The 114,007-nt window shown below is 68.6% G+C and carries 110 protein-coding genes and 1 pseudogene (2 of these 111 only partly in view); 81 read left to right on the forward strand and 30 right to left on the reverse strand.

What is annotated here, in order from left to right:
• Positions 1-577 carry the 3' portion of a Gfo/Idh/MocA family protein gene (locus EV647_RS36090; protein ID WP_238177568.1) on the forward strand. It extends 512 nt beyond the left edge of the window, so 577 of the gene's 1,089 nt are visible here — the last part of the coding sequence; its start codon lies off the left edge, out of view; its stop codon occupies positions 575-577.
• 11 nt (positions 578-588) lie between these two features.
• Positions 589-1,596, forward strand: a complete 1,008-nt coding sequence (locus tag EV647_RS36095; RefSeq protein WP_134011136.1) for a sugar phosphate isomerase/epimerase — start codon at positions 589-591, stop codon at positions 1,594-1,596.
• Between the two features lie 55 nt (positions 1,597-1,651).
• Here EV647_RS36095 and EV647_RS36100 read toward each other — a convergent pair whose 3' ends face one another.
• Complete coding sequence (locus tag EV647_RS36100) at positions 1,652-2,818, reverse strand: MFS transporter (protein WP_202876433.1); 1,167 nt, start codon at positions 2,816-2,818, stop codon at positions 1,652-1,654.
• Positions 2,819-2,908: 90 nt separating this feature from the next.
• Here EV647_RS36100 and EV647_RS36105 point away from each other — a divergent pair, with 90 nt between their 5' ends.
• On the forward strand, positions 2,909-3,598 hold the full coding sequence (locus tag EV647_RS36105; protein ID WP_202876434.1) for a FadR/GntR family transcriptional regulator: 690 nt from the start codon (positions 2,909-2,911) through the stop codon (positions 3,596-3,598).
• Here EV647_RS36105 and EV647_RS36110 read toward each other — a convergent pair.
• Together EV647_RS36110 and EV647_RS36115 are read right to left on the reverse strand one after the other, a co-directional pair.
• Entirely contained in the window at positions 3,544-4,077 is a 534-nt protein-coding gene (locus tag EV647_RS36110; protein ID WP_238177569.1) for a GNAT family N-acetyltransferase, read from the reverse strand. The two genes, EV647_RS36105 and EV647_RS36110, sit on opposite strands and share 55 nt — an antisense overlap.
• 28 nt (positions 4,078-4,105) lie before the next feature.
• Positions 4,106-5,284, reverse strand: a complete 1,179-nt coding sequence (locus EV647_RS36115; RefSeq protein WP_134011142.1) for an MFS transporter — start codon at positions 5,282-5,284, stop codon at positions 4,106-4,108.
• A gap of 52 nt (positions 5,285-5,336) precedes the next feature.
• On the opposite strand from EV647_RS36115, the gene EV647_RS36120 reads away from it, so the two are divergent.
• Both EV647_RS36120 and EV647_RS36125 read left to right on the forward strand, forming a co-directional pair.
• The gene (locus EV647_RS36120; protein ID WP_134011144.1) at positions 5,337-6,098 is read left to right on the forward strand and encodes a DeoR/GlpR family DNA-binding transcription regulator; all 762 of its coding nucleotides are present in this window, start codon (positions 5,337-5,339) and stop codon (positions 6,096-6,098) included.
• Positions 6,095-7,261 carry an MFS transporter gene (locus EV647_RS36125; protein ID WP_134011146.1) on the forward strand — a complete coding sequence of 389 codons (1,167 nt, stop codon included), beginning with the start codon at positions 6,095-6,097 and terminating at the stop codon, positions 7,259-7,261. The genes EV647_RS36120 and EV647_RS36125 overlap by 4 nt, the downstream gene beginning before the upstream one ends.
• On the opposite strand, the gene EV647_RS36130 is transcribed toward EV647_RS36125, so the two are convergent.
• Together EV647_RS36130 and EV647_RS36135 are read right to left on the reverse strand one after the other, a co-directional pair.
• Positions 7,245-8,357 (reverse strand): PLP-dependent aspartate aminotransferase family protein, encoded by a 1,113-nt coding sequence (locus tag EV647_RS36130; protein WP_134011148.1) that lies wholly within the window; start codon positions 8,355-8,357, stop codon positions 7,245-7,247. The two genes, EV647_RS36125 and EV647_RS36130, sit on opposite strands and share 17 nt — an antisense overlap.
• Before the next feature lie 43 nt (positions 8,358-8,400).
• A complete protein-coding gene (locus EV647_RS36135) occupies positions 8,401-9,009 on the reverse strand; it encodes a TetR/AcrR family transcriptional regulator (protein WP_134011150.1) in 609 nt (202 codons plus the stop codon).
• 108 nt (positions 9,010-9,117) lie between these two features.
• Here EV647_RS36135 and EV647_RS36140 point away from each other — a divergent pair, with 108 nt between their 5' ends.
• Genes EV647_RS36140 through EV647_RS36150 form a run of 3 tightly spaced genes read left to right on the forward strand, consistent with a single transcriptional unit; the run spans position 9,118 to position 12,999 of the window.
• Positions 9,118-10,335, forward strand: coding sequence for a cytochrome P450 (locus EV647_RS36140; RefSeq protein WP_134011152.1), 1,218 nt, complete (start codon positions 9,118-9,120; stop codon positions 10,333-10,335).
• 58 nt (positions 10,336-10,393) lie between these two features.
• Positions 10,394-11,524, forward strand: coding sequence for a D-alanine--D-alanine ligase family protein (locus tag EV647_RS36145; RefSeq protein ID WP_134011154.1), 1,131 nt, complete (start codon positions 10,394-10,396; stop codon positions 11,522-11,524).
• 8 nt (positions 11,525-11,532) lie between these two features.
• The gene (locus tag EV647_RS36150) at positions 11,533-12,999 is read left to right on the forward strand and encodes a carboxylesterase/lipase family protein (RefSeq protein WP_134011156.1); all 1,467 of its coding nucleotides are present in this window, start codon (positions 11,533-11,535) and stop codon (positions 12,997-12,999) included.
• A 116-nt stretch (positions 13,000-13,115) separates the two neighbouring features.
• Here EV647_RS36150 and EV647_RS36155 read toward each other — a convergent pair.
• Positions 13,116-14,326 (reverse strand): annotated as a pseudogene (locus tag EV647_RS36155) (RNA polymerase sigma factor).
• Between the two features lie 6 nt (positions 14,327-14,332).
• Entirely contained in the window at positions 14,333-14,749 is a 417-nt protein-coding gene (locus EV647_RS36160; RefSeq protein WP_134011158.1) for a YciI family protein, read from the reverse strand.
• A gap of 513 nt (positions 14,750-15,262) precedes the next feature.
• Here EV647_RS36160 and EV647_RS36165 point away from each other — a divergent pair.
• Positions 15,263-16,486, forward strand: coding sequence for an ice-binding family protein (locus EV647_RS36165; protein ID WP_166680508.1), 1,224 nt, complete (start codon positions 15,263-15,265; stop codon positions 16,484-16,486).
• On the forward strand, positions 16,483-17,238 hold the full coding sequence (locus EV647_RS43240) for a class F sortase (RefSeq protein ID WP_134011163.1): 756 nt from the start codon (positions 16,483-16,485) through the stop codon (positions 17,236-17,238). Before EV647_RS36165 ends, EV647_RS43240 begins: the two co-directional genes overlap by 4 nt.
• 75 nt (positions 17,239-17,313) lie before the next feature.
• Here the strand turns inward: EV647_RS43240 and EV647_RS36175 are convergent, their stop codons facing one another.
• Together EV647_RS36175 and EV647_RS36180 are read right to left on the reverse strand one after the other, a co-directional pair.
• Positions 17,314-17,922: a DUF3515 domain-containing protein gene (locus EV647_RS36175; protein WP_134011165.1), complete on the reverse strand. Its 609-nt coding sequence runs from the start codon at positions 17,920-17,922 to the stop codon at positions 17,314-17,316.
• Positions 17,923-17,965: 43 nt separating this feature from the next.
• Positions 17,966-18,199, reverse strand: coding sequence for an Lrp/AsnC family transcriptional regulator (locus tag EV647_RS36180; protein ID WP_198682133.1), 234 nt, complete (start codon positions 18,197-18,199; stop codon positions 17,966-17,968).
• A gap of 127 nt (positions 18,200-18,326) precedes the next feature.
• Here EV647_RS36180 and EV647_RS36185 point away from each other — a divergent pair, with 127 nt between their 5' ends.
• The 3 genes from EV647_RS36185 to EV647_RS36195 all read left to right on the forward strand — a co-directional run bounded on the left by EV647_RS36185 (position 18,327) and on the right by EV647_RS36195 (position 20,877).
• Positions 18,327-19,289 carry a thiamine-phosphate kinase gene (locus EV647_RS36185; protein WP_134011167.1) on the forward strand — a complete coding sequence of 321 codons (963 nt, stop codon included), beginning with the start codon at positions 18,327-18,329 and terminating at the stop codon, positions 19,287-19,289.
• 1 nt (position 19,290) lies between these two features.
• Positions 19,291-20,097, forward strand: coding sequence for a bifunctional hydroxymethylpyrimidine kinase/phosphomethylpyrimidine kinase (gene thiD / locus EV647_RS36190; RefSeq protein WP_134011169.1), 807 nt, complete (start codon positions 19,291-19,293; stop codon positions 20,095-20,097).
• Between the two features lie 78 nt (positions 20,098-20,175).
• Positions 20,176-20,877 carry a DinB family protein gene (locus EV647_RS36195; RefSeq protein ID WP_238177570.1) on the forward strand — a complete coding sequence of 234 codons (702 nt, stop codon included), beginning with the start codon at positions 20,176-20,178 and terminating at the stop codon, positions 20,875-20,877.
• Here the strand turns inward: EV647_RS36195 and EV647_RS36200 are convergent.
• Positions 20,874-22,031, reverse strand: a complete 1,158-nt coding sequence (locus EV647_RS36200; RefSeq protein WP_134011171.1) for an ROK family transcriptional regulator — start codon at positions 22,029-22,031, stop codon at positions 20,874-20,876. The two genes, EV647_RS36195 and EV647_RS36200, sit on opposite strands and share 4 nt — an antisense overlap.
• Before the next feature lie 48 nt (positions 22,032-22,079).
• Here EV647_RS36200 and EV647_RS36205 point away from each other — a divergent pair, with 48 nt between their 5' ends.
• The 6 genes from EV647_RS36205 (at position 22,080) to EV647_RS36230 (ending at position 26,437) form a co-directional block, all read left to right on the forward strand.
• The gene (locus EV647_RS36205; protein WP_134011173.1) at positions 22,080-22,700 is read left to right on the forward strand and encodes an HAD-IA family hydrolase; all 621 of its coding nucleotides are present in this window, start codon (positions 22,080-22,082) and stop codon (positions 22,698-22,700) included.
• Positions 22,697-23,902: a sugar MFS transporter gene (locus EV647_RS36210; protein WP_134011175.1), complete on the forward strand. Its 1,206-nt coding sequence runs from the start codon at positions 22,697-22,699 to the stop codon at positions 23,900-23,902. The genes EV647_RS36205 and EV647_RS36210 overlap by 4 nt, the downstream gene beginning before the upstream one ends.
• A gap of 38 nt (positions 23,903-23,940) precedes the next feature.
• Positions 23,941-24,774 (forward strand): SMP-30/gluconolactonase/LRE family protein, encoded by an 834-nt coding sequence (locus tag EV647_RS36215; protein ID WP_134011177.1) that lies wholly within the window; start codon positions 23,941-23,943, stop codon positions 24,772-24,774.
• A 133-nt stretch (positions 24,775-24,907) separates the two neighbouring features.
• Positions 24,908-25,390, forward strand: coding sequence for a GNAT family N-acetyltransferase (locus EV647_RS36220; protein WP_134011179.1), 483 nt, complete (start codon positions 24,908-24,910; stop codon positions 25,388-25,390).
• Positions 25,391-25,466: 76 nt separating this feature from the next.
• The gene (locus tag EV647_RS36225; RefSeq protein WP_134011181.1) at positions 25,467-25,697 is read left to right on the forward strand and encodes a hypothetical protein; all 231 of its coding nucleotides are present in this window, start codon (positions 25,467-25,469) and stop codon (positions 25,695-25,697) included.
• Positions 25,694-26,437, forward strand: coding sequence for a peptidoglycan-binding protein (locus EV647_RS36230; RefSeq protein ID WP_202871325.1), 744 nt, complete (start codon positions 25,694-25,696; stop codon positions 26,435-26,437). The genes EV647_RS36225 and EV647_RS36230 overlap by 4 nt, the downstream gene beginning before the upstream one ends.
• A gap of 9 nt (positions 26,438-26,446) precedes the next feature.
• Here EV647_RS36230 and EV647_RS36235 read toward each other — a convergent pair whose 3' ends face one another.
• Complete coding sequence (locus EV647_RS36235) at positions 26,447-28,018, reverse strand: GxGYxYP domain-containing protein (RefSeq protein ID WP_134011183.1); 1,572 nt, start codon at positions 28,016-28,018, stop codon at positions 26,447-26,449.
• Positions 28,019-28,096: 78 nt separating this feature from the next.
• A complete protein-coding gene (locus EV647_RS36240; RefSeq protein ID WP_134011185.1) occupies positions 28,097-28,708 on the reverse strand; it encodes an HAD family hydrolase in 612 nt (203 codons plus the stop codon).
• A gap of 121 nt (positions 28,709-28,829) precedes the next feature.
• Between EV647_RS36240 and EV647_RS36245 the strand changes: the two genes are divergently transcribed.
• The 5 genes from EV647_RS36245 (at position 28,830) to rpmB (ending at position 34,282) form a co-directional block, all read left to right on the forward strand.
• On the forward strand, positions 28,830-30,104 hold the full coding sequence (locus EV647_RS36245; RefSeq protein ID WP_134011187.1) for an ABC transporter substrate-binding protein: 1,275 nt from the start codon (positions 28,830-28,832) through the stop codon (positions 30,102-30,104).
• 28 nt (positions 30,105-30,132) lie between these two features.
• Positions 30,133-31,137, forward strand: coding sequence for a carbohydrate ABC transporter permease (locus EV647_RS36250; RefSeq protein ID WP_238177571.1), 1,005 nt, complete (start codon positions 30,133-30,135; stop codon positions 31,135-31,137).
• The gene (locus EV647_RS36255; protein WP_131498669.1) at positions 31,127-31,954 is read left to right on the forward strand and encodes a carbohydrate ABC transporter permease; all 828 of its coding nucleotides are present in this window, start codon (positions 31,127-31,129) and stop codon (positions 31,952-31,954) included. The genes EV647_RS36250 and EV647_RS36255 overlap by 11 nt, the downstream gene beginning before the upstream one ends.
• A gap of 44 nt (positions 31,955-31,998) precedes the next feature.
• Entirely contained in the window at positions 31,999-33,987 is a 1,989-nt protein-coding gene (locus EV647_RS36260) for an aldo/keto reductase (protein WP_134011191.1), read from the forward strand.
• Positions 33,988-34,060: 73 nt separating this feature from the next.
• Complete coding sequence (rpmB, locus tag EV647_RS36265; RefSeq protein WP_130387610.1) at positions 34,061-34,282, forward strand: 50S ribosomal protein L28; 222 nt, start codon at positions 34,061-34,063, stop codon at positions 34,280-34,282.
• A gap of 216 nt (positions 34,283-34,498) precedes the next feature.
• Here rpmB and EV647_RS36270 read toward each other — a convergent pair whose 3' ends face one another.
• Positions 34,499-35,518 (reverse strand): SAM-dependent methyltransferase, encoded by a 1,020-nt coding sequence (locus EV647_RS36270; protein ID WP_238177572.1) that lies wholly within the window; start codon positions 35,516-35,518, stop codon positions 34,499-34,501.
• A gap of 128 nt (positions 35,519-35,646) precedes the next feature.
• On the opposite strand from EV647_RS36270, the gene EV647_RS36275 reads away from it, so the two are divergent.
• From EV647_RS36275 to smc, 10 genes are all read left to right on the forward strand, one after another.
• Entirely contained in the window at positions 35,647-37,260 is a 1,614-nt protein-coding gene (locus EV647_RS36275; protein ID WP_134011193.1) for a DAK2 domain-containing protein, read from the forward strand.
• Positions 37,261-37,283: 23 nt separating this feature from the next.
• On the forward strand, positions 37,284-39,509 hold the full coding sequence (gene recG, locus EV647_RS36280) for an ATP-dependent DNA helicase RecG (protein WP_134011520.1): 2,226 nt from the start codon (positions 37,284-37,286) through the stop codon (positions 39,507-39,509).
• 115 nt (positions 39,510-39,624) lie between these two features.
• Entirely contained in the window at positions 39,625-40,221 is a 597-nt protein-coding gene (gene rsmD, locus EV647_RS36285; RefSeq protein ID WP_134011195.1) for a 16S rRNA (guanine(966)-N(2))-methyltransferase RsmD, read from the forward strand.
• Positions 40,218-40,688, forward strand: a complete 471-nt coding sequence (gene coaD / locus EV647_RS36290) for a pantetheine-phosphate adenylyltransferase (RefSeq protein WP_134011197.1) — start codon at positions 40,218-40,220, stop codon at positions 40,686-40,688. Before rsmD ends, coaD begins: the two co-directional genes overlap by 4 nt.
• A gap of 128 nt (positions 40,689-40,816) precedes the next feature.
• Positions 40,817-41,332, forward strand: a complete 516-nt coding sequence (locus EV647_RS36295) for a DUF177 domain-containing protein (protein WP_238175824.1) — start codon at positions 40,817-40,819, stop codon at positions 41,330-41,332.
• A gap of 99 nt (positions 41,333-41,431) precedes the next feature.
• The gene (gene rpmF / locus EV647_RS36300; RefSeq protein WP_130387616.1) at positions 41,432-41,623 is read left to right on the forward strand and encodes a 50S ribosomal protein L32; all 192 of its coding nucleotides are present in this window, start codon (positions 41,432-41,434) and stop codon (positions 41,621-41,623) included.
• 15 nt (positions 41,624-41,638) lie between these two features.
• Entirely contained in the window at positions 41,639-42,367 is a 729-nt protein-coding gene (gene rnc, locus EV647_RS36305; protein ID WP_130387617.1) for a ribonuclease III, read from the forward strand.
• Between the two features lies 1 nt (position 42,368).
• Complete coding sequence (gene mutM, locus EV647_RS36310; protein WP_134011201.1) at positions 42,369-43,223, forward strand: bifunctional DNA-formamidopyrimidine glycosylase/DNA-(apurinic or apyrimidinic site) lyase; 855 nt, start codon at positions 42,369-42,371, stop codon at positions 43,221-43,223.
• A gap of 188 nt (positions 43,224-43,411) precedes the next feature.
• Entirely contained in the window at positions 43,412-43,567 is a 156-nt protein-coding gene (locus EV647_RS36315; protein WP_238151152.1) for a hypothetical protein, read from the forward strand.
• Positions 43,568-43,862: 295 nt separating this feature from the next.
• On the forward strand, positions 43,863-47,423 hold the full coding sequence (smc, locus tag EV647_RS36320; protein WP_166680516.1) for a chromosome segregation protein SMC: 3,561 nt from the start codon (positions 43,863-43,865) through the stop codon (positions 47,421-47,423).
• 4 nt (positions 47,424-47,427) lie between these two features.
• On the opposite strand, the gene EV647_RS36325 is transcribed toward smc, so the two are convergent.
• Entirely contained in the window at positions 47,428-47,751 is a 324-nt protein-coding gene (locus tag EV647_RS36325; protein WP_134011205.1) for a nuclear transport factor 2 family protein, read from the reverse strand.
• Between the two features lie 180 nt (positions 47,752-47,931).
• Here EV647_RS36325 and EV647_RS36330 point away from each other — a divergent pair, with 180 nt between their 5' ends.
• From EV647_RS36330 to EV647_RS36345, 4 genes are all read left to right on the forward strand, one after another.
• Positions 47,932-48,465, forward strand: a complete 534-nt coding sequence (locus EV647_RS36330) for a sigma-70 family RNA polymerase sigma factor (protein WP_134011207.1) — start codon at positions 47,932-47,934, stop codon at positions 48,463-48,465.
• The gene (locus EV647_RS36335; protein ID WP_134011209.1) at positions 48,458-49,159 is read left to right on the forward strand and encodes an anti-sigma factor; all 702 of its coding nucleotides are present in this window, start codon (positions 48,458-48,460) and stop codon (positions 49,157-49,159) included. Before EV647_RS36330 ends, EV647_RS36335 begins: the two co-directional genes overlap by 8 nt.
• A 30-nt stretch (positions 49,160-49,189) precedes the next feature.
• Positions 49,190-50,281, forward strand: a complete 1,092-nt coding sequence (locus EV647_RS36340; protein WP_134011211.1) for a low specificity L-threonine aldolase — start codon at positions 49,190-49,192, stop codon at positions 50,279-50,281.
• A gap of 148 nt (positions 50,282-50,429) precedes the next feature.
• Entirely contained in the window at positions 50,430-50,990 is a 561-nt protein-coding gene (locus tag EV647_RS36345) for a dihydrofolate reductase family protein (protein WP_134011213.1), read from the forward strand.
• On the opposite strand, the gene EV647_RS36350 is transcribed toward EV647_RS36345, so the two are convergent.
• On the reverse strand, positions 50,983-51,888 hold the full coding sequence (locus EV647_RS36350; RefSeq protein ID WP_134011215.1) for a M56 family metallopeptidase: 906 nt from the start codon (positions 51,886-51,888) through the stop codon (positions 50,983-50,985). The two genes, EV647_RS36345 and EV647_RS36350, sit on opposite strands and share 8 nt — an antisense overlap.
• Positions 51,885-52,277: a BlaI/MecI/CopY family transcriptional regulator gene (locus tag EV647_RS36355; RefSeq protein WP_134011217.1), complete on the reverse strand. Its 393-nt coding sequence runs from the start codon at positions 52,275-52,277 to the stop codon at positions 51,885-51,887. The genes EV647_RS36350 and EV647_RS36355 overlap by 4 nt, the downstream gene beginning before the upstream one ends.
• A gap of 82 nt (positions 52,278-52,359) precedes the next feature.
• On the opposite strand from EV647_RS36355, the gene EV647_RS36360 reads away from it, so the two are divergent.
• From EV647_RS36360 to EV647_RS36390, 7 genes are all read left to right on the forward strand, one after another.
• On the forward strand, positions 52,360-53,763 hold the full coding sequence (locus EV647_RS36360; protein ID WP_134011219.1) for a cytochrome ubiquinol oxidase subunit I: 1,404 nt from the start codon (positions 52,360-52,362) through the stop codon (positions 53,761-53,763).
• 10 nt (positions 53,764-53,773) lie between these two features.
• The gene (gene cydB / locus EV647_RS36365) at positions 53,774-54,757 is read left to right on the forward strand and encodes a cytochrome d ubiquinol oxidase subunit II (RefSeq protein ID WP_134011221.1); all 984 of its coding nucleotides are present in this window, start codon (positions 53,774-53,776) and stop codon (positions 54,755-54,757) included.
• Positions 54,754-56,379: a thiol reductant ABC exporter subunit CydD gene (cydD, locus tag EV647_RS36370; protein ID WP_134011223.1), complete on the forward strand. Its 1,626-nt coding sequence runs from the start codon at positions 54,754-54,756 to the stop codon at positions 56,377-56,379. Before cydB ends, cydD begins: the two co-directional genes overlap by 4 nt.
• A complete protein-coding gene (gene cydC, locus EV647_RS36375) occupies positions 56,376-57,989 on the forward strand; it encodes a thiol reductant ABC exporter subunit CydC (RefSeq protein ID WP_134011225.1) in 1,614 nt (537 codons plus the stop codon). Before cydD ends, cydC begins: the two co-directional genes overlap by 4 nt.
• A gap of 94 nt (positions 57,990-58,083) precedes the next feature.
• On the forward strand, positions 58,084-59,232 hold the full coding sequence (gene ftsY, locus EV647_RS36380; protein ID WP_134011522.1) for a signal recognition particle-docking protein FtsY: 1,149 nt from the start codon (positions 58,084-58,086) through the stop codon (positions 59,230-59,232).
• 60 nt (positions 59,233-59,292) lie between these two features.
• On the forward strand, positions 59,293-59,700 hold the full coding sequence (locus EV647_RS36385; RefSeq protein ID WP_133788729.1) for a YciI family protein: 408 nt from the start codon (positions 59,293-59,295) through the stop codon (positions 59,698-59,700).
• Positions 59,678-60,889 (forward strand): RNA polymerase sigma factor, encoded by a 1,212-nt coding sequence (locus tag EV647_RS36390; RefSeq protein WP_134011227.1) that lies wholly within the window; start codon positions 59,678-59,680, stop codon positions 60,887-60,889. Before EV647_RS36385 ends, EV647_RS36390 begins: the two co-directional genes overlap by 23 nt.
• On the opposite strand, the gene EV647_RS36395 is transcribed toward EV647_RS36390, so the two are convergent.
• Positions 60,886-61,845 carry an asparaginase gene (locus EV647_RS36395; protein ID WP_134011229.1) on the reverse strand — a complete coding sequence of 320 codons (960 nt, stop codon included), beginning with the start codon at positions 61,843-61,845 and terminating at the stop codon, positions 60,886-60,888. The genes EV647_RS36390 and EV647_RS36395 overlap by 4 nt on opposite strands.
• A gap of 11 nt (positions 61,846-61,856) precedes the next feature.
• Positions 61,857-62,432, reverse strand: a complete 576-nt coding sequence (locus EV647_RS36400; RefSeq protein ID WP_131463962.1) for a helix-turn-helix domain-containing protein — start codon at positions 62,430-62,432, stop codon at positions 61,857-61,859.
• Positions 62,433-62,510: 78 nt separating this feature from the next.
• Here EV647_RS36400 and EV647_RS36405 point away from each other — a divergent pair, with 78 nt between their 5' ends.
• Genes EV647_RS36405 through EV647_RS36415 form a run of 3 tightly spaced genes read left to right on the forward strand, consistent with a single transcriptional unit; the run spans position 62,511 to position 65,161 of the window.
• Entirely contained in the window at positions 62,511-63,458 is a 948-nt protein-coding gene (locus tag EV647_RS36405; RefSeq protein ID WP_134011231.1) for an NAD(P)/FAD-dependent oxidoreductase, read from the forward strand.
• 27 nt (positions 63,459-63,485) lie between these two features.
• Complete coding sequence (locus tag EV647_RS36410) at positions 63,486-63,929, forward strand: sigma factor-like helix-turn-helix DNA-binding protein (RefSeq protein ID WP_134011233.1); 444 nt, start codon at positions 63,486-63,488, stop codon at positions 63,927-63,929.
• Complete coding sequence (locus EV647_RS36415) at positions 63,926-65,161, forward strand: hypothetical protein (RefSeq protein ID WP_134011235.1); 1,236 nt, start codon at positions 63,926-63,928, stop codon at positions 65,159-65,161. The genes EV647_RS36410 and EV647_RS36415 overlap by 4 nt, the downstream gene beginning before the upstream one ends.
• Here the strand turns inward: EV647_RS36415 and EV647_RS36420 are convergent.
• Positions 65,150-65,764 carry a TetR/AcrR family transcriptional regulator gene (locus tag EV647_RS36420; RefSeq protein WP_134011237.1) on the reverse strand — a complete coding sequence of 205 codons (615 nt, stop codon included), beginning with the start codon at positions 65,762-65,764 and terminating at the stop codon, positions 65,150-65,152. The two genes, EV647_RS36415 and EV647_RS36420, sit on opposite strands and share 12 nt — an antisense overlap.
• Positions 65,765-66,028: 264 nt before the next feature.
• Between EV647_RS36420 and EV647_RS36425 the strand changes: the two genes are divergently transcribed.
• Genes EV647_RS36425 through EV647_RS36440 form a run of 4 tightly spaced genes read left to right on the forward strand, consistent with a single transcriptional unit; the run spans position 66,029 to position 71,046 of the window.
• Positions 66,029-67,384 (forward strand): ammonium transporter, encoded by a 1,356-nt coding sequence (locus EV647_RS36425; protein WP_238175823.1) that lies wholly within the window; start codon positions 66,029-66,031, stop codon positions 67,382-67,384.
• The gene (locus EV647_RS36430) at positions 67,381-67,719 is read left to right on the forward strand and encodes a P-II family nitrogen regulator (RefSeq protein ID WP_133788719.1); all 339 of its coding nucleotides are present in this window, start codon (positions 67,381-67,383) and stop codon (positions 67,717-67,719) included. The genes EV647_RS36425 and EV647_RS36430 overlap by 4 nt, the downstream gene beginning before the upstream one ends.
• A complete protein-coding gene (locus tag EV647_RS36435) occupies positions 67,720-69,978 on the forward strand; it encodes a [protein-PII] uridylyltransferase (RefSeq protein ID WP_134011239.1) in 2,259 nt (752 codons plus the stop codon).
• 9 nt (positions 69,979-69,987) lie between these two features.
• Positions 69,988-71,046, forward strand: a complete 1,059-nt coding sequence (locus EV647_RS36440) for a DUF2332 domain-containing protein (RefSeq protein ID WP_134011241.1) — start codon at positions 69,988-69,990, stop codon at positions 71,044-71,046.
• 30 nt (positions 71,047-71,076) lie between these two features.
• Here EV647_RS36440 and EV647_RS36445 read toward each other — a convergent pair whose 3' ends face one another.
• Positions 71,077-71,892 carry an arginase family protein gene (locus EV647_RS36445; protein WP_238177573.1) on the reverse strand — a complete coding sequence of 272 codons (816 nt, stop codon included), beginning with the start codon at positions 71,890-71,892 and terminating at the stop codon, positions 71,077-71,079.
• Between the two features lie 337 nt (positions 71,893-72,229).
• Between EV647_RS36445 and ffh the strand changes: the two genes are divergently transcribed.
• From ffh to EV647_RS36485, 8 genes are all read left to right on the forward strand, one after another.
• Complete coding sequence (ffh, locus tag EV647_RS36450; protein ID WP_134011243.1) at positions 72,230-73,786, forward strand: signal recognition particle protein; 1,557 nt, start codon at positions 72,230-72,232, stop codon at positions 73,784-73,786.
• A 260-nt stretch (positions 73,787-74,046) separates the two neighbouring features.
• The gene (locus tag EV647_RS36455) at positions 74,047-75,411 is read left to right on the forward strand and encodes a lytic transglycosylase domain-containing protein (RefSeq protein ID WP_134011245.1); all 1,365 of its coding nucleotides are present in this window, start codon (positions 74,047-74,049) and stop codon (positions 75,409-75,411) included.
• A gap of 276 nt (positions 75,412-75,687) precedes the next feature.
• Positions 75,688-76,872, forward strand: a complete 1,185-nt coding sequence (locus EV647_RS36460) for a lytic transglycosylase domain-containing protein (protein ID WP_238175820.1) — start codon at positions 75,688-75,690, stop codon at positions 76,870-76,872.
• Positions 76,873-76,896: 24 nt separating this feature from the next.
• Positions 76,897-77,994, forward strand: a complete 1,098-nt coding sequence (locus EV647_RS36465; protein ID WP_134011249.1) for an amidohydrolase family protein — start codon at positions 76,897-76,899, stop codon at positions 77,992-77,994.
• 108 nt (positions 77,995-78,102) lie between these two features.
• The gene (locus tag EV647_RS36470; RefSeq protein ID WP_134011251.1) at positions 78,103-79,422 is read left to right on the forward strand and encodes an N-acetylmuramoyl-L-alanine amidase; all 1,320 of its coding nucleotides are present in this window, start codon (positions 78,103-78,105) and stop codon (positions 79,420-79,422) included.
• Between the two features lie 60 nt (positions 79,423-79,482).
• Positions 79,483-80,715, forward strand: coding sequence for a histidine kinase (locus tag EV647_RS36475; protein WP_134011253.1), 1,233 nt, complete (start codon positions 79,483-79,485; stop codon positions 80,713-80,715).
• Positions 80,706-81,344, forward strand: coding sequence for a response regulator transcription factor (locus tag EV647_RS36480; protein WP_134011255.1), 639 nt, complete (start codon positions 80,706-80,708; stop codon positions 81,342-81,344). The genes EV647_RS36475 and EV647_RS36480 overlap by 10 nt, the downstream gene beginning before the upstream one ends.
• An 86-nt stretch (positions 81,345-81,430) precedes the next feature.
• Positions 81,431-82,549, forward strand: coding sequence for an alpha-lytic protease prodomain-containing protein (locus tag EV647_RS36485; protein ID WP_134011256.1), 1,119 nt, complete (start codon positions 81,431-81,433; stop codon positions 82,547-82,549).
• 42 nt (positions 82,550-82,591) lie between these two features.
• Here the strand turns inward: EV647_RS36485 and EV647_RS36490 are convergent, their stop codons facing one another.
• Genes EV647_RS36490 through EV647_RS36520 form a run of 7 tightly spaced genes read right to left on the reverse strand, consistent with a single transcriptional unit; the run spans position 82,592 to position 89,088 of the window.
• Positions 82,592-83,374 (reverse strand): M23 family metallopeptidase, encoded by a 783-nt coding sequence (locus EV647_RS36490; protein WP_134011257.1) that lies wholly within the window; start codon positions 83,372-83,374, stop codon positions 82,592-82,594.
• A 59-nt stretch (positions 83,375-83,433) separates the two neighbouring features.
• A complete protein-coding gene (locus EV647_RS36495) occupies positions 83,434-84,783 on the reverse strand; it encodes a flotillin family protein (protein WP_134011258.1) in 1,350 nt (449 codons plus the stop codon).
• Positions 84,784-84,804: 21 nt separating this feature from the next.
• Positions 84,805-84,999: a hypothetical protein gene (locus EV647_RS36500; protein ID WP_130387656.1), complete on the reverse strand. Its 195-nt coding sequence runs from the start codon at positions 84,997-84,999 to the stop codon at positions 84,805-84,807.
• A 55-nt stretch (positions 85,000-85,054) separates the two neighbouring features.
• Entirely contained in the window at positions 85,055-85,882 is an 828-nt protein-coding gene (locus EV647_RS36505) for a carbohydrate ABC transporter permease (protein WP_134011260.1), read from the reverse strand.
• Positions 85,879-86,796, reverse strand: coding sequence for a carbohydrate ABC transporter permease (locus EV647_RS36510; protein WP_134011528.1), 918 nt, complete (start codon positions 86,794-86,796; stop codon positions 85,879-85,881). Before EV647_RS36510 ends, EV647_RS36505 begins: the two co-directional genes overlap by 4 nt.
• An 11-nt stretch (positions 86,797-86,807) precedes the next feature.
• Positions 86,808-88,097, reverse strand: coding sequence for an ABC transporter substrate-binding protein (locus EV647_RS36515; RefSeq protein ID WP_134011262.1), 1,290 nt, complete (start codon positions 88,095-88,097; stop codon positions 86,808-86,810).
• A 4-nt stretch (positions 88,098-88,101) separates the two neighbouring features.
• Positions 88,102-89,088, reverse strand: a complete 987-nt coding sequence (locus EV647_RS36520) for a carbohydrate kinase family protein (RefSeq protein WP_134011264.1) — start codon at positions 89,086-89,088, stop codon at positions 88,102-88,104.
• 125 nt (positions 89,089-89,213) lie between these two features.
• Here EV647_RS36520 and EV647_RS36525 point away from each other — a divergent pair, with 125 nt between their 5' ends.
• From EV647_RS36525 to EV647_RS36600, 16 genes are all read left to right on the forward strand, one after another.
• Entirely contained in the window at positions 89,214-89,966 is a 753-nt protein-coding gene (locus tag EV647_RS36525; protein ID WP_134011266.1) for a DeoR/GlpR family DNA-binding transcription regulator, read from the forward strand.
• Complete coding sequence (locus EV647_RS36530) at positions 89,963-91,333, forward strand: 6-phospho-beta-glucosidase (protein WP_134011268.1); 1,371 nt, start codon at positions 89,963-89,965, stop codon at positions 91,331-91,333. The genes EV647_RS36525 and EV647_RS36530 overlap by 4 nt, the downstream gene beginning before the upstream one ends.
• Before the next feature lie 175 nt (positions 91,334-91,508).
• The gene (gene rpsP, locus EV647_RS36535) at positions 91,509-92,036 is read left to right on the forward strand and encodes a 30S ribosomal protein S16 (RefSeq protein ID WP_134011278.1); all 528 of its coding nucleotides are present in this window, start codon (positions 91,509-91,511) and stop codon (positions 92,034-92,036) included.
• 5 nt (positions 92,037-92,041) lie between these two features.
• On the forward strand, positions 92,042-92,293 hold the full coding sequence (locus tag EV647_RS36540) for an RNA-binding protein (protein WP_134011530.1): 252 nt from the start codon (positions 92,042-92,044) through the stop codon (positions 92,291-92,293).
• A 250-nt stretch (positions 92,294-92,543) separates the two neighbouring features.
• Positions 92,544-97,544: a PKD domain-containing protein gene (locus EV647_RS36545; RefSeq protein ID WP_166680510.1), complete on the forward strand. Its 5,001-nt coding sequence runs from the start codon at positions 92,544-92,546 to the stop codon at positions 97,542-97,544.
• Positions 97,545-97,847: 303 nt separating this feature from the next.
• Positions 97,848-98,393 carry a ribosome maturation factor RimM gene (gene rimM / locus EV647_RS36550; RefSeq protein WP_134011282.1) on the forward strand — a complete coding sequence of 182 codons (546 nt, stop codon included), beginning with the start codon at positions 97,848-97,850 and terminating at the stop codon, positions 98,391-98,393.
• A gap of 1 nt (position 98,394) precedes the next feature.
• The gene (gene trmD, locus EV647_RS36555) at positions 98,395-99,594 is read left to right on the forward strand and encodes a tRNA (guanosine(37)-N1)-methyltransferase TrmD (RefSeq protein WP_134011284.1); all 1,200 of its coding nucleotides are present in this window, start codon (positions 98,395-98,397) and stop codon (positions 99,592-99,594) included.
• Positions 99,595-99,775: 181 nt separating this feature from the next.
• Positions 99,776-100,135, forward strand: coding sequence for a 50S ribosomal protein L19 (rplS, locus tag EV647_RS36560; protein WP_131291903.1), 360 nt, complete (start codon positions 99,776-99,778; stop codon positions 100,133-100,135).
• Positions 100,136-100,279: 144 nt separating this feature from the next.
• Entirely contained in the window at positions 100,280-100,909 is a 630-nt protein-coding gene (gene lepB / locus EV647_RS36565) for a signal peptidase I (protein WP_238151156.1), read from the forward strand.
• Entirely contained in the window at positions 100,906-101,670 is a 765-nt protein-coding gene (gene lepB, locus EV647_RS36570) for a signal peptidase I (protein WP_134011286.1), read from the forward strand. The genes lepB (EV647_RS36565) and lepB (EV647_RS36570) overlap by 4 nt, the downstream gene beginning before the upstream one ends.
• A gap of 52 nt (positions 101,671-101,722) precedes the next feature.
• Positions 101,723-102,424: a ribonuclease HII gene (locus tag EV647_RS36575; RefSeq protein ID WP_134011288.1), complete on the forward strand. Its 702-nt coding sequence runs from the start codon at positions 101,723-101,725 to the stop codon at positions 102,422-102,424.
• Positions 102,421-102,744 carry a DUF2469 domain-containing protein gene (locus EV647_RS36580; RefSeq protein ID WP_012922325.1) on the forward strand — a complete coding sequence of 108 codons (324 nt, stop codon included), beginning with the start codon at positions 102,421-102,423 and terminating at the stop codon, positions 102,742-102,744. The genes EV647_RS36575 and EV647_RS36580 overlap by 4 nt, the downstream gene beginning before the upstream one ends.
• Before the next feature lie 94 nt (positions 102,745-102,838).
• Positions 102,839-103,195 (forward strand): YraN family protein, encoded by a 357-nt coding sequence (locus EV647_RS36585; RefSeq protein ID WP_134011292.1) that lies wholly within the window; start codon positions 102,839-102,841, stop codon positions 103,193-103,195.
• Positions 103,195-104,772, forward strand: coding sequence for a YifB family Mg chelatase-like AAA ATPase (locus tag EV647_RS36590; RefSeq protein WP_134011294.1), 1,578 nt, complete (start codon positions 103,195-103,197; stop codon positions 104,770-104,772). Before EV647_RS36585 ends, EV647_RS36590 begins: the two co-directional genes overlap by 1 nt.
• 299 nt (positions 104,773-105,071) lie before the next feature.
• Entirely contained in the window at positions 105,072-106,160 is a 1,089-nt protein-coding gene (gene dprA, locus EV647_RS36595) for a DNA-processing protein DprA (RefSeq protein ID WP_202876436.1), read from the forward strand.
• Positions 106,161-106,255: 95 nt separating this feature from the next.
• Positions 106,256-106,894: a glyoxalase gene (locus tag EV647_RS36600; RefSeq protein ID WP_134011299.1), complete on the forward strand. Its 639-nt coding sequence runs from the start codon at positions 106,256-106,258 to the stop codon at positions 106,892-106,894.
• A 22-nt stretch (positions 106,895-106,916) separates the two neighbouring features.
• Here EV647_RS36600 and EV647_RS36605 read toward each other — a convergent pair whose 3' ends face one another.
• Both EV647_RS36605 and EV647_RS36610 read right to left on the reverse strand, forming a co-directional pair.
• Positions 106,917-107,258, reverse strand: coding sequence for a DUF2200 domain-containing protein (locus tag EV647_RS36605; RefSeq protein WP_134011301.1), 342 nt, complete (start codon positions 107,256-107,258; stop codon positions 106,917-106,919).
• Between the two features lie 235 nt (positions 107,259-107,493).
• A complete protein-coding gene (locus EV647_RS36610) occupies positions 107,494-109,128 on the reverse strand; it encodes an APC family permease (RefSeq protein WP_134011302.1) in 1,635 nt (544 codons plus the stop codon).
• A gap of 136 nt (positions 109,129-109,264) precedes the next feature.
• Between EV647_RS36610 and EV647_RS36615 the strand changes: the two genes are divergently transcribed.
• The 3 genes from EV647_RS36615 to EV647_RS36625 all read left to right on the forward strand — a co-directional run bounded on the left by EV647_RS36615 (position 109,265) and on the right by EV647_RS36625 (position 111,199).
• A complete protein-coding gene (locus tag EV647_RS36615; protein ID WP_134011304.1) occupies positions 109,265-110,206 on the forward strand; it encodes a tyrosine recombinase XerC in 942 nt (313 codons plus the stop codon).
• A 63-nt stretch (positions 110,207-110,269) separates the two neighbouring features.
• Positions 110,270-110,749, forward strand: a complete 480-nt coding sequence (locus tag EV647_RS36620) for an Rrf2 family transcriptional regulator (RefSeq protein ID WP_130387678.1) — start codon at positions 110,270-110,272, stop codon at positions 110,747-110,749.
• Positions 110,750-110,800: 51 nt separating this feature from the next.
• Positions 110,801-111,199 (forward strand): VOC family protein, encoded by a 399-nt coding sequence (locus EV647_RS36625; RefSeq protein ID WP_134011306.1) that lies wholly within the window; start codon positions 110,801-110,803, stop codon positions 111,197-111,199.
• A 3-nt stretch (positions 111,200-111,202) separates the two neighbouring features.
• On the opposite strand, the gene EV647_RS36630 is transcribed toward EV647_RS36625, so the two are convergent.
• A complete protein-coding gene (locus EV647_RS36630; protein WP_134011308.1) occupies positions 111,203-111,826 on the reverse strand; it encodes a M23 family metallopeptidase in 624 nt (207 codons plus the stop codon).
• Between the two features lie 284 nt (positions 111,827-112,110).
• Here EV647_RS36630 and rpsB point away from each other — a divergent pair, with 284 nt between their 5' ends.
• Both rpsB and tsf read left to right on the forward strand, forming a co-directional pair.
• Positions 112,111-113,112, forward strand: coding sequence for a 30S ribosomal protein S2 (rpsB, locus tag EV647_RS36635; protein ID WP_134011310.1), 1,002 nt, complete (start codon positions 112,111-112,113; stop codon positions 113,110-113,112).
• A gap of 145 nt (positions 113,113-113,257) precedes the next feature.
• Positions 113,258-114,007, forward strand: the 5' portion of a protein-coding gene (gene tsf / locus EV647_RS36640; protein WP_134011312.1) for a translation elongation factor Ts. The gene runs 69 nt beyond the window's last position; 750 of the gene's 819 nt are visible here — the first part of the coding sequence; it begins with the start codon at positions 113,258-113,260; its stop codon lies off the right edge, out of view.

Genomic DNA, 114,007 nt, shown 5'->3' on the forward strand with positions numbered 1-114,007 from the left:
CACCGGTGGGCCGTCGCGCACGTTCGCCGACATCGGGTCGCACTGGTGCGACCTGACCGAGTTCGTCACCGGCGACCGGATCGCCGCGATCAGCGCCCAGTTGCGGACGGTACGAGCGCAGCGTGGCGGCGTCGACGTACGGACCGAGGACCTGGCCACGGCGCAGTTCCGGACCGAGGCCGGCGTGGTCGGGACGATCGTGGTCAGTCAGGTCGCGGCCGGCCGCAAGAACCGGCTGTACCTGGAGGTGTCGGGCACCGAGTCGAGCTTCGGCTTCGACCAGGAGGACCCGGATCGCCTCTGGGTCGGTCGCCGTACCGCTTCGCAACTGCTGACCCGCGACCCCGAGACCTTGAGCCCGCCCGCGGCCCGGGTGAACCGGCTTCCGGCCGGGCACGCGCAGGGGTACCAGGACGCGTTCGATTCGTTCGTCGCCGACAGCTATGCCGCCGTACTGGGTGACCGCCCGGACGGCCTGCCCGATTTCGCCGCCGGAGCGCGGTCCGCTCGCGTGGTCGACGCCGTACTGCGGTCTGCGGCGGACGACAGCGCCTGGATCCCAGTCGAGAACTCTTAGGAGCCTGTGAGATGCCACGCCCGATCACACTGTTCACCGGTCAGTGGGCCGACCTGCCGTTCGAGGAGGTCTGTCAGTTCGCGTCCGAGGCCGGGTACGACGGCGTCGAGATCGCCTGCTCAGGAGACCACTTCGACGTCCAGCAGGCCGTTGACGACGACTCGTACGTCCAGACCCGCAAGGACATCCTGGAGAAGTACAACCTGCAGGTCTTCGCGATCTCCAACCACCTGGTGGGGCAGGCGGTCTGCGACAACCCGATCGACTTCCGGCACCAGGCGATCGTGCCGTCCCGGATCTGGGGCGACGGCGACGCCGAAGGTGTCCGGCAGCGCGCCGCGGAGGACCTGAAGAACACCGCCCGCGCGGCCAAGAAGCTGGGCGTGAACACCGTCATCGGCTTCACCGGCTCCTCGATCTGGCAGTACGTCGCGATGTTCCCACCGGTGCCGGCGGAGCGCATCGAGGCCGGGTACAAGGACTTCGCCGACCGCTGGAACCCGATCCTCGACGTGTTCGACGAGGAGGGTGTGCGGTTCGCGCACGAGGTGCACCCGTCGGAGATCGCGTACGACTACTGGACCACCACGCTCACCCTCGAGGCGATCGGCCACCGCGAGGCGTTCGGCCTGAACTGGGACCCGTCGCACATGGTGTGGCAGGACATCGACCCGGTCGCGTTCCTTTGGGACTTCAAGGACCGGATCTACCACGTGGACTGCAAGGACACCCGGATGCGGGTCGGCGGCGGACGCAACGGCCGGCTCGGCTCGCACCTGCCGTGGGGCGACCCGCGCCGCGGCTGGGACTTCTACTCCACCGGCCACGGCGACGTGCAGTGGGAGGACTGCTTCCGGGTGCTGAACTCGATCGGCTACGACGGCCCGATCTCGGTCGAGTGGGAGGACGCCGGTATGGAGCGCAAGGTCGGCGCGGCGGAGGCGGTCAACGTCATCCGCGCACTCGCCTTCGACAAGCCCGAAGCCGCCTTCGACGCCGCCTTCGCCACCGACAAGTAGCCGAACTTGGGGAGGGTTTTCTACCCGAAACGGGCCAAAACCCTCCCCAAGTCGCTCAAACAGGGCGAGAGTCGCGGCCGACCGCGAAGCCGAGCGTGACTTGTACGGCGGCCAGGGTCGCGAACACGGTCAGCGTCGTGGTCCAGCCGCCGGTCACCTGGGTCAAGTAGCCCGCGACGACCGGACCGGCAGCGGCGAGCGTGTACCCGACTGCCTGCGCCATCCCGGACAGCTGTGTGGTCTCGTGGTGGCCGCGGCCGCGGAGGCTGATCAACGACAGCGCGGCGACCAGTCCGGCGCCCTGGCCCAGCCCACCGACGACCGCCCAGACGATCGCCAGGTGCGGCGCCAGCAGCAGACCTAGCAGTGCTAGCAGAATCGGCACGCTCGCGGTCATCAACCCGGCTCGCTGGTTGGTCGGGTGCTTCAGCAGCAACGGGATGCTCAGCCCGCCGATCAGGCCGAACACCTGGAAGACGAACAGATGCACCCCGGTGGACCGCTCCGAGACGCCGCCGGTCGCGATCTCGATGGTGGGCAGCCAGTTCACGAACAGGTAGAAACTCGTGGACTGCAGGCCCATGAACCCGGTCACCAGCCAGGCCACCGGCTGCCGCCAGACGCTCACCGGCGGAGCGCCGTCGTCCGTTGTTGCCGACGGCATCGGCTCCGGCGACAACGTCCGCGGCAACCAGATCACTGCGACCAGCACGGCGAGCCCACCCCAGACCGCGAGTGACAGCCGCCAGTCGACCGCGTCGGCGATCGGTACGGCGAGGATCGAGGCGATCGCGGCGCCGCCGGTGATGAACGCCGTGTAGATGCCGGTCGCACGGGAAACGTGCGCGGCGTAGTCGCGTTTGATGATGACCGGCACCAGCACGTTGCCGACCGCGATCGCGCCGCCGACCACCGCCGTACCGATCCACAGACCGGCCTGGCCCGTGTACGGGCGGAGCGCGCTGCTCGCCGCGAGCACCAGGAGTGAGACGAACACCGCCCGCTCCATCCCGAACCGCCGCGACGCGAGGTGGACCAGGGGAGAGGCGACCGCGAACGCGAGCAGCGGCAGCGTGCCCAGCAGACCCTGCGCGGCCTCACCGAGGTGCAGATCGAGCCCGATACGCGGCAGCACCGGACCGACCGCGGTCAGTGCCGGGCGCAGGCTCAGCGCGACCACGAAGGCGGTCGCGGTGATCAGCGCCGACCGCTCTCGAGCCATTGGTTCGGACACTACCGCCACAACACGCCTCTCTCCCTGTGCAGATGTCCTACATTTACACAGTACGCTACGCGTGAAGAGGTGATGTCGTTGAAGGGGTCACTCGAAGGGCCGGTGCGGCAGGTGCCGCTCGTGCTGCAGGTCTCGGAGCGGTTCCGGGCGCAGATCGAGTCCGGGGCGTGGCCGCGCGGGTCGCGGATCCCCGGGGAGAACCAGCTCGCAAGCGAGCTCGGGGTGAGTCGTGGCACGGTGCGGGAGGCGTTGCGTTCGCTGAGCCTGACCGGTCTGCTGGAGCCGCGCGTGGGCGACGGCACGTACGTGCGGGCGACCAACGAGATCAGCGGCGTACTGGCCCGGGACGAGCTCTCGGCGTCGCTCACGCATGTCCTCGACGCCCGCGCCGGCATCGAGGCGGCCGCGGCTCGGTTGGCCGCTCAGCACGCGGATCCGGCGAATCTGAGGCCGCTGTCCGATGCGCTGGAGGCTCGCGCCGCCGCCCTGGCGGCGGGGGACCTGGAGGCGTTCGTGGCGGTCGACGCGGACTTCCACCGCGGCGTCGTCGTCGCGAGCGGGAACCCGTTGTTGCTGCGGTTGTACGACGCCCTCGCCGAGGTCCTCGCCGAGTCGATCCGGGAAACCGCGACGATCCCCGAGGACCACCGGATCCTCGACGCGCACGTCGACGTACTGGAGGCGATCCGGGCCGGTGATTCCGAGGCGGCGAGTCAGGCGTCGTACGCGCTCATCGAGTCCGTCAAGGTGGCGGGATCCGGCCAGTAGTACCGGAAGCAGGCGGGCCGGCCGTTGAGGCGACGCGGCTCACCACCCGGCGGTGGGACGTCCTTGCGCTCGCCTCGGATACCACCGCGCGCTTCGTAGAAACCTTGTGCGGCGGTGTTCTGCTCGAGCACCCACAGATAGATCCCGGTGTCCCGTACCGTCTCGGCCGTAAGTGCGAGCAGCCGCGTGCCAATCCCTTGCCGCTTGCGCGGTGCCCGGACGTGCAGATTGTCGACGAGTGCGCCGAACTTCGGATCCGCGTCGTACACCACGTGCGCGAGCCCGATCAGTTGCCCGTCGTACTCCGCCACCGTCGTCCACGTACCGTCACGCGCCGCGAGCCGCTCGGCCCACATAGTTCCGAGATATTCGGGCGACTCGTCGTCGAGGAACTCATCCGCGTAAGCACCCCGGTAATGCCGCCGCCAACTGTCCCCGTGCAACTCCGCAACCGCCGCCGCGTCATTTGGTCCAGCCACTCGAAAAGTCGTCACCTGATGATTCGTATCACCGTGGGAGGACGTCGCCGGGTGCTGTCCGCTGGGTGGGTGCGAGGACCCGGGCGAAGACGGCCAGGCCGGCGGCGAGGGCGGTGACGACGATGAAGGACATGGTCAGGTTGCTGGCCTGGGCTATGCCGCCGATGATCGACGGCGCTACCAGGCCGGAGGAGTAGGTGATGGTGGCGACGCCGGCGATGGCCTGGCTCGGGTTGGGGCCGGTGCGGCCGGCGGCGGCGAAGGCGAGCGGTACCGCGACCGCGATGCCGATGCCGATCAGGCCGAAGCCGACCATCGCGAGGATCGCGTTCGGTGCGAGGACGACCAGCAGGCCACCGAGGGTCGCGATCACGCCGCTCCAGCGCACTGTGCGTACGGCGCCGAACCGGTCGACGACCGCATCGCCGGTGATCCGGGCGATCGCCATCGTCAACGCGAATCCGGTCGTCGCGCCGGCCGCGACGCCGGCCGAGCTGTCCAGGATGTCGCGCAGGTACACGGCCGACCAGTCCAGGCTCGCGCCCTCCGCGAACACCGCACAGAACCCGACCGCCCCGATCAGCAACGCCGACTTCGGCGGCAGCGCGAACCGTGCGGGAGGCTCCTCGTCGTCCTCGGGATGGATGTTCAGCACGAACTGACACACCACCGCCCCGACGACAGTCAGGACGACGGCAGCGATCGTGTGGTGGATCTGCGCACTGAGGTCCGCATGCGCCGCGACCGTCCCGACCGCGGATCCGAGCAGCGCGCCCACACTCCACAGGCCGTGCAACCCGGACATGATCGACTTCTTCAGCCGATGCTCGACCTCGACGCCGAGCGCGTTCATCGCGACGTCGGCCATCCCCGCCGTACCGCCGTAGATCAGCAGCGCGGCGCACAACGTCAGCAGGCCGGGAGCGAACGACGGCAGGATCAGGGAGAGCGTCCAGAGCGCGAGCAGCCCGCGCAGTGCGGTGCGGGTCCCGAACCGGTGACTGACCCGGGCGGCGAGCGGCATCATCAATGCCGCTCCGAGCGCCGGGAACGCGAGCGCCAGGCCGAGCTGGCCCGCGGACACCCCTGCATGGTCCTGGATCCAGGGCACCCGGGTCGCGAACGACCCGGTCACCGATCCGTGCACGCAGAAGACGGCGGCCACGGCGTACCGCGATCGCTTGACGAGCGTGGTGTCTTCAGTCACAAGCAAACACACTATCTGTTTGAACGATCAGGCGGATGGTAGTTTTTTGCGCATGAGAAGCGCGGAACGGCACCAAGTGATCGTAGAACGACTACGAGTCGTTGACCGAGTGTCGGTCCAGGAGCTGGTCGAGGCGACCGCGGCCTCGGACATGACGGTCCGCCGCGACCTCGACTTCCTGGCGGCGCAGGGCGTGCTGAAGCGCGTCCACGGCGGCGCGGTGTCTTCGATGCCGTCCGGCCTGGAGCCGCCGCACTCGTTGCGCGCCCAGGCCGCCGTCGCCGCCAAGCAGGCGATCGCCCGCGCTGCCGTCGAGCATCTTCGCGACGGTGAGACGATCGTGCTCGACAGCGGTACGACGGCGCTCGAGACCGCGAAGCTCCTGCGCGACCGCACGATGACGGTGATGCCGCTCTCGCTGCACGTCGCGCACGAACTCGCCGACGCGCCGCGGATCCGGCTGCTGATGCCGGGCGGCGAGGCGCGCAAGGGGGAGCTGTCGCTGGTCGGTCCGCTGACCGTTGCCTCGCTGCGTGCACTTCGCTTCGACGCCGCCGTACTGAGCCCCTGCGCGTTCAGTCTCGACGCGGGACTGACGGCCTTCGACCTGGGCGACGCGGAGGTCAAGCAGGAGGCGATGAACGTTGCCACCCGCACCATCGTGCTCGCCGACGGCGCCAAGTGGGACCGCGCCGCCCTCGCCTACGTCTGCCCGGCGGATCGCCCCGACCTGATCATCACCGACGACTCCGCACCCGAGGACCAACGAACCATGCTGACCCAACGCGGCGTACTGGTAGAGGTGGCAGGTTGAGCACCCTACAACTGCAGAGCGCGCCGCCCCGAGCCGCTCGGGTCGCGACCTGGTTGTACTTCGGTCTGAACGGGTTCGCGGTCGGGATGTGGGTCGTGCACATCCCGAGCATCGAGCAGAAGACCGGGATCACCCACAGCACCCTCGGACTGCTCCTGCTGGTCCTCGGCGGCGCCGCGTTCATCGGCATGCAGGTCGCCGGGCCGCTCGTCGACAGACTCGGCCAACGCCGGCTCGTCCCGGCGGCGGGCATCCTGCTCGGTATCGCGCTCGCCGGCCCCGGTCTGGCCACGAACTGGTGGACGCTGGGGCTCACGCTGATCCTCGTCGGCTTCGGCAACGGTTCGATCGACGTCGGGATGAACGCGCAGGCCGTCGTGGTCGAGCGCGGCTACCCGCGACCGATCATGGCCGCCTTCCACGCGATGTGGTCGATCGGCGGAGCGATCGCCGCCGTCATCGGCGCGGCCACCCTGAGGGCCGGCGTACCGACCGAGGTCACGCTTGGCCTGTCCGGCCTGGTCTGTATCGCGATCGCGGTGGCCGCCAGCCGGTTCTTGCTGGAGGCAACCATCGAGGAGGAGGACGCGGACGACGCGGCGCCGCGGGCGAAGCCGCCGGCCAAGCTGGTCTGGGCGCTCGGCGGGCTCGCGTTCGGCCTGATGCTGTCCGAGGGGGTTGCCAACGACTGGGCCGCGCTGCACTTCCGCGACATCCTCGGCACCTCGGTCAGTACGGCGGCCTTCGCGTACGGCGCGTTCGCGGTCGCGATGACCGTCGGCCGGTTCCTCACCGACCGGGTGGCGGCCGTCGTCGGTCCGGCGGCGATCGTGCGCTGGGGCGCCGCGATGGCCGCGGTCGGTCTGACGCTGGTGATCGTCGTACCGTGGGTGCCGGTCGCGCTCGTCGGCTGGGCGATCTTCGGCCTCGGCCTCGCGGGCGGCGTACCGCAACTGTTCACCGCCGCCGGCAACCTCGACCCGCGCTCGTCCGGCGCGCTGATGGCCCGTGTCGTCGGCCTCGGGTACGTCGGCCTGCTGGCGGGTCCCGCACTGATCGGCGGCCTCGCGCACTGGATGCCGCTGAACATCGCATTCATCCTGCCGGTCGTCCTGTGCATCCTGACGTTCTTCGGCGGACCGGTCCTCAAGTCACCGCGTTGAGCGCCTGCTCCAGGTCGGCCCAGAGGTCGTTGGGGTGTTCGATGCCGACGGACAGGCGGATCAGGTCCTCGGGGATCGTCGGGACCTCGATCGGCCAGCGGCGGCGGCGTTCCAGCATCGACTCGACGCCGCCGAGGCTGGTCGCGTGCACCCAGAGTTCGGTGCTCTCGCAGACCTTCTGGGCGCCGGCCGCGTCGCCGCCGAGCTCGAACGCGAAGATCGCGCCGAAGCCGGACATCTGCGCCGCGGCCCGGTCGTGTCCCGGATCGTCCGGTAGTCCGGGGTAGCGCACCCGGCTGACGCGTGGGTGCTCGCGCAGTCGCTCGGCGAGGAAGGCGGCGTTCGACTGTGCCCGCTCGAGGCGGAGTGCGAGCGTGCGCAGGCCGCGGAGCGCGAGCCAGGCCTCCATCGGGCCCGGGATCGCGCCGAGGCTGCGGCGACGCAGGTCGATGGCCGACCACAGGTCGTCGTCCGCGGTGACGATCGCGCCGAGAAGAACGTCCGAATGGCCGGCGATGAACTTGGTTGCCGAGTGCATCACGACGTCCGCGCCGAGCCGCAACGGCTGCTGGAGCAGGGGAGTGGCGAACGTGTTGTCGACGACGACGGTCGCACCGGCGGCACGCCCTGCCGCGGCGAGGGCCGGGATGTCGGCGACCTCCATCGCGGGATTCGTTGGCGACTCGATCCACAGCATGTCGGCGCCGTCGACCGCTTGGACAGCTGCGTCTGTGTCGGCGATGTCGACTCGGTCAACCTTCAGCCGGCCGGTCGCCGCCTGCTGATCGAGGAGCGCGAGTACGCCGGAGTACGCGTGCTGCGGTGCGACCACGCGGCCACCGACCGGGATCAGATCGATGAGGGCTGCTGCGGCCGCCATCCCGGAGGCGAACGTCAACGCGCGACCTCCCTCAAGCTCGCCGAGGGTCTCCTCGAGCGCGGTCCAGGCGTCGTTCCCGAACCGCCCGTAGCCACGATCGCCGCCGGCGACGTACGTCGAGCTGAAGACCGGGGACTCACCGACGGGCGCATTCGGCACCCGCTCCGGCCGGCCTGCGTGGACGACAACGGTGGACGGATCGAGGTCAGGACTCATACCCCGAATTGTCCCTGCCTACCGACCGTTCGCATCGGGCGGGTCAAGCGTCGGGCGCTCCGGGGAGTGGGACGCCGCCGGTGGACAGCAGTCGCATCGCGCGCCGGGCCAGCGCCTTCGCCTCGACAGTGTCCGGGGTGTCCACCCAGACGCGGACCACGGTCTCGATGATGTTCATCGCGATCCCCGCGGACAGGGCGGCGACGAACTCCGAGCGGCGCGGGTCGTCCGTGGGCAGCCGGCGTACCAGCTCGTCGGCGAGATCGGTGCGGAAGCGCCAGATCAGCTCGTTCAGGTGGGCGCTCACCGAACCGGTCTGCTCGGCCAGGTCGAACACCGCGCGGATCCGTTCCGGGTTCCTCTCGAGCTGTTCGAGGACCCGCTCGATCACCGCGCGCAGACCGTCCGGCAGGTCCATCGCGGGCTGCTGGTGGAACCAGTCGACCGCGTCGGCCAGGCAGTCGTCGACGAACTCGAGGACCAGGCCCTCCTTGGTCGGGAAGTACCGGTACAGCGTGCTCGGCCCGACCTCGGCCGCCGCCGCGATCTGCTCGACCGTCGTCCGGCCGAACCCGTTGTCGCTGAACAGCTCGAACGCCTTGTCCGCGATCAGCCGGCGGGTCCGCTCCCGCTTCACTTCGCGCAGTCCCATCAGCACCTCCGCGGGCAGGGTACCGCCTCCGACGCGCCGCAGCCTGTTCCTGATCGGAAGCGTCAGCCATATGGTAGTCACTACCAAATTCCCAGGAGAGGGCGCGCGATGACCGAGAGCTTCCCCGTCCGCAGGCCGTCCGGTTGCCCCTTCGATCCGGCGCCGGAGTACGCCGCGTTCCGCCGTACCGAGGCGCCCGCGAAGGTGTCGACGCCGGCCGGTGTCGACGCGTACGTGATCAGCCGGTACGACGACGTCCGCGCGCTGCTCCGGGACAGCCGGCTGAGTTCGCGGCTGGCGCCGTCCGATCACGTCGTACCGGATGCGGATCTGGACCGGGAGGTGGAGTCGGGGTCGATCCTGCAGGTGGACGGGGCGGCGCACAAACGCCTTCGCAGGATGCTGGCGACCGAGTTCGCGGCCAAGCGGATGGAGGCGATGCGGCCGCGGATCGCGTCGATGATCGAGGAACGGCTCGACGCGATGCTGGCTGGTGGTGGGCCGGTCGACCTGGTGCAGGAGTTCGCGTTGCCGATTCCGTCGCTGGTGATCTGCGAGCTGCTGGGCGTTCCGTACGCGGACCGCGACGAGTTCCAGGAGCGGAGCGCCCTGCTCGTCCGGGTCGACGGGTGGACCGAGGAGATCGGGCGGGCCAGCGACGAGCTGAACCAGTACATCGTCGGCCTGGTGCTCGCGAAACAGGCACATCGCGAGGACGACCTGCTGTCCCGGCTGATCACCCGCGGCGAGGAGCTCGGTACGCCGCTGAGCCTGGAGGAGCTGGTGACGGTCGGGGTCACGCTGCTGATCGCCGGCCACGAGACGACCGCGAACATGATCGCGCTCAGCACGCTGGCGCTGCTGGCGAATCCGGCGCAGCTCGATGCACTGCGGGCCGATCCATCGCTCGCACCGGCCGCGGTCGAAGAGCTGCTGCGGTACCTGTCCGTGGTGCACTTCGGACTGTTCCGCTACGTCACCGACGACCTGCCCGTCGGCCCGTTGACGATCGACGCCGGCGGTTACCTGATCGCGGCGCTGTCCTCGGCCAACCGCGACGAGAGCGTGTTCCCGGACCCGGACCGACTGGACCTGGAGCGGAACGCGGCGGCGCACGTGGCCTTCGGGTTCGGGCCGCACCAGTGCATCGGCCAGCAGCTCGCCCGGGTCGAACTGCAGGAGGTGTTCACGCGGCTGTTCGCCCGCATTCCGACGCTGCGACTCGCCGTACCGTTCGAGGAAATCGACTACCGAGACAACACGCTCGTGTACGGAGTGACAGCGTTGCCAGTCACCTGGGACCCGCCGCTACCTACTGCGATCTGAAGGGTTCTTAACCGAACCCCGGTCGGAACCTGATCTCCGGGCCGCTACAGTCGAGCCGGTGAGTGAGTACTCGGAAAGTCAGCGAAAGCCCCGTGTCGCCGTCGTGTTCGGCGGCCGGTCGAGCGAGCACGCCATCTCGTGCGTGACCGCCGCGAACGTCCTGCAGGTCATCGATCGGGACAAGTACGACGTGGTCCCGGTCGGCATCAGCACCAGCGGGCACTGGGTGCTCGAGAGCGGTGACCCCGAGCGGCTGTCGATCACCGACGGCAAGCTCCCGGAGGTCGACGTGACCGCGATGCCGGTGCTGTTCGGCGCGAACCGCGAGCTCGTGGTCAGCGAACCCGACCAGGTGCCGAGCACGCTCGGCGAGGTTGACGTGGTCTTCCCGCTGCTGCACGGTCCGTGGGGCGAGGACGGCACCATCCAGGGCCTGCTCGAGATGTCCGACATCCGGTACGTCGGTTCCGGCGTCCTCGCGAGCGCCGTCGGCATGGACAAGCACTACATGAAGGTCGTCTTCCAGGCCGCCGGACTCGAGGTCACGCCGTACGTCGTGATCCGCGACCGCGACTGGACCCGGGACCCGGCCGCCTGCCGGGAGGCTGTGGACGCGCTCGGCTACCCGGTGTTCGTGAAGCCGTGCCGGGGCGGGTCGAGTCTCGGGATCAGCAAGGTGAACAGCCTCGAAGAGCTCGACGAGGCCATCGTGGTGGCGCGGGCGCACGACCCGAAGGTGATCGTCGAGGCGTCGGCGGAGAGCCCGCGCGAGATCGAGGTCGGGGTCCTCGGCGGCCTGAACGGCGGCAACCCGGAGGTCAGCGTCTGCGGCGAGATCGCGATCTCGGGCGGCGGGCACGACTTCTACGACTTCGAGACCAAGTACTTGCCGGAGGGCGAGGAGTACACGGCGCTCTCGGTGCCGGCCGACCTGCCTTCGGAGATCGCCGACGAGGTCCGCGCGAAGGCGCTGATCGCCTTCGACGCGATCGAGGCCGAGGGGCTGGCACGCGTCGATTTCTTCCTGGACGCCGACAACCGCGTGGTCATCAACGAGATCAACACGATGCCCGGGTTCACGCCGACCAGCATGTTCCCGCGGCTGTGGGCCGCCTCCGGCAAGGACTACGCAGCCCTCGTCGAGCATCTCCTGCAACTGGCCATGACCCGCCCCACAGGCCTCCGCTGACCCACCGGATGCCGCTCGTCAGCACGCAGTACGGCCCCGTCCGGGGAACCGACGCCGGCGTGCTGTCCTTCAAGGGCATCCCGTACGCCGCGCCGCCCGTCGGCCCGAACCGCTTCCTGCCGCCGCGACCGCCGGAGCCGTGGACTTCGCCCCGTGACGCGCGTAGTTACGGGGCGACTGCGCCGCAGACCCGCACCGAGGGCATTATGGGTGAACTCATCCCGCGGACGATCATCCCGGGCGACGACTACCTGAACCTGAACGTCTGGACGCCGGGGTTGAGCGGGCGGGCGCCGGTGATGGTCTTCATCCACGGCGGCTCGTTCACGAGCGGCACCGGAGCCTTGTCCGTGTACGACGGCACGCGGTTCGCCCGCGACGGCGTCGTACTCGTGACGATCAACTACCGGCTCGGCGCCGACGGGTTCCTGTGGTTCGGTGACGGTACGCCGAACCTCGGGTTGCTCGACCAGATCGCGGCCCTGACCTGGGTCCGCGACAACATCGACGGGTTCGGCGGCGACCCGGGCAACGTGACGATCTTCGGCGAGTCGGCCGGTGCGATGAGCGTCTGCACGTTGCTCGCAATGCCCGCTGCCGAAGGCCTGTTCCACCGGGCGATCGCCGAGTCGGGCGCCGCTCACAACACGATCGGGCCGTCGTCCGCGCGCCAAGTCGGCGCTCGTTTGGCCGCGGCTCTCGGTACGGCGCCGACGCGTGAGGCAATCGCTCGGGTGCCTGTCGCGCAGTTGCTTGCCGCGCAGGACAGCCTCAGCCAGCAGGTGGCGGCGAAACCGCGCGCCAAACTGTGGGGTGACGTTGCCCGCACGCTGCTGCCGTTCAGTCCCGTGGTCGACGGCGACCTTCTGCCCGCTGCGCCGCTCGACCGTATCCGGGCCGGGGCCGGCGCTGACGTCGACCTCCTCATCGGCACGAACAGCGAGGAGGCGCGGCTCTTCCTCGTTCCGACCGGCGTCGGCGCCAGGATGAACACACCCTTCCTGTACACCGCGGCCGCGCTCCGCTTCGGGTTGCCTGTAGGCAGCGTACGTCGTTATCGCGCCGGCCTCCCCGGTGCCACGCCAGGTGATGTGCTGGCGGCGGTCATGACGGACTCGTACTACCGCATCCCCGCGATCCGGCTCGCCGAGGCCCACCAGGGCACGTACGTCTACGAGTTCGGCTGGCGATCGCCCGCCTGCGATGGTGCTCTCGGTGCCTGTCACGGCCTTGAGTTGGCGTTCGTCTTCGACAACCTGGACGACCCGTCGGCGGCACCGATGCTGGGTCCCGCGCCACCGCAGCACCTGGCGGATCTCGTCCACAAGTCCTGGGTGGACTTCGCGGTAACCGGCGACCCCGGCTGGCCGCCGTACACCCCCCAACAACGCATCAGCCGCCACTTCAACACCGCCTCCGGCACCACCACCGACGACCGCCCCACCGAACGCCACACCTGGCACAACCTCCGCTGACCCGCCGAGCCAGCTTGGCTGACCGCCGCTGCACAGGAACCGGCGCGACCTGCACGCGACGGGATAACCCATGTGGTGCGGGGAGCACGTGTGCGGGGCGGGGTGTGGTGCGGGGGTCAGGTGGTGGGGAGGGCGGCGGCTCGGGCGTGTAGGTAGCGTTGTTGGGGGAGGCTGGTTGTGCGGCTTGCTGCTTCCTCGTATGCCGCTCGCGCGCCCGACATGTCGCCCGACATCTCCAGCAGATGTGCCCGCACCGCTGACAGCCGGTGGTCCTTGGCGATCCGGTCGTCGTGCTCGATCGACCGCAGCAACACGAGTCCCTCGTCCGGACCGCGCGCCATCGCGACCGCAACTACGTGGTTGAGGGCAACCATCGGGTTGTCGGTGAGTTGCAGCAGCACCTCGTACAGCGCGACGATCTGCCGCCAGTCCGTCTCCTCGGCCGTCGGCGACTCGTCGTGCACCGCCGCGATTGCCGCCTGCAACTGGTACGGCCCGACCGGCCCACGCGGCAGCGTCTTCGTGATCAGCTCGACGCCCTCCCGGATCAGCTCCGGAATCCACAACGACCGATCCTGCTCCGCCATCGGCACCAGCTCACCGAGTGGCCCGGTCCGCGCCGGGCGCCGCGCATCCGTCAGCAACAGCAACGCCAGCAAGCCGGCGACCTCGGCATCATCCGGGAGGAGCCGGTGCAGCATCCGCGCCAACCGAATCCCTTCGGCCGCCAACTCGACCCGTTGAAGACTCGGCCCCGTCGTACTCGCGTAACCCTCGTTGAAGATCAGGTACACGACCTTCAGCACCGCGCCCAGCCGCTCCTCGCGATCGGCCGGCATCGTGAACCGCGCGCCGCTGTCCTGCACACTCGTCTTCGCCCGGGTGATCCGCCGCGTCATGGTTGCCTCCGGCACCAGGAACGCCCGCGCGATCTCCACCGTCGTCAGACCTCCGACCGCCCGCAACGTCAACGCGATCTGCGACGCCGGCGACAACGACGGATGGCAACACAGGAACAACAACACCAAGGTGTCATCCGCGTCCCCGACCGGGTCGCCCTGCAGCGCCCAGGACGCGACCCGGTCCTCCCGCCGCTGGCGGGCCTGCTCCCGCCGGAGCAGATCCGTCAGCCGACGAGAAGCGACCGTGATCAACCACGCGCGCGCGGACTGTCCGGCACACCGTCCACCGGCCACTGCTGCGCCGCCGCGAGCAGCGCCTCCTGCACCGCGTCCTCAGCCGTGTCGAAGTGCCCGTACCGCCGGACCAGCGCCCCGAGAACCTGCGGTGCCAGCTCCCGCATCAGCTCCTCGACAGCACCAGTCATGACACGTCACTCCACCAGGTCGTCGCGATCCTCGACAAGCGGCCGGATGTCCGCGTACGCCGTCGCGCGGACGAACTCCGGCGCTGGCGTGTCGGCGAGCCGCGACGCGATCTCTGTGGCCCGGTCGAACGACTCGCACTCGACGATCCAGTACCCCGCGAGCACCTCCTGTGTCTCGGCGTACGGCCCGTCGGTCACTACCGACTCCCCGTCCTTCGACCCCAGCCGCCGGGTCAGCACCGGCGCCGCCAGCGCGCGCGTCTCGACCAGCTCACCCGACTCGACCAGCTCGTTGTTGAACTTGTCCATGAACTGCGCCATCGCCGCGAAGTCCTCCGGCTTCCAGGCAGGCTTCCCCGTGTCCTTCCCCGCCATCCCGTCGTAGTCCTGCTGCGACGCGTACGTCAGGATCATGTACTTCATCGATCACTCCCGTCCTCCGGGCGCCCACTGCGGGCGCCTCCACCCGAGACGTCGCGCCCGACATCCCCAACCGGACACCACCAGCAGACGAATCCGGACCCCATCAGCGAGTATGCCGGTGTCCACCGTGGGACCGCGATCGCAGCAGCGGTGGATCGCGGCACGGTACTAGTTGAATGAAGCAACAACTAGGTTTGATTGCCGAGCGCCCGCATCAAACTGTTGACAGAAAGTCAGCATGGACCTAGCGTCTGCTATCAGTAACGAATTGTGATCGGCGTGAGACGGCCCGTGAGGCCGCCGCTGATCGAACGGGACGCCAGCACGATGGCGGGACAGCGATTCTGCTTCCCGTGGCGATCTCCCGATGTCCTGTTACCGGGCCTGGACCTGTCCCGGATCGCTCGATGTCATTTCTTGCGACCGCGCATCTCCAACGACGAACTGCCCGAACAACAAGTCGTCCTGTCACCGATCAGGCGGCTTATCGACGGACTGAGGGTGAAACCGATCATGAAGTTGCCCACCTATGCGCCCACACTCGGCCGGTTCCGGCTGAGCGTACTGGCGGTCGCCGCGGCGCTCGTCGTATCCGCGGGCGGTCTGCTCGTCACCGGAGGCAATGCGCAGGCCGCAGCCGTGGCGGTGCCACTCGGTACCGCCGAGAGTTTCGTGGTCCTGGCTGGAGCCGGAATCACCAACACCGGACCGACCGTGCTCACGGGGGACATCGGCAGCTTCCCGAACCCGGCGATCACCGGCACCGGAACGATGACGATCACCGGAACGAACCACGCCGGCGACAACGTGACCCAGGAGGCGAAGAAGGATCTGGTCACGGCCTACAACGTCGCCGCCGGGGAGTCGCCGCCGACGCCGGTGACGGACGACCTGGGCGGCAAGACGCTGACCCAGGGCGTCTACAACTCGGCCTCCTCGATGGGGCTGACCGGGGCATTGACTCTGAATGCCGAAGGCGACGCGGGGGCGGTGTTCGTGTTCCAGGCGGGCTCCACGCTCACCACCGCGTCCAGCAGCAGCGTGGTGCTGACCAACGGTGCTCAGGCGTGCAATGTGTTCTGGCAGGTGGGTAGCTCGGCGACGATCGGTACGGCGACCCAGTTCCGCGGGACCATCATGGCGCTGACATCGATCACGATGAACACCGGTGCCACCGCGGTCGGCCGGATGCTGGCTCGTAACGGCTCGGTGACCCTGGACACCAACACCCTCACCAAACCAACCTGCAGCACCACCCCGCCGACGACACCGCCGACCACGCCGCCGACCACGCCGCCGACGACACCGCCGACCACGCCGCCGACCACGCCGCCGACGACACCGCCGACCACGCCGCCGACGACACCGCCGACGACACCGCCGACGACACCGCCGACGACACCGCCGACCACGCCGCCGACGACACCGCCGACCACGCCGCCGACGACACCGCCGACCACACCGCCGACCACGCCGCCGACGACACCGCCGACGACACCGCCGACCACGCCGCCGACGACACCGCCGACCACGCCGCCGACGACACCGCCGACGACACCGCCGACGACACCGCCGACCACGCCGCCGACCACGCCGCCGACCACGCCCAGGCCGCCGCAGGTCACCAGGACGCCGGGAGGTTCTGTCGGAACGGGTGACGCGTCCGGCCCGTCGATACTCCTCGTGGAGCCGCCGACCTTCCCCTGGTTCTGGTGGACACTGGCCGGCACCCCATGAGGACCGGCGCGGCGGTTCTGTTCCTCGCGACCACCCTCACTGTGGCCGGATGCACCACTGAGTCAGGCACGGGGCAGACTCAAGGCGCACCCTCGGCCGAGGTCCCGAGCGGAGCCGCCGCGCCAACCACCACCGTCATCACACCCACGCCCAGCATCCCCACCCCGAGCACACGGAACACGGGCGCACCGACCGGAAGACGCACCCTTGCGGTAGGCAAGAACACCCCAGCACCCCGCACGGAGCCATCCGCCGAACCGTCCCGACGACCACCCCACGGTCACGGGCGCGGAAAGCCGGCCTCGCTGCGGACGTCCACCCCGATCCGGGTGCGGATCCCCGCGATCGGGGTGGATTCACGTCTGATGCGTCTCGGCCTCACCCGCAGCGGCAGTTTGCAGGTGCCGCCGAACGGCTTCCCGGCCGGCTGGTTCACCGGTGCCCCCACACCCGGCGAGACAGGCCCAGCCGTTATCGCCGGCCACGTCCGCTGGTCCGGCCGGCCCGGTGTCTTCGCCAGGCTCGCCTCGCTGAAGCCCGGCGACAAGATCATGGTGGCCCGGCAGGACCGCTCAACCGCCACGTTCCGGGTGAGCCGGGTCCAGGAGTACCCGAAGGCCACCTTCCCGAGCGCCGCGGTCTACGGCGATATCGACCACGCCGGACTGCGACTGATCACGTGCGGTGGGCTCGATGCCGTGAAGAAGAAGTACGAGGCCAATCTGGTGGTCTTCGCCGATCTGATCGGCTGAAGGGCAGCTCTGCACGGCCGCGCCCAGTGCGCCGACGCGAGAGACGTCTCGAGCTCGTCATCGACTATGCAGTCGTCAGGTGCAGGGGGTGACGAGCTTGTTGTGCTTCTGGACAGCGTCGGAGACGTCGGTGAGGGCGTTGGCTTCGGGAGTGTACTTGGCGGGGACGGCGACCTCGAAGTAGAGGCTGCGGCCGATGGTGGTGAAGATGAAGCCGTTCTCGACCTGTTTGGCGAACCAGCCGACGCCGTTCACCTCGAAGCACTGGGACTGGGCCTCGGCCATGCCGGCCGGGGGCGTGACGCCGCAGGTCATCTCGATCGGCGGGTCGCCGTACGCCGCGGTCAGCGGGCTCTTCGGGGAGGCCTCGCGGCGTTCGGCGTCAAGGACCTTGGCGGGGAGCGCCTTGACGAGCTCGGCGCAGGCGGCGGCGACCTCGGGCGCGGGGGAGGGCACAGGCACCGGCGTCGGCCCGGGGCTGCAGCCGGCAATCAGCAACAGCCCAATCAGACCGACCAAGCTGCGCAGACCGAGCCGGCTGCGCAGAGCAAACCGGCCGCGCAGACCAACCAGGCTGCGCAGGCCGAGCCGGCCGCGCGGAGCGAGCTGGCCGCGGTGGGTCGGGGGCCGGTGCGTGGTCCGGGGGCGGGACCAGGGCGGTGCTGCGAGCAGGAGCTTGGGCATACCGAAGAAGTGGCGGGTCCCCGTGTCGACGATCAGGTCTGGTTCAGATGTGGACGACGGGGCAGGTCAGGGTGCGGGTGATGCCGGGAACGTTCTGGACCCGGGCAACCACCAGTTTGCCCAACTCGTCGACGTTGCGAGCTTCCGCGCGGACGATCACGTCGTACGGACCGGTGACGTCCTCGGCCAGGGTGACGCCCTGGACCTCGGCGATCTGCGCCGCGACGTCGGCAGCACGGCCGACCTCGGTCTGGATCAGGATGTAGGCCTGGACCACCACGTCGTTCTCCACTCAGTCGTCCTCAGCTGGCTCCAGCCACAGTACTGCCAGGTGGCCGGGCGTACTCGTTGCCCGGTCACGGTACCGCCTAGACTCCGGTCAGCGATATGGGAGGTCTGCTGACGTGACAGAGACGTTGGGGAGCACGGGTGAGTTCGGCCTGATCGCGGCCGTCACCAAGGGGCTGTCCACAGGTGAGGACGTCCTGGTCGGTCCCGGTGACGACGCGGCGGTGATGGCGGTGCCGGACGGCCGCATGGTGATCACGACGGACCTGCTGGTCGAGGGTCGGCACTTCCGCCAGGACTGGTCGTCGGCGTACGACGTGGGCCGCAAAGCCGCCGCACAGAATCTGGCCGACGTAGTGGCGATGGGTGCCCGCCCGACCGCGCTCGTGGTCGGTTTCGGCGGCCCTGCCGACCTGCCGACCGCGTGGGCGCTGGAGCTGAACCAAGGCCTCGTCGACGAATGCGAGCTGGTCGAGGCGAGCATCATCGGCGGCGACACGGTCCAGTCCGACAAGATCGTCGTCTCGGTGACCGCCTTCGGTTCGCTCGACGGCCGTCCGCCGGTGCTGCGCTCGGGCGCTCGCCCGGGGGACGAGGTCGCGTACATCGGCCGGCTCGGCTGGGCCGAGGCGGGCTGGGCGGTGCTCGCGCGCGGGTTCCGGTCGCCACGGGCCGTCGTCGAGGCGCACCGTCGCCCGCAACCGCCGTACGCCGAAGGTCCGCGGGCCGCGCTCGCCGGCGCCTCCTCGTTGTGTGACGTGAGCGACGGCCTGCTGTCCGATCTCGGCCACATCGCGGCGGCGAGCCAGGTGATCATCGACGTGCACACGAAGGCCCTGACCGTGCCGGAGCCGCTGCAGGCGGTGGCTGCGGCCACCGGTGTGGACGCGCTGAAGTTCGTCCTGACCGGCGGCGAGGACCACGCGCTGGTCGGCACCTTCGAGCCGGCCGACGTCCCCGAGGGCTGGACAGTGATCGGCTCGGTTGCTGAGGGCAACGAGGAACGACCGGCCGGGACGGTGACCGTCGACGGCGCGCCGTATGCTGCGGACACCGGACACGCCCATTTCAGGAGTTGAGATGCCTCCCCCCAGAGTGCTGACGATCGCCGGTTCCGACTCCGGCGGCGGGGCCGGGATCCAGGCGGACCTGAAGGCGATGCTCGCGAACGGCGTGCATGGTATGAGCGTCCTGACCGCGATCACCGCGCAGAACAGCGTCGGCGTCCAGGGCGCCTGGGAGCTGCCGGAGGAGCAGGTCCGCGCCCAGTTCCGCAGCGTGGTGGACGACATCGGGGTCGACGCGGTCAAGACGGGCATGCTGGCGTCCGAGTCGATGGTGCGCGTCGTCGCGTCCCTGCTGCGGACCCTGCCGCCGGACGTGCCGGTCGTGGTCGATCCGGTGTCGGTGTCCAAGCACGGCGACGCACTGCTCGCGGCCGACGCGATGGAGGCCGTGCGCTCGGAGATCGTCCCGCTGGCCACAGTCCTCACTCCGAACCTCACTGAGCTCGGACCGGTCTCGGGCATCGACCTGGAGACGGTGGAGGACCGGGAGCTCGCCGCGAAGGCTCTGCTCGAGGCGGGTGCGTCGTGGGTGCTGGTGAAGGGCGGCCACGACGTCGGTACGGCGTCGGTCGACGTACTGCACGGTCCTGGGGTACGGCGTTCTTACAGCGCGGTCCGGGCCGACAACAGGCACACGCACGGCACAGGATGCACGCTGGCCAGCACCATCGCGTCGTACCTTGCTCGTGGGTACGACGTACCAGGTGCTGTCGGTGCTGCGAAGGAGTATGTGACCGGGGCGATCGCGGCCGGGTTCGCGCTCGGCGACGGCATCGGTCCGGTCGATCATGCGTGGAGATTCAGAGGGAGTAGCAGTTGATAAAGAGGGCATCTGGGACCCCTGCGCCTACTGCGCGGCACTCGGCGGGCACCTCGCCGCGCTGGAGCGAAGGGCACGATGAAACCACATCGAACCCTCCGCTCCAGCCCGCCGAGGCACTCCGCCGAGCACCTGCTCGCGACGGCGCAGGGGTCCCAGATGCCCTCTAAGCAGCAGCCCCCGGTCGACGGGTACTGCGAGCAGTGCGGTTTCAACTACGACACCGGGACCTTGCAGGGCACGGTGACGCTGCTCGTCCGGCAGTCGGCGGACTGCAGCATGGCGCTGACGAAGGCCGCGGCCGGTCCGGACCCGAACGTGGTGCGCCTGCGACCGGAGCCGGACGTGTGGTCGGCGATCGAGTACGCGTGCCACGTGCGCGACGTACTGGAGGTGCAGCGGCACCGGATCGCGCAGTGCCTGGCCGAGGACCGGCCTGTGTACGCGCCGATGGACCGGACCGGGCGGGTGAAGCAGGAGAAGTACGAGAACCAGGACCCGATGGAGGTCGCGGCCGCGCTGGTGCGGTTCGCGCGTGAGTTCGGGGCGGCGGCGCGGGTGCTGCAGCCGCAGGAGCTGGGGAAGCTGGGGCTGTACAACTATCCGGTCCGGGCGCCGCGCACGCTGGGCTGGATCATCCGGCACACGGCCCACGAGATCCAGCACCACCGGCACGACATCCTCGAGATCCTGGCCAAGGTGGAACCCCCGATCGTCCCCAAGCCCCGCGTCGAAGAGACTGAGGAAGAGGCTGCAGAAGAAGTAGAGGTGACCGACTAGCGCTGGGCGACCCAGGCTGCGATGGCCTGCTCGCTGGTGAGCTGGTCGAGGGCCAGCGCGGCTGCGCCACGTAGCGGCCCGTCCAGCTGGTGCGTGGCCGGCAGCACCGGCGGGGGAGCACCGCGATGGGACGTCATCAGTCCGCTCTCGTACGCCTCAGCAAAGGTGTCCTCCGCCGCTGCTCGCAGGGGGATCGCCAAACCACCGATCGTCACCACATCCGGGTCATGCGCATTTACGAGACCTGCGATGCCGTAGCCCAGGGAAGCAACCACCCTGATCACCGCAGCGCGGGCAGCCCGGTCACTGCGCCGCAGTACCTTTTCTGTGTAGGCAACGGGATCGTCCGGCGTCGGCTGCTTCAGATAACGCGCCAGCGCCCGTCCGTCGATCTCCAGGTCCCAGCAGCCACGTGCACCACACGGACAGGCACGAGACCGGTCGCCAAAGGGCATGTGGCCGTACTCGCCACCTGCTCCCGACGCGCCCTGTACCGGCACCCCGTCGATCAGCAGCGTCCCGCCGATCCCCACCTCGATGATGAGGTGCACCGCCGTACCAGCTCCTGCAGCAGCGCCAGTACGCGCCTCTGCCACCCCACTCAGCGTCGCGTCGTTGCCGGCAAGCAGCGGTACGCCGGTGTCGCCAGTGACCTGTGCAAGATCCAGCTCGACCCACTCCAGCGTCGGTGCCTGCATCAGGTGGTTGTCACGAACAGTGCCCGGTACGGCGAGGCTCACCATCTGGAGCCGAGCGCCGTACCGCTGCTGCGCCTGCTCCACCTCACGCCGCAGGTTGTTCAGCACGACCTGTGCGCGCCGACTCCGGTGCCGCCTGTACTGCGGCTCCTGCAGCGCCCCGTCGAGCGCTACAACCGCGCTCCGCCAACTGCTCTGCCTCAGGTCGAGTACGAGCACCACAGGTCCCAGCGGATGCGGCTGCAGCACCGTGGTCGGCCGACCGCGGCCCTGACTGGGAGCAGGTACCTCGGTCAGCAGGTGTACGTCGCGTAGCCGAGCGGTCACCTCTGTCGCCGAACTCGTGCTCAATCGCAGCGCCCGTGCGACCGCCGCCCGCGTGATCCCGGGCTGCCGGGTGAGCTGGGTCAGTACGTCGGCAGCCGTCTGCCACTGTCCACGGCGTACTGGAGTCATCGCTGTCCTTCCCGTTATGCTCGGAGGACGAGTTTAATAGGAGGGCTCATGGAGATCCGGGACATCCGCGCGGTCCTGTTCGACATGGACGGCACTCTGGTCGATTCCGACGCGATCGTCGACCGGAGCTGGAGCCGCTGGGCGACGGAGTACGGCATCTCGCCGGCCGAGGTGCTCGCCGTCGCGCACGGGAACCCCGCGGTCGCGACTGTTGCGCAGATGCTGCCCGACGCGACGCCGGCCGAGCGTGCCGCGGCGGGGGCGCGGGTGCTCGATCTCGAGGTCAACGACGTCGACGGCGTGGTGGCGAAGCCGGGTGCGCTGGATCTGCTCGCCACGCTCGACCGGATCGGTGTGCCGTGGGCGGTCTACACCAGTGCGCCGGCCCAGCTCGCGAAGGTGCGACTCACCGCGGCCGGGATCGCGCCGTCGGTCCTCGTCACGGTCGACGACGTCAGCCGTGGCAAGCCGGACCCGGAGGGGTACCTCAGGGCGGCGGAGCTTCTCGGCGTACCCGCGACGCAGTGTCTGGTGGTCGAGGACACCGTGGTCGGATTGTCGGCCGGTCAGGCGTCTGGTGCGCTCACGGCCGGCCTGAAGGGCATTTCGGCGGACATCGAGCTGGCTGATCTGCACCAGCTCGACGCGCTGTTCAAAGGTCTGGAATGACCGCGGGCGCGCAGGCCCCGCCGCGGAGCGGTGCCCGCGGCGACGAGATACGCATCGGCATCGCGCTGTCCGCGATGGGGTTCGTGCTGGCCGGGCTCGGCGCGTGTGTGGCGATCCTCGCTCGGGACCTCGACGAGCCGATCGGCCGGCTGGCGCTGATGTCCTCGGGGTTCGCGGTCGGCTTGTTGCTGGTCGCGGTGATCGGTCCGCGGATGCTCAAGATCTGGCCGATGCCGACGGTGCTTGGACTCGGTTCCGTCGTCTGCGCGGTGGGCGCGGTGCTCATCGCGGTTGCCCCGGCGTACTCGGTGGCTATCGCCGGTGGGCTGCTGGTCGGCCTCGGCGGCGCGCTCCTTGTCCTGGTCGCCCCGCTGATGCTCAACGGTCCGACAGCCGCCGCCCGGCTGAGCCGGGTCAACGCGGTCGCCAGCGGAACCGGAATCCTGGCGCCGCTGGCAATCGGCACCCTGGACGGTCTGGGCCCCAGCGGCCGCTACGCCATGCTCGCCGCCGCGCCACCACTCCTCCTCCTGGCGGTGCTAACTCGGCGCACTCGACCACCCCAGACAACGGCGGCGCGCGGCGCGGGGGATGTGCCGGTGCTGATTGATTCGGCGCCGGCTGTCGGGCTCGGAGGGAAGTGGCGGCGAGTGGGGCGGCGGGTCGTCATGGACGTCGGCGCGGGTTGGCTCCGGGTCGTGCTCGCCGTGTCGGTCGAGTTCTGTTTCGTGGTGTGGGCCGTGGCACGGTTGGTGGCCAGCGGGTTGCCCACGGCAGCAGCCGCGCTGCTCGGCAGCGCGTTCCCGATCGGTATGGCGGTCGGCCGCGCGATCGGACCGATCCGGTACCGAGGCTGGTCGCCGGTCTTTCCGTCCGGCGCACTCGCCGCCTGCGGCACGTTGCTGGTGAGCCTGTTCGACGCGCCGGCCGTGGTCGCGCTCGGCCTGGTCGTGGCCGGTCTCGGAGTCGCCCCGCTGTACCCGGTGACGCTCGCAGCCCTCGTCGCGACCCCCGGCCTCAGCTCGGCCCGCCTCGCCGCGGTTGGTGCGATGGCCTCGGGTACGGCGATCCTCGTCGCGCCTGCGCTCCTCGCCGTACTCGCACGGGTCGTCGATCTGCGGACGGCGTACCTCGTGACCTTGCCGCTGATCGCCCTACTTCTTCTGCTGAGCCGTCGATCTGACCGGGCCGCGTTCGTGTAGGGGGTGAACGAGCCCGAAACGACGAACGAGGTGACGTGATGAAGCTTCTGCTGGATGGCCTGGCCTTTCCCGAAGGTGCGCGCCGGCACGACGGCCGGTTGTGGTTCTGCCACTGGATCGCGCAGCAGATCGTCGCTGTCGACGCCGACGGTACGACGGAGACCTTCGAGGCACCGGTCGAACGCCTGATGGGGTGGTCCGTCGACTGGTTGCCGGACGGCCGGATGCTGACCACCGGTGACAAGCTGCGCCGGTACGAGCCCGACGGCTCGATCACCGTGCTCGCCGAGCAGGCCGCGAACGAGATCGTGGTGGATGCCCAGGGCAACATCTATCTGGACGGCGCGGACTTCGACTTCTCCGGTGGCGAGGAGCCGGTACCCGGCTGGATCAAGCTCGTCACCCCCGACGGCCGGGTGCGGCAGGTCGCCGACGACATCCAGTTCCCGAACGGGATGGTGCTGACGCCGGACGGCCGGACGCTGGTGATCGCGGAGTCGTTCGCCGGGCGGCTGACCGCGTTCGACGTCGAGCCGGACGGCGGGTTGTCGAACCGTCGCGTGTACGCCGAGAACCTCGGCCCGGACGGTATCTGCCTCGACGCCGAGGGCGCGATCTGGTCCCAGACCTGGGGAGAAGGCGTGGTCCGCGTCGCGGCGGGCGGCGAGATCCTCGAGCGGATCGACGTACCCGAGAACCGGGCGCCGTTCGCACTCGGCCTGGTCGACTTCGACGGCCCGACGCTGTGCATCCTGACCGCGGAATGGCGGATGGCCGACAGCATCGCCGACAACCTCGGCCGCCTGACCAACGGCCCCCGAACCGGCCAGATCCACACCGTCCCGGTCGCCGTACCGCCGCCGGCTCGCTAGCATCGCGGACATGGAGTGCTTCGCCGCCGGGCGTACCCGGCGCTGATCCCGGCCCACCGCCGCCGCCTGCGCGCGTGCGGTGAGCCGGTCGCGCCTGCCCGGATTTCTCCTTCACTCGCGAGAGGCACGCTCCATGCACATCCGTTCGTACGTCGACGCTGACCTGGCCCGGCTCATCGACCTCACCATCGAGACCTTCGGGCCGTTCTACGAGGAATCGTTCCGGCCGCTGGTCGGCGACCTCATCTTCACCCGCCAGCACGGCGACTGGCGCGGCGACTATCGCCGGCAGATCGCCGGGCTGCACGATCCGGCCGCACACAAGTACGTCGCCGTTGCCGTCGCTGACGACGTACCTGCCGGGTACGTCGCCTGGCATCTCGACACCGCCCGCCATCGGGCCACTGTCGAACTCCTGGCGGTCGCGCGCGAGCACCGCCGCTCCAACATCGCCACCGCGCTCTGCGAGCACGCGTTCGCCGCGATGCGAGCCGAGGGCGCGGAGTACGTCGAGATCGGCACCGGAGGCGACGACTTCCATGCGCCGGCGCGTGCGTTCTACGAGTCGCTCGGATGTGTGCAGCTGCCGGTGGCCGTGTACTTCCGTGAGCTCTAGTCGAACCTCACGGGCCGGAGCATGATGAGTGGATCAGGGCTGGGGGCATTCATCGTGGTGAGGGGGAGGCATTGTCATGACCGACAACGCGCGGCCGTCGCTGGACGAGTTGGACCAGATGCCGGACGACATGTCGCAGGAAGAGCAGGCCGAGTTGCTCGTCGAACCGAGCTTCGACCATGACATCGAGAACGAGGCGGAGGAACTGGAGGCCGAGTTCGGGCCCGCCGAGGACGGTGAGTTCGGCCGCAAGCCGCCGGCTGATGACCAGGAACCGTCGTTGACCGGTGGCGGTGGTGAATCATGAGCGGCGTCGAGGACATGATCAGCATCGCCGAGGAGGACATCGGCCTCGGCGAGCCGAACCACATCCAGAAGTGGTACCGCGAGCGCAACGGCTCGGCGTTCAACGGCAACTTCGCCTGGTGCGACGCGTCCATCACCTTCTGGGCGTTCCACTCGGGCAACGAGAACGCGGTCACGTTCGGGAAGGACTTCGCGCTGACGACCGCGCACGCCCACGCGTTCAAGACGCACAACCAGTGGCACGTGGACGTCGCGGGGATCCAGCGTGGCGACATCGTCTTCTTCGACTGGGACGGCACCGATCTCAAGTCGAGGATCGATCACGTGGGCCTCGTCACCGGGGTCAGCGGCTCGAAGGTCTACACGATCGAGGGCAACTACAGCGACAAGTGCGGCCGGCACACGCGGATGTCCAGCACGATCGCCGGCTACGGGCGGCCGAAGTACGTGCACTCGGCCGGGGCGCGCACCGGGTTCGTCACGTTCCCGGGCAAGTCGTTCTTCGTGATGGGTCGCAAGAGCCCGATCGTCGCGGCGATGCACGCGCGGCTCGTGGCCGTCGGGTGCGACAGGTACGAGACCCAGACCAACAAGGACACCTGGGGCACCGGCGACCTCAAGTCCTACTCGGCCTGGCAGCAGAAGCTCGGCTTCCACGGCTCGGTCGCCCAGCCCGGCTCCGATGCCGACGGCATCCCCGGCAAGGAAACCTGGGACAAACTCAAGGTCCCCCGCACCTGACCCTGGGAACTACGGTTTGGCGTGCTTTGCGAGCATCCGGACCAGCGTGTCGGGTGGAATGACCTTGACGTGCGGGGCGAGGCCGTCGACGACGGTGAGGACGTCGTCGACGGACTTGCTCCACGCGTGCCAGACGACGATCGAGTAGCCGGCCGTGGAGAAGGGGTTGCGGGGCGCGGCGTTCAGTTCCGCGGTGACGGAGGCCTCGTCGGCGCCGTCGAGACCCTCCCAGAGCATGGTCCGGGCCGAGATCACCGGCTTCCCCTCGGACCAGACCACCTTGCCCTTGAGACCGTCGTACCTGGAGTACTCGAGGTAGATGAGGCCGTCGATCTCGGGGCGTTTGAGGTACGACGACCACAGCCGGGTGTTCTCGAACGCGTCGAAGTCGATGATCTGCGCGACCGAGAGATCGGCCCGCCCCATGGCCCGGGCGAGGGACGCGGTGTGCTTGTCCAGCGCAGCAGCGGGGTAGCGGCTCGGATACATGTACCCGCCGCCCGACGGGCCGACGACCCAGCGATCCTTCCGCGACTGGTCGTAGAACCAGCGCATCACCGACGGCGCGAGATCGATCAGCGACGGGGAGATGCCCCACCCGAGGTCGACCTCGCCGCGGCGCGGACTCCCGAACCACCGCGGATCGGTGGGAAAGTCGCCCAGAGCCCACTGAATGTTGTCGCCATCGGTGATCAGGAAGGTGACGTAATGCGCGCCGGGGTCCGGAGTCGGAGGTTGCGCCGGGACGTGCTGCGTCAGGCGGTCTTCGGAGATGCCTGACAGCACCGACAGGTTGCGGGCGTGGTCGGCGGGCAGTGCTTTGACACCGGTGGCCGAGTTCACGCCGATGAAGGCGTCCTCGCCAGCCGAGGCGTCACCCCAGCCGATCACCGTGCCGTCGTCGTCCAGCGCGTCGACGACGTCGGCGCGGAACTCCGAGTTCCCGTCGAAGAAGGCGAACGTCCCCGCCATCGTGACGTAGTCCCGGAGCCGCTCCGGGATGTCGGCGCGCTGCTCGACCACGACGTCGTGCCGCAGCCGGGGCCAGTACGTCTCGAACACCCAGCGGTCGTCCTTGTCCCGCACGTCCAGGACCTTGCGCAATCCGTTCCGGATCGCGAGTGCCTCCAAGCTCTCCTCAATTGCCACGGCACCCGTCACGCCGGCGAGCGTGGTCGCGACGTTGACCGACGGGGTGCCCGTACGAAAGAGAACGTATCCGCGGACGCCGGATCGCTTGACGGTTTTCCACAGGTCTCCGGGACGCGCCTGGACGCCGTACCGCGAAACCAGGTCGTCGAGCCAGTGCTGGTAGCCGAGCGTCGGCAGGTTCAGGTACAGCGACTCACCGCTGCGTCGGGCCATCAGGCCTTGCAGCGTGGTCGCCAGTGTCCGCTCGGGCAGGCTCAGCGCGTTCTCGTCGAATACGTTCAGCAGCCGCGGCCGCTGCCCTTTCGGGTACGCCGACGGAGCAGACGCAGCTGCCGAAGGCGACTGACGCGAGACGGTAGCGGCGAGGCCCAGGCCCGCGGTGAGACCCAGTGCACTGCGGCGGGAGAGCGTGCGGCGGCGATCGGACATGTGATGCCTCCAGGGAGCGGCTGGTCGACTGTCCTACGTTGTCATCTGCCCGGCGACGATGTCACAGCCCTCACGCCATCACAAGACCTCAGGCAGATTATGACGCCGAAGCAGCTCCACCAGGGCCGGTACGCCGGACGACAGGTCGTACACCTCCGCCCGCAGCCCGACGCTCGCAGCACCCGCCACGTTGTCCACGTTGTCGTCGATGAACAGCACCGACGAGGCGGGCAATCCGAGCGAGCCGAGGATCGCCCGGAAGTACGCCGGGTCCGGCTTGGCCAGCCCGACGTCGCACGAGTAGAACGTCTGGTCGAACCATTCGCCGTACCCGCGCTCGTCCTGCATGATCGCCCGCCGGTGCGCGTGCTGGTTGGTCGCCAGATGGCACCCGATGCCGGCCGATCGCAGCGACTGGATGAGCGCGATCACCTCGGGCTCCGCGACGAACCAGCTCCACGGCTCGAGCGCCTCGTCGACGGACGCCGGCGAGTTCCAGCGCCGCAGCACGTCGGCCAGCGCGTCCCGGAAATCGACTTTCCCGATCAGCGCCGGCTTCTCGGCCACCATCAGGTCCGCGACGAACGCCTCGCCGTCCGAGCCGACGAATGAGGTCAGCTGCGACCACCAGTCGCGGTCAGGACGCTGCACAACGCCATCGGCATCGAAGAGGACTGCGCTGGGACTCATGGAACCCAATCTTGTCATCCGAGGCTTGACCGGTTCAGTCGGTATGCGCTTACCTTGATGGCTACGTAAACATATGTGGACACCTTCCGGCGAAATCCAACAGAAAGCGCCAGGTGAGGCTATGACCCTGAGCAGAAGGCACTTCCTCGCGGCCGGCTCCGCCATAGCCGCCGCGGGGCTCACCGGCTGCGGTTCGCGCAGCTCGCTGGGCGGCTCGCACGAGCTCAGCATGTGGACCTGGGTCGGGTCCGTCAACGACGACCTGATCGGCCAGGCGGAAAAGGCGATTCCAGGGTACGACGACATGAAGCTGGCGATGACCCGGATCGGCTCCAACTACAAGACCAAGGTGCTGACCGCCCTGGCCGGCAAGTCGCTCGTCCCGGACATCGTCGCGATCAACGACGACGTCGCGACGTACTTCCCGAACGCCGACCAGTTCTACGACCTGAACGAGCTCGGCGCGAAGGACCTGGAGAAGGACTTCCTGCCCTGGAAGTGGAAGTGGGGCGTCACGCCGGAAGGCAAGATGATGGCCTACCCGATGGACACCGGGCCGACGGCGCTGTTCTACCGGACCGACATCTTCCAGAAGGCCGGCGTCGACATAGATCCGGCGGCGGTCGCGGGGGTGGCGCCGGACTGGGACGCCTACATCGCGCTCGGCAAGAAGCTCAAGCAGGCCGTGCCCGGCTCCGCGATCACCGACAACATCACCAGCATCTACGGGTACCGGATGGCGCAGCAGTCCAAGCGCTACATGACGCCCGACGGGCAGTACCTCGGCGATCAGAACCACGTCCGGCAGGCCTTCGACCTGGCTGTCCGCGTGGTGAAGGAGGGCCTGTCGGCCAACGCCCAGAACTCCAGCGACAAGAACGCGGTCGTGACCAACGGCAAGCTCGTCGCGTTCATGGGTGCCGTCTGGTGGGCGCAGCTCGGGCCGAAGAACGCGGCGCCGAAGACGAAGGGGCTCTGGCGGGTGACGGCGGCTCCTGGTGGCGCCGGCAACAAGGGTGGGTCCTTCCTGGCGATCACGAAGTACTGCAAGAACCCCAAGGCGGCGTTCGCGTTCATCAGCTGGCTGGAGTCGGCGAAGAACCAGGCGCAGGCGTTCCTCGACCCGGTGCTGTTCCCGTCGACGCCGGCCAGCTACACCGATCCGAAGCTGTCGGCGCCGGACCCGTTCTTCGGCGGCCAGAAGATCGTCGACGTGTTCGCGGAGTCCGCGAAGAAGTACCCGGGCGCCTACTTCTCGCCGTACGACACCATCATCGACACGCCGATCAGCGCCGAACTCGTGAACATCGAGGCGTCCGGCAAGGACCCGGATCAGGCTTGGGCCGACGCCCAGCGCCAGGTCGAGCGCGAACTCACCCGAGCGGGGGCGATCTGACATGGCTGTCACCAGCAAGACTGCCCCGGTGGTAACGACCACGACCGCGAGCACCGCGGAGAAGCCGCCGAACAAGTACAAGCAGGCGTTCCCGCAGTACGCCGCTGTCTCGCCCTTCTTCATCCTGTTCGCGATCTTCGGCGCGTTCCCGGTGCTGTTCTCGATCTGGATCTCGTTCCACTCCTGGGACGGCATCGGGCAGATGAAGTGGGTCGGCCTGGAGCAGTACAAGTATCTGCTCAGCGACGTCACGTTCTGGAAGACCATCGGCAACACGATGATCATCTGGGTGCTCTCGACGGTCCCGATGCTGCTGCTGGCGCTGGTGATCGCCAACGCCCTGCACAACGCGACCCGGCTGCGCACCTTCTACCGGATCGCGTACTTCATCCCGAACGTCACCTCGGTGGTCGCGATCACCCTGGTGTTCGGCTCGATCTTCAGCAACAACTTCGGCCTGCTGAACGCGTTCCTGCGCTCGATCGGCGTCGGCGAGGTCCAATGGCTGACCTCCCCGTGGGGCATCAAGATCGCGATCGCCACCATCGTCACCTGGCGCTGGGTCGGCTACAACGCGATCATCTACCTGGCCGGCCTGCAGGCGATCTCGGCCGACGTGTACGAGGCCGCCAAGGTCGACGGCGCGAGCCCGCGACAGACGTTCTGGCGGATCACCGTCCCGATGATGCGGCCGGTCATCCTGTTCACCGCGGTCACCTCGACGATCGGCGGACTGCAGATCTTCACCGAGTCCCGGGTGCTGTTCGGCGACACGAACAACATCGGCGGCCCCGGCGACGCCGGCCTGACCATCGTCTCGTACCTGTACCAGAGCGCGTTCATCAAGAACCAGTTCGGGTACGGCGCCGCGATCGGCTGGGCGCTGTTCATCCTGATCGTGCTGTTCAGCATCATCAACTGGCGGCTGATCGGCGGAAACGACGACGAACGGCTGACCCGACGCGCCGCACGACGGGTGGAACGCAGGATCGCAGCCCAGAATGCCAAGAGGGAGGCCGCAGATGTCCGTTGAGCGCATTCGCACCGCCGTCGGTCACATCGTGCTGATGTTCGGCGTGCTGGTCTCGCTGTTCCCGTTCTACTGGATGGTGGTGATGGCCTCCAACACCACCCCGGACATCTTCAGCTACCCGCCGAAGCTGCTGATCGGCTCGCACCTGTTCGAGAACATGGGCAAGGTGCTCGACAACATCGACTTCTTCGGCTCGATGCTGCTCACGCTGATCGCGTCCCTCGGCGTCACGGTCCTGGTGCTGTTCTTCGACTCGCTCGCCGCGTTCGCGTTCGCGAAGTACGAGTTCCCGGGCCGGAACCTGCTGTTCGGCCTGCTGCTGGCGACCTTCATGATCCCGGCCCAGCTGTCGCTGGTGCCGCAGTTCGTGACGCTGGCCGAGTTCGGCTGGATCGGGTCGCTGAAGGCCCTCATCATCCCGGGCGCGGCGAACGCGTTCGGGATCTTCTGGATGCGCCAGTACGCCAAGGGCGCCATCCCCGACGAACTCATCTCGGCCGCCAAGGTCGACGGCGCCGGATTCTTCCGGCAGTACCTCACCGTCGGCCTGCCGGTGCTCCGGCCCGGTCTGGCCTTCCTCGGCATCTTCACCTTCATCAACGTCTGGAACGACTACCTCTGGCCGTTGATCGTGATGACCGACCCGAACCGTCTCACCCTCCAGGTCGCTCTCGACCAGCTGAACGGCATCTACGGCACCGACTACTCGATGGTGATGGCCGGTGCGCTGATGAGCGTCATCCCGCTGATCGGCGTCTTCCTGATCGGCGCCCGCTCCTTCATCGCCGACCTGGCCGCGGGGGCGATGAAATTCTGACCCTGAAATTCTGACCTGCAACCACAATCACAACGGGATTTCTTTTGACTGACCACACGCTCCGCTGGGGCATCATCGGCACCGGCAATATCGCTTCCCGGTTCGCCAGTCAGGTGCCGACCTCGAAGACCAACGAGGTCGTCGCCGTCGGCAGCCGGTCCCTCGAGTCGGCGAACACCTTCGCCGACAAGTGGGACATCGCCAACCGGCACGGTTCGTACGACGACCTGCTCGCCGACGCAACCGTCGACGCCGTCTACATCGCCACGCCGCACCCGATGCACGTCGAGTGGGCGATCAAGGCGGCCGAGGCCGGCAAGCACGTGCTGTGCGAGAAGCCGCTCGCGATCAACCGCGCGTGGGCCGAGGCGATGATCGAGGCCGCCGTACGCAACGACGTCTTCCTGATGGAGGCGTACATGTACCGGTGCCTGCCGCAGACCAAGCTGATCGCCCAGCTGGTCCGCGACGGCGAGATCGGCACCGTCCACCAGATCCAGGCCACGTTCGCGTTCGCCGCCGGGTACCGGCCGGAGAGCCGGATCTTCGCCGACGACCTGGCCGGCGGCGGCATCCTCGACGTCGGTGGCTACCCGGTGTCGATGGCCCGCCTGATCGCGGGAGCGGCCACCGGGCAGCCGTACGCCGACCCGGCCGCCGTCAGCGCGGTCGGGCACGTCGGTGAGACCGGCGCCGACGAATGGACCGTGGCGACGCTGTTCTTCGACGGCGGCGTCACCGCCCAGGTGAGCACCGGCGTACGGCTCGCCGACCAGAACCAGGTCCGGATCTTCGGCAGCGAGGGATACCTGGTCGTCGAGGACCCGTGGTTCGGCGGCGACGGCAAGCCGACCCATGTCACCCTGCACCGGGTGGGGGAGGAGGCGCGGGACATCTCCGCGGAGCCGGCGCTGATCTACACGGCGGAGGCCGAGGCCGTGCAGGCCGCGATCCAGTCCGGGGCCAAGCAGGCGCCGGAGATGACCTGGGCCGACACCCTCGGGAACCTCACGGTCCAGGACCAGTGGCGGGCCGCGATCGGGCAGCAGTACGCGAGCGAGCGGGACGACGCGATCATCCCGACCGCGACCGGACGGCCGCTGACCCGGCGCGACGACGCCCCGATGACGTACGGCAAGGTGCCGGGCGTCGACAAGCAGGTCTCCCGGCTCGTCATGGGCGTCGACAACCAGCAGACGCTGCCGCACGCCGCGGTGATCTTCGACGACTTCGTCGAGCGTGGCGGTACGACGTTCGACACGGCGTACATCTACGGCGGCGGGCGCGGCGAGAAGCTGCTCGGGCAGTGGATGAAGTCGCGGGGCAACCGGGACGACCTGGTCGTGATCGGCAAGGGCGCGCACACGCCGTACTGCGACCCCGAGTCGATCACCCGGCAGCTGCACGAGAGCCTCGAACGGCTGCAGACCGACCACGTCGACCTGTACTTCATGCACCGCGACAACGAGGACATCCCGGTCTCGGAGTTCGTCGACGTCCTCGACGAGCACTTCAAGGCCGGCCGGATCAAGGCGTTCGGCGGCTCCAACTGGTCGACCGCGCGCTTCGACGAGGCCAACGCGTACGCCGAGGCGAACAGCAAGCAGCCGTTCACGCTGCTGAGCAACCACCTCAGCCTCGCGCGGGCCTACGACGTACCGTGGGCCGGCTGCCGGCACGTGGCCGACGACGAGTCGCAGAAATGGCTGCGCGAGCGGCAGGTCGCACTGTTCCCGTGGTCGAGCCAGGCGCGCGGGTTCTTCACCGGACGGGCCAAGCCGGAGGACACCTCGGACCAGGAGCTCGTGCGCTGTTTCTACTCCGACGAGAACTTCCGTAGGCTCGACCGGGCACGGGAGCTGGCGGCCGCCAAGGGAGTCGAGCCGACAGCGATCGCGCTGGCCTGGTTGCTGCACCAGCCGTACCCGGTGTTCCCGCTGATCGGGCCGCGGCACGTCAGCGAGACCAGGACCTCAACACCTGGTCTTTCGGTCACGTTGACGGACGACGAAGTGGCCTACCTCACTGCCTGACAGCCGAATTGGTGGGGCGCTGACACACATGTAACATGGTCTGTCGGTGTCACGACCCTGAACACGGAGAATCATGTCTAAGAAGTGCGATGTCTGCGGCAAGCAGCCGACGTTCGGCAACAGCGTTGCCCGTCTGGGTAAGGGCGCGATGATCCGGCGGGTCAAGGCTCGTACGCCCCGCCGGTTCAACCCCAACATCCAGCCGGTCCGCGCCATCATCAAGGGCACGCCCACCAAGATGAAGGTGTGCACCTCCTGCATCAAGGCCGGCAAGGTCCAGCGCGTCGTCGGCTGATCCCTCAGCTTTCACTCCGTGTAGGGCCTTCCGATAGGCGCCCGGGTCTCACCCCGGGCGCCTATTCGTGTTGAGAGGTCCCGCGAGTAGGTGGCGCCTGCTGCGCGCCGCCCCGCGGGCACTGGGCGGCGTTGTCGTCGGTCGACAGGACTCCGTCCTGCCTCCCTCCTCCGCCTTGCCCAGCACTCCGCGGGACGACGCTCGCGACGGCGCCACCTACTCGCGGGACCTCTGCCTCGCGACCACGGTTATCTCGTTGCGGTTGTGGTGGAGTTGCCGGGCGTGGAGTACGTCGTACTGCTCGCGGAGGATGTCGATGCCTCGGCGGGCGCCGTCCAGCGGGTTCTTGCCGCCGCCCTTCAGGGTCACGATCGCGAGACCGCCGCGCCGTAGGTGCGCCGCCGCGTCCAGCATCATCCGGGCGCTCGTCACCTGATCCATCCGCATGTCGTTCACGGCCACGTCGAAGCGGACCCGGTTCGCGGCGAAGAACCGGCCCGCCGTCGTGGGCTCGTGATGGATCCGGCGATCGCCGCGCAGCCGCGGATCCAGCGAACCGGGGTCGACCGACCACACCTCCTGCCCGTGCTGCCGCAGGATCCGCGTCCATCCGCCCGGTGAGGCGCCGAGGTCGACTGCTTTCCCGCCCCGCGGCAGCTCCAGCCCGAAGGTCGCGATCGCCTCTTCCAGCTTGAACTCCGACCGCGATACCCGCTCGTCACCACGAGCCAGCCGCATCCGCCCGCCGGGCCAGTCCGACAGGCTGTCCGCGAGCCGGTTCAGCCCCAGCAGCACCGCCTTCCGCCCCGCGAAGCACGAGACGACGTACTCCTGCCCGGAACGCGTGACGGCGACCCCGCGGCCGGTCAGGGCCTCCTCCAGGCGGTGGTAGTACGACCCGCCGGTGCCGGCCGCATCGGTCCAGGCCTGTACCGCGAGTGCCTTCGGGTACTCGGGCAGCTCGCCCAGCACCACCTCGGCCAGCTCGTACTCCGGCGGCAGCTCCTCGAAGCTGGCGATCTCCACCGTCAGGTGCCGGACGAACATGATCCGTCCCGCATCACACGCCGCCGCGAACGCCTCCACTGTGAGCCCTGGGGGCCCGTCGACCCGTCCCAGCTCCGCGCCGACCCGCTGGATCCGCACGTCCCGCCCGAACTCGCCCCGGATCTCCCGCACAGCCAACTCGTAACTGTCGGCCGCGGCCGAGAACAACACACTCCTGCCGCCGCTCACCCGGGAACCGTACCGAACGACAGGACGTAGTCGAGTACGTATAGGCCGGTCCACGCCTGGCGAACTGCGCAACACGAGCAGCGGAGGGGACCACCTCCTGTCCTTCGGTACGCGTTAGCCTTCCGGGCGTGGAGGAATTGACCGTTGACGTGCTGCGGGCCTGGGCCCGGACCGCACTGGCCGATCTGGCCCGCGCCCGGACCGAGATCGACGAGCTGAACGTGTACCCGGTGCCGGACGGCGACACCGGCACCAACCTCTACCTGACCTGGGAAGCCGCCTGCGAGGCGCTGCCCAAGGGCGAACTGACCTTCACCGAGGCGATCCAGGCCTTCGGCCGCGGTGCCCTGCTCGGCGCTCGCGGCAACTCCGGCGTGATCACCTCCCAGCTGATCCGTGCCTGCGGCCTCCGCCTCGACGAGAACCTCCCGCACCACCAGACGGACGGCGTCCTGGCCGATCCACAGATGAGCGAGGCCGCCGCCTTCGCCGACGCGCTCAAGTTCGCCGCCGACGCCGCGTACGGGGCCGTCGCACAGCCCGTCGAAGGCACGATGCTCACCGTCGCCCGCGCCGCCGCCACCGGTGCGATGACCGCCGCCAACGACGGCAAGACCCTCGCCGACGTCTGCCTCGCCGCGGTCGCCTCCGCGCGCCAGGCCCTCACCAAGACGACGGAACAGCTCGACGTACTGCGGCATGCGGGGGTCGTCGACGCCGGAGGAGCAGGCCTCGTCGTGATCCTGGGCGCGATGGAATCGGTACTCACCGGGCAGCACGTGCGCGTCGACGTACCGGCCAGGGTCGAACCGCAGGGCGAGAGCGCCGAGAGCCAGGACGGGCCCGAGTACGAGGTGATGTACCTGCTCGACGCGCTCGACGACAAGATCGGCGACTTCCGGCAGACCCTGGCCGCGCTCGGCGACTCCGTGGTCGTGGTCGGCGGCGACGGGCTCTGGAACGTCCACGTCCACACCGACGACGTCGGCGCCGCGATCGAGCAGGGCATCGACATCGGCCGCCCGCACCGGATCCGCGTCACCCACTTCGACGACCAGGCGCACCACCACGAGCCCGCTCCCGGCCGCGCGGTGATCGCGGTTGTCGCCGGCGAAGGCCTCGCCGGCCTGTTCGCCGAGGCGGGCGCCCGGATCATCCGCGGCGCTCCCGGCCGCCGCTGCTCCACCGGCGAGCTGCTCCAGGCGATCGAGCAGTCCCAGGCGCCGGAGATCGTGATCCTGCCCAACGACCAGGACTCGATCGCGGTCGCCGAGGCCGCCGCCACCGCCGCCCGCCAGGACGGGATCCGGGTCGCCGTGATCCCGACCCGCGCCCAGGTCCAGGGCCTCGCGGCGATCGCCGTCCACGACCCGGACCGCAGCTTCGACGACGACGTCGTACACCTCTCGGCGGCCGCCGGGCAGACCCGGCACGGCGCCGTCACGATCGCGGTCAAGGACGCCTGGACGATGGCCGGCCGGTGCCGGATCGGCGACGCGCTCGGCGTCGTCGACGGCGACTTCGCGCTGATCACCGCCGACCTGGAGGAGGCGGCGCTGGCGGTCGTCGACCGGTTGCTCGGCGGCGGTGGCGAGCTGCTCACGATCGTCACCGGCCGCGACGCCGACCCCGCCCTGGCCGAGGCTGTGGAGCGGCACGTACGTCGGCAACGCAAAGATGTCGATGTCGTGGTGTACGACGGAGGACAGGACAGGTACCCGTTGCTGATCGGGGTGGAATAGCGGTGTTGAACAGTACGGGCGACATGGACCGCAAGCTCCGGGACTTCCTCGGGGCGAAGACGGCCAAGACGTTTGCGGACGTGCTCGAGATCGAGACCGTCGGCGAGCTGCTGCGGCACTACCCGCGGCGGTACCTGAAGAAGGGCGAGCTGACCCCGTTCGACGAACTGGAGGTCGGCGACCAGGCGACTGTCAACGGCCGGGTCAAGAAGGTCACGGCTCGCGCGCTGGACAGCAAGATCGAGATCAAGCCCGACCAGGTCCAGAGGTTCCGCAAGCAGCGGACGATCACCAAGGTCGTGGTCACCGACGGCCGCAACGACATCGAGCTGGCGTTCTTCAACCAGCCCTGGCTGCTGACGAAGCTGACGCCCGGCACCGCTGCCCTGTTCTGGGGCGAGGTGACGATGTTCCGCACCACCATGCAGCTGAAGAATCCCGGCACCGAGGTGCTGGACGAGGAAGACCTCACCGAGGCCGAGATCGAACGCCGGGCCCGGCCGTTCCGCCCGATCTACCCGGCCACGTCGAAGTTGCCCACCGCAACGATCGAGCGGTCCGTCAAGATCGTCCTGGACAGCCTCGACGACCGCGTCGACGACCCGGTCCCGGACCTGGTCCTACGCAACGAGAAGCTGCTCGGCCTCCGGGAAGCCCTGCAGAAGGTGCATCTTCCGGACACCGAGAAGGACATCCACGACGCGCAGCAGCGGTTCCGGTTCGAGGAAGCGCTGGTGATGCAGACGATCCTCGCCCAGCGCCGCGCGGTGATGGACGCGCAGAGCGCCGTACCGCGGCCGCGGCAGGCCGGTGGGCTGCTCGACGACTTCGACCAGCGGCTGCCGTTCGAGCTGACCGAGGGCCAGGCCGAGGTGGGGGAGGAGATCTTCGCCGACCTCGCCCGGCCGCACCCGATGCACCGGCTGCTGCAAGGCGAGGTCGGCTCCGGCAAGACCGTGGTCGCGCTGCGGGCGATGTTGTCCGTGGTCGACAACGGCGGTCAGGCCGCGCTGCTCGCGCCGACCGAGGTGCTGGCCGTCCAGCACCACAAGACGCTCACCAAGATGCTCGGCGACCTGGCCGAGCAGGGCATGCTCGGCGGCGCGGAACATGCCACCAAGATCGGTCTGCTGACCGGTTCGCTGAACGCCGCATCCCGCCGTACGGCGATGCTCGACGCGGCCAGTGGTGCCGCCGGGATCGTCGTCGGAACGCATGCGCTGCTCGAGGACAAGGTCCAGTTCGCGGATCTCGGGCTCGTGGTGGTCGACGAGCAGCACCGGTTCGGGGTCGAGCAGCGGGCCGCGCTGAGCGCGAAGTCCGGCGAGAACACGCCGCACGTGCTGGTGATGACCGCGACACCGATCCCACGGACCGTGGCGATGACGGTGTTCGGCGACCTCGCGGTGTCGACGCTCACCCAGCTGCCGGCCGGGCGATCGCCGATCCAGTCGTCCGTGGTGCCCGCCAAGGAGCGGCCGGACTGGCTGCAGCGGGCCTGGGCGCGCGTCCGCGAGGAGGTCGGCAAGGGCCACCAGGCGTACGTCGTCTGCCCGCGGATCGGGGACGACGTCAAGAACGCGAAGGACGAGGAAGGCGAGCTCCTCGACACCGACGAAGGCGGCAAGAAGCAGGCCCGCCCGCCGATCTCGGTGATGCAGGTGTCCGAGGCGCTCGCGGAGATCCTGCACGACCTGCGCGTCGAGATCCTGCACGGGCGGCTGCCGGCCGAGGAGAAGGACGCGGTGATGTCCCGGTTCGCGGCCGGGGACATCGACGTACTGATCGCGACCACGGTCATCGAGGTCGGGGTCGACGTACCGAACGCCTCGACGATGGTGATCATGGACGCCGACCGGTTCGGCATCTCGCAGCTGCACCAGCTGCGCGGCCGGGTCGGGCGGGGCAAGGTCCCGGGGCTGTGCCTGCTGGTCACGGACCTGTGGGCGGGATCGAAGTCGTACGGGCGACTGGACGCGGTCGCGTCGACGACCGACGGGTTCGAGCTGTCGCGGATCGACCTGGAGACCCGCCGCGAGGGCGACGTGCTCGGTGTCGCGCAGTCCGGGCGGCGCAGCAGCCTCAAACTGCTCAGCGTGCTGCGGGACGAGGACATCATCCTCGCGGCCCGGCACGAGGCCACCAGGATCGTCGGCGTGGACCCCGCTCTGTCCGAGTTCCCGGAACTCCTCGCAATCGTCCGAAACGCCTTGCAGTCCGAGACCACCGAGTACCTGGAGAAAACGTGACTGTGTTGAATGCCGCGCCTCCGGCGCGGGGGTCACGGGCCTTCTCCTCCCGTTCTTCCCTCGTCGCTCCGGTCGCTTCGCTCCCTCCGCTCCTCAGTCCAGAACGGGAGGCCCCGTGACGCGCGTCATCGGGGGAGCGGCTGGGGGGCGGCGGATCGGGGTGCCGGCGGGGAGTGGGACGCGGCCGACGGCGGATCGGGTGCGCGAGGCGCTGTTCTCGTCGCTGGAGTCCGAGTTCGGGAGCTTCCACGGGCTCGCGGTCCTCGATCTGTACGCCGGATCCGGCGCGATCGGGCTGGAGGCGTTGTCCCGGGGTGCCGCGACGGTCGTGCTGGTCGAATCGGACCGGAAGGCGGCCGAGGTGATCGCGGCCAACATCAAGGTCGTGGGGCTGCCGGGTGCGACGCTGCTGACCCGGCCCGTGGAGAAGGTGACAGCCGGTGACCCTCCGCCTGGATTCGACTCGGTGTTCGACCTCGTTTTCGCGGACCCGCCGTACAAGCTGGAGACGGCCGAGCTGCAGGACGTGCTGACCGACCTGGTGACGCACGGCTGGCTCGCCGACGACGCGGTCGTGGTCGTCGAACGCGGGAAACGGGAGCCGTGGGACTGGCCCGAGGGGTTCGCCGCGCTGCGGGACCGCAAGTACGGTGAGGCACGCCTTTGGTACGGTCACCGCCATGGTCAAGGCGACGGCGAGGTCCCGGGATGAGTAGGGCCGTTTTCCCAGGGACCTTCGACCCGCCCACGGTCGGGCACCTCGACATCGTCACCCGGGCGGCGGCCGCCTTCGACGAGCTGATCGTCGCGACCGGGGTGAACCAGTCGAAGAACCGGCTGTTCGGCCCGCAGGAGCGGATCGAGATGCTCACCGAGCTGGTAGAGCCGTTCCCGAACGTCCGGATCGGCTCCTTCGAGGGACTACTGGTCGACTACTGCCGGGCCGAGGGCGCCGGCGTGATCGTGAAAGGCCTGCGCTCGGCGGCCGACTACGACTACGAGCTGCAGATGGCGCAGCTGAACCGGCGGATGACCGGCGTCGACACGGTCTTCCTGCCGACCGCGCCGGAACACGCCTTCATCTCGTCCAGCTGGGTCAAGGAGATCGCCCGGCTCGGCGGCGACGTCAGCACGTTCGTGACGCCGGCCGTTCACACACGGTTACTGAACACGCTGTGAGTGTCCCCGGATTGGGCGCAACGCCGGGGAGTTGGTAGTGTTGATCACCGGTCTCGACGAGACCGAGTTCTTGCCTGCCCACGCCTGAAAGGGATGTTCTGAGCGTCTTGGACCCGCGGTCCCCACTCGTGATCGACACGCACGAGCTGACCCGCCGCGCAGGGTCCCAACGCGAAGTCACCTTCACGGCGCCGGCGCCGGCGGATCTCGGAATCGACGTGATCGGCGTCCCCGAGGGCGATCCGATCCAGTTCGATCTACGGCTGGAATCGGTGGTCGAAGGGGTGCTCGTCACCGGAACGGCTCGCGGCCGTCTGGTCGGGGAGTGCGCGCGGTGCCTGGTCGACATCGAGGACGAGTTCCTCGCTGACATCCAGGAGCTGTACGTCTACCCGGAGAGCGAAGCCGAGCCGGACGAGGCCAGCCGGATGGAGGGCGATCTGATCGACCTCGAGCCGGTGCTGAGGGACCAGGTGGTGCTCGCACTGCCGTTCCAGCCGCTGTGTACGGACGACTGTCCGGGTCTGTGCCCCGACTGCGGGGTACGCCTGGCGGACGAGCCCGGCCACAAGCACGAGGACGGGACCGACCCGCGCTGGGCCGCCCTCGGCAACCTGCTCCAGCAGGACCAGCAGGACAACTGAAACAGCTCCATCGCAACACCGCAGTACCGCTCCACCCGAAAACGTCAGACTGAGCCGGCCGGGTCCACCAGCCCCCGGCCGAACCGAGGAGTCATAACCGTGGCCGTTCCGAAGCGGAAGATGTCGCGCAGCAACACCCGGAGCCGCCGGGCGCAGTGGAAGACGACTGCCCCGTCGCTGGTCACCTGCGTGAACCCCGCCTGCCGCGCGAAGCACCTGCAGCACACCGTCTGCCCGAACTGCGGCCAGTACGGCGCGAAGGGCGAGCGTCGCCAGGTCGTCGAGAGCTAAACGGCCACCTTCACAGTGAACTCTGCCAACGAAACGGGGCTCTACGCCGAGCTGAACCAGCGGCTCGGCGTATCGCTGGCTGACGAACTGCTGGAGCACGCCTTCACCCACCGCTCGTACGCGTACGAGAACGGCGGGCTGCCGACGAACGAGCGGCTGGAGTTCCTCGGGGACTCCGTGCTCGGCGTCATCGTCACGGAGTCGTTGTTCCGGAACCATCCCGACCTGTCCGAGGGCCGACTGGCCAAGCTACGGGCCGCGGTGGTCAACATGCGTGCGCTCGCGGGTGTCGCCCGCGAGCTCAAGCTGGGCAAGTACCTGCGGCTCGGCCGCGGCGAAGAAGCCACCGGCGGCCGGGACAAGTCGTCGATCCTTGCCGACTGCGTCGAGGCGCTGATCGGCGCCGTGTACCTGGACCGCGGCTTCGAGGTCGCGGGCGGGGTCGTGCACCGGCTGTTCGACGACCTGATGGAGTCGTCGGCCCGGCTCGGCGCCGGCCTGGACTGGAAGACGTCGCTGCAGGAGCTGGTCGCCCAGCTCGGCGTCGGCGTCCCCGAGTACGTGATCGCGGAGTCCGGACCGGACCACGCGAAGACGTTCGAGGCGCGGGTCCGGATCGGTTCCGACACCTACGGCCACGGCATCGGCCGGAGCAAGAAGGAAGCCGAGCAGCAGGCCGCCGAGACCGCCTGGAAGGCCCTGCGCGCCGCGCATCCCGACAGCGTGGACCCCTCGCAGTCCTGAAGTGCCGGAGCTTCCTGAGGTAGAAGTCGTACGGCGCGGTCTGGTGGAGTTTCTCGCCGGGCGGACCATCGAGACCGTCGAGGTGCTGCACCCCCGCCCGGTACGGCGTCATGCCGCCGGGCCGGAGGACTTCGTGTCGCGGCTCAAGGGGCAGGTTTTCGCCGAGCCGGCCCGGCGCGGCAAGTACCTGTGGCTGCCGTTGACGTCCGGTGACGCGGTATTGACCCACCTCGGAATGAGCGGTCAGTTCCGGGTCCAGCCGGTCGGCGCGCCCGACGAGCCGCATCTGCGGGTGCGGTTCCGGTTCGCCGACGGCGGCGGAGAGGTCCGTTTTGTGGACCAGCGGATGTTCGGTGGTCTGTCGTACTCCGAGGGCGGTGCCGAACTGCCCGCCGAGATCGCCCACATCGCCCGCGACCCGTTCGATCCTCTGTTCGATCCGGAGCTGGCGACCGCGAAGATCCGCCGCCGCCGGACCGGCCTCAAACGAGCACTGCTGGACCAGACCGCGATCAGCGGGATCGGCAACATCTACGCCGATGAGGCGTTGTGGCGGGCCAAGCTGCACTACGCCCGGGCGACAGAAACGCTGAAACCCTCACAAATAAAGGGCATTCTCGAGCAGGCGCACGCCGTGATGGCGGAGGCGCTGACCGTTGGTGGCACCAGCTTCGACGCCCTGTACGTCAACGTGAACGGGGAATCCGGGTACTTCGAGCGTGGCCTGAACGTCTACGGCCAGGAGGGATCGCCCTGCCCGCGGGACGGCCGGCCGATCCGTCGCGAGCCGTTCATGAACCGTTCGTCGTACCGCTGCCCGAAATGTCAACCGGTCCCGCGCCATGTCCGCTGGTGAACGAGGTATCGTTAATAAACGTGGTCCAGGTTGACCCGTCGCCCTCGCCGGTGTCACCCTGAAAGACGGCACACATTTTCGGCGCTCCTTCATGACCTCGACACGGAGCGCGACCGGCCAGAACCCTTCCGGAGGACAGCACAATGGCCAAGGCTCTTCTAGGGCATCTTGGAGGCACTGACCCGCGCATGCTCGAGCAGGTTCGTCTGCTCAACCGGCGCGTCGCAGATCTGGAGGCGCACGTGATGCGGCTCCAGGCAGAGAACGACCACCTGGTGGCACAGATCCACGAGGGTCGGCTGCTGACCGTCGACGAGGCCCTGCGTACTCCCGCTTCGGTCTGACGCAGGCAGAGATTCGATCTCGACCGTCCGCACTACGCTGCTACGTTCGCGGGACGGCGGTGGCCCCCGTCCGGGCCTCCGCCGCCGTGGTGTGTAACAGCGCCGTAGGTTCAACGATTGGTTGTGCACCCATCCTCGCCGGCCATCTCTCAACGGCCTGGCCTCCGCTGGATTCCGCGGATCTCTTTGTAGACTGCGAAGCGGAACACCTTCCCCCGGGTAGCGGCAGCGCGACGTACAGCTACGGCGGTTCCTCCGGTACCGTCTGTCCTTTCACGGGTTGGAGAGCTTCGCCTTGTACCTGAAGAGCATGACGCTCCGAGGCTTCAAGTCGTTCGCGTCCGCGACGACGATGAACTTCGAACCAGGCATCACCTGCATCGTCGGGCCGAACGGCTCCGGCAAGTCCAACGTCGTCGACGCGCTGGCCTGGGTGATGGGTGAGCAGGGCGCCAAGTCGCTGCGCGGCGGCAAGATGGAGGACGTCATCTTCGCCGGCACCTCCGGCCGCGCCCCGCTGGGCCGCGCCGAGGTGGTGCTCACCATCGACAACACCGACGGCGCCCTGCCGATCGAGTACGCCGAGGTGACGATCAGCCGGACGATGTTCCGCAACGGCGGGTCCGACTACCAGATCAACGGCCAGAACTGCCGCCTGCTCGACGTCCAGGAGCTGCTCAGCGACTCCGGGATCGGCCGCGAGATGCACGTCATCGTCGGTCAGGGCCAGCTGGACTCGATCCTGCGCGCCACGCCGGAAGGCCGCCGCGGATTCGTCGAGGAGGCCGCCGGTGTCCTGAAGCACCGCAAGCGCAAGGAGAAGGCGATCCGGAAGCTGGAGGCCACCGAGGGCAACCTGCACCGGCTCGGCGACCTGATCCAGGAGATCCGCCGCCAGTTGAAGCCGCTCGGGCGCCAGGCGGAGGTGGCGCGCCGGGCGGTGACCATCCAGGCGGAGGTCCGCGACGGCCGCGCCCGGCTGCTCGCCGACGACATCGTCCAGGCGCAGTCCGCGCTCGAGGCGGAGCTGCGGGACGAGGCCGCGCTCACGCAGCGGCGTACCGAGACCGAGGCGAAGCTGCGCGAGGCCCGCGAGCTCGAGGCGGAGCTGGAGGACGCGCTCCGCGAGGACGCGCCGGCCCTGCAGGCCGCCCAGGACACCTGGTACCAGCTGTCCGGCTTCGGCGAGAAGATCAAAGGTACGGCGCGGATCGCGGCGGATCGGATCCGGTCGCTGAACGACGAGGCCGAGGAGCCGCGGGCCGGCCGCGACCCCGAGGAACTCGAACTGGAAGCGGCCCGGGTCCGCGAGACCGAGGCGCAGATCGAGGCCGAGGTCGAGGCGCATTCGGAGCTGCTCGCCGAGTGCGTCGAGCGCCGCCAGCAGCTCGAGGCTCAGGAGGCCGAGGAGGAGCGCCGGATCTCGGCACTGATCCGGGCCGCGGCCGACCGCCGCGAAGGGCTGGCCCGGCTGACCGGCCAGGTGAACGCGCTGAAGAGCCGCGCGGCCGCCGCCGAGTCCGAGATCGGCCGGCTCGCCGCCAACCGGCGCGAGGCCGAGGAGCGCGCCGCGAAGGCCCAGCACGACTTCACCGCGCTGGAGACCCAGGTCGCCGGGCTGGATGCCGGGGAGAAGGGCCTCGACGACCAGTACGAGGCTGCCCAGGCCGTTCTCGACGAGCTGGACGAGCGGCTGGCGAAGCTGCGAGCCGAGGAGCGCGACGCCGAGCGCGAGCGCACCGGTCTGGCCGCCCGCAAGGAAGCGCTGGAGCTCGGTCTGAACCGCAAGGACGGGGCCGGCGCGCTGCTGGCCGCGTCGGAGCAGATCAACGGGCTGATGGGGTCGGTCGCCGCCCTGCTGAGCGTGCGGTCCGGGTACGAGACCGCGATCGCCGCGGCGCTCGGTGAGGCCGCGGACGCGGTCGCCGTCACCCACACCGACGCGGCGCTGCACGCCGTCGGTCACCTCAAGGAGCACGACCTCGGCCGCGCCGGGATGCTCCTGGGCGACGCCCCGGCCGACGACTACGCCACGTGGCCGGTGCTGCCGTACGGCGCGTCGTACGCCGTGGATGTCGTGGAATGCCCGGAGACCCTGCGGCCCGCCCTACGGCGGTTGCTGCGCAAGGTCGCGGTCGTCGACGACGTGGACGCGGCACGGTCCCTGCTGCGGAACCTGCCAGACGTCACGTGTACGACGCGTGTGGGCGACGTACTGGGCGCTCATTTCGCGTATGGCGGGTCGGACGCGGCACCCAGCCTCATCGAGGTGCAGTCCGCGGTCGACGAGGCGACGGAGAAGCTGACCGAGGCGACTGCCCGGAGCGAGCGGCTGCGGTTCGAGCTGCAGGCCCTCGAGGACGAGCGGAGTCGCCAGAAGGAGTCCGTCGAGATCACGCTGGCTCGGTTGCACGAGTCGGATGCGTCGATGGCGGCCGTGGCCGAGCAGCTCGGGCACTTCGGATCGCTGGCGAAGGCGTCCCGCGGCGAGGCGGCGCGGATGGCCGAGGCGATCGCGGCCGCCGAGGAGGAGCGCGACCGGAACCTGTCCGGTCTGGCCGAGCTCGAAGAGCGGTTGATGGACGCCGAGGCGTTCGACGAGGAGGGCGACGAGCCCGACACGTCGCAGCGCGACCGGCTGGCCGAGGAGGCCAAGGCGGGGCGTGCGGCCGAGATGGAGGCGCGGCTGGCGCTGCGGACCACCGAAGAGCGGGCCCGGGCGCTGTCCGGTCGCGCGGACTCGCTGGAGCGCGCGGCCCGGCAGGAGCGCGAGGCGCGGGCCAGGTCGATCGCGCGGGCGGCACGCCGTGCGCGGCAGGCCGAGGCGGCGAACGCCGTACACCTGGCTGCCGGTCACGTGCTGGCGCGGCTGGAGTCGTCGTTGCAGCTGGCCGCGGCCGAGCGGGCGGCGATCCAGGCGCAGCGGGCCGACCGGGAACAGGCGCTCGCACAGGCTCGGTCCGCGACGCGGAACCTCAGCTCCGAGCTGGAGCAGCTCACGAACACCGTGCACCGGGACGCACTGGCCCGGGCCGAGCAGAAGATGCGCCTGGAGCAGCTGTACGAGAAGGCGCTCGGCGAGCTCGGTATCGAGGTCGACGCTTTGGTCACCGAGTACGGACCGGACCAGCTGGTGCCGCCGCTGCCCAAGGCCGGTGACGACGACACGCTCGAGCTCGAGGCCGAGCCGTTCAACCGGACCAAGGTCGAGAAGCGGCTCAAGCAGGCCGAGCGTGCGCTCAACCAGCTCGGCAAGATCAACCCGCTCGCGCTCGAGGAGTTCGAGGCGATGGAGGAGCGGCACCGGTTCCTCTCCGAGCAGCTGGAGGACCTGAAGAAGTCGCGGCGCGACCTGATGGACATCGTCAAGGAGGTCGACGACAGGGTCGAGCAGGTCTTCACCGAGGCGTACCGGGACGTCGAGATCGCGTTCGAGCACGTCTTCAGCCGGCTGTTCCCCGGTGGTGAGGGCCGGCTCGTGCTGACCGATCCCGACGACATGCTCTCCACCGGTATCGACGTCGAGGCGCGCCCGCCGGGCAAGAAGGTCAAGCGGCTGTCGCTGCTGTCCGGCGGCGAGCGTTCGCTGGTCGCGGTCGCGTTCCTGGTCGCCCTGTTCAAGGCCCGCCCGTCGCCGTTCTACATCCTCGACGAGGTCGAGGCCGCCCTGGACGACACCAACCTCGGCCGCCTCCTGGAGATCTACGAGGAACTCCGGGAGAACAGCCAGCTCCTGGTCATCACCCACCAGAAACGCACCATGGAGGTCGCCGACGCCCTGTACGGCGTCACCATGCGCGGCGACGGCGTCTCCGCCGTCATCTCCCAACGGATCCGCGAACCCGAACCCGTCTAGGACCTCACGCGGTGATGGTCATGGAGGCCAGTTCGTCGCCTTGGGTTTCGAAGGTGAAGTGGGACGGGCCGTTGAAGCCGTCTCCGCCTACCTGGGTGAGGATCGTCAGGGGGTTGCCGGGGGTGGTGACCTGGGTGTCGGTGAAGGTGACGTTCTTGCCGATCAGTTCGTTGTCGCTCCAGGAGCGGATCCGGTCGTGGCCGCGGAACTCGCGGCCCCAGTCGTTCACGTAGCCGTCCGCGGCGAACGCCGCCACGAACGCGTCGTTGTCCAGGGCGTCGATCGCGTCGAGCGCGCGCTGAACCGCTGCGGGAATCTCTTGGCTCATGCCGACGACGATATCGCTCCAGCCTGAACCGATCGGCGGATCGGCACGTATGACAGGTGACGTTCGGACCCGATCGGGGGAGCCTGTGATGCAGCGTGTGATGAGTGGATAGGCCGTCGGTGGTGTCTGGCTGGTGCTGTCGTGGTGTGGGCGCCCGCTGATCCCGGTATCGTGCGGTCGGTGGCTGACAACCCAGGGCCGCACGACACCGAGATCCTGATCCGGGCGCTGTACGCCGAACACGGCCGCAGCTTGCTGGCGTACGCCACCCGCCTCACCGGAGATCGAGCCGCGGCCGAGGACGTCGTACAGGAGACGCTGCTGCGGGCCTGGAAGCACGCGGACGACCTGACCAGCGGCAGCGGGTCGGTGCGGGGCTGGCTGCTGACGGTGGCGCGCAATCTGGTCACTGACCGGGCACGCGCTCGGGCAGTGCGCCCGACCGAGGTGGCGGACGTGGTGGACACGCCGCCGGTCACAGGGGATCACTCCGAGTCCGTGGTGAACACCATGGTCGTGATGGACGCGCTGGACAAGGTGTCGCCCGAGCACCGCGAAGTACTCGTGCAGCTGTACTACCGCGGCCGGTCCGTCGCAGAGGCTGCCAAAGAGCTGGGTGTTCCGCCCGGTACCGTGAAATCGCGTTCGTACTACGCCCTCCGAGCTCTGCGCGCGGTGATGGCAGAGAAAGCAACGGAGGTGTCCCATGAGTGAGCATGACCGTACGCAACTGGGCGCCTACGCTCTCGGTGCACTGGAGCCGGCCGAGGTAGCGGCCGTCGACGAGCACCTGGCCAGCTGTGCTGAGTGCCGTGCGGAGCTGGCTGAGCTCACCGAGATGAAGGAATTCCTGGGAGAGGTACCACCGGAGGCGTTCCTGGAGGGACCACCTGAGGGTGGCGACCTGTTGCTGCAGCGCACGCTGCGCGAGGTCCGGGAGCCTCAGGCACTGGAGCCGCAGCTACTGGAGCCCCAGGCGAAGCCCAAGCGACGCTCGCGTTGGTTGCTGATCGCGGCCGCGGTGGTCGTGGTGGCTGGTGCGCTCGGCGGGGGAGTCGTACTCGGCCGGTCTACCGCACCGGACTCCAATGAGCCTGTCGCCGGCTCCAAACAGGTCACAACCTCCGACACGACGACCGGTGCCACCATGGCCGCCACAGTGGAACCGCGGGCGGGCTGGAGCTGGGTGAGGGTGCAGGTGAGCGGTCTGAAAGCCGGCGACCAGTGCGAGATGGTCGTCACCGACAAGTCAGGCAGGACCTGGGTAGCGGGCAGTTGGCTGGTGTCCGAGAAGGCTGCGAAGAACGGGAGCACGTTCGGGGGCGGTGTGCTGACTCCGATCGACCAGGTGCGTTCGGTGGAGATCAGGACCGTGCAGGGAAAGCACGTGGTGACGGCCACGATCTAACCCCGTTGCGGGACGCGAGAGGATGGAGCTGTGGCTACTACCTCCGAGGACCTGCGAGAGCGCCGGAAGAACGCGGCGGACAACTGTGAGCGTTGGCTTGGCCAGCGGCGGGTGCCCGTAGCGGACCGGCTGCGTCACCTTGCAGATGTCGCAACCGACGATCTGGTCGATGTCTACGGCAGCGGTGGTGAGGTAGCCGCGCTGGAGCAGGAGGTGGCCGAGCTGTTGGGCAAACCGGCCGCCGTGTTCCTTCCGACCGGCATCCTCGCTCAGCAGGGCGTACTGCGGGTGTACGCCGACCGCGCGGGCATCAGCCGAGTAGCGGTCCACGGGCTCGCCCACCTGCTGGTGCACGAACTCAACGCGCTGGAAGAGGTGCATCACCTGCGGATCGAGCGGCTGACGTCAGAACCGCGTCAGCCGCGACCAGACGAGTTGACCGCGATCCCGGGCAAGCTGGCCGCGGTGACGCTCGAGCTGCCGCTACGCGATGCAGGGTTCGTGCTGCCGAGCTGGGACGAGCTGGTCGTGTTCTCCGAGTCCTGTGCGGAGCGCGGCGTACCGCTCCACCTGGACGGCGCACGGCTGTGGGAGAGCACGCCGTACCTGGAGCACAGCCTGGCTGAGATCGCAGCGCTGGCGTCGACGGTGTACGTGTCGTTCTACAAGGTGCTGGGCGGCATCAGTGGTGCAGCGCTGGCCGGCCCCGAGGACGTGATCGCAGAGGTACGGCGGTGGCAGCGGCGCCTCGGCGGCAACCTGTACTCGCTCTTCCCGTACGCCGTGTCCGCGCGCAACGGACTTCGCACGGTGCTGCCGCTGATGAACGACCTGCACCAGCGGGCCGTCGAGGTCGCAATGGCCTTGCAGAGCGAAGGTTTCCGCGTCTTCCCGGAGCCGCCGCACACCAACTCGTTCCGGGTCTACGCGCCGCGTTCCGCGGAGTCGATCGAGCATGCTGCCGTCGAGCGGATGGAGCGGACACACGAGTCGCTGTGCGGGCCGTGGCAGCCTGCCGACGTACCAGGGTGGTCGTGGGTCGAGCTGGTGATGACGCCGGCGTCGCTGGAATGGCAGATCGACGAGATCGCCAAGGCGTTCGCGGAACTTCTGGCACGCTGAGAACGTCAAGCACTGTGTTGGTTGTGGGGATCTGGGGAGAGAAGTGCTGACATTCGTCGTCACGATGGTGGTTCTGCTGGTTCTGTCGGGGCTGGTGCTCCTGGCGGTAGCACGGGGTGAGGGAAAACATTTCGGGTAGCCTCGCTGGATGAGGCGGTTGATCTTCCAGGAATATGTGACGCTCGACGGGTACGCCGCGGGGCCGGACGGCGGACTGGAGTTCTTCGACGCGATCAGCTCGCAGCCGGACGACGACAACCTCGAGCTGCTCGAGAGTGTCGACACGATGCTGCTGGGCGCCGAGACGTACCGGTTGTTCGCAGGGTTCTGGCCGACCGAGGCGTCGGCCGGCGAGCCGATCGCCGAGAAGCTCAACGCGCTGCGACTGGTCGTCGTGTCGACGACGCTGCGCAGTGCGCCGTGGGGTCCGTACGAGCCTGGTCTGGTGGTCCGTGACCTGGACGCGGTGCGGGCGCTGAAGGCGGAGCAGACCGGCAAGGACATCATCCTGTGGGGCAGCATCACGCTGTTCCAGTCGTTGCTGCGGGCCAGGCTGGTCGACGAGGTGCAGCTGCGGATCTGCCCGGTGTTGCTGGGGGTAGGCAAGAGCGCCTTCCCTTCCGGTGGTTCGCCGGTGGGTCTGGAGCTGATCGAGGCGCGTCCCTGGGGTGCGGGCGGGGTACTGGTGCGGTACCGGCCGGCTAACTGAGCGCGTCGACCATCGCGCGCACGATCGGAGCGGCGATGGTGATCGTCGGCAGGATCAGGAGTGCGGCTGCTGCGGCGTACGTGACAGCGGAGAGCCTGGCCTCGTTGGGGGCCGGGCCGGCCAGGCGTTGAACCCTCAGGACTGTGGCGGACTTGGCTGCTGCCATTGCGGCCTCTGGTGCCGGTGAACCGGCGAGTGCGACCAGGGCGCGCGCCAGTGGGCGTGGACCGTTGCGGCGGCGAGCGTCGTCGTCTGCGAGCAGTTCGACCAGTGTGCGGGCCTGCTCCAGGGCGACATCGCTACGGACCCAGCGCGGGAAGGCATGGTGCAGCGCGGTGAACTCCTCCAGCACGAGGTCGTGCCGAGCCCGCAGGTGCGCCTGCTCGTGGGCGAGGACAGCCTTCAGCTCACTGTCGTCCAGCCGCTCCAACGCGCCAACGGAGACGACAACCCGCGCGCCACGCAGCGCCGGCAGGCAGTAGGCCAGCGGTGTCTCCTCGGCCAGCACCCGCAGCCCTGGGATCAGTCCGTCCGGTGTGGCCAGTACGTCGACGAGATCGCGGTGCCGCTTGCGCCGTGCCCGAGTCCCGACCGCTACCCGCCCGATCGCCCACAGCAGCCGCACTACGACCAGCGCGACCATGGCGAGGATCGCTGCGGCCACCAGATCCCGTGCCGACGACGGATCGAACCGTGGCTCGCCAGGGCGGCCGGCAATCGAGTAGGACAACGCGACACCAGCACCTAGGGCGGCCAGTACTGCGGCCAGTGCGATCGCCTGCCACAGGATGACGGCGGCTCGGGGGACCCGGTAGGGCCAGTCGGAACGAGCCAGCAGGGCCGGTGCCGGGCCGGTGAGGACCAGCGCCAGAATGGCCAGCAGGACCGGGGTGATCACCCCGTCGGCTCCTGTTCGTTCAACCTCGACAGGGCTTCGCGGAGCAGTGCCGCTTCCTCGTCGGACACCTGACCCACGAAACGGACCAGGGCCTCGCGCCGGTCGCCCGCACGGTCGAGTGCGTCCCGCATCAGGTCGGCGGCCAGCTCCTCGCGTGGTGCGGCGGCGCGGTAGCGCCAGGCCTTGCCGTCGCGCTCGCGTTCGGTCAGCTTCTTCTTCGCCAGCCGGTCCAGAACGGTCATCACGGTCGTGTAGGCGAGCTCACGGGTGCCTGCCAGCCGCTCGTGCACCTCACGCACGGTCAGCGCGGCAGGAGCCGCCCAGAGCTGCTCCATCACCAGGCGTTCCAGGTCGCCCAGGGGGCGTGGTCCTTTCTCCTCACTCGCCACGTGACCAGTATAACTACACGTCGTAGTAGATCCGCGCTAGCATCTACTACGACACGTCGTAGATGGCTGGGGAGGCCTTCCGATGGACACCCTGGATCTGGCGCGGTGGCAGTTCGCGATCACCACCGTGTACCACTTTTTCTTCGTGCCGGTGACGATCTCGCTGGTCGCGATCACCGCCGGCTTGCAGACCGCCTGGTACCGGACGGGGAAGGAGAAGTATCTGCGGTTGACGAAGTTCTACGGGAAGCTGTTCTTGATCAACATCGCGATGGGTGTGGTCACCGGCCTGGTGCAGGAGTTCCAGTTCGGGATGAACTGGAGTGACTATTCGCGGTTCGTCGGCGACGTGTTCGGGGCCCCGTTGGCGCTGGAGGGGCTGCTGGCGTTCTTCCTGGAGTCGACGTTCATCGGTTTGTGGATCTTCGGCTGGGACCGGCTCCCGAAGTTGGTGCATCTGGGGTGCATCTGGATGGTGGTGCTCGGCACGCAGTTGTCGGCGTACTTCATCCTTGCGGCCAATTCGTGGATGCAGAACCCGGTGGGTTTTCGTTACAACGCCGAGCGTGGTCGTGCGGAGTTGACGGATCTGTGGGCGGTGTTGACCAACAAGGTCGTGCTGGTGACGTTTCCGCACACGATCTTCGCGGCGTTCATGGTCGGTGGTGCGTTCGTGGCCGGTGTCGCGTTGTGGCATCTGGTACGGCGTCCCATGGTCGACGAGGACGTCTTCCGGTCGGCGCTGAAGATAGGCGCGTCGGTCGTGCTGGTGGCCAGTGTGGGTGTCGCGATCAGCGGTGATCTGCAGGGCAAGGTGATGACCGAGGTGCAGCCGATGAAGATGGCGGCGGCTGAGGCGTTGTACGAGACCGAGAAGCCGGCGTCGTTCTCGGTGTTCACGGTCGGCACGTTGGACGGTTCGAAGGAGATTTTCTCGATCAAGTTGCCGTACCTGCTGTCGTTCCTGGCGACCGGGCGTTTCGATGGTGAGGTGCAGGGGATCAATTCGCTGCAGGAGGCGTACGAGCAGTTGTACGGGCCGGGGTCGTACAAGCCGAACATCCCGCTGACGTATTGGACGTTCCGGTTGATGATCGGGGTCGGGATGGCGTCGGCGGCGGTCGCGCTGTGGTTGTTGTGGACCACGCGTCGCGGGCGGGCTCCTGCCCGCTGGCTGGTGTGGCTGGCGGCGCCGTTGCCGTTGCTGCCGCTGGTGGCGAACACGTTCGGCTGGATCTTCACCGAGACCGGTCGGCAGCCGTGGCTGGTGTTCGGTCTGTTGCCGACGGCGTCGGGTGTCTCACCCGGTACGACCAGCGGCGAGGTGATCACCTCGCTGGTCGGGTTCACCGCGCTGTACGGCGTACTCGCGGTGGTTGAGACCAAGCTGCTGCTGCGGACGATCCGGACCGGCCTGGCCGGGACGGATGCGCCACCGGACACGGCTCCGGATCAGCCCGACAAACCGCTCTCGTTCGCGTACTGAGGGGCCTGTGATGGAACTGACGACTGTATGGTTCGTCGCGATCGCGACGCTGTGGACCGGGTACTTCGTGCTCGAGGGCTTCGACTTCGGAGTCGGGATGCTGTACCGCGTGCTGGGCCGGAACGAGCCCGAACGGCGGGCCGCGATCAGCACGATCGGCCCGGTCTGGGACGGTAACGAGGTCTGGCTGATCATGGCCGGCGCGGCCACGTTCGCGGCGTTCCCGGAGTGGTACGCAACGCTGTTCAGCGGGTTCTACCTGCCGCTGTTCGCGATCCTGGTGGGACTGATCGTGCGCGGCGTCGCACTGGAGTACCGCGGCAAGCGGGACGAGCCGGAGTGGCGCGCGCGGATGGACGCGATGATCGTGGTCGGGTCGGTGCTGCCCGCGCTGCTCTGGGGCGTTGCCTTCGGCAACATCGTGCGCGGGGTGCCGCTGGACGCCGATCACGAGTACGTCGGCGGCTTCGGGACGCTGCTCAACCCGTTCGCGCTGCTCGGCGGCCTGACCTTCGTCGCGGTGTTCGTCACCCACGGCGCGATCTTCCTCGCCCTGCGCACCACCGACGACCTGCGCCGCCGCGCCAACCGACTGGCCACCCGCACCGGTGCCGTCGCCGCGGTGCTGACGATCGCCTTCCTCGCCTGGGCGCAGGCGTTGCGCGGCGACACCGGCTCCGTCCTCGTGACGATCGCGGCGATCGTTGCATTCGCGGGCGGTCTGGTCGCGAACCTCCTGCGCCGCGAGGGCTGGGCCTTCGTCGGTACGACGCTCGCGATCGGACTGGCCGTGGTGTCGCTGTTCGTCGCGCTGTTCCCCGACGTCATGCCGTCAACACTTGACCCCGGATCAACATTGACAATTGTTGATGCCGCGTCAACGCCGTACACGTTGAAGGCGATGACGATCATCACGGCGATCTTCATGCCGCTGGTGCTGCTCTATCAGGGGTGGACGTACTGGGTCTTCCGTAAGCGGGTCGTGGTCGCATGAAGCCGCTCGACCCGCGGTTGCTGAGGAGGGCCCGGGGCGCCCGTGTCTTCCTGGCCGCGTCAGTACTGATCGGCGTCGCCAGCGGGGCGCTGATCATCGTGCAGGCCGTGCTGCTCGCTCACGGCATTGCAGGCGTCGTACTGCGGGGCAGCGGGGTGACTGCTGTCGCCTGGGGTCTGGCTGCAGTCGTTGCAGGCCGCGCGTTGCTGGTGTGGGCGCAGGAGGTGGTCGCGCAACGCGCAGCCGCCGCGGTGAAGTCCACGCTGCGGCGGCAGGTGCTGGAGCACTCTCTGAAGCTCGGACCGGTCTGGCTGAGCGGTGAACGCAGCAGCGCGCTGACAACCCTGCTGACCAAGGGCCTGGACGATTTGGACCCGTACTTCGCCCGCTACCTGCCGCAGCTCGTTCTGGCTGCCACTGTGCCCGCAGGTGTGATCGGCTGGATGGCGACCGGTGACCTGATTGCTGCTGGGACAGTGCTGATCACGCTACCGCTGATCCCGATCTTCATGGCACTGATCGGCTGGGTGACACAGGCGCGCAGCCGGCAGCGTCAGCACGCGCTGGCCGTGCTGGCGCATCACTTCGCTGATGTGGTCGGCGGACTGACCACACTGAAGCTGTTCGGCCGCGCGAAATCGCAGGAGTCCGCGGTACGGCGGGTTACCGACCAGCACCGCGCTGCGTCGATGGGGAGCCTGCGGCTGGCGTTCCTCTCGTCGTTCGCGTTGGAGCTGTTGGCGAGTCTGTCGGTCGCACTGGTTGCTGTCGGCGTCGGTCTTCGGTTGGTTGACGGGAAACTCGGGCTCGAGACCGCGCTGATGGTGCTGATCCTGGCGCCGGAGGCGTACCTGCCGTTGCGACAGGTCGGCATGCAGTTCCACGCCAGCGCGGACGGGGTTGCGGCGAGCGAAGAGGTGTTCCGCGTGCTGGAGACGCCACTGCCCGCACGTGGCGAGCGCACCGACGTACCCGATCTTCGAGTGAGTCCGCTGTACCTGTACGACGTGACGGTGACTTACCCGGGGCGGGACGTGCCGGCATTGGAGGGGTTCGATCTGGAGTTGCGGCCGGGTGAGGTGGTGGCGCTCACCGGGCCGAGTGGTGCTGGGAAGTCGACCGCTCTGGCTGTACTGCTCGGGTTCGTGGCGCCGGAGCGTGGGATGGTCGTCGCTGCCGGCAGTGCAGCGGACGAGTTCGATCCGGTGGAGTGGCGGCGGCAGTTCGCGTGGGTGCCGCAGCGTCCCGGTCTGAGGCTGGGGACCGTGGCCGACAACGTGCGCCTGGGCCGGCCGGACGCGTCGGACGACGAGGTCCGCTTGGCGCTTCTGGCTGCTGGTGCTCCCGACCTGCTGTTGGACAAGCCTGTAGGGGAGCAGGGACAGCAGCTTTCAGGCGGTCAGCAACGCCGGGTAGCGCTCGCCCGCGCGCTCATCACCGACGCCCCGGTGCTGCTGCTCGACGAACCAACAGCCGGCCTCGACGCCGACACGGAGGCCGCCGTCATCACCGGTCTGCGCTCCAGCGGCCGCACAGTCCTCATGGTCGCCCACCGGCCCGCCCTGATCGCCGCCGCCGACCGCACAGTCACAGTCGGCGCCCGAGAGCTGGTGAACGCATGAAGAGCCTGCAGCTAGCTCGGCCGCAGCGCGGAGTGATGTGGCGGCTCTGGTTGGCGCTCCTGCTGGGCGTCGCCGCTGCCGGGTCGGCTGTCGCGTTGCTCGCCACGTCGGCCTGGCTGATCACAGCAGCCTCGGCACAACCACCGGTGCTGTTGCTGATGGTCCCGATCGTCGCAGTGCGCGCCTTCGGTGTCGGGCGTGGCGTCTTCCGGTACGTCGAGCGGCTCGTCGGACACGATGCGGCGTACCGGGTGCTGGGGGAGACCCGCGCTCGTATCACCGGGCGTCTGGAGAAGCTCGCACCACTCGGTTCGCAGCGGAAGGGCGATCTGCTCGCCCGACTGGTGCTGGACGTGGACGCGGTCCTCGACCTCTGGCTACGAGTCCTCCTGCCCGTTGCGGTCGCAACTGTCACAGCAGCCGCCACGGTGGGCCTCCTCGCGGTGCTGCTTCCCACAGCCGGCGCCGCCGTCGCGTTGGCGGTCCTGATCGCGTGCACCGTCGTACCGTGGCTGACTGCCCGGACTGCCGAGCGAGCCGAGCGCAACGTCGCTGGTGCCCGTGGGGACGTCGCAGCCACCACCACCGAGTCCCTGCTCACTGCAGCCGATGTGGTCGCCTACAACGCGATCGACTCGGTGCTGGACGACTTCAGCCGCCGCGATGCCCACCTGGCCGCCGCTGAACGCCGGTCCGCCTGGAGCGCAGGCCTCGGCAGTGCCCTGCTCGTCCTGTGCGTCGGCGGCGCCAGCGTGGCCGCCCTGGTCCTCGGCAGTACGGCGCACATCACTGGTGCTGTCTTCGCTGTACTTGTCCTCACCCCGCTCGCACTGGCCGACGTACTCGGCGGAGTTCCCGCAGCCGCCCAACTGGCCATCCGGGTACGGGCGTCCCTCGACAGAGTGCAGGAACTCGTAGACACCCCCGCGCCGGTCACCGAGCCGGCCAAGCCACTGCCCCTCCCAACGGGACGCGATCTGCAGGTGAACCTGCTGCGAGCCGGGTACGACGGCCCTGACGTACTGGATGGACTCAGCCTGGACATGCCGGCCGGGAGTCGTGTGGTGATCACCGGCCCGAGTGGCTCGGGCAAGAGCACGCTGGCCGCTGTACTGCTCCGGTTCCTCGAGCCACGTGGGGGAGAGGTGCTGCTGGACGGAGTGGACCTGGCCAGGCTCGAAGGCGACCAGGTGCGGTCTGTCGTCGGGCTGCTGACCCAGGAGAGCCACGTGTTCGACACGAGCGTCCGGGAGAACCTGCTGCTTGCGAAGCCTGGGGTCAGCGACTTGCAGGTGTGGAAGGCGCTCTACCGGGCGCGGCTCGGGATGCTCGTCGAGAAGCTGCCGCAGGGCCTCGACACCATGGTCGGGGAGCACGGTGCGCGGCTGTCGGGTGGTGAGCGCCAGCGGCTCGCCTTCGCGCGGCTGCTGCTGGCCGATCGCGACGTACTGGTGCTCGACGAGCCGACCGAGCACCTGGACGAGGAGACCGGACGGGCGCTGCTGGCCGACCTGTTCGCGGCGGCAGGCGACCGAACGGTGGTTCTGCTCACTCACCGCCCCGAGTTGGTGCCTCCTCACGTACCGCAACAATTCGTTTGCCTGACGTGACAAATGCCAGCGGCGGGCCGGGTGTCTGTCAAGATGGGGAACCGTGTTGACCCCACTGCTCGTTTCTCTGCTCACCGACCAGGCTCTCATCACGATGGTCGTGGTCATCGCGGTCGTTCTGGTCGTCGGAACCACCGGCCTGGTCGTCGCGCGGCGCCGCCGTGCCGAGCTGCCGCCGGCCGCTCAGAAGCCCGCCGTCGAGTCCGCGGAGGTCGCCGAGCCGAAGGTCGGTGACGACGCGGAGGAACCGCGGGACACCCCGACCCGCACGCTCGAGGACACCGAGCTGCCGGAGCCCGCGGCCACCGAGACGATCGAGAAGCCCGAGTCCGCGCAGGGCCGGCTGGTCCGGCTCCGGGCCCGCCTGGCGCGTTCGCAGGGCTCCCTCGGCAAGGGGCTGCTCGCGCTGCTCTCCCGCGACAAGCTCGACGAGGAGGCGTGGGAGGACATCGAGACCACGCTGATCACCGCCGATGTCGGTGTGGCGCCCACGCAGGAGCTGGTCGAGAAGCTGCGCACCCGCATGCGCGTCGAGGGCGTCGGCGCCGCACAGGCCCGGGAGATCCTCCGCGAGGAGCTGATCGACCTGGTCAACCCGTCCCTGGACCGGGCGCTGAACGTGAGCCGCAAGGAGACGAAGCCGGCGGTCGTACTCGTCGTCGGTGTGAACGGCACTGGCAAGACCACCACGGTCGGCAAGCTGGCCCGGGTGCTGGTTGCCGAGGACAAGCACGTCGTACTGGGGGCTGCGGACACGTTCCGCGCCGCCGCGGCCGACCAGCTGCAGACCTGGGGTGAGCGGGTCGGTGTCCGGACCGTGCGCGGTCCGGAAGGCGGCGACCCGGCCAGCATCGCGTTCGACTCGGTCAAGCAGGGCATCGAGGAGGAGGCCGACGTCGTCCTGGTCGACACCGCCGGCCGTCTGCACACCAAGACCGGCCTGATGGACGAGCTCGGCAAGGTGAAGCGGGTCATCGAGAAGTCCGCCGAGGTGGACGAGGTCCTGCTCGTCATCGACGCCACCACCGGCCAGAACGGCCTCACGCAGGCCCGGGTGTTCGCAGAGGTCATCAACGTCACCGGCCTGGTCCTGACCAAGCTGGACGGTACGGCGAAGGGCGGCATCGTGATCGCGGTACAGCGCGAACTCGGCGTACCGGTCAAGCTCGTCGGCCTCGGCGAGGGTCCGGACGACCTGGCGCCGTTCGACCCTGAAGAATTCGTCGACGCGCTGCTGGACTGATGTAGAGAACGCAGCCCCGGCTCCGTCTCCGGGTAAAGGCTCTACGAAGAGGAGAAGGACATGACCAAGTTCATGCTGCTGATGAACATGGACGGCGGCAACTGCGAGACCCCGATGCTGGAGTGGGACCAGGCCGACATGAAGGCCCACATGGACCACCTCGGCGAGGGCATCGAGCGACTGCGGAAGAGCGGCGAGCTGGTCGAGGTCCAGGGGCTGACCTGGCCGTCACATGCCAAGGTGGTGCGGGCGACGAGCGTGACCGCTCCGGTGCTGACCGACGGCCCGTACGCCGAGTCGAAGGAGGTCCTGGCCGGCTACACGATGATCGACGTGGAGTCGGAGGAGCGGGCCTACGAGATCGCGGCGTGGCAGTCCGCCGCACCCGGACCCGGCGGCGTACCGCTCGAGCAACCGATCGAGGTACGCCGCGTGATGGAGTCGGATGCCGATCTCCACGACTTCTGATCCGGACGGCGAGCTCGAGGACCTGCTGCGGGAGTTGACGCCGCGGGTCCTCGGCGCCGTCGTGCGCTGGTCCGGCGACTTCGCCGCGGCGGAGGACGCGGTCCAGGAGGCACTGCTCGCTGCAGCGACCACCTGGCCGCGGGACGGCCGGCCGGACAATCCGAAGAGCTGGCTGATCCAGACGGCCTCACGGCGGCTGATCGACGAGGTCCGCCAGCAACAGGCCCGGCGACGCCGCGAGGAGCGGGCGGCGCTACGGGAAGTACCGGCCGGTGAGGTCGAAGAGCACGACGACACGCTCCGGCTGCTGTTCCTGTGCTGCCACCCGACGCTCACACCGGCCTCGGCGATCGCACTGACCCTGCGGGCGGTCGGCGGGCTCACCACGGCCGAGATCGCCACGGCGTACCTGGTGCCTGAGGCGACGATGGCGCAGCGCATCAGCAGGGCGAAGTCGAAGCTCAAGGGCTCCAGCTTCGAGCTGGACGCCGACCCGGACCGGCTGCGCAACGTGCTCCACGTGCTGTACCTGATGTTCAACGAGGGCTACACGAGCACCAGTGGTCCGGAGCTGCACCGCAGCGACCTGTCCAGTGAGGCGATCCGCCTGACTCGCGCAGTACGGACTCAGTTGCCGGACGACGGACAGGTCACCGGACTGCTCGCTCTGATGCTGCTGACCGACGCACGTCGCGCAGCGCGGACCGGTAAGGGCGGGGAGATCATCCCGCTGGCTGAGCAGGACAGGTCCCTGTGGGACCACGAAGCCATCACAGAAGGCGTGGCACTCGCGGTCGAGGCGTTCAGCACGCCTCCCCTGGGTGAGTACCAGATCCAGGCGGCGATCGCCGCACTGCACGACGAGGTGGACCGCGCCGAGGACACCGACTGGCCGCAGATCCTAGGGCTGTACGGCCTCCTCGAAGACCTGTCCGGCAACCCGATGGTGAAGCTCAACCGGGCGATCGCCGCCGCCATGGTGGACGGACCGGACGCCGGCCTGAAGCTCCTCGCACCGTTGGACGACGAGCTGGCCGGCCACTACCGCCTCGACGCCACCCGCGGTCACCTCTACGAGATGCGCGGCGACCGCGAGACCGCCGCCGAGCACTTCCGGGCGGCGGCCCGCGGTACGACGAGCTTGCCGGAACGCGACTACCTGATGACGAAGGCCGCGTCGCTGAGTTAGCAGTACTGTGCGAAACCCGCGGCGAGGTCGTCGTCCGTTGCCAGGAGCAACCGGAGCAGGATGCGCGCCTTGTAGGGATCGAGGAACCCGCCGTCGATCAGACCGCGCTGCAACAGGTCGGTCTCCGAGCCGGGGGAGTGGTACGTGTTACGGACGATCGAGCCGGCGCCGGTCCGTGACGTGAGGACGACCGGCATCCGGGCCGCCAACTGGCCGAGAACCGGTGCGAGCGCGGCCGGCACGTGTCCGACGCCGTACCCGGCGACGACGAGCCCCTGGTGTGTCTCGGCCAGGCCCTGCAGCAGCAGGCCGTCGTCGTCCAGCGTGACGGTGTAGAGCGCGACGTGGATGTTGTCGAGCTCGGCCGGTTCAGGACTGCCCTGTACGCCGTCCAGCCGCAGCGGGCGCGTTAGTACGCGGACCTGGTCCTCGACGACGTGGCCGATCGGACCGGTGTTCGGTGACACGAACGTCGCCGTACTCGTGCTGTGCGTCTTGCGCACCCAGCGGGCCGCGTGGATCTCTTCCTTGAAGACGACCAGTGCACCCAGGTCACGTGCCGCGGGGGAGCAGGCGACCCGCAGCGCGGCCAGCAGGTTCGCAGGGCCGTCGGGACCGGCCAGCGTCGGATTGCGCATCGCCCCGGTGAACACAAGCGGCTGCGGATGCGGCCAGACCAGATCGGCGAGGAACGAGCTCTCTTCCAGCGTGTCCGTTCCCTGGGTGACGACGACTCCCGCGGCTCCGGCGGCGACGGCCTTGGAGGCGGCGTCGACGACCTCGAGCAGCTTGGCGGCTGTGAGGTTGGCGCTGGGAACCTTCTCGATGTCCTGGATCTCGACCGCATGGCCAAGCTCAGGGAGCCCGGGCATCGCGGCGGTGAGGTCGTCACCGGCAAGGCGATGGGTGCCGGCCATCGAGATGGTCCCGCCCAGCGTGAACAACGCGACGCTCACTTGGTCTCTCCTCAGGTAGTGCGAGCTCTGACGTGCATCCGCTCCCCTTGCGGGCCGTAAAGACATAGCACCTCGGTCGGTCCAGGTCCCGGATTGGAGAACCAGTGCGGCACCCGGCAGTCGAACTCGACCGCCTCACCCTCCTTGACGATGAAGTCCTGGTCGCCGAGCTTCAGCCGGATGCGGCCCGACAGCACGTAGAACCAGTCGTAGCCCTCGTGGGTCTTCTGCACCACGTCATTGCCCGGATAACCGGCCGGCAGGATCTGCTTGAACGCCTGCAGTCCGCCCGGCCGCCGGCTCAGCGGAACGTGAATGGTGCCGTGGCGCTTGATCGGCTTCTGGTAGATCCGCGGGTCTCCGGTTGGTGGTGCGTCCACCAGTTCGTCCAGCTGCACCTGGTGCGCGCGGGCCAACGGCAGCAGCAGTTCCAGCGTCGGGCGGCGCTGCCCGGACTCGAGCCGGGACAAGGTGCTGACCGAGATGCCGGTCGTCTCGGACAGCTGGGCCAGCGTCGTGCCACGCTCGGTCCGGAGCGCCCGCAGCCGCGGTCCGACCGACTCGAGTACGTCCTCGTCGTTTGCCATACCGGCAACAATACTTGTCGAAAATGAAAACCACGACGCATCCTCGGTTCAGACCTTGAACAACAGAGGAGTCCAGAGATGACGAAGTACGACGTGATCGTGATCGGCGGCGGCGCGGCCGGCCTGAGCGGAGCGCTGGCGCTGTCCCGGTTCCGCCGGGCGGTGCTGGTGATCGACGACGGTACGCCGCGCAACGCGCCCGCCGACGGTGTGCACAACTTCCTGACGCGTGACGGCGTACCGCCCCGGGAGATCTACGCGATCGGCCGCCAGGAGGTGCAGGGGTACGGCGGCGAGTTCGTCGACGGCACAGTGACGACGGCCCGGCGAGACGAGGACGGGTTCACGGTCGAGCTGGCCGACGGTACGACGTACCGGAGCAGGCGACTGCTGGTTACGACAGGGTTGACTGATGTGCTGCCCGACGTACCTGGGCTGGCGGAGCGGTGGGGGAAGGACGTGGTGCACTGCCCGTACTGCCACGGGTGGGAGGTGCGAGACCAGGCCATCGGAGTGCTGGCGACCAGCTCCATGGCAATGCACCAGGTGCAGCTGTTCCGGCAGCTGAGTGATGACGTGACCCTGTTCCTGCACACTGCGCCGGAGCCGACCGAGGAGCAGTGGGAGGAACTGGCTGCACGTGGAATCGCCGTAGTGCAGGGCAAGGTCGAGCAGGTCGAGATCACGGACGACCGGATCACCGGTGTGCGGCTGGAGGGTGGCAGGGTCGTTCCGCGGCAAGCACTGGCGATTCAGACGACCATGCGGGCACGCGCCGGCTTCCTGGCCGACCTGGGCCTGGAGACCACTCTGGTGGAGTCGAACGGGGTAGAGGTCGGTACTGCGGTCCAGGTCGACGGCATGGGTGCCACGCAGGTCCCTGGTGTCTTCGCGGCCGGCAACGTCAGCAACCCGATGGCGCAGGTCATGCCGTCCGCAGCAGCCGGGTTGGCAGCCGCAGGGGGTATCAACTTCGAGCTGATCACCGAAGAGACGCGTCTGGCTGTAGCAGCGCGCAGTAGTTGAGGAGTTGAATGGAGGCCGGGAGGGTGGATGCACGACACGGTCGACCCGGACTTCGCCTCGTTCGTCGATGCGCGGCAGGGCAGGTGGCTCCGTACGGCGTACCTCGTGTACGGCGACCTGCACCGAGCCGAGGAGCTACTGCTGCGCGCCTTCACGCAGCTGTCCGTGCGCTGGACCAGGGTGGACGACCCGGACGCCTTCGTCCAGCGCCAGCTCTACCAGCCGGCCCTGCGGCCGTGGAACCGGGCGAAACCGTTTCCGGACGAGGAAGACCCGGTGAAGCTGGCACTGGCCGAGCTGACGCCCGCACAACGCACGGTGTTCGTGCTGCTGCACCTGGAGGAGCTGACCGAGTTCGAGGTGTCCGAGCTGCTCGGTCTGTCGCACACCGCAGTACACGCCCATGGCCTGAGCGCGTTCGGCCGCTTCCGTACGGCGATGGGCGCGGGGGACTGGCGTGATGCCCGATGAGACGGGAGGACGTGCAGCCCCTGCTGCTGCAGGCGGCCGACCAGCTGCCGGAGCCTGAGCTGGCCGACGCGGCATGGACAGCCGGTGTGAGGGTCAGTCGCCGTCGGCGCCGTACCGTCGTGATCAGCGTGATCGCCTTCATCGCGCTGGCGATCCTCGCCTCGATCCTGATCGGGGTGGGTACGTCGGGCAACGCCGACATCACACCCCCGACGACGCCGCCCGGGTACATCGAAGCGTCCGGCAAGATCAGCGGGATCGACTACTGGGTCGCGCCGCCGCCCGGCAGCGAGCGCTTCCTCGACCGGCTCGAGACACCGCTCGGTGATCGGCTGGAGTTGCCGCACAAAGTCCGTCCGCTGGCGAAGCACACCCTGGACGACATTGCGGCGGTCGTCCTCGTGAAGCAGGACGACCGCTACCGGCCGCTGCTGCTCGGCGCGGACGGCTCCTGGGCCCAGGCGGACGTCAGCCTCGGCGCGGTCGGCGGCGAGGAACCGCTCAGCTCGGGAGCGATCTCTCCGGACGGCCGGGTGGCGGCCTTCCCACAGCCGGCCGAACTGGTCACGGTGAACGCATCGACCGCGGAGATCGCTCACTTCCCGCTGCCCGAAGGTGCGTTCCGCAGTGTGTCCTGGGTCGCCGATGGGCAGCGCGTCCTGATCAGCGGCCCCAGTTCGGCATATCAGGTGGTCGTCGGAGAAATCGCGAACGGAGAGCGGGCTGTGCTCCCGATCCCGGCGACGAAGGACCCGGACGAGGTCACCGCGCCGTACCGGATCCAGACCGGGGCGGTGCTGCGCTACGTGGTCGACGGCCAGTGGTCGGACGACAGTCCTCTCACCCTGCCTGTCCGGTCCTGGCAGGGGCAGACCATGTCGTCGAACTCAGCCGCAGCACGCGTCTTCATCGCGGAGGACCTCCCAGAGGTCCCGACGCGGGTGTCGCAGCCGCAGGTGGTGGCCGCGATCTCCACGCTGCGGACGCTGCCCAGCCGACTGCTGGTGCTCGGGGAACCACAGGACAGTCCCCCGACGTACGAGGGGGCGGGGGATCGTCCGTTCGTGCGGGAGGCAGGCTGCTGCGTCGTGCTCGGCTGGTACGACGACAACAACGTGCTGTTCCGGGTCCACGGCTGGGTCTTGGCCTGGAACCTCGACAGCGGACGGGTCCGACGCGTTACCGAAATGGGCGTGGACCAGGTGGCTCTGGGCCCCGGACTACGGCTCTGAGACAGGCAGGTCGAGTACTGCGCGCAGCGTGATGTCGGCCAGGCGATCGGCATCTTCGGGCGGCGGCATCGGCTGTCCGGTCAGGGCTCGGATCACGAACACCCCGGCCATCCACTCGACCATCAGCACCGGGTCCGCGGTGCTCTTGATCGGTTCGCCACGCGCCCGTGCGCGCTCGAGTGCTTGCCGGGTGAGTTCGATCCGGCGCTCCAGTACACCTCGGTAGATCGCGGCGGACCGCGCGTCGCGGTTCGCCTCCGAGACCGCCAGGCGAATCATCGCCCGGCCGTACTCGCTGTTCGCGAACGCCAGTGCGACGCGGTAGACCTGGCGCAGGTCACCCACGATCGAACCGGTGTCCGCGTCCGGGATCTCCAGGTCGAACAAATCGGCCATCGCATCATTGGCGAGCAGCTCCTTGCTGGCCCACCGCCGGTAGATCGTCGCCTTGCCCACCCCCGCGGCCTCGGCGACGTCGTCCACCGTCATTCCCTCGAATCCCCGCTCCAGCAGCAGCTGCACCGCGTACCTGCGGATCCTCGGCTCCGCGTCCGGGTCCCGTGGTCGGCCGCGGCGCGGCCTCACCCCGTGGTTCTGCTCCATTTCGTCGTTCCCCAGCTCGGACGGGTGCAGTGGCGCGGCTGCGGCCCGTGTGGTCCAGGCCAGAGTGCCACATGTCGGCCTTCGGTGAGCGATGTCACCTCGATGTCACCTGGGAGCCCGCTTTGTCACATGCCTGAAACAAATGGACCGATCGGCTGAAACGGCACGCCGACACCGTGTGCGTTGTGGCCGAGCGGCGGGCTCCCCGGCGTTGTGGAGACCTCCCGACTGAGGACGCCGGCCACCCCCAGTTCGATGGAAGGGATGACGTTGATGGAGATCAACGCCGGCGATACCGCCTGGGTCTTGGCAAGTGCCGCCCTGGTGATGCTGATGACCCCGGGCCTGGCTTTCTTCTACGGCGGCATGGTGCGCGTGAAGAGCGTGCTGAACATGATGATGATGAGTTTCGTCACCATCGCCGTCGTCACCATCCTCTGGGTGGTGGTCGGCTACTCGCTGACATTCGCCGGTGACACCGGGCACGTGATCGGAGACTTCTCCGAAGTCGGGCTGAAGGGCCTGCTCGCACCCGAGGCGGTGAGCGGGACGACGCCCACGCTCGCTTTCGTCGCCTTCCAGTTGATGTTCGCGATCATCACCCCCGCGCTGATCTCGGGCGCGATCGCCGACCGGGCCACGTTCCGCGGCTGGATCGCGTTCGTCGTCGGCTGGACGCTGCTCGTGTACTTCCCGGTCGCGCACTCGGTCTGGTTCCTCGACGACGGCAACGGCGGCTGGATCGGCGACAAGCTGAAGGCGGTCGACTTCGCCGGCGGTACGGCGGTGCACGTGAACGCCGGTGCTGCCGCGCTCGCGCTGGCGATCGTGCTCGGCAAGCGGATCGGCTGGAAGAAGGACCCGATGCGGCCGCACAGCCTGCCGCTCGTGCTGCTCGGCGCCGGCCTGCTGTGGTTCGGCTGGTTCGGGTTCAACGCCGGCTCCGCGCTGAGCGCCGGAACGACCGCGGCCGTCACCTTCGTGAACACCCAGGTCGCCACCGCTGCCGCGGTGATCGGCTGGCTGATCGTCGAGCGGCTGACGCACGGCAAGGCCACCACGCTGGGTCTGGCGTCCGGTGCGGTCGCCGGTCTGGTCGCGATCACCCCGTCCTGTGGGGCTGTCACCCCGGTCGGTGCGATCATCCTCGGCCTGTTCGCCGGTGCCATCTGCGCCTTCGCGGTGTCGCTGAAGTACAAGCTCGGCTTCGACGACTCGCTCGACGTGGTCGGCGTCCACCTGGTCGGCGGTCTGTTCGGCTCGCTGGCGATCGGTCTGCTCGGCTCGGCGGCGGCGCCGTCCGCGGTCGACGGCCTCTTCTACGGCGGTGGAGCGTCCCAGCTCGGTAAGCAGGCGGTGGCCAACCTGGCGGTCGGTGTCTACTCCTTCGCTGTCGCGTTCATCCTCGGCAAGGTGATCGACAAGACGATCGGCTTCCGGCTCAAGGAGGACGACGAGGTCACCGGTGTCGACCAGACCGAGCACGCGGAGACGGCGTACGACTACCTCAGCGCCGGTGGTCTGCGCGGCGCGCTGGGGACGGCCCGCCCGGCACCGGCCCCCGCCGAGACCGAGAATGGAACCACTGAGGCCTCGGAGAAGGAAGGTGTCAAGGCATGAAGCTGATCACCGCGGTGGTCAAGCCGCACAAGCTGGAAGACGTCCGGGCCGCGCTGGAGACGTTCGGCGTCACCGGCATGACGGTCACCGAGGCGAGCGGCTACGGCCGGCAGAAGGGCCACACCGAGGTCTATCGTGGCGCGGAGTACGAGGTGGACCTGGTGCCGAAGGTGCGGCTCGAGGTGGTCGTCGAGGACGGTGACAGCACCGACGTGGTCGATGTGATCGTGAAGGCCGCGCAGACCGGCAAGATCGGCGACGGCAAGGTCTGGGTCACCCCGGTGGAGTCGATCGTCCGGGTCCGCACCGGCGAACTGGACGGAGACGCACTCTAGATGACCGATCGAGCAGAGCAGCGGCGCGGGCGTGCCGAAGAGGCCGACGCGCTGCTGCAGCTGCTGCTCGCAAAGGCATGCGACGCCCTCGGTGTACCTACCGAGGGCGTCGCCCTGGTTGCGGTGGGCGGCTACGGGCGTGAGGAGCTGTCGCCGTACAGCGACCTCGACGTGATGCTCGTGCACGCCGAGGGGTACCCGCGGCTCGACGAGCTGGCCGCGCAGATCTGGTACCCGCTGTGGGACTCGAGGACCAAGCTGGACCACAGCGTCCGCACACTGGCCGAGGCACGGGAGGCCGCGGCGGCTGATGACCGCGTGGCCCTGGGACTGCTCGACGCACGACATGTCGCGGGGGACACGCACCTGACGCTCCAGCTGCGTTCGGTGCTGATGGCGGACTGGCGACGTACTGCGAAGTCCAGGCTGCCCGGGCTGGCTCAGGCGTGCCGTGACCGGGCGTCAACGGTCGGAGAGCTCGCACACCTCGCGGAGCCCGACCTGAAGGAGGCGTACGGCGGTCTGCGCGATGCCGTCGTACTGCGCGCGTTGGTGGCGTCGTGGTTGGTCGACGTACCGCATCCCGTGCTGGAGCGTGCGCGGCGCGACCTGCTCGAGGTCCGCGACGTACTGCACGAGGTCGCCGGTCGCGCGACGGACCGGCTTGTTGCCGACCTGGCCGGTGAAGTGGCGGCTGGGCTCGGGATGTCGGGGCGGGACGAGCTGCTGCGGCATGTGTACGCGACGGGCCGGACGCTGGCACACGTGTGTGACGTGTCCTGGCGGCGCGTCGAGAGCTTGATGACCAAGCCGCCGCGGTCCCGGCGTCGTCAGCGGAGCGGTGGGCCGTTGCTGCTCGCACTGGACGAGGGTGTGGCCCAGCACGAGGGCGAGGTCGTGTTGATGCCGGACGCGCGTCCGGAGCGGGACCCGGTGCTCGGACTGCGCGCTGCCGCAGTTGCTGCGGACCGCGAGCTCGTGTTGTCGCCTGCTGTCTGTGCGCGGCTGGCGGCGTCAGCTGCGGACCTGCCCGAGCCGTGGCCGGGGGAGGCGCGGCGGTTGCTGTGCGCCCTGCTCGGCGCGGGCAACGGGTTGCTTGAAGTGTGGGAGGCGTTGGATCAGGCCGGGTACATCTCCCGGATCCTGCCCGAGTGGGACGCCGTACGGTTCCGGCCGCCGCAGTCGGCGATCCACCGGTTCACCGTCGACCGGCACCTGCTGGAGACCTGTGTCGAGGCGTCGGCGATGGTGCGCGACGTACGGCGACCGGACTTGTTGCTGGTGGCTGCTCTGGTGCACGACCTGGGGAAGGCCCTCGACGGCGACCACAGCGTCACCGGTGCGGGCATCGCGGCTCGGGTGGCCCGTCGCATCGGCTTCAGCGAGGCCGACGCAGACACCATCACGCTGCTGGTTCGTCAGCACCTCATGCTCGCGCAGGTCGCCACCCGGCGGGACCTGGAGGACCCGATGACCGTGGACATGGTCGTCGGCATCGTGCGCAGCACCGAGACGCTGGACCTGCTGGAGGCCCTGACCTACGCCGACGCACGGGCAGCCGGTCCGGCCGCGTCGTCGCCCTGGCGGATGCGCCTGGTTGGTGAGCTCTGCCGGCGCGTGCGTGGTGAGCTGGCTGGTGGAGGCGAGGGGATGTGGACCGAGGCACCGCCCGTTGCGGTGCCCGTGCTGCACCAGGTGGTTGGTGTGGGGCGGCTCGGCGTCACGGTGTCCGACCATCACGGCGACCTGCGAGTGAACGTCGCCGTACCCGACCAAGTAGGCACGCTGTCGACCGTTGCCGCCGTACTCGCGGTGGAGCGGCTGGCGGTCCGGTCTGCGGTCATAACGTCCGTTGATGGGCTGGGCATCTCGCAGTGGACCGTCGCCGGATCACCTCCCGATCCGGTGCGTCTGAGGGACCGGCTGGCGGTGGCGCTGCGTGACTCGACCGACGTCGTACGGCGATTGGCCGCACGGGACTCGTCGCGCGCTCGTGTCGCGAGTCGCGTGGACCTGTTGCCGGAAGCGTCAGAGACAGCCACGGTGCTGCAGGTGCGCGCCCACGACCGTCCGGGCCTGCTGTACGACGTCACAGCGGCGATCGCCTCCACTGGTGCGGACATCCGCTCCGCACACGTCAGCACCCTCGGCGCGGAGTGTGTGGACGTCTTCTACCTCACCGACAGCCATGGCGCGCCACTCGAATCCGAGGACGCGCGGACGACCGCAAAGTCAGTTCTGGATCGACTGACCTTCTAGTCTCGGCACGTGGATCTTGTAGAGGCTCTCCAGCGACAAGCGACCGCCTGCGAGGACCTGGGGTCCCCGATGTACGCCGAGCTGCTCCGGCTGCTCGTGGACGACTACGAGGTCGGCGGGGTGTCGGTCGAAGTACTGGCCGGGTATGAGGGTCGTTCGTTCGGTGAGGCGATCGGTTTGCGCTTGCTGGCAGCTGTGCACGGCATGGTGCTGTCCGGTACGGCGCCTGAGCTGGCGGAGTTCTACCCGAGTGTCGGCGGGACGTGGGACCCAGTGCTCGGCTGGGAGGCGTTCGAGCAGGTACTGCAGTCGCGGATGGGAGAGGTGCGGTCGCTACTGGCACAGCCGCCGCAGACGAACGAGGTGGGACGGTCGGCCGCGCTGTACGGCGGCCTGTTGCAGCTGGTCGAGGCGGTTCCGCTGCCGGTGCGGCTGTTCGAGATCGGTGCGAGCGGCGGTCTGAACCTGCGGGCCGATCGGTACCGGTATGTGACGGACGAGGCGTCGTACGGGCCTGCTGACAGTCCGGTGGTGTTTGACTCGGCCTGGTCCGGACAGGTGCCGTCAGTGGACTTGCGGATCGCTGAGCGAGTGGGATGCGACATCGCCCCGGTGAACCCGCTGACGGCCGACGGTGCGCTCACACTCACGTCGTACGTGTGGCCGGACATGGCTGATCGCCTCGAGCGACTCCGTGGTGCCCTGAAGGTCGCGCGAGAGGTGCCGGCCGACGTACGACGGGAGGACGCGGTCTCGTTCCTGCGCGGGCTGGAGCTGTCGTCGGAGCACGTGACTGTCGTGTGGCACTCGATCATGTGGCAGTACCTGCGCCGCCCCGACCGAGCTGCGATCGAGGCGCGACTGGACGAGCTCGGCGCATCGGCCACCGCGTCGACGCCACTAGCCCATCTGCGGCTCGAGCCGCACCAGGTGATCGCCCATGGTCGCGGCGCGACCGGCTGGGAGTACCGCGTCGACCTGCAGACCTGGCCAGGCGGACAGCGCCGGGTCCTCGGCCGTGCCGAACCACACGGACAGGGCCTGGTGTGGGGATCGGGCGAGAAATGAGCTCGCCGAGGGCGACGTCTACATCCCCGTTCAGCTGAGGGCAGCGACGAGGGTGTCGGTGAGTTCGGTGGCGTACGTGCCGTCGGGGTCGAGGTCAGGGTCGAAGATGCCGATGTCGACCCCGACGCACTGCGGGGACGCGAGCAGTGGACGGAGGAGTGCCCGCAGTTGGCCGTGGTCGATGCCGCCCGGGTCCGGGCTGTCGACGGCCGGCATGATCGCCGCGTCGAGGATGTCCGCGTCCAGGTGCACCCAGAACCCGTCGAGGTCGGCCAGGTGCTTGAGCGTTCCTTGGGCGGCTGTGTCCGGGTCGTCCGCGATCTTCGACGCCGGCCAGACCGGGATCCCGGCCTTCTCGACATCGCCGACGTACTCGTCGTCCGCCCGGATCCCGAGCAGCACCGCATCGGTGTCCCGCGTGTACGGCCCCAGTCCTTCGAGATCCGTCAGGTCCGCCTGGCCCCGGCCGGTGATCAACGCCAGCGCCTCACCGCCCGCTGCTCCGACGTACGGAGAGTTGTCGACGGTCCGGAAGTCCGAGTGCCCGTCGAGGTACACCACGCCGTACCGCCCGAGCCGCTTCAACGCCAACGCCGGTCCGAGCAGGTTGCTGCACTCACCGCCCAGCAACACCACGAACTTCCCCTGCTCGACGAACCCGGCGACCCGATCCGCGAGCTGCACCGTGTACGACGCCATGCCTTCCGCGTTGAACACGCCGTCGCCGGGTTTCCAGTCGTGCATGTCGTACCGCGGCGGCGTCACACACCCGCCGTCCTCCGCCCCGATCCGCCCCAGGAAGCCCCGGTCCCGCACCGCCCCCGCCAACTTGTAACACCCCGGCACCACCCCCGCCTTCGGCGCACGCAAACCCAAGTTAGAAGGCCCGTCCACCACAACCCGCACCCGAGTCTCCTAACCTGTAAATGCCATTGAATTGGTTAGATCGTCGATCCTTGATCCCCACCTGTCAACCCGCCGCCATCCCCGCCTGCCTCCCGTCCCGTGCGGGCGTCACCTCCGACTGTTTGCTGCTTCGTACGGGCGTCTGCTCCGCAGCCCGCTGCCGTACGCCGTCAGCCGCGGAGGCCGAGAAAGAGGACTGTGCCGGTGGAGTTATCCACAGGTTGGGGGGCCGGTAGACTCGGGGAGTTCATCGCTTCGAGGAAACGGACTGTTTCTCGTGTTCGACACGCTTTCCGATCGGCTCTCCACCGCGTTCAAGAACCTGCGGGGCAAGGGCAAGCTGACCGACGCCGACATCGACGCGACCGCCCGGGAGATCCGGGTCGCGTTGCTGGAGGCCGATGTCGCGCTGCCCGTCGTGCGGGAGTTCATCGCGGCGGTGAAGGAACGCGCCTCCGGGGCAGAGGTCCGTGGCGGGCTGAACCCGGCGCAGCAGGTCATCAAGATCGTCAACGAGGAACTGGTCAACATCCTCGGCGGCGAGACCCGCGAGCTGCGGATGGCGAAGCGGCCGCCGACGGTGATCATGCTCGCCGGTCTGCAGGGTGCCGGTAAGACCACCCTGGCCGGAAAGCTCGCCAAGTGGCTGAAGGAGACCAAGCACCAGACCCCGATGCTGGTCGCCGCCGACCTCCAGCGGCCGAACGCGGTGACCCAGCTGCAGGTGGTCGGCGAGCGCGCCGGCGTACCGGTGTTCGCGCCCGAGCCCGGCAACGGCGTCGGCGACCCGGTCGAGGTGGCCCGCAAGGCGATGGACGAGGCGCGCTCCAAGCAGCACAGCGTGGTCATCGTCGACACCGCCGGCCGGTTGGGTGTCGACGAGGAGCTGATGAAGCAGGCCGCGGACATCCGCGACGCGGTCAGCCCGGACGAGATCCTGTTCGTCGTCGACGCGATGATCGGTCAGGACGCGGTCGTCACCGCGCAGGCCTTCCTGGACGGCGTCGGGTTCGACGGCGTCGTGCTGTCGAAGCTCGACGGTGACGCCCGGGGTGGTGCCGCGCTGTCGATCGCGCAGGTCACCGGCCGCCAGGTGATGTTCGCCAGCAACGGCGAGAAGCTCGAGGACTTCGACGTCTTCCACCCCGACCGGATGGCGTCGCGCATCCTCGGCATGGGCGACGTGCTGAGCCTGATCGAGCAGGCCGAGCGCTCCTTCGACGCGGAGGAGGCCGCCAAGACCGCGGCCAAGCTGCAGAAGAAGGGCGGCAAGGACTTCACGCTGGACGACTTCCTCGCCCAGATGCAGTCGGTCCGCAAGATGGGCCCGCTGACCAAGATCTTCGGCATGCTGCCGGGCGCGAACCAGTTCAAGGACCAGCTGGAGAACTTCGACGAGCGCGAGATCGACCGGATCGAGGCGGTCATCCACTCGATGACGCCGGCCGAGCGGAACGACCCGACCATCATCAACGGCTCCCGCCGGGCCCGGATCGCGAAGGGTTCCGGGACCGAGGTGGCGACCGTCAGCGGCCTGGTCGAGCGGTTCTTCGAGGCCCGGAAGATGATGTCCGCGATGGCCTCCGGCAAGGGGATGCCGGGAATGCCCGGGATGCCGGGCATGCCGGGGATGGGCTCCGGCGGCCGGAAGGCCAAGCAGCAGCAGAAGAAGGGCAAGAAGCGCGGCTCCGGCAACCCTGCCAAGCGGGCCAACCAGGGCAACCAGCAGCCGCAGGCTCCGCAGCCGGGTCAGCTGCCGGCCGCGTTCGGCGGGCAGGACGGCGGCGACTTCGAGCTGCCGGACGACCTGAAGAAGATGCTCGGCGGCAACTGAGCCCTTCCCGAAAGGGCAGACCCACGTCGGCCGAACGGATGGCGAACTTTGTCATCCGTTCACCCGGCGCGCCCGGTGCTGCCCGCGGTCTACTGTGGAGAGGCGTGGGGGAGTGAACGCCCGGGGACGAATACCTGAACTTGCCTGTTCGGTACTCGATCACGGCGCACCGGCTCCGGTTGTGGCCGACCTTCGGGCGGCTAAGATCATCCCTACGCCCGAGAGACACACCACTGCGGAACGCGTCGAGGACGGTTCGGATGAGGCAGCAGTTCAAGAACCTGGACACGTGGCGGGGAAAGCTGACCGCCACCTGGGTCTGCCTGGCTCCGCCCACCGCCATGATCGCCGTGTTCGTGGTCGGCGGAGTCACCTCGAACACGTTCGTCGTCGACGCGCACGCGTTGGCCGCCCCGCGGCAGGACGCGGTGTTCGACGAGCTGGCCCAGGACGTGCCGAACCAGCCGGGTGTCGACGGCAGTCTGCCGACCCAGGAGAAGTCCACGGTCCAGGTCCCGATCACGGGGACGACGGACGGCACCGGGAAGCCGATCCCCGGCGTGTTCGGGGACGCTTCGGGGATCCCGGGCACCGTGCTGGCGGCGTACCAGAAGGCGGCGCGCGACCTCGCGATGTCGATGCCGGGCTGTCACATCACGTGGCCGCTGCTGGCCGGGATCGGCAAGGTCGAGTCCGGGCACGCGAGCGGCGGCAAGGTGGACGCGAACGGCAACACCCGCGGCAAGATCCTCGGGCCGGTCCTCGACGGCGGCCCCGGGATGGCGGCGATCGCCGACACCGACCAGGGCGTGTACGACGGGAACCCGACGTGGGACCGTGCCGTCGGGCCGATGCAGTTCATCCCGGGGACCTGGAACGCGTTCGGTGCCGACGGCAACGGTGACGGCGTCAAGGACCCGCACAACGTGTTCGATGCGTCGCGGGCGGCGGGGGAGTATCTCTGCTCCGGCGGTGCGAACCTGTCCGACCCGCAGGGCCTGGTCCAGGCGGTGCTGCGTTACAACCACTCGATGGACTACGTGTCGACCGTCCTGCGGTGGATGCAGACCTACAGCAAGGACACCGTGACGATCCCGGACGAGCCGGGGACCATCGACACCCCGGACGACGACGGCAACAACGACGAGCGGGACTCGACCCGTACGACGACCTCGCCGTCGACCACTGCTCCGACGTCCGCGCCCACGACGGCCCCGACCACCGTGCCGACCACTGTGCCCACCACGGTGCCCACCAGCGTGCCGGCGACCACGCGGCCGACGACGCCTCGTCCGACCCCGAGCGTGACCACGTCGAAGCCCACCTCGTCGCCGACGTCGACCAGGACGCCGACCCCTACGCCGACCAAGACGCAGAACACCCCGACCACCACGCCGACGACGCCCACTACGACGCCGACGACGCCCACCACGACGCCGACGACGCCAACCCCGACTCCGAGCGACCCGACCTGCACCCCGACGTCGACTCCGACCGGGACGCCGACGACCACGCCGACGGTGACGCCCACGCCGACCCCGAGCCCGTGCAGCTCCACCGACCCGGAGTCGAACCCGAGCGAGCCGGCAGGTAGCCCGAGCGCCGCTCCGCAGACGACCAACTGAACCGCAAACGGTGGTCTGCCGCGCCTGCTCCGCCGGCTGAACCTCGGCCGGTTGGCTGTCGGCTGGCTACCGTGGGTAAGGTGACGTAGCGGCGGTCGTTACCTCGGTGCCGGTTTTCCGAGGGGATTCTGGACGGCGTAACTTTGCGTCGTCTTGATGTAACTTTCTGGCGCATGGTTCGTTGAAGGGGCTATGCGCCTAACCCGTAGTGGTAACCGTCGGGTCAAAATCATCATCGCTTCATTGTGTACGGCCCCGCTCCTGGTCGGGGCCATCGTGACCGTCGCCTCGGGCGGAGCCGGTGCCTCCGGACCGCTCACGGCAGGCAACCCGGTCGCCCCATCGCCTGGGGCCGGGCTGAACAGCGGTGAGTTCGACGAACTGACGATGATCGTGCCGCAACGTCCCGGAGTGGACGGCCGGCTCGGTTCGGACAAACCTGCTCGCGACGACGTCCCCGTGCAGGGGGCCACCGACGGCCGATCGGTCGTCCGTCCCGGGCGTCCGGGTGCCGTGAACGGCATCCCGCGCGGGGTCTTCCCCGCCTACCGCCGCGCCACCGCCAACCTCGCGGTCGTGCGGCCGAACTGTGGGCTGACCTGGCCGCTGCTGGCCGGTGTCGGCAAGGTCGAGTCCGACCACGCGAGCGGCGGCCGCGTCGACGTGGCCGGCACCACCCGCGGACGGATCCTCGGCCCGGTGCTGAACGGCCGGCACGGCAACGGCCGGATCACCGACTCCGACAAGGGCAAGTACGACGCGGATTCGACCTGGGACCGCGCGGTCGGCCCGATGCAGATCATCCCGCAGGTCTGGGACGAGTACGGGGCCGACGGCAACGGTGACGGCTACCGCAACCCGAACAACGTGTACGACGCGGTCACCACGGTCGCCGTGGTGCTGTGCGCCGAGGGCGACGACCTGCGCAGCCCGCGCGACCTGGTCGCCGCCCTGCTGCGCTACCAGCACTCCAAGGACTTCGTCGCGACCGTGCTGAAGTGGATGCGCGTCTACAGCAAGAACGCGGTCCTGGTGCCGAACGCGAAGGGCAACATCGCGAGCGCCAAGGCGAACGGCAACGCCGACCGCCGGGTCGACCCGCGGGACGTCCCGGACGTACCGGACGACACCAAGACGCCGACGCCGACCCCGACCGCGGACCCGACGACGCTGCCGACCGAGGTGCCGCCGTCCACGCCGTGGGCGACGCCGACGCTGCCGAAGCCGGTGGACACGCCGACCAGGATTCCTACCAGGACGCCGACGCCGACGAAGACCCCCACCAGGACGCCGACGAAGACGCCGACCAGGACGCCGACGCCGACCCCGACTCCGACGCCCACACCGACTCCGACCCCGACGCCCACACCGACCCCGACGGGCACCCCGTCCGGATCGCCGTGCGCCGGCAACGAGACCACCACCCCGACCTGCACCCCGGGCACTGGCTCGCACGGATAACACTTCGCCCGCTACGGTCGCTCCATGAGTGATTCCGGCGGCGTACTCAGGCTGGTCGGCACGGTTCTGCCGGCCGGTGAGCAGCAGGAGCTTCACCTCAGCGGTGGGCTGGTCGTCGACCGGCCCACCGCTGTTTCTGTGAGCACCGTGCACACCGGCGGCTGGATCGTGCCGGGCCTGGTCGACGCGCACTGCCACATCGGCCTCGACCAGCACGGCGGTGTCGACGAGGAGGTCCAGGAGCAGCAGGCGATCGCCGACCGCGAGGCCGGTGCGCTGCTCGTCCGCGACGCCGGTTCGCCGGTCGACACCCGCTGGATCGACGAGCGCGCGGACCTGCCGAAGATCATCCGCGCCGGCCGGCACATCGCCCGCTCGAAGCGGTACATCCGGAACTACGGGTGGGAGATCGAGCCCGACGAGCTGGTCGCGTACGTCGAGCAGGAGGCCCGCCGTGGTGACGGCTGGGTGAAGCTCGTCGGCGACTGGATCGACCGCGACGCCGGCGATCTGACCCCGTGCTGGCCGGCCGAGGCGCTGAACGCCGCGATCGCCCGCGCCCACGAGCTCGGCGCCCGCGTGACCGCGCACGTGTTCGGCGAGCACGCCCTCCCGGATCTGCTGGCCGCGGGCATCGACTGCCTCGAACACGGCACCGGCATCGAGCCCGGCCTGCTCAGCGAGATGGCCGAGCGTCAGGTGGCCGTCGTACCGACCATGATCCAGCTCGAGAACTTCCCGCAGTACGCCGATCAGGCCGCGGCCAAGTTCCCGGTCTACTCGGCCCACATGCGCGACCTGTACGAGCGCCGCCTGCACCGGCTGCGGGACGCGTTCGAGGCAGGCGTCCCCGTGTACGCCGGGACCGACGCGGGCGGTGTCCTCGGACACGGACTCGTCGCGCAGGAGGTCCAGGCGCTCACCGAGATCGGCATGTCGGGGGAGCAGGCCCTCGCCGCCGGGTCGTGGGCGGCCCGCGCCTGGCTCGGTGCGCCCAGCGAGCTGCGCCCCGGCGATCCGGCCGATCTGGTCGTCTACGACGAGGATCCGCGCGCGAATCCCGCCGTACTGACGCATCCGCGGCTGATCGCACTGCGTGGAAACGTGGTCTTCTCCCGGTGACGGGAAGAAATTCACTCAAACACTGGATTGCGGAAGATCTTCCCTTAGCGTGGCTCTCGGGACCGCCGACGCCCCTCGGCGGACCAGACACGGGAAGGAACCGCCCCAATGTCCCGAGTACCCAAACTGTCCGCACTCCTGGCCGTCGGCGCACTCGCGCTGACCGCCCTGCCCAGCAACGCGGCACCACCGCCCTCCGATTCCGCGCTCGCGGCCGCGTTCACGACGGCGTCCGCGAAGTACGACGTACCGCGGGAAGTCCTGGTCGGTGTCGGCTTCGCCGAGACGCATCTCGACGGCCACAACGGCACGCCGAGCCAGGCGAACGGCTACGGCGTGATGCACCTGGCCGGCAACAACGTGAACAAGACGATGTCCGAGGCAAGCAAACTGACCGGGATGCCGGTCGCCGAGCTGTCCAAGGACGACACGTCGAACATCCTCGGCGCCGCCGCCGTGCTCGACTCCTACGCCGACCAGGCCGGTCTGACGGATCGATCGGATGTCGGCAAGTGGTACGGCGTGATCGCGAAGTACTCGCACTCCGCCGACGCCCCGACCGCGCGGCTGTACACCGACGAGGTCTACCGCGTGATCGCCCGCGGCGTCCGCACGGCAGGCGTTTCGACGGACCCGAAGACGGTCACGCCGGACCGCGGCGCGTACGCGAAGGCCGCGCCGCTCGGGACTGCCGCGGTCGACTATCCGGGCGCGATCTGGAACCCGGCCAGCACCAGCAACTACCGCGTCGGCCGGACGGCGGCGATCACCACGATCGTGATCCACGTGACCCAGGGCTCGTACGCCGGCACCATCAGCTGGTTCAAGAACCCGTCCGCACAGGTCAGCGCGCACTACGTGGTCCGCTCCAGCGACGGTGAGGTGACCCAGATGGTGGCCGAGAAGGACACCGCCTGGCACGTCCGGACCGAGAACCCGTACACGATCGGCATCGAGCACGAAGGGTACGTCGACCAGCCGTCCTGGTTCACCGACGCCATGTACCGCTCGTCCGCGGCACTGACCCGCAACATCGCCGACCGGCGGGGCATCCCGAAGGACCGGGCCCACATCAAGGGCCACAGCGAGATGCCGAACAACGACCACACCGACCCGGGACCGAACTGGAACTGGGACTACTACATGCAGCTGGTGAACGGCGGCGACCCGAACCCGCCGGTGTACAACTTCACCACCTGGGGCAGCGGCGTGAACGTCCGCTCCGCGCCGAAGCTGTCCGCGTCGGTCGTGACCACGCTGCCCGGCCCGACCCGGGTGTTCGTCGAGTGCCAGGTCCAGGGCGACACGGTGACCGCCGGCGGCTACACCAACAACTGGTGGGCCAAGCTGCGCGACCAGAAGGGCTACATGACCAACATCTACATCGACGACCCCAACGCGAAGCTGCCCGGCGTACCTGACTGCTAGAAGACGAAAGGTAGAGCCTGCTGTACCGACTGCGGTGCCGGTGTACCGCAGGATGGGTCCATGCTCACGAAGATCGTGTCCCGGGGTGGTCCGGCCGCTGGTTACCTGGTCATCCGCTTCCTCAAGTCGGTCACATTGCTGGCCGCGCTTCCGGTCAGCCTGATCTGGGGCTGGCTCATCCCGGGCGCCACCGCAGGGCTGGTGCGGCTCGCCAACAGCGAGCGGTATCGCGCGGCGAAGTACCTCGGTCTCCCGCAGGCCGAGGAGCTGCCGCCCGCGCTGCCGCGCGGCCCGGGCGACGTGGTGACGCTGTTCCGGGACGCGTCGTTCAAGCGGAGTCTGCGCTGCCTGCTGATGCCGGTCGTGATGATCCCGGAGCTGTTCGTCGCGGTGGTCTCGGTGATCGGTGCGCCGGCTGGGGTCGCGGGCATGCTGCTGTGGAAGCTTGACCCGGGCAACTTCAGCTTGATGGGTGTAGGCGTCAGCAACTGGTTCGAGGCGCTCACCCTCGGCCCGCTGCAGATCGGCGCCAGTCTGTGGTTCCTGGGACGGGTTGCCCCTGCTCTGGCTCGGGGCCATGCCAGGACGGTGCTGACGGCGCTCGCCCCGACTCAGGAGCAGTTGGCGACAGCCAAACTCGAGCAACGCGTCGAAGAGCTCACCAAGAGCAGGGCAGGTGCTGTCGACTCACACGGCGCTGAACTGCGCCGTATCGAGCGAGACCTGCACGACGGTACCCAGGCGCAGCTGGTGTCGTTGGCGATGCGGATCGGCATCGCCAAGCAGACGATGGCTAACGACCCGGAGAAGGCCGCCAAACTGCTGGACGACGCGCGTGACGGCGCGGAGCAAGCCATGACCGAGCTACGCGGCGTACTGCGGACCATGTACCCACCGATCCTTGCGGATCGCGGTCTGGCCGGAGCGGTCTCCGCACTGGCAGCCCGATGCCCGCTACCCGTTGAGCTCCGCATCGGTGAGCTGGGCGAGGTCCCCGCGGCAGTAGAGGCCGCTGCGTACTTCGTAGTCGCAGAGTCCCTCACCAACATCACCAAACACAGTGCTGCGGGACATGTCGACATACAGCTCGAGCGACGCGGCCCTGAGCTCTACCTGGCGGTCACAGACGACGGGATCGGTGGAGCACGTGTCAGTGAGCAGTACGACCTACTGGGTCGGGGGAGCGGTCTGCATGGCATGCTCCATCGCGTGCAGGCGATCGACGGTCACCTGGAGCTGAACAGTCCGATCGGCGGGCCGACTACCGTCGAGGTGATCCTTCCGTGCAGGTGATCATCCTCGAGGACAACCCGATCCTCGCCGAGGGCCTGAGCCTGCTGCTCGACAACTCCGGCTTCCAGGTCGCCGCCGTAGCCACCGACGCGGAAGAGTTCGCCAAGGCGATCGACGAGCACCACGTGGATATCGCGATCGTCGACGTACGACTGCCACCGACCTTCACCGACGAGGGCCTGCGCGCCGCGATCGAGGCCCGCCGCGTCCGGCCGGGACTGCCGGTGCTGGTGTTCTCGCAGTACGTCGAGGAGGTGTACGCCGCCGAGTTACTGGCGGCCGGCAGCGAAGGAGTCGGCTACCTCCTGAAGGACCGGGTGTCCCGCGTCGACGAGTTCCTGGAAGCGGTACGCCGGGTTGCGGCCGGAGGGACTGTGCTGGATCCGGAGGTGGTCAGCCAGCTCATGGTGAAGCGGAGCAGCCCGCTGGACCGGCTCACGCCGCGTGAACGCGAAGTACTCGCACTGATGGCCGAAGGCCTCGGCAACACGGCGATCGGGGAGAAGCTGGTCATCTCTGACGGTGCGGTGCACAAGCATGTCGGCAACGTGTTCCTGAAGCTCGACCTGCCGCCGACCGACTCCGGCCACCGCCGGGTGCTGGCCGTTCTCGCCTACCTCGGACTCTGAGCCCTTGACGAGCCTGACAACGTAGGCCACTCTCGACCTGAGAGCGCTCTCATCCACCGAACCGCCCCTAGGTGAGGAGAGTTCCGATGAAGGTCCTACTGGCCGCCGTACTCACGGCGGCTGTCCTGACTGTGCCCGCGCAGGCGTTGGCAGCACCCGAGCCGCTGGCTGTGCCCGGCCAGTCTGCCGCCATGCAACGTGACTTCGGGCTGACCGAGCAGCAGATGCGGCAGCGCCTGGCAGCCGAGACCTCGGCGGCCAAGCTGTTGCCCGCGGCCCAGAAAGCCGCCGGCGTCGCGTTCGGCGGAGCCTGGTACGACCCGGCCACCCAGAAGCTCGTCGTCGGCGTAGTTGGCTCTGAGCGTGCAGCCGCTGTACGCGCCACGGGTGCGCAAGTGGCCGCCGTACCGGTGCCGGCAAAGGCGTTGGATCAGCAGAAGGCTGCAGTCGACAAGCTGGCCGGCAAAGCGGTGCCTGCTGCGGTCAGCGGCTGGTCTGCCGATCCGCGGAGCGGCAGCGTGGTGATCAACGTCCAAGCAGGCAAGCGTTCCCAGGCCGTCGACGCGTTCGTCGCCAAGGTCGCGAAGGCCGGAGCAGTTACGGTCAAGGAGGTCGCGGCGCAGGCGCCTCGCACCTTCGCGGCCGGCACCGTCGGCGGTGACCCGTACTACGTCAGCAACATCCGCTGCTCGATCGGCTTCTCGGTGTACGGCGGGTACGTGACCGCCGGCCACTGCGGCCGCAGCGGCATCGTGCGCGGCTGGGACGGTTCGAACCAGGGTGAGTTCCGTGGCTGGTCGTTCCCCGGCAACGACTACGCCTGGGTCGCCACGGGCTATGGCTGGTGGACCGTACCGGTCGTGCTCGGCTGGGGACAGGTGAGCGACCAGCTCGTCCGCGGGTCGTGGGAAGCGCCGATCGGCTCGTCGGTGTGCCGGAGCGGTTCGACGACGCACTGGCACTGCGGCTCGATCCTGGCCAAGAACGAGACCGTGAACTACGGCAACGGCCAGCTGTTCTACGGCGCGACCAAGACCAGCGTCTGCGCCGAGGGCGGGGACTCCGGGGGGTCGTTCATCACGGGTGACCAGGCGCAGGGCGTCACGTCCGGTGGCTGGGGCAACTGCAGCAGCGGCGGCGAGACGTGGTTCCAGCCGGTCAACGAGATCCTGCAGGCGTACGGCCTGACGTTGCACACGGCATAACGCGTGTGGGATCCCCTTGCGGTGCAAGGGGATCCCACGTGATCAGCAGAGTGGTACGCCGGGGAGCTGGGCGTTCGGATCGCTGATGTAGATGTTGCTGATGAAGCCGTTCTGGTCACGCAGCTTCGACCACCAGTTGTTCGTGTAGCCCTCGGCGTTCACGGTGTCGCCCTGCTTCTGGCAGAGCACCCACACCGAGGTCGGTCCGGCCAGCGTGGTCACGACCGGCGAGCTCAGATGCGCGTCGGAGCGGACGTTCACGCCGGAGCCCCAGGTCATGTAGTTCTTGCCCGGGCCGGAGCAGCCGTTGTCGCTGGTGAGGAAGTAGGAGCCGTACGAGCCCGGGTAGGCCAGTCCGGACCCGTTGATCACGATGTTCTGACCGACACCGTTGAGCAGTTGCTCGTAGTGGATGTGCGGACCGGTGGAGTTGCCGGTGCTGCCGGTGACACCGATCTGCTGGCCCTGCGAGACCTGCTGGCCGTTGGCGACGGAGTAGGCGGACAGGTGGAAGTAGTACGTCTTCCAGCCGCCGCCGTGCTCGATGGCGATGTAGTTTCCGGCGCCGCTCGGTTGCGAGAAGCGGTACGCCGTACCACCGGCGGACGCGAGTACCGGCGTGCCGTTCGTCGTCCCGCCGTCGACGCGGATGAAGTCGAGTGCGCGGCGGACCTCACCGGAGTGGTGACTGTAGGTCCAGCGTTGGCCACACGGGAACGGGGCCTTGAAGTTCGGCGCGGCCTGCGCCTGCGTCGGCACCGCCACCAGGGTGGCGGCGCCGAGCAGGAGCGCGGCGAGTGCTGCGAGAATCCTTCTGGGCGGCATGCTGCTCAGTGTCAGACGTCAAGCAGCAACCTTCAACGGTTTCCGCCTGTAGTTAATTGTCAGGCGGATTCGTCCGGAACCGGCTCCAGTTTCGGGGCCTCGTCCTTCTTGGTGGCCAGCGAGTCGATCAGCTGCTTGGCCAGCGCGAAGCCGGAGCCGCCCATCGTGATCGTCTTCACCAGGGTGTCCTCGATGCCCTGGGCACCGTTCAGCACGACCATGTTGCCGACCTTGTCGAACGAGCTCGCCGCGGCGGTCACGATCGCCGGGTAGGCCTCGGCCAGCTGCTGCGCGACGACCGCCTCGGTGTTGGTGGCCAGCGCCTCGGCGCGCGCCTTGATACCGGCCGCTTCCGCCATCGCCTTGGCCTGTACGGCGGACGCCTCGGCCTTACCGGTCAGCTCGGTGGCCTTCGCCTGCGCCTCACCGCGCAGCTGGACCTCCCGGGCGTTCGCCTCGGCGGCCGCGATCTGCGCGTCACGGGCGGCCTGCGCCAGCGTGCGCTGCCGGTACGCCTCGGCGTCGGCCGGCTTCAGCACCGTCGACTCCAGCTGCTTCTCGGCCAGCGACGCGTTCAGCTTGGCGGTCTCCGTCTCGGCGACGACGACCTCCTGGCGGGCCAGCGCCTCGGCCAGCGGACCGGACTGCGACGCCTTCGACTTCGCCTGGTCGACCTCGGCCTGGTAACCGGCCTGGGCGATCGAGCTCTCCCGGACGGCTGCGGCCTTCTGGGCGGCGGCGGCCTGCTCGCGCTCGGTCGCCTCCCGGTCCCGCTCGGCCTGCGCGATCCGGGCCGCGGCCTCGACCGCGGCGGCCTGCGGACGGCCGAGGTTCTTGATGTAGCCGGACTCGTCGTCGATCTCCTGGATCTGCAGCGAGTCCACGACCAGGCCGAGCTTCTCCATGTCCCCGGCCAGCGAGCCGCGGATGTTGGTGGTCAGCGTCTCCCGGTCGTGCAGCATCTCCTCGACCGTGGTGGAGCCGACGATCGCCCGCAGGTGACCCGCGAACAGCTCGTGGATGGTGCCCATCACCTGCTCGTCGCTCTGCTCCAGGAACCGCCGGGCCGCGTTCGCGATCGAGCCGTAGTCGTCACCGACCTTGTACGCCGTGACGCCCTTGATGTGCAGCGGGATGCCCTGGCTGGACACGCACGTCACGGTCAGCGGCGTCGCGCGGATGTCCAGCGGCAACCGCCGTACCGTCTGGAACCCCGGGAGCACAGCGGTGCCGCGGCCGACGACGATCTTGAAACCGAGGGTCTCGTTGACCTGGTCGGTGCTCGAGTGCGCGCCGAGGCCGGAGATGATCAGCGCCTCGTTCGGCTCCGCCACCCGCCAGACCATCCGGAACAGGATCAGAAGGACGACCACCGCGACCGCCGCGATGATCAGGTACGTCCAGAGCATTTCCCCTCCAAGGGAACGAAATTAGATGGCGCGAGCGACGTACACGGTGCGGGGTGGGTCGAAGTCGACGACGACAACCTGCGTCCCCACCTCGAGCACCTCGTCGGTCGCCGGGTAAGCGTAGAAGGCCTCGGTGGCACCCCGGACCGGCAGCATCACTTCGCCGACGATCCCGGGCGCGATCCGGCCGATCACCCGCCCCCGCTTGCCTACCATGTTGCCCCTCCGACGTACCGCTGCTGCTCTGGGTTCCGCAGCTTACATCGGAGGGTCAGCCGCGTACTGCGCCTTCCGTCGCGCCCTTGATGAACTGGCGGGCGAAGATCGCGAACACGATCACCAGCGGGATCATCGCCATCAGCGCTCCGGTCATCACCATGCTGTAGTCCACGCCGTGCGAGCGGTTCAGTGTCGACAGGGCGACCTGCAGTGTCACGTGGTCGGGGTTGGTCAGCACGATCAGCGGCCACATGTAGTCGTTCCAGGAACCGACGAACGTGAAGATGCCGAGGAACGCCAGTGCCGGCCGCGCCGACGGCAGCGCGACGTGCCAGTACGTTCCGAAGAAGCCGCAGCCGTCCAGCGTCGCGGCCTCGATCAGCTCGTCGTGGATCGAGTTCTGGAAGTACTGCCGCATCCAGAAGATGCCGAACGCGTTCGCAGCGCCGGGGATGATCAGCGCCTTCAGCGAGCCGACCCAGCCCAGGATCGCCATCGTCTGGAACTGCGGTACGGCGGCAAGTTGCGCCGGCAGCAGCATGGTCGCCAGCAGGATCACGAACAACGCGTTACGCCCCGGGAACCGGAACTTGGCGAATGTGAACGCCGCGAGCGAGTCGAAGAACAGCACCAGCAACGTGGTCGAGATCGCCACCGTCGCGGTGTTCGCCATCGACGGGAAGAACGCGACGTTCTCCAGCACGTGCCGGACGTTGTCGCCGAAGTGCCCGCCGAACGTGAACTTCGGCGGGAAACGATAGATGTCCGCGGTCGTGTTCGACGCCATGATGATCGTCCACACGAACGGGAACATGAACACCAGCAGGGCCAGCACGAGGGCGGCGTGCAGCGCGAGCCCGCGCAGCCGGTACCGCGTCATCGGTCCTCACTCCGTCCACGGAAGATCCGCCAGTTGATTGCCGTGAACAACAGCACGAGGGCGAAGATGCTCAGCGCGATCGCGGCGGCGTACCCGTAGTCGTTGTCCAGGAAGGCGGCCCGGTAGAAGAACAGCACCACGGTCATCCCGCTCTGCCCGGTGCCACCGCTGTTGCCGACCATCACCTGCGGCTCGGTGAACGTCTGCAGCCCGCCGATCGTCGACATGACGACGGTGAACAGTACGACGGGACGCAGCTGCGGCAGCGTGATCGAGAAGAACGTCCGGACCGCTCCCGCCCCGTCCACCTTGGCGGCCTCGTACTGGTCCTTCGGGATCGCCTGCAGACCGGCCAGGTAGATCAGCGTGTTGTACCCGACCCACTGCCACACGATCATCGTGGAGATCGCGATCTTGATCCCCCACGGCTGCCCGAGCCAGTCCTGCTGCGGGATGCCGAGGGAGCGCAGCGCGGCGTTCACCAGACCGAAGTTCGTGCTGAAGATCGAGCTGAAGAAGATCGCCATCGCGACCAGCGACGTGACGTTCGGGATGAAGTACGCGATCCGGTAGACGTTGGTGAACCGGACCGCGGACTGCAGCATCACCGCCAGCAACAGCGCCAGTACCAGCGTCGGCACCGTCGACATCAGGAACAGTACGACGGTGTTCTCCAGCGACTGCCAGAACGTCGGGTCCTTCACCAGGAACGCGAAGTTGTCCAGGCCGGTGAACCTGCGGGCGCTCAGGCCGTCCCAGCGCTGGAACGCCAGCACGATCGTGGACAGCATCGGGTACAGCCCGAACACCGCGAACAGAACGTAGAACGGTGACAGCGCCAGGTAGAACCGCCAGTACGACCAGATCCGGCGTCGCTGACCGGTCGATGATCTGGTCAGCGGCGCGGTCCGCATCGTTGTAGCCGTCACTGCACTCCCTGGCGTTTGGCGATCGCCTTCGCCTTCGAGACGGCGGCGGACCATGCCGCGTCCGAGGTCTTGGCGCCGGTCTGCACGGTCTTGAGCTCGTCGTGGAAGGGTGCCGCGACCGAGTCGTCGTACGGGCTCTGGTACGCGACCGGGATTGCCTTCGCGGCCGGGCCGAAGATGTCGATCGGGACCTGGCCGCCGAAGAACTTGTCGGCCGCCTTGAGCTGCGGCTTGTCGTACGCCGCCGGCGTCGACGGGAAGATCTGCGCGTCGGCGAACGCCTTGGCCTCGTTGTCGGCGCTGAGCATGTACTTGATCACGTCGAACGCCTTCTGCGGGTCGGCGGCGTTCTTGGTGATCGCGAGGAACGAGCCGCCGAAGTTCGCCGCGCCGCCCGGGGTCGGCGCGAGCCGCCACTTGCCCGCGGTCTTCTTCACCGCGGACTTGATGTCGAGCGCGACCCAGGCCGCCCCGATGTGCGCGGGCACCGTGCCCTGGTCGAGGCCGGCGTTCCAGTCCGGCGAACCGCTCGGCGTCTTGCCGTCGATCTTCATCGTCATCGCCTTGACCGAGGTGTCCCAGGCCTTGCGGATGTGGTCCTGGTCGCCGATGAACTTGTTGTCCTTGGAGATGTACCGCTCGGTGCCCTGGCCGACGACCATGTCGTAGAGGTCGGTGGCGTCCCAGACCAGCAGCGCCTTCGGGTTCTTCGCCTTCAACTGGACACCGGCGGCGAAGAAGTCGTCCCAGGTCTTCAGCTGCTCGGCCACCTGCGCGGGGTCGCTCGGCAGCCCGGCCGCGGCGAAGACGTCCTCGCGGTAGAACAGCGCGGTCGGGCCGACATCGATCGGCAGACCGATGACCTTGCCGTCCAGGGTGGTGGCCTGCTTGACCTTCCACTCCAGGTAGTCGCCGAGGATCGAGTCCGCGCCGACGGTCTTCAGGTCCACGAACCGCTCGGCCTGGGGCAGCAGCGACGCGATGTCCTCGCCCTTCAGACCGGTGATGTCCGGGATCGACGTACCGCCGTTGAAGGTGGTGATCAGCTTCTGCTTGAAGTCGCCGCCGATCTCGGAGTACTTGATCTTCGGGTCCGGGAAGTGCGCGATCGTGTCGTCCAGCACCGACTTGCCGAGACCGCCCGGCCAGCACCACATGGTCAGCGTGGTGGCGGTGTTCTTCTTGGCCGTCGTCCCGGTGTTGTTCATTCCTGACGAGCAGCCGACCAGCGACCCGCCCGCTACGGCTGCGAAGCCCCCGAGCAATGTCCGACGTGAGAGCTCCATGGTTCTACCTTCCTGAGTGTGCCCATGAGTGTGCGCTGATCAGCGCCTGGAGGTGGTGGTCTTCGGGATGCCCGGTATCGAGCAGGGCCTGCCAGGCCACCAGGTCGGCCCAGCGCGGTGCGGCGTCAGCACCGCCCAGCCGGGTGACGGAGAGCGCGGCGGTGAGTGCCGCGAACCGCACCCGCTGCGCCAGCGGCAGGTCCCAGAGCGTGGCGGCGATGAAGCCGGCGGCGAACACATCACCCGCCCCGGTGGTGTCCGCCGCCGGGACCGCATAGGCAGGTACGGCGACCTGCTCGCCAGTACTCGCGTCGAGTGCGGTGGCGCCCGCAGCGCCGTTGGACACGACCACCAGCGGCACCTGCTCCGCCAAGCGGCGCATGGCCTGCTCTGGTGAGTCCGTCCGCGTGTAGTGCATGGCCTCGTCGGCGTTCGGCAGGAACACGTCGCAGTGCTGGAGCTGGTCGAGCACTGCCGGGTCCCACTGCTCGGTCGGGTCCCAGCCCACGTCTGCGAACACCACGCTGCCGGCCGCCTTCGCCTTCGCCAGCCACTCGTTCGGCCAGGATCCGATGTGGGCGGCGACGGCTCGAGCAGCCGGCGGCGTGGTGATCAGCTCGTCGGCCGACAGCAGGGGAGGGGTACCCCGGGTGACCAGTGCCCTGTCGTTGTCGTAGGCAAGGGCCACGGTGAGGGGCGTCTGCCAGCCGGCGAGTTTTCGGGAGAGTGTCAGATCGATGCCCTCGGCGCTCAGGTACGTCCAGACGCGGTCACCGGCGGCGTCCGCCCCGAAGGCCGCGGCCATGCCGGTCCGCAGATCGAGCCGGGCGAGTGCGACCGCGAAGTTCGCGATACCGCCCGGGCTCTCGTGCGACTCGGTGGCCCAGACCTCGGTGCCCGGACGCGGCGCAGAGGGCAGGCCGAGCACCAGGTCCTCAAATACCAGACCGGACACGACGACATCTAGGACGGGAACGTCCAGCTCGTGCATGCTCAGCACACTCCTGCAGGGTCGATCAAACTCGTGCATGAATCTTGAAACTCTTGCTCAGGATCCGCAAGAGCTGATCACAAATTTGACTGATAATGACGGAGTTTGCGTGATACGGTCTCTCTGTGTTGCCGAAGCAGCGTCAGGATCAGATCGTCCGCGCGCTCCGGGCCGATGGGGCCGGGGGCGTCAAGGTGCTGGCCGGGAAGCTCGGCGTCAGCGAGGCCACCATCCGGCGCGACCTCGAGCAGCTGCACGCAGAGGGTCGTCTGACCCGCGTGTACGGCGGTGCGCTCGCGGTCGACGGCGGTGACGAGCCGTTCGCCGACGTCAACGCCGTCCATGCCGAGGAGAAGGACCGCATCGCGCGGCGTGCGGCCGAGCTGATCGCCGACGGCGAATCGGTGCTGCTCGACATCGGTACGACGGCACTCCGGGTCGCGCAGCACCTGCACGGCCGCTCGTTGACCGTGGTGACCAGCAACCTCGCCGTACTGGAGGAGTTGCAGAACGACGAGCAGATCGAGCTGATCGTGCTGGGCGGGTTCGTCCGGCGAAGCTACCGGTCGCTGGTCGGCTACCTGACCGAGGAAAGCCTGCGGCAGATCCACGTCGACTGGCTGTTCCTGGGGACCAGCGGGGTCCGGCCGGACGGCCGGGTCATGGACAGCACGATGATCGAGGTGCCGGTCAAGCGGGCGATGATCAACGCCGCCGACCGGGTGGTCCTGCTCGCCGATCGGACGAAGTTCCCGGGGCACGGCGTCGCCCGGGTGTGCGAGCCGGGAGAGCTCTCCATGGTCGTCACCGAACCCGACTCCGACGCGGCAACGCGTGCCCAACTGACCGAAGCAGGAGTAGAGGTGGTGCTGGCGTGAAGCTGACGATCCTGGGTGGGGGCGGCTTCCGGGTTCCGCTCGTGTACCACGCGTTGCTCGGCGATCGTGGAGCCGGACGGATCACGTCCGTCGTTCTCTATGACACCGATCCATCGCGCCTGTCCGCCATCGCCGCGGTGCTGCGTCAGCAGGCGGCAGGCCTCGGCCACTCCGATGTCGACGCGGCCCCGCTCGACCCGCCGGTCGTGACCGCGACCACGGACCTCGACGAGGCGTTGCGTGGTGCCGACTTCATCTTCTCCGCGATCCGCGTGGGCGGCCTCGAGGGACGGACCGTCGACGAACGGGTCGCCCTCGACCTCGGCGTACTGGGGCAGGAGACGGTTGGCGCCGGCGGGATCGCCTACGGGCTGCGGACACTCCCGGTCGCCGTACAGATCGCCCAGCGGATCGCGGCGGTCGCTCCGGAAGCGTGGACCATCAACTTCACCAACCCGGCCGGCATGGTGACGGAGGCGATGATTCCGTACCTGGGCGACCGGGTGATCGGCATCTGCGACTCCCCGTCCGGTCTGGGTCGCCGGGCGGCGCTGGCGCTCGGCGTCGACCCGTCTACTGCGTTCTACGACTACGCCGGTCTCAACCACCTCGGCTGGCTTCGGGGCCTGCGGTCCGGTGGAGCGGACCGCTTGCCGGAGCTGCTGCAGTCGACTGACGCGTTGGCCTCCTTCGAGGAGGGCCGGCTGTTCGGTGTGGACTGGCTGCGGTCGCTGGGGTCCATTCCGAACGAGTACCTGCACTACTACTACTTCGCCCGCGAGACGCTGGCCGCCGTACAGGGGGTGCGGCAGACGCGTGGCACGTTCCTCCTGGAGCAGCAGTCCGCGTTCTACGCCGAGACTGGGCAGCACCCCGAGCAGGCGTTCGAGCTCTGGCAGAAGACCCGGGCCGAGCGCGAGTCGACGTACATGGTGGAAAGCCGTGAGGTCGCCGACGCGGGGGAGCGGGACGAGCGCGACATGGCGGCCGGTGGGTACGAGCAGGTCGCGCTCTCGCTGATGCGGGCGATCGCACACAACGAGCGGGCCTCGCTGATCCTCAACGTCCGCAACCGCGGCGTACTACGCCACCTCGACGACGACGCCGTCGTGGAGATCCCCTGCACCGTGGACGCCAACGGGGCACTGCCGGTGACCGTGTCGCAACTGACCGACCACCAGGCCGGTCTGGTCAGTGCTGTGAAGGCCGTCGAGCGCGCGACGATCGAGGCCGCCACCACTGCCTCCCGGGCCACCGCCGTGAAGGCCTTCGCCTACCACCCGCTCGTAGACTCCGTGACGGTCGCCCGCAGCCTCCTGGACACGTACGTCGAGCAGCTCCCGAACTTGGCCTACCTGCGCCCCTGAGGCGAATTGGTTGGGCAGCGTGGTTTCTGGCACAATGGCCTGCTGAGTCCGTCCAGGTTTCGTGCAGCCCTCTAACTCCACTGCCCGGCCGGCCCATCGAGCTTGTCACTGCGTTGTCCCCACGACGCGTCGTGCAGTTCATCAAGACAGTAATTCCAAGGGAGACCCCACAAACGTGGCAGTCAAGATCCGTTTGAAGCGCATCGGCAAGAAGCGCACCCCGCACTACCGCATCGTCGTGATGGACGCCCGCGCCAAGCGGGACGGCCGCGCGATCGAGGAGATCGGGATCTACAACCCGAAGACCGAGCCCTCGTTCATCCGCGTCGAGTCGGAGCGGGCGCAGTACTGGCTGGGCGTCGGCGCGCAGCCGAGCGAGGCCGTCGAGGCGCTCTTCAAGGCCACCGGCGACTGGCAGAAGTTCAAGGGCCTGGACGCCCCGGCGCCGCTGCGGGTGGCCGAGCCGAAGCGGGACAAGCAGGAGATCTTCAACGAGGCGCTGGCCGAGGCCCACGGCTCGCTGAAGACCGAGGCGGTCACCGCCAAGAAGACCGCGAAGAAGGCTGAGAAGAAGGACGAGGCCGCCGAGGCGCCCAAGGCCGACGAGGCTCCGAAGGCTGACAAGGCGGAGGACGCGAAGGCTGAGGCCAAGGCCGACGAGCCGAAGGCCGACGAGGCTGCGGCCGAGACCACCGAGGCCTGACGATGATGGAGACCGAGGCGCTCGAGCACCTGGTCCGAGGCATCGTGGACAACCCCGACGACGTCAGCGTCCGGGCCCGGAACCTGCGGCGTGGCCGCACCCTCGAGGTGCACGTCCACCCCGACGACATCGGCAAGGTGATCGGCCGTAACGGCCGCACCGCCACCGCGATCCGCACCGTCGTCGGCGCCCTCAGCACCGAGTCCTCGCTACGCATCGACTTCGTCGACGAGTTCAACAAGCGCCCCCGGCGCTGACCTGACTCACGCAAAGGCCGCGTTCCCCTCGGGAACGCGGCCTTTGTGCTGACCGCACGCCTGGTTCCGAACTCGGAGACAGCGCTCCGGATCCGGCCACGCACTGTACGTGTGGGTGACGCGACGCTCAGCGCCCAGCCGGCGACCCACTGCGACTTCTCATCGATCCGGAGCGGTCCGACTACGTCGTCTGGGTGATTCGCCGAGTCTGATGCCCTCCTACGGTGAGTCCATCGTGAGGGGGCTCACCATGGCCGGACGCATGGAGCGGGGCCGGCGGCGCGTTGTGTTGCTGGTGATGGCCACGATGCTGGGGGCATCCGTGGTGTTCGGCGTGGCGGGGGTGAGTTTCGCCGCTCAGGCTGTCGACGAGGTGCACTACACGTTCACCTCGGGTACCTCGGTCGCGATCGACTGGCGTGGTGACGCCAACGACGTCCGGTGGGGGCCGACCTCCGCCTACGGCAACACCGCACAGGGGGTGGCGCCGGCGTGGACGCCGTGGTCGTCGGCCGGGCCGTTCTGGCAGCTCCAGCTGGACGGGCTCGCGCGAGGTGCGACGTACCACTACTCGATCGGGGGCGGCCCGGACAACACCTTCCACACGCCGCCGACCGGGAACTTCCGGTTCGACGCGATCGGTGACATCGGCGACACGGTGAGCTTCTCGAAACTGGGTGCGACGTTGTCGGCGATCGCCAACGACGAGCCCTCGTTCGTGCTGATGGTGGGCGACCTGACGTACGCGAACGCGCCCGGCGCAAGCATCAGCGTGATCGACCAGCACTTCAACGATGCGATGAATTCCTTCGCCACAGCGGCGGCATACATGCCGACCTGGGGCAACCACGAGTACGACGTCCCGGGATCCGACGATCTGCGCAACTACAAGGGCCGGCTGCTGATGCCGAACGCGCAGGCCTCGCCGGGCTCGCCCGCGATCTCCTGCTGCGGTAACGACTGGGGCTGGTTCGACGCAGGCCCGGTGCGGTTCATCACCTATCCGGAGCCGTGGACCGGCGCGTGGGCGGACTGGCAGACCAAGGCCAACGTGCTGATGAGCCAGGCGCAGAACGACCCGTCGATCAAGTACATCATCACCGACGGGCACCGGCCGGCGTACTCGACCGGCTACCACCCGGGCGAGGCCCAACTGGCGAGCATCCTCGACGGCTTCGGCAGCTCGTACAGCAAGTACGTACTGAACATCAATGGCCATTCCCACGACTACGAGCGCTTCCAGCCGATCCAGGGCGTCACCCACATCACCGTCGGTACGCCGAGCTCGGTGGAGCTGCCGTGGACGAGCACCGACCCGCGTACGGCCTTCCGCGCGATGCACCTGGCGCACCTGCGCGTCGACGTGTCGGACACCGGCCTGCGGATCCAGTCCGTGTGTGACCTGGCGACCAGCAAGGACGACACCACGTGTGCCCAGGGCAGCGTGCTCGACGAGTACACGATCGGTACGCCGCCGTCGACGCCACCGAAGACGCAGTACTACGTCGACAAGACGGTCCCGTGCTCGGACACCGGCCCTGGTACCGCGGATACGCCGTACTGCACGATCACCAAGGGCGTATCGCGGCTGCAGGCCGGCTACATCCTTTACATCGGCAACGGCACGTACGCCGAGAGCGTCAAGCCGTCGGTGTCCGGCACCGCCGCGGCGCCGATCACGATCACTGCCTGGCCGGGCCGAAGTCCGGTGGTCACCGGGGTCACGAACGGCGTGTACCTGTCGCAGAAGAGCTACCTCACGGTGTCCAACCTGACTGTCACCGGCACTGTTGCCGATGGCGTCTACGTCACGAAGGGCGACCATATTGTGGTCAGTGGCAACCATGTCTCGGGGTCCGGCCGCCCGCTCCAGGGCCAGACCGCGCCGGGAATCAGCATCCGGGCGACCAACTCGTCGCAGGTGCTGAGCAACACCACCGACCACAACAATGGCACCGGGATCTACATCACCAACACCAGCACAGACACCCTGGTGGCCGACAACGAGGCGAGCTTCAACGCCGAGGGCTGGCAGCGCAACGCCAACGGGATCAACGTCACCAGCGCCGGCAACACCGTGCTGCGCAACGTGACGCACGACAACGAGGACTCCGGAATCCAGTTCTTCACCGGCGGGAACAACGGCCTGGCGGCGCTGAACGTGACGTACAACAACGGCGACCACGGCATCGACGACCTGAACGTGACCGGCGGCCGGATCATCTCCAACACGGTCTACCGCAACTGCACGAGTGGCATCAACGTCGAGGGCACCTCCGGCAGCTACGTGGTCGAGAACAACGTTGCCGTCGACAACGCTGTCTACCCGGCGTACAACGGGATCGCCTGCGCCCGCAGGGCCGGGAACATCGGGGTCTGGGACTCCGCGCCGCCGACCACGACGGTCGACCACAACCTGGTGTGGCTGACGAAGTCCGGCACGCTGTACGTGTTCAAGTCGGCGTACACCTCGCTCGCCGCCATGCAGGCGGCCACCGGCCAGGAGGCCGCCGGCGTGCAGAGCGATCCGCTGTTCTTCGACGCGCCGACCTGGGACCTGCAACTCAAGGAAGGTTCCGCAGCGATCGACCGCGGTGACTCTGCCGTGTCCGGCGCGCAGCCGGCCGACATCCTCGGGAACGCCCGGGTCCGTGACCCGAACGTTGGCAACTCCATGGCCTCGGGCCCGCGCCTGTACGACGACCTCGGCGCCTACGAGTTCCAGCCTGACGTCGCACCGGCGCCGACACCTCCGACGGCTCGGCTCACCGTGTCGCCGGCGAGCGGTACGACGCCGATGGTCGTCACCGCGAACGCCGGTGCCTCGACCGATCCGCAGGGTCAGGCCCTCAGCTACAGCTTCGACTTCGGTGACGGTACCCACAGCGGCCAGCAGTCCACGAGCACCGCCACGCACACCTACACCACCGCCGGCAACTTCACCGTCTCGGTCACGGTGACGGACGCCAGTGGGCTGCATGACACGACCACACAGGCCGTCACGGCGTCCGCGCCCGCGCCGACCGCACCCACTGCACACCTCACAGTCAGCCCGGCAGCCGGGCTGACCCCGTTGCAGGTCACTGCCGATGCCGGTGCTTCGACCGACCCGCAGGGCCAGATCCTCAGCTACAGCTTCGATTTCGGTGACGGTACGGTTTCCGGTCCGCAGGCGTCGGCGTCCGCGACACACACCTACACCACCGCGGGCAGCTACACCGTGGCCGTGACAGTGACCGACACGAGCACCCTGTCCGACACCGCTTCAACCGGCGTCACTGCTACCGCGCCGGCGCCACCGTCCGCCGTACTTAATGTGACGCCCGCCACGGGGCTCCCGCCGATGCAGGTCACCGCGGACGCAAGCGCCTCGACCGACCCGCAGGGCCAGAGCCTGAGCTACACATTCGACTTCGGTGACGGCACGACCGTCGGCCCGCAGCCGGCCGCCTCGACCACCCACCTCTACACGAACTCCGGCAGCTACTCCGTCAAGGTCACTGTCACCGACGCCAGCGGCCTCAGCGACAGTACGACGCAACTCGTCACAGTCGCCGTGCCGGCGTCGCCACCGACCGCAGCCTTGACGGTATCGCCCGGAACTGGGCAGGCACCGCTACCGGTCACCGCGGACGCGAGTGGTTCGAGTGATCCGCAAAGCCAGGCGCTCAGCTACACGTTCGACTTCGGTGACGGGAGCCCGGCTGTCGGTCCGCAGAGCACTGACTCGGCAGCACATACCTACGCCGCCGGCGGCACGTACACCGTCCGCGTCACAGTCACGAACACCAGCGGACTCTCCGACACAACCACGGCAACCGTCAGCGCAGTAGTCCCACCGTCCGCCCAGCTCACGGTAACCCCGGCCACCGGCCTGATCCCGCTGCACGTCACCGCGAACGCCAGCGGTTCGACTGATCCGCAAGGACAGCCGCTCGCCTACAACTTTGACTTCGGCGACGGCACCACGACCGGGCCCCAGTCCGCAGCGACGGCTACCCACACCTACACGTCAGCCGGCACCTACACCGTGAAGGTCACCGTGACAGACAGCAGCGGGCTGTCTGACGCCGCGACTGCCACAGTCACGGCCACCCCGTTGGTAGCGCCAACGGCCGCGCTCAGCGTCACTCCCAGCTCCGGCCTAACCCCACTACAAGTCACCGCCGACGCCAGCGCTTCGACGGACCCGCAGAACCAGACCCTCACCTACGCGTTCGACTTTGGTGACGGAGCCACCACCGGCCCACAGGCCGCGTCGACGGCGACCCACACCTACACCACGGCTGGTACGTACACGGTGAAGGTCACCGTCACCGACACCAGCGGGCTGTCGGATACCAAGACCGTGACAGTGACCGCGACCCAAGCTGCGCCACCGGCCGCGGCGCTTACTGTCACACCTGCCTCGGGCCTGGCACCGCTGCAGATCACCGCGAACGCCGGCGGGTCGACCGATCCACAAGGACAGTCGCTCACCTACGCCTTCGACTTCGGTGACGGAGCCACCACCGGCCCACAGGCCGCGTCGACGGCGACCCACACCTACACCACGGCTGGTACGTACACGGTGAAGGTCACCGTCACCGACACCAGCGGGCTCTCGGCGACCAGTACGAAGGTGGTCACGGTCGCCGCGGCTCCGGCGTACGTCGGACAGGTCGGCACCGCCACCTCGAACAAGAACCAGACCTCCGCCACGATCACCACGTCACGTGCGGTCAAGGCCGGGGACCTCGTCGTACTGACCGTCCAGAGCACCATCGGAACGGCAGCCGTCACCGCAACCGACGACGCCGGTAACACCTACACGACCCTCACGACCAAGACCGACGCCTCCGGAACCCGGCAGACAGTTCTGTTCGCCACGGCCACTCGGAGCCTGGCGCTCGCGGCGCACCTCACGGTGACGTTCTCGACCGCGTCCGCGTCTCTGGTGGTTGCCGATGAGCTGACCGGCGTCACCGTCGCGGACCGGACTGTAACGGCGACGGGTACCGCAGCAACCTTCTCCTCCGGCCCGACCGGAACCCTGTCGGCTCCACACGAGCTCGCCATCAGCGTCGTCAGCCTCACCGGCGGCAAGAAGGCACCGACGTGGGCGGCCGGCTGGACGACAGCAGGAGCCATCAACACGGGCAGCAACTACCTGGCCCGTGCGTACCTCACCACCACAACCACCACCAGCCTCACCGCAACAGGCACCTCGACAGGCACCTGGACAGCAGCCACCACCACCTTCGGTCCATGAGCCGTCACGCGGTCTCGCGCACGGGCCTGGCTCGAACGATGGTCAGGTCCAGCGCCGGCGTGGCGTGAAGGGGCCGATTTGGGGTAGCGGTCGCGGGGTGAAGAGCGAACGAGATCGCGCAGAGGTGCTACCGGCGGCAAGCCTTCGTACCGCGGAGCGTCACCCTGCAAGCAGACCTCCAGGCGTGCGGGACCGAGGTCGATGCGGATCGTCTCGGCCGCGGGATGCTTACCCCTGCGCCGTGCAGCGGTGGCGCCTGAGAGACTGTGACGTTGTTGTCGGGGCTTTGGGAGAGGAACTGCGGTGTTGGTGACTGTCGGGCGGATCGGCCGGGCGCATGGGATCAAGGGCGAGGTCGGTATCGACGTGCGCACCGACGAGCCGGACCGCCGGTTCGCCGACGGAGCGACCGTCGTGACCGATGCCAAGGTGTCCCGGACCCTGACCATCGCTTCGAGCCGCTGGCACAGCGGGAAGCTGCTGGTGAAGTTCGCGGAGGTGCCTGACCGGACCGCGGCGGAGCAGCTGCGCAACCTGGTCATCCAGTCAGAGATCGACGAGGACGAGCGCCCAGAGGACCCCGAGGAGTACTACGACCGCGACCTGATCGGCCTCGCGGTCCGCACCACCGACGGTGCCGAGGTCGGCGAAGTGACCGACATCGTGCACCTGCCGGCGCAGGACCTCCTGGAGATCCGGCGTACCGCGGGGAACCTCGTGCTGGTCCCGATGGTCGAGGAACTCGTCCCGGAGATCGACATCGACAAGCGGTACGTCGTGGTGGCAGACCGCCCCGGCCTGCTCGACCCCGAGGGCGCAGAGGTGGTCCAGACCGAGCCGGGGGACTGACATGCGGCTGGACGTCGTCACGATCTTTCCGGAGTACCTGGCCGCCCTTGACGTCTCCCTGGTCGGGAAGGCGGCCAAGAGCGGTCTGCTGGACATCCACCTGCACGACCTGCGCGAGTGGACCCACGACCGCCACCGGACCGTCGACGACACCCCGTACGGCGGGGGAGCGGGCATGGTGATGAAGCCGGAGCCCTGGGGACAGGCGCTGGACGCGGTCGCCCCCGTCGACGGCCCCTCGCAGCCGCGGCTGATCGTGCCGACCCCGGCCGGGCGGCCCTTCACCCAGGAGTTCGCGTACGAGCTCGCTGCTGAGCCCTGGCTCGCGTTCGCGTGCGGCCGGTACGAGGGCATTGACGCGCGCGTGGCGTCGTACGCCGGCGAGCGGATGCGCGTCGACGAGCTGTCCATCGGCGACTACGTGCTGAACGGCGGTGAGGTTGCCGTACTCGTGATGGTCGAGGCAGTGGCGCGCCTGCTGCCCGGTGTGATCGGCAACCCGGAGTCGCTGGCGGAGGAGTCCCACTCGGGCGACGGCCTGCTCGAGTACCCGGTCTACACGAAACCGCCGAGCTGGCGCGGGTACGACGTACCTGAGGTGCTGCTGTCCGGGAACCACGCTCTGATCGCCGACTGGCGCCACGACGAGTCCGTACGGCGTACTGCGGAACGTCGGCCGGACCTCCTGGCAGCGTGGGGCGACGTGGTCGCTCAGAAGGAGAACGCCACCTCAGGGGTCCGCCTGCTGCCCGCCACGGCTGCTGACGCGGGTGAGATCCACGTACTGCAGCTGGCCGCCTTCCTGTCCGAGGCGCGGTTGTACGACGATTACACGATCCCGCCGCTGACAGACGACCCTGCCGCGACTGCCGCCCGCCTGGAGCGGGGGACCGTCCTGAAGGCTGTCGCCGGCACCCGCATCGTCGGATCGGTCCAGCTCCTGGTGGACGACACGGTCGGACAGATCGAACGCCTCATCGTTGCCCCCGACTGGCAGGGCCGGGGGCTCGGTACCCGCCTACTGCGTGCCGCCGAGCAGGTGGCGCCCGCCGAAGTCACGTCGTACACCCTGAACACGGGCGCGCAGAGTGACCGAAATCTCGCCCTGTACCGGAAAGCGGGCTACCGGGAGCTCAGCCGCGAGCCCCAGACGCCCAAGGTCGACCTGGTCCGGCTCGGCAAACGCCGCCGCCGTAAGTGATCACCCTGCGCGGTCGACGCACCGGATTTCGTCGCCGTGTGGGGCGTGTGGCAAGATTGTCTGTTGCTGCCCTTCGGTGCTCCTGCCACAGGGGGTGACCACCGACCGGCAGCCTTTTGATGACTTCATCACCACCGACATTCGTGGGTGACCTGTGGCACGCGCGAGGAAGAGACACCTGATGAGCAACGTCCTGAACGAGCTCGACAACGCGAGCAAGCGCGACGACATCCCCGCCTTCCGCCCCGGTGACACCGTCAAGGTGCACGTCAAGGTCGTCGAGGGCAACCGGTCCCGCGTCCAGGTCTTCCAGGGTGTCGTGATCCGTCGCCAGGGTGGCGGCCTGCAGGAGACCTTCACGGTCCGCAAGGTCAGCTTCGGCGTCGGTGTCGAGCGGACCTTCCCGCTGCACACCCCGATCGTCGAGAAGATCGAGGTCGTGACCCGTGGCGACGTCCGCCGCGCCAAGCTGTACTACCTGCGCGAGCTGCGCGGTAAGGCAGCGAAGATCAAGGAGAAGCGCGAAGTCCCGGCCTCCTGACGCCCGTAACGACGACGGTCACCTATGGCGCCGAGCACTGCGACTCGCGCTCGCCCTCGACCGGTATCCAAGAGGGCACGTCGCAGCAAGGGACGTCACCGCAGGCTGAAGCAGCGGAATCCGCTGCTCAGCCTGCTCGTCGAGATGAGCACCGTGACGGTGCTCGCCCTCGTCATCACGGTGGTCCTGCGGCTGTTCGTCGCGGAGGCGTTCTACGTCCCGTCGGAGTCGATGTACGACACGCTGACGAAGGACGACCGGATCCTCGCCGAGAAGATCAGCTACCTGCACCGCGACGTCGACCGCGGTGACATCATCGTCTTCAAGGACCCGGACAACTGGCTGAACGAGGAAGAGGTCAAGCCGGGCACGGTGCGCCGGATCGGTGAGTTCGTCGGCATCCTGCCGCGCAGCGGCGAGGGTCACCTGGTGAAGCGGGTGATCGGCATCGGCGGCGACCGGGTGGTCTGCTGCAACAAGCAGGGCCAGATCACCGTCAACGGCATCCCGCTGGACGAGCGGGAGTACCTCCTGAAGGACGCCAAGCCGTCCGAGCTGCCCTTCAACGTGCTGGTTCCGGCCGGTCACCTGTGGGTGATGGGCGACAACCGGGCCGAGTCCGCCGATTCCCGCGCCCACATGGGCGGCCCCGGCGGCGGATTCGTGCCGGTCGAGAACGTGGTTGGCCGGGCCTGTTGCGTAATCTGGCCGTCTGACCGGATGACGATGCTGCGTCCTCCGGAAACCTTCAAGAAGCCGGGGCTGAAGAAGTGACCGATACACCGACCAAGACGGACGCCAAACCTGCCCACCGCTCGGGCTTCGCGGCGGCCGCCCGCGAGTTCGTGCTGATCGTGGTCGGTGCCCTGATCGTCTCCTCGATCCTGCGGGCGTTCGTCGGGCAGATGTTCATCATCCCGAGCGAGTCGATGGAGAACACCCTGCTGGTCGGCGACCGGGTCGTGGTGGAGAAGCTCACCGACGTCAAGCGCGGCGACGTGGTCGTGTTCGAGGACCCGGGCGGCTGGCTCGGTGCCGAGGAGAGCGGCCAGAAGCGCGGCTCGATCGGCCGGTTCTTCGAGATCGTCGGTCTGCTCCCGGACTCCAGCCACGGTCACCTGATCAAGCGCCTGATCGGCATGCCCGGCGACAAGGTCGCGTGCTGCGACGCGAAGGGCCGGCTGCTCGTGAACGGCCAGCCGCTCGACGAGACCAGCTACCTGTATCCGGGCGACGCCCCGTCCCAGATGGACTTCCAGGTCACCGTCCCGGCCGGCCGGATCTTCGTGATGGGCGACCACCGCTCCGCCTCCGGGGACTCCCGCGTGCACCTGCAGGACCTCGACGCGAACGGCGGCAACCAGGGCGACGCGGCGTTCGTTCCGCTCAACAAGGTCACCGGGCGGGCGATCATGATCGTCTGGCCGGCGGGCCGCTGGGGCAAACTCGGCGTACCGGACACGTTCAAGGCCGTCCCGACGGCCGGTCCGGCGCCTGACAAACCCTCGATATCGCTGACGCCACCACCCAAGTAACCGTTCTGTCGCCTCGGACGCCTAGGGTGAGTTGTGTGATGCGGAGGGCTGGATGAGCGCGTTGCCGCGCGGGAGCACGGTACGGCGGGACGCCGGGCTGTACGGGTACGAGCGAGCCCTGCGGCGCGTCGGCCTGGATCCGATCGCCGGTGTCGACGAGGCCGGTCGTGGACCGTGTGCGGGCCCGCTGGTGGCTGCGGCGGTGATCCTGCCGGAGGGCAAGCGCGGTCAGATCCCGGGTCTGGCCGACTCGAAGCTGCTCACCGCGAAGGCGCGGGAGCGATGCTACGAAGAGGTCCGCAAGCGTGCCCTCGCCTGGTCGGTGGTGTCCATCGAGGCGGACGAGTGCGATCGGCTCGGTATGCACGTCGCGAACGTGCAGGCGCTCCGCCGGGCGTTGTTCCGGCTCGACGTGCGGCCGTCGTACGTGCTGACCGACGGCTTCGGTGTCGACGGTCTCGGCGTACCGGGCCTGGCGATGTGGAAGGGCGACCGGGTGGCCGCCTGCATCTCTGCCGCGTCAGTGATCGCCAAGGTGACGCGGGATCGCGTGATGGAGCACTGGGACAAGGTGTACCCGCAGTACGGGTTCGGGATCCACAAGGGGTACTGCACCCCTGAACACCAGGCGGCACTGGACGAATACGGCCCGTGCCCACAACATCGACGGCGGTTTGAGAATGTCCGCCGCAGTCTGCGGCCCGATATGGGACAGAATGTCACCAGTCCCACCGGAGTGGAGAGCCAGGCATGAGCGCTGACGACCTCGAGAAGTACGAGACCGATATGGAGCTTCAGCTCTATCGGGAGTACAAGGACGTCGTCGGGATCTTCAAGTACGTCGTGGAGACCGAACGGCGCTTCTACCTGTGCAACGCGGTCGACCTGAAGGTCCGCACCGAGGGCGGCGACGTGTACTTCGAGGTGACGATGGCCGACGCGTGGGTCTGGGACGTGTACCGTTCCGCCCGCTTCGTCAAGAACGCCAAGGTCGTCACCTTCCGCGACGTCAACATCGAAGAGCTCGCCAAGTCCGACCTGGAAGTCCCGAAGGACTCCGACTTCGGCCGCTGACCTCGTCCGCCGGCAGGCGGTTGTCCACAGTTCGAAGGTGAGGTCCGTTTCCGAGGCCTGATCCCGGCATCTTCTCTGCCGGAGGTGGTCATCGATGCGGACCAGGAACACCGTCGGACGGTACGGCGAGGATCTCGCCGCGAGGTATCTCAGCACCCATGGTTTCGCGGTGCTCGAGCGCAACTGGCGCTGCGAGTTCGGCGAGATCGACATCGTCGCGCGCGAAGGCGACACACTCGTCGTCTGTGAGGTGAAGACCCGGCGCGGGCTGAACTACGGCTCCCCGCTGGAGTCGATCACCTACCGGAAGCTGGCCACACTCCGGAGGCTGGCCGGCCGCTGGCTGCAGACCCATCAGCTCAGACCGGCCGAGATCAGGATCGACGTCATCTCGGTCCTGTTCGACCACAACACGCCACCGACCGTGGACCACGTGCGAGGTGCGATCTGATGGCCCTCGCACACACCTGGTCCGTCGCCCTGGTCGGTCTGGAGGGCCACCTGGTCGAGGTCGAGGCCGACATCGCCCAGGGCCTGCCGAAGACGACCTTGATCGGTCTTCCCGACACGTCGCTGTCCGAGGCCCGCGACCGCGTCCGCGCCGCCGTGGTGAACAGCGGGGAGCGGTTCCCCGACCGCAAGGTCACGATCGGCCTGTCACCCGCCACACTCCCCAAAACCGGCTCGCACTACGACGTCGCCATCGCTTTGTCGCTCCTCACGGCAGCCGGCGCAGTCGATCCCGGCGCGCTCCGCCGCACGGCGATCATCGGCGAACTGGGCCTCGACGGCCGCATCCGCGAGGTCCGCGGCGCGCTCGCGATGACCCTGGCCGCGTCCCGGGCCGGCTTCGACCGCATCGTCGTCCCCGACCTCAACGTCGGCGAGGCCCGCCTGGTCCCCGGCATCGAGGTGTACGGCGCTCGCTCGCTGCGCCAGGTCCTCGCCCTGCTCCGCGGCACCGAGATCCCCGACGAAGCACCACCCCGCGCCGAGCCACGCCTGGTGTCGGAGTCGCTGATCCGGCTGCCGGAGGTCGATCTCGAAGACATCATCGGCCAACGCGAGGGCCGGCGCGCCATCGAGGCCGCAGCCGCCGGCGGTCACCACCTGTTCCTGCACGGCCCACCGGGCTCAGGCAAAACCATGCTCGCCGAGCGCCTGGCCGGACTGATGCCTGACCTCAGCACGGACGACTCCCTCGAGGTCTCAGCCGTACACTCACTCGCCGGCCTGCTCACCAACGACGCCGAGCTGGTCCACCGGCCGCCGTTCATCGCGCCGCACCACACAGCGTCCCTGGCCAGCCTGGTCGGCGGCGGCACCGGCGTGCCGAGACCGGGCGCCATCAGCTGCGCGCACCGCGGCATCCTCTTCATCGACGAGGCGCCCGAAATGCATCCCCTGACCCTCGACACCCTTCGTCAGCCACTCGAGTCCGGTTTCGTCGAGGTCCACCGGGCCGCAGCCGTTGCGAAGTTCCCCGCCCGCTTCATGCTCGTCCTCGCCGCCAACCCTTGTCCCTGCGGCCTGTCCGGCACCAACCAAGGCATCTGCAGCTGCACACCACAGCATCTGGCGCGGTACCGCCAGCGGATCAGCGGCCCGATCAAGGACCGCCTCGACATCCAACGCCAGATCCTGCCGGCGGCCCGCACTGTCACCGACGGCGAACCCGTGGAGTCGACCGCCGTCGTCGCCGCCCGCGTCCAGGCCGCCCGCGATCGCCAGGCGCACCGCTACCGCGAGAGCGCCTGGACCCTCAACAGCGAGATCCCCGGCCCGGTCCTGCGTCGCGAGCACCCGCTGGACGACGCCAGCCAAAAACTCCTCGAAGAGCACTACTCCGCCGGCCGCCTTACTGCTCGAGGCTTCGACCGCGTGGTCCGCCTCGCCTGGACCTTGACCGACCTAGCCGGTGCCCCCATCCCCACCGTCGACCAAACCCACGAAGCCTTCCAACTCCGCTCAGGCGAGCCCTTGACCCAGCTAGCCGACCTCCGCCCCCTCAAAGGACACACCCAATGACCACCCACCACGCACTCCGACCCACGGTCCTCGCCTCCGCATCCCCCATCCCCGCAGCGCCCGTCCTCGCGCCAGCCGGTGTCGCACCAGCTGTCCCCACAGCAGCCGTCCGTGCAGCAACCGTTCGCGCCGCAGTTGGCCTCGGGGGAGGAGAGCCTGGGCGACCCGGGGCTGGGACTTCCGGAGCCGGGGGAGTCGGAGCCGAGGGTTCTGGCTCCGGGAGAGGAGCGGATGGCTTCGAGTCGGTTGCTGGTGGCAACGGAGATGAGGAGCGTCTGGCCCGCGCCGGTCTGTCCCGGGTGGTCGAGCCGGGCGATCTCGCCGCTCTCAAGGCATTCGAAGGCCTTCCACCGTTGGAGATCTGGGACCGCCTCCAGCACAACGCCTCCGGCTTGGAGCGCTGGTCCACGCGACTCGCCACAGCCGATCCACACCGAGATCTCGAGCGAGCCGCGGCCGCGGGTGCCCGGTTCGTGATCCCCGGCGACGACGAATGGCCGGCTGAGGTCGAAGTCCTCGACGAAGGAGGTCAGTTGACCCGCCGAGCAGGCGTACCGTTCGGTCTCTGGATCCGTGGCCGCGCGAACCTCCGCCACGCCCTCACCCGAGCCGTCGCCATCGTCGGCGCCCGCGCCTGCTCGTCGTACGGCGAACACGTATCCGCCGAACTGTCCTCCGGCCTCGCCGACAACGGCCTCACGGTCGTCTCCGGAGGCGCCTACGGCATCGACGCGGCCGCACACCGCGGAGCCCTCGCAGCGGCCGGCACGACAATCGCAGTCCTCGCCTGCGGCGTCGACGTCAGCTACCCGAAACGCAACTCCGCCCTGCTCAGCCGCATCGCCGAGGACGGCCTGGTCGTCACCGAACTCCCACCCGGCTGTGCCCCGACCAAGCTCCGCTTCCTCGCCCGCAACCGACTCATCGCCGCCATCACCCAAGGCACCGTCGTCATCGAAGCCGCAGTACGCAGCGGCGCCCTCAACACCGCCGGCTGGGCCGAGCAATGCGGCCGCCCCGTCCTGGCCGTCCCCGGCCCGATCACCTCGCGCATGTCCGCCGGCAGCCACCTACTCGTCCGCGAACGCAACGCCGTCCTGGCCACCAACGTCGCCGACATCATCGAGGCAATCTCCCCCTTCGGCACGAACCTAACCCAACCCCCGAGAGCCACCCCAACCCTCACCGACACCCTCGACCCCGACCTCCAACGAACCCTGGACGCCGTCCCAGTCCACAACCCCGCCCCCACCGACCGCATAGCCAGCACCGCAGGCCTCGACCTCCCCACCACCCAGCAATGCCTACAGACCCTCGCCGCCCTAACCCTCATAACCCAAACCCCCACCGGCTGGCGCCTACCCACCCCACCTCCGCCGTCCCCGTGACAACCACGGGCCCAACACAACGAACCACCTTCAGCCGTCCGGAGTTGGTCAGGAATCGAGAAGCAAGCCGCAGCCTGGCTACCTAGGTTGGAGACATGACAACTCTTCACAGTGTGGTTCTGGAAGTGGCTGACCGTTCGTCGGCAGAGCGGTTTCTCACGGATGCCTTCGGGCTGAGTGGGCAGGTACGGGTGCGTGAGTCGAGCGCGGAAACGACTGGTTTTCGTGACTTCACGTTGTCGTTGACGGTGGCCCAGCCGAGTACGGTGAGCAGCGTGTTCGAGACGGCGGTGGCTGCCGGTGCGACGGTGGTGAAGCCGGTGACCAAGTCGCTCTGGGGGTACGGCGGCGTCGTCCAGTCGCCCGACGGCACGATCTGGAAGGTGGCCACCTCGGCGAAGAAGGACACCGGTCCGGCGACACGAGCGATCGACTCCGTCGTATTGCTGCTCGGCTGCACTGATGTTGCCGTGAGCAAGAAATTCTACGTGGACCACGGATTGGCCGTGGCGAGGAGTTTCGGGCGCAAGTACGTCGAGTTCGCCACCACGGGGCCCATCAAGCTGGGACTGTACGGGCGGAGGGCCCTGGCGAAGGACGCCGGCGTACCGGTCGACGGCAGCGGGTCGCACCGGATCGCACTGAGCGGGGACGCGGGCAACTTCGTCGACCCGGACGGATTCGTCTGGGAGCCCATGCCGGCAACGGTCGATGGCGATCTGACGAGCCGATGAGGTGGCGGGGCCGGCGGTGCGGCTACGGGCGCAGGATTTTCTCCATTGGCTTGCCCTTGGCCAGTTCGTCGACCAGTTTGTCGAGATAGCGGATCTTCTGCATCAGGGGATCTTCGATGTGTTCGACGCGTACGCCGCAGATGACTCCGGTGATCGACGATGCGCGTGGATTGAGTTCTGCGTCGGCGAAGAAGTCCTCGAAGGTCGTGCCCGCCTCCAGGTGATCCTTCAACGCTGCCGGCCCGAAACCTGTCAGCCACTCGATGACCTGATCGAGTTCGGCCTTCGTGCGTCCCTTCTTTTCGACCTTGGCCACATATAGCGGATACACAGACGCGAAAGTGGCGATGAAGATTCGGCTCATCTGACAAACGTAAAAGGTCGGCGGCCGGCAGGGCCTGGTCGGCTCGCCGAACGACGGCCGTTCGGGGCCCGGCTGACTCCTACCAGTGGCCTTTCCTGGTCCAGGGCGCTATCCCCGCTCCAGGTGCAGACAGCCGCCGCGGGTGCGAGCAAACGCACCTAGCGCCGCCGCGAACGTGCCCGCGAGCGCAACCTTGCCGAGCCACGCGAGGCAGCCCAAGGACAACGAAGTCCTGCTAGCTGCGCATGTGTTTGCCGCGGGTGGGTTTTTGGGGTTGTTGTGGGGGTGGGGTGCGGATGGCGCGGAGTTCGGTGGGGCGGTCGTGGTCGGGGCGGATGGCCTGGAGGCCGCCGGTGCCCGGGTCGGTGTCGCCGAGGTCGAAGTCCCAGCTGTCCTCGTTGGCGAGGCGGCTGTGCCAGCGGCCGTAAAGCCCGTAGATCGCGATACCGATGACCATCCAGATGCCGAACTTGGTCCAGGTGCTCGTCTTCAGGTTGAGCATCAGCCAGACCGTGGCGGCCAGTGACAGCAGCGGGATCAGCGGGACCATCGGCACCCGGAAGCCGCGCTCCAGGTTAGGCTCGGAGCGGCGCAGGGTGAGGACGCCGATCGCGCAGAACGCGAAGCAGAACAGGGCTCCGATGACGAGCAGTTCCTCGAGCTCCAGGACCTTCGGGTAGAGCGTGAGGGCCAGGGCGGCGACGCCCGCGGCGGCTGCGGCGCGGGCGGGGGAGGAGTACACGCGGCTGACGCGGCCGAGGCTCTTCGGGAGCAGGCCGTCTCGGCCCATGTTGAACAGCACCCGGCTCTGCGCGATGAGGACCACCATGATGACCGTCATCAACGCGAGCAGAGCACCTAGGTTGACCACCTTCGCGGCCCACCCGACCCCGACCGCGGCCAGCGCTTCGGAGACCGGTGCCCCGCCGCCCAGTTGGCCGTACGGGCGCATGCCGACCAGCACGACTGCCATCGCGATGTAGAGAATCGTCACCGCGCCGACGCCGAGCAGCATGCCCTGCGGGACGGTCTTGCGCGGGCTGCGGGCGTCCTCGGACGCGGTCGCGATCAGGTCGAAGCCGATGTAGGCGAACACGATCGTGCTCGCGGCCGTGAAGATGCCCATCGTCCCGAACGAGCCGAACGACGAGTCCAGGATCCAGCCCAGCAAGGTCGGGCTCGCGGTCGCGGGCGCGGCCCGGGCCGGCGGGACGAACGGGTGGTAGTTGTCCATGTTGATGTGCGCGGCGCCGACGATCACCACCAGCAGGATCACCGCGACCTTCGCGATCACGACGACGGTCAGCACGCGGGAGGAGAGCTTGGTGCCGGTCACGATCAGCGCGGTCAGGATCAGCAGCAGCAGCGGGGCCACCAGGTTCAACTTGGCCTCGGGGCCGAAGAACTGGGCCACTCCGGCGGGCAGCGTCACTCCGAAGCCGTCCAGCGTGGCCAGGAAGTACGCCGACCAGACCCGGGCGACGATCGCCGCCGCGGTGACGAGTTCGAGCACGAGCGCCCAGCCGACCAGCCACGCCCACGCTTCGCCGAAGGTGACGTAACTGAACGTGTACGCGCTACCGGAAACCGGGATGGTGGACGACAGTTCGGCGTAACAGGCCGCGGCCAGCAGACAGACGATCGCGGCGATGACGAACGACAGGATCACTGCCGGTCCGGCGACATTTGCCGCCTGAACGCCGCTGATGCTGAAAATGCCGGAGCCGATCATCACGCCCAGGCCGAGTACAACCAGGTCGCGACGACCGAACAAACGCGGCAGACGGTGCCGCGCGTCCTCGACTCGAGTGAACGCCGACTCGACCGGCAGGCGCCGGCCTACGGTCTGTCCGTTCGCTGAGGGGGCCATGGTCAGGGGTGCCTCCGTTGCTACTAGGGCAATCGGGCCGAACAGTAGTCGACCGTCGGGATATCGACCAGCCCTCCTCTCGTCGGTCTCCGCGCGGTGGCTTGCGATGCCGGGCCACCTCACGCATCGTCGAGGTATGACGCCGGACGAAGTCACCGGAAACCGTTCCTGGCCGGAGGGTTTCGCTGTGTTACTGGCTGACTACGAAAGGCATCTGACGGCGGAAAGAGACCTCAGCACTCACTCGGTCAGAGCCTACATCGGAGATGTCGCGGATTTACTCGAACATTTGATTCGGCTTGGTCACGATGATCTCGGGCAGTTGGATATCCGGAGCCTGCGCTCGTGGTTGGCGAAACAGCAAAGTCTCGGGAAATCCCGCAGCACGATGGCTCGCCGGGCGACGGCCGCAAGGGTGTTCACGGCCTGGGCGCAGCGGACCGGGCGGATCGGTACCGATCCCGGAGCGTTGCTGGCCAGCCCCAAGGCGCACAAGACTCTTCCTGGGGTGCTCGGTCAGGCTGATACCCGCGCGGTGCTCGACGCTGCGGCGGTTGCCGCGGACGACGGCAGTCCGGTCGGGCTGCGCGATCTCGCGATCATGGAGTTGCTCTATGCAACGGGTATCCGCGTCGGCGAGCTGTGTGCCCTCGACGTAGACGACGTGGACGACTCGCGCCGCGTCGTGCGGGTCTTCGGCAAAGGGCGGAAGGAGCGGTCGGTCCCGTACGGCGTGCCGGCCGGGCAGGCGCTCGAACGGTGGCTGGTCGAGGCCCGGCCGAAGCTGGCGCGTGAGGGGAGCGGGCCGGCGGCCTTTCTCGGGGCGCGGGGCGGCCGGATCGATCAGCGGACGGTACGGCGGATGGTGCACGAGCGGATCGCGGTCGTCGACGCACCGGATCTCGCGCCACACGGTCTGCGCCACACGGCGGCCACGCATTTGCTGGAGGGCGGCGCGGACCTCCGCAGCGTGCAGGAACTCCTCGGGCACGCGTCGCTCGCGACCACCCAGATCTACACGCACGTCTCCACGGATCGTCTCCGCCAAGCCTATCAGCAGGCGCACCCCAGGGCGTGACCCAGGCATGACATGGCCCGGGGATGCGGCGCGTGGGCGCCGGGATGCGGCAGACTGCGGGACATGCGGGTTTCGGCGAAGTCTGACTATGCGTTGCGAGCTCTGATCGAGATCACCCAGCGGTGGGTGGCCGGCGATGCGGCGGTGGTGTCGGCCGAGGAGCTGAGTCGGGCGCAGGGCATCCCGCACGGGTTCTTGCAGGGCATCCTGGCCGATCTGCGGCGGGCCGGCGTCCTGTCCAGCCAGCGCGGGCAGTCGGGCGGCTGGCGGCTGGCCGTCGACCCCAACGAGATCTCCGTCGCCGACGTGATGCGCGCGGTCGACGGCCCGATCGTGAGCATCTCGGGCGTCCGGCCGGAGAGCGTCACGTACAACGAGCACGCGGTCGTCCTGCAGCGGGTCTGGATCGCCGCTCGGGCGAGCCTGCGGGACGTGCTCGAGAACACCACGCTGATCGATCTCGCCAAGAACAAGCTCCCGGCCGGCGTCGAGCGCCGCTCGAAGGACGAGGACGCCTGGCAGGCCCGGGTCCCCGGCAGCTGACCGCATGTTACAGTCGTGGCTTATATAAGCCGCGACTGTAGGAGATGGGCGATGCAGCAGATCAAGACGTTCCTCATGTTCGAGGGCGGCGCGGAGAAGGCGATGACCTTCTACCTGTCGCTGTTCGAGGACGCGGAGATCGTGTCGATGGTCAAGTACGGCGCCGGAGGGCCGGGGCCCGAAGGGTCTGTGATGGTGGCCGTCTTCCGGTTGGCCGGGCAGCAGTTCATGTGCAGCGACAGCTATCAGCATCATGGCTTCACCTTCACTCCTTCGATGTCGTTGTTCGTGGACTGTGCGGACGAGGCGGAATTGGACCGGCTGTACGGCGCGCTGGTCGAGGGCGGGGGAGCGCTGATGCCGCTGGGTGACTACGGGTTCAGCAAGAAGTTCGGGTGGGTCAACGACCGGTACGGGGTGTCCTGGCAGCTGAACCTGCCGCACGCGTGAGGTTCATTCGCGCCTGATCAGCACGCCGGCGGTGAGTGCCAGGGCGGCGGTGGCGGCGATGACGAGCTTGGCCGCGCGCTGGTTGTGGTTCGGTGGGCTTTCAGGTGCAGGCGAGACGGCGCGGGGCGCTGCCGCGGCCGGTTGGGCCGGTCTCTCGGCGAGTGGGAGTAGGCGGACGGGGCGGTTGGGGAGCAGGGTCAGGGGATTGACGTACTGCTTGCCCTGGAGCAGGCCCCAGTGCAGGCAGGATCTGGGCACGCAGTGCGAGCCCGCGGCGGACAGGCGGCCGATGACGGTGCCGGTCTTGACGGTGACTCCGACCGACACCGCGGGGACGACGGGTTCGTACGTCGTACGGCGAGGACCGATGGCGATCGTGACGACGCCGCGCCCGGCTAGTGCACCGGCGTACGTGATCGTGCCGGCGGTGGCTGCGAGGACGGGTTGGCCGGGGCGGCCGGCGAGGTCGACCCCGCGATGGCCGGGGAGCCAGGGTTTCGCGGGCAGCTCGAAGCCGCGCACGATCTCCGGGCGGGGTTGGAGCGGCCAGGCCGCGACGGCGTGCGGAGGTGGGCCGGGTGTGGGTGGCGGGGGCGGGGCGGCGAGGGGGAGCAGGGCGAGGTTCATGCCAGGGAAGATGCCGGTTTCGGGGTGGCTGGGGACCGGCGATCCGGGATTTGTGGACAACCTGACCCGGTTCGCGTTGGGCGTGGGTGGTCCCGTACACTTCCGGTGGCGCCACACCTAGGTGGGGCGACTACGCATGCCCGCACAAGAGCGTCGAATCCGACGGTCCCGGAGCGATCCGGGTGGATTCGCGCGACGGGCATCAGGAGCCACGGATCATCCGGTCAGTGGCGAGACAACCGAGTAGACCCGGAGCGCAATCCGGGTCGCAATAAGGAGACCTCATGGCCGTCGTGACCATGAAGCAGCTGCTCGAGAGCGGCGTGCACTTCGGGCACCAGACCCGGCGCTGGAACCCCAAGATGAAGCGCTACATCCTCACCGAGCGCAACGGCATCTACATCATCGACCTGCAGCAGTCGCTGTCCTACATCGACCGCGCGTACGAGTTCGTGCGCAGCACCGTGGCGTCGGGCGGGGCGATCCTGTTCGTCGGCACCAAGAAGCAGGCCCAGGAAGCGATCGCCGAGCAGGCGACCCGCGTCGGGATGCCGTACGTGAACCAGCGCTGGCTGGGCGGCATGCTGACCAACTTCCAGACGGTGAACAAGCGGCTGCAGCGGCTCAAGGAGCTCGAGCTCATCGACTTCGACGACGTCGCCGCCTCCGGTGTCACCAAGAAGGAGCTGCTGCAGAAGCGTCGCGAGCACGACAAGCTGCTCAAGACCCTCGGCGGTATCCGCGACATGGCCCGGGTTCCGGCCGCCGTGTGGATCGTGGACACCAAGAAGGAGCACCTCGCCGTCGACGAGGCGCGCAAGCTGAAGCTGCCGATCATCGGCATCCTGGACACCAACTGCGACCCGGACGAGGTCGACTACCCGATTCCGGGGAACGACGACGCGATCCGCTCGGTCGGCCTGCTCACGCGGGTCGTCGCCGACGCCGTCGCCGACGGCCTGATGGGCCGCTCCGGCCAGGGCTCCGCCGCCGCCGGCGAGGAGCTGGGCCAGGAAGAGCCGATGGCCGCCTGGGAGCGCGAGCTGCTGGAGAGCCAGAACGGCACTGCCAAGACGGAAGCTGCCAAGACGGAGGCTGCCACGACGGAGGCTGCCACGACGGAGACCGCCGAGGCCGTTGCCGCTGCGGAGGCCACGGACGCTGTGGCCGAGCAGCCGCCGGTCGCCGAGTCCGGTGCGGTCGCGGAGACCGTCGCCAAGGCCGACGACACCCCGGTTGTCCCGGTCGACCCGGCCGAGGCTTCCGAGAAGTCCGACGAGGCCTGAGTTGCCTGCGGGGCCGCTCGGTTCACGCCGGGCGGCCCTCGCCGGACCGCATTCGCCGGTCCGTCACCGGGTACCGCCCGGTCAAGGGCCGGCGGACCGCCCGAGTCCCACTAGCTGACGCATCGACAAGACGAGAGATCGAGGAATGGCGAACTACACCGCCGCTGACGTGAAGAAGCTCCGCGACGCCACCGGCGCGGGCATGATGGACGCGAAGAAGGCGCTCGAGACCACCGACGGCGACTTCGAGAAGGCGATCGAGGAGCTGCGCATCCACGGCGCGGCCAAGGCAGCCAAGCGCGGCGCCGAGCGGTCCGCCACCAACGGCCTCGTGGCCGCGGCGGAGAACGCTCTGGTCCAGCTGAACTGCGAGACCGACTTCGTCGCCAAGAACGAGCAGTTCCAGCAGTTGGCCGCCGACATCGTCGCGCACGCCTCGGCGAGCAAGGTCGGCGACGTGGAGGGCCTGCTCAACGAGAAGCTGACCGACGGCAAGTCGGTCGCCGAGAACATCGAGGCCCTGGCCGCGGTCATCGGCGAGAAGCTGGAGCTCGGCCGGGTCGCCGTCTTCGACGGCAAGGTCACGGCGTACATGCACAAGCGCGCCGCGGATCTGCCGGCCCAGGTCGGCGTACTGGTCGAGTTCGAGGGCGACGACGTGGAGGCTGCCCGTGGCGCCGCCATGCAGGCCGCCGCGATGCGCCCGCTGTACACCACCCGCGACGAGGTCCCGGCCGAGACGGTCGAGAACGAGAAGCGGATCGCCGAGGCCACCGCGCGCGAGGAGGGCAAGCCGGAAGGCGCCCTGCCGAAGATCGTCGAGGGCCGGGTCAACGGCTTCTTCAAGGACGTCGTGCTGCTCGAGCAGCCGTCGGTCACGGAGAACAAGAAGACC

This window comes from Kribbella sp. VKM Ac-2566, assembly GCF_004366005.1.
GTDB classification, from domain to species: domain Bacteria; phylum Actinomycetota; class Actinomycetes; order Propionibacteriales; family Kribbellaceae; genus Kribbella; species Kribbella pratensis.

Excerpts from the sequence above, each read along its gene's own strand:
- EV647_RS36095 (WP_134011136.1), top strand. The coding sequence starts at position 589 with ATGCCACGCCCGATCACACTGTTCACCGGTCAGTGGGCCGACCTGCCG.
- EV647_RS36100 (WP_202876433.1), bottom strand. The coding sequence starts at position 2,818 with ATGGCTCGAGAGCGGTCGGCGCTGATCACCGCGACCGCCTTCGTGGTC.
- EV647_RS36120 (WP_134011144.1), top strand. The coding sequence starts at position 5,337 with ATGAGAAGCGCGGAACGGCACCAAGTGATCGTAGAACGACTACGAGTC.
- EV647_RS36130 (WP_134011148.1), bottom strand. The coding sequence starts at position 8,357 with ATGAGTCCTGACCTCGATCCGTCCACCGTTGTCGTCCACGCAGGCCGG.
- EV647_RS36135 (WP_134011150.1), bottom strand. The coding sequence starts at position 9,009 with ATGGGACTGCGCGAAGTGAAGCGGGAGCGGACCCGCCGGCTGATCGCG.
- EV647_RS36140 (WP_134011152.1), top strand. The coding sequence starts at position 9,118 with ATGACCGAGAGCTTCCCCGTCCGCAGGCCGTCCGGTTGCCCCTTCGAT.
- EV647_RS36150 (WP_134011156.1), top strand. The coding sequence starts at position 11,533 with ATGCCGCTCGTCAGCACGCAGTACGGCCCCGTCCGGGGAACCGACGCC.
- EV647_RS36160 (WP_134011158.1), bottom strand. The coding sequence starts at position 14,749 with ATGAAGTACATGATCCTGACGTACGCGTCGCAGCAGGACTACGACGGG.
- EV647_RS36165 (WP_166680508.1), top strand. The coding sequence starts at position 15,263 with ATGAAGTTGCCCACCTATGCGCCCACACTCGGCCGGTTCCGGCTGAGC.
- EV647_RS43240 (WP_134011163.1), top strand. The coding sequence starts at position 16,483 with ATGAGGACCGGCGCGGCGGTTCTGTTCCTCGCGACCACCCTCACTGTG.
- EV647_RS36175 (WP_134011165.1), bottom strand. The coding sequence starts at position 17,922 with ATGCCCAAGCTCCTGCTCGCAGCACCGCCCTGGTCCCGCCCCCGGACC.
- thiD (WP_134011169.1), top strand. The coding sequence starts at position 19,291 with ATGCCTCCCCCCAGAGTGCTGACGATCGCCGGTTCCGACTCCGGCGGC.
- EV647_RS36195 (WP_238177570.1), top strand. The coding sequence starts at position 20,176 with ATGAAACCACATCGAACCCTCCGCTCCAGCCCGCCGAGGCACTCCGCC.
- EV647_RS36200 (WP_134011171.1), bottom strand. The coding sequence starts at position 22,031 with ATGACTCCAGTACGCCGTGGACAGTGGCAGACGGCTGCCGACGTACTG.
- EV647_RS36205 (WP_134011173.1), top strand. The coding sequence starts at position 22,080 with ATGGAGATCCGGGACATCCGCGCGGTCCTGTTCGACATGGACGGCACT.
- EV647_RS36210 (WP_134011175.1), top strand. The coding sequence starts at position 22,697 with ATGACCGCGGGCGCGCAGGCCCCGCCGCGGAGCGGTGCCCGCGGCGAC.
- EV647_RS36215 (WP_134011177.1), top strand. The coding sequence starts at position 23,941 with ATGAAGCTTCTGCTGGATGGCCTGGCCTTTCCCGAAGGTGCGCGCCGG.
- EV647_RS36220 (WP_134011179.1), top strand. The coding sequence starts at position 24,908 with ATGCACATCCGTTCGTACGTCGACGCTGACCTGGCCCGGCTCATCGAC.
- EV647_RS36225 (WP_134011181.1), top strand. The coding sequence starts at position 25,467 with ATGACCGACAACGCGCGGCCGTCGCTGGACGAGTTGGACCAGATGCCG.
- EV647_RS36230 (WP_202871325.1), top strand. The coding sequence starts at position 25,694 with ATGAGCGGCGTCGAGGACATGATCAGCATCGCCGAGGAGGACATCGGC.
- EV647_RS36235 (WP_134011183.1), bottom strand. The coding sequence starts at position 28,018 with ATGTCCGATCGCCGCCGCACGCTCTCCCGCCGCAGTGCACTGGGTCTC.
- EV647_RS36240 (WP_134011185.1), bottom strand. The coding sequence starts at position 28,708 with ATGAGTCCCAGCGCAGTCCTCTTCGATGCCGATGGCGTTGTGCAGCGT.
- EV647_RS36245 (WP_134011187.1), top strand. The coding sequence starts at position 28,830 with ATGACCCTGAGCAGAAGGCACTTCCTCGCGGCCGGCTCCGCCATAGCC.
- EV647_RS36255 (WP_131498669.1), top strand. The coding sequence starts at position 31,127 with ATGTCCGTTGAGCGCATTCGCACCGCCGTCGGTCACATCGTGCTGATG.
- rpmB (WP_130387610.1), top strand. The coding sequence starts at position 34,061 with ATGTCTAAGAAGTGCGATGTCTGCGGCAAGCAGCCGACGTTCGGCAAC.
- recG (WP_134011520.1), top strand. The coding sequence starts at position 37,284 with ATGGACCGCAAGCTCCGGGACTTCCTCGGGGCGAAGACGGCCAAGACG.
- coaD (WP_134011197.1), top strand. The coding sequence starts at position 40,218 with ATGAGTAGGGCCGTTTTCCCAGGGACCTTCGACCCGCCCACGGTCGGG.
- EV647_RS36315 (WP_238151152.1), top strand. The coding sequence starts at position 43,412 with ATGCTCGAGCAGGTTCGTCTGCTCAACCGGCGCGTCGCAGATCTGGAG.
- EV647_RS36325 (WP_134011205.1), bottom strand. The coding sequence starts at position 47,751 with ATGAGCCAAGAGATTCCCGCAGCGGTTCAGCGCGCGCTCGACGCGATC.
- EV647_RS36335 (WP_134011209.1), top strand. The coding sequence starts at position 48,458 with ATGAGTGAGCATGACCGTACGCAACTGGGCGCCTACGCTCTCGGTGCA.
- EV647_RS36345 (WP_134011213.1), top strand. The coding sequence starts at position 50,430 with ATGAGGCGGTTGATCTTCCAGGAATATGTGACGCTCGACGGGTACGCC.
- EV647_RS36360 (WP_134011219.1), top strand. The coding sequence starts at position 52,360 with ATGGACACCCTGGATCTGGCGCGGTGGCAGTTCGCGATCACCACCGTG.
- cydB (WP_134011221.1), top strand. The coding sequence starts at position 53,774 with ATGGAACTGACGACTGTATGGTTCGTCGCGATCGCGACGCTGTGGACC.
- cydD (WP_134011223.1), top strand. The coding sequence starts at position 54,754 with ATGAAGCCGCTCGACCCGCGGTTGCTGAGGAGGGCCCGGGGCGCCCGT.
- cydC (WP_134011225.1), top strand. The coding sequence starts at position 56,376 with ATGAAGAGCCTGCAGCTAGCTCGGCCGCAGCGCGGAGTGATGTGGCGG.
- ftsY (WP_134011522.1), top strand. The coding sequence starts at position 58,084 with ATGGTCGTGGTCATCGCGGTCGTTCTGGTCGTCGGAACCACCGGCCTG.
- EV647_RS36385 (WP_133788729.1), top strand. The coding sequence starts at position 59,293 with ATGACCAAGTTCATGCTGCTGATGAACATGGACGGCGGCAACTGCGAG.
- EV647_RS36390 (WP_134011227.1), top strand. The coding sequence starts at position 59,678 with ATGCCGATCTCCACGACTTCTGATCCGGACGGCGAGCTCGAGGACCTG.
- EV647_RS36400 (WP_131463962.1), bottom strand. The coding sequence starts at position 62,432 with ATGGCAAACGACGAGGACGTACTCGAGTCGGTCGGACCGCGGCTGCGG.
- EV647_RS36405 (WP_134011231.1), top strand. The coding sequence starts at position 62,511 with ATGACGAAGTACGACGTGATCGTGATCGGCGGCGGCGCGGCCGGCCTG.
- EV647_RS36410 (WP_134011233.1), top strand. The coding sequence starts at position 63,486 with ATGCACGACACGGTCGACCCGGACTTCGCCTCGTTCGTCGATGCGCGG.
- EV647_RS36415 (WP_134011235.1), top strand. The coding sequence starts at position 63,926 with ATGAGACGGGAGGACGTGCAGCCCCTGCTGCTGCAGGCGGCCGACCAG.
- EV647_RS36420 (WP_134011237.1), bottom strand. The coding sequence starts at position 65,764 with ATGGAGCAGAACCACGGGGTGAGGCCGCGCCGCGGCCGACCACGGGAC.
- EV647_RS36425 (WP_238175823.1), top strand. The coding sequence starts at position 66,029 with ATGACGTTGATGGAGATCAACGCCGGCGATACCGCCTGGGTCTTGGCA.
- EV647_RS36430 (WP_133788719.1), top strand. The coding sequence starts at position 67,381 with ATGAAGCTGATCACCGCGGTGGTCAAGCCGCACAAGCTGGAAGACGTC.
- EV647_RS36435 (WP_134011239.1), top strand. The coding sequence starts at position 67,720 with ATGACCGATCGAGCAGAGCAGCGGCGCGGGCGTGCCGAAGAGGCCGAC.
- EV647_RS36455 (WP_134011245.1), top strand. The coding sequence starts at position 74,047 with ATGAGGCAGCAGTTCAAGAACCTGGACACGTGGCGGGGAAAGCTGACC.
- EV647_RS36465 (WP_134011249.1), top strand. The coding sequence starts at position 76,897 with ATGAGTGATTCCGGCGGCGTACTCAGGCTGGTCGGCACGGTTCTGCCG.
- EV647_RS36470 (WP_134011251.1), top strand. The coding sequence starts at position 78,103 with ATGTCCCGAGTACCCAAACTGTCCGCACTCCTGGCCGTCGGCGCACTC.
- EV647_RS36475 (WP_134011253.1), top strand. The coding sequence starts at position 79,483 with ATGCTCACGAAGATCGTGTCCCGGGGTGGTCCGGCCGCTGGTTACCTG.
- EV647_RS36485 (WP_134011256.1), top strand. The coding sequence starts at position 81,431 with ATGAAGGTCCTACTGGCCGCCGTACTCACGGCGGCTGTCCTGACTGTG.
- EV647_RS36490 (WP_134011257.1), bottom strand. The coding sequence starts at position 83,374 with ATGCCGCCCAGAAGGATTCTCGCAGCACTCGCCGCGCTCCTGCTCGGC.
- EV647_RS36495 (WP_134011258.1), bottom strand. The coding sequence starts at position 84,783 with ATGCTCTGGACGTACCTGATCATCGCGGCGGTCGCGGTGGTCGTCCTT.
- EV647_RS36500 (WP_130387656.1), bottom strand. The coding sequence starts at position 84,999 with ATGGTAGGCAAGCGGGGGCGGGTGATCGGCCGGATCGCGCCCGGGATC.
- EV647_RS36505 (WP_134011260.1), bottom strand. The coding sequence starts at position 85,882 with ATGACGCGGTACCGGCTGCGCGGGCTCGCGCTGCACGCCGCCCTCGTG.
- EV647_RS36510 (WP_134011528.1), bottom strand. The coding sequence starts at position 86,796 with ATGCGGACCGCGCCGCTGACCAGATCATCGACCGGTCAGCGACGCCGG.
- EV647_RS36515 (WP_134011262.1), bottom strand. The coding sequence starts at position 88,097 with ATGGAGCTCTCACGTCGGACATTGCTCGGGGGCTTCGCAGCCGTAGCG.
- EV647_RS36520 (WP_134011264.1), bottom strand. The coding sequence starts at position 89,088 with ATGCACGAGCTGGACGTTCCCGTCCTAGATGTCGTCGTGTCCGGTCTG.
- EV647_RS36540 (WP_134011530.1), top strand. The coding sequence starts at position 92,042 with ATGGAGACCGAGGCGCTCGAGCACCTGGTCCGAGGCATCGTGGACAAC.
- EV647_RS36545 (WP_166680510.1), top strand. The coding sequence starts at position 92,544 with ATGGCCGGACGCATGGAGCGGGGCCGGCGGCGCGTTGTGTTGCTGGTG.
- trmD (WP_134011284.1), top strand. The coding sequence starts at position 98,395 with ATGCGGCTGGACGTCGTCACGATCTTTCCGGAGTACCTGGCCGCCCTT.
- rplS (WP_131291903.1), top strand. The coding sequence starts at position 99,776 with ATGAGCAACGTCCTGAACGAGCTCGACAACGCGAGCAAGCGCGACGAC.
- lepB (WP_238151156.1), top strand. The coding sequence starts at position 100,280 with ATGAGCACCGTGACGGTGCTCGCCCTCGTCATCACGGTGGTCCTGCGG.
- EV647_RS36575 (WP_134011288.1), top strand. The coding sequence starts at position 101,723 with ATGAGCGCGTTGCCGCGCGGGAGCACGGTACGGCGGGACGCCGGGCTG.
- EV647_RS36580 (WP_012922325.1), top strand. The coding sequence starts at position 102,421 with ATGAGCGCTGACGACCTCGAGAAGTACGAGACCGATATGGAGCTTCAG.
- EV647_RS36585 (WP_134011292.1), top strand. The coding sequence starts at position 102,839 with ATGCGGACCAGGAACACCGTCGGACGGTACGGCGAGGATCTCGCCGCG.
- EV647_RS36590 (WP_134011294.1), top strand. The coding sequence starts at position 103,195 with ATGGCCCTCGCACACACCTGGTCCGTCGCCCTGGTCGGTCTGGAGGGC.
- EV647_RS36600 (WP_134011299.1), top strand. The coding sequence starts at position 106,256 with ATGACAACTCTTCACAGTGTGGTTCTGGAAGTGGCTGACCGTTCGTCG.
- EV647_RS36605 (WP_134011301.1), bottom strand. The coding sequence starts at position 107,258 with ATGAGCCGAATCTTCATCGCCACTTTCGCGTCTGTGTATCCGCTATAT.
- EV647_RS36610 (WP_134011302.1), bottom strand. The coding sequence starts at position 109,128 with ATGGCCCCCTCAGCGAACGGACAGACCGTAGGCCGGCGCCTGCCGGTC.
- EV647_RS36615 (WP_134011304.1), top strand. The coding sequence starts at position 109,265 with ATGACGCCGGACGAAGTCACCGGAAACCGTTCCTGGCCGGAGGGTTTC.
- EV647_RS36620 (WP_130387678.1), top strand. The coding sequence starts at position 110,270 with ATGCGGGTTTCGGCGAAGTCTGACTATGCGTTGCGAGCTCTGATCGAG.
- EV647_RS36625 (WP_134011306.1), top strand. The coding sequence starts at position 110,801 with ATGCAGCAGATCAAGACGTTCCTCATGTTCGAGGGCGGCGCGGAGAAG.
- EV647_RS36630 (WP_134011308.1), bottom strand. The coding sequence starts at position 111,826 with ATGAACCTCGCCCTGCTCCCCCTCGCCGCCCCGCCCCCGCCACCCACA.
- rpsB (WP_134011310.1), top strand. The coding sequence starts at position 112,111 with ATGGCCGTCGTGACCATGAAGCAGCTGCTCGAGAGCGGCGTGCACTTC.